The organism is Nostoc piscinale CENA21 (assembly GCF_001298445.1).
Lineage (GTDB): Bacteria > Cyanobacteriota > Cyanobacteriia > Cyanobacteriales > Nostocaceae > Nostoc_B > Nostoc_B piscinale_A.
Genome location: NZ_CP012036.1, coordinates 6,049,646 through 6,164,988, shown reverse-complemented (window position 1 = coordinate 6,164,988; position 115,343 = coordinate 6,049,646). Strand labels below are relative to the sequence as shown.

The following is a 115,343-nucleotide window of genomic DNA, read 5'->3' as shown; positions in this document are numbered from 1 at the left end:
TCTTTTCCATTTCGCTGAGTTTGGCGCGAGTTTCAGCTATTTGAGTGCTGAGTGCTGTGTGTTGGGTGCTGAGGGTTTGGAGTCTATGCTGAGAATTTGCTTGTTCTTGATGATACTGAGCAATTTTTTTGTTCTGCTTCTTGGATGCGTTCTTGTAGGCGCTGTTGCTGATTTTCCAAGTTTTTCAGCCGTTGTTCTGCTTCCCGTAATGCGGATTCCCGTTGTTGTAATTGTTGCTCTTGGGTTTTAATTACCGCTTGGATTTGCTGCCATTCACTAGGCGTTTGTGATGCTTCTAATTCTGCTAAAGTGTGACGCAGTTGTTGTAATTGCGTTTCTTGCCCTGGTAGTTCTTTATCTAAAATTTCTAGGCGCGATTGGGCGGCGGAGAATTTTTCGGTATTTTGGGCAAGTTGCGATCGCGTGCCTTCTAATTGCGTCGTTAAAGCTTTAATATCTTTTTGTAACTGTTCTAATTGCAATTGCTGTTCGCGGCGTGCTTGGCGTGCTTCGGTGAGTTCTTGGCTGAGTTGTTTGGTTTTGCTGGATAAAGAAGCGATCGCATCGATACAACGATCTAAAATTCGTTCAATATCTACCAAGCGATTTTTCAACGCGATCGCTTCATCTGATTCTGCCGCTTCCCCTGTACCGAAGCGTAATGCTGAACGCTGATTTGTACTACCACCAGTCATTGCGCCACTGGTTTCCAGTAATTCCCCATCTAGGGTGACGATGCGATATAAACCGAGGTTTTTCCGCGCCTGTTCTAAATTGGCGAATACAACCGTGTTACCGAAGACGTAATTAAACACATCTTTATAACGGCGATCGCACTCAACCAAATTCACTGCATAATTAACAAAGCCATTTGCTAACCGCAGCGTCGCATCTTGGGTAATTCTCGGAGCCTGAATCTTATTTAAAGGTAAAAATGTCGCTCTCCCGGCGCGTTTTTGCTTGAGTAATTCAATCCCAGCCGCAGCTATCCCATCATCATCAACAACGATATGTCCCAACCTCGCACCCGCCGCAATTTCTAACGCCAACTGATAGCGGGGTTCCACCCGTCCCAAATGTACCACCAAACCACAAACCCCAGGCATCCCCGACTGGATAATCACCTTACTAGCTTGTGTTCCTTGGACTTCTTGTTGTGCTTGGGTTTGCGCCTCAATTTTATCTAACTGGCGTTGTTTTTCCCGTTGTTCATTAGAAAGCCGCTTTTGAGTATCTTGCTGAATTTGTAATTCCTGTTCTGTGGCGGCGAGATTTTGCGCTAAATTCTGAATGGGTTCACTAGAATTATTAAACTCTGCCTCGACTCGCGCACATTCAGCTTGTTTTTCTGTCAACTGTGGCTCTAAAGTGGCAATTAACTGAGTTTGTTCGTGAATTAATTCTTGTAGCTGACTATTACGTTCTCTTAATTGTGCTTGCTCTGTGCGTTGCGGTTCCAGAGTTTGCAGTACAGTTTCAATTTGACGGTTCAGTGCAGTTTGTTGCTGTACCCAAGCTTCCGAGGCGGTGGCGATTTCGGCGGCGGCTTCACGGGATTTTTGTAGTGCTTGTTCTGCCTCATCCCGTTGCTGTTGACAATATACAATTGATTGCCGTTCGACATTTTGGGTTTCGGCAATTTCTCCCAAAGCTTGCTGATGCTGTTGGATTTCTTGCTGTGTTTGCACCAAGCGTTTAGCGGTTTCTTGGGAACTTGTTTCTAATTCTGTTTGCTGACGCTGGAGTTGCTTGCGTTCTGCTTCTTGGTTAGCGAGAGTCGCTTGTACTGCTAACAGTTCCTCTTCACCCAAAGACTTTACATAAGCATTGAGTTTTTCTAATTCCGCCGTTTTTTGCGTAATTCCGACATTTAAAGTTTCTAATTGCAGTGTAAGGTCATTATGAGAGCGATCGCCATTTTGAATTTCCGTCGCTAACTTTTCTTGCTGTGCTTGCAGCGAACGCCAGGATAACACCGCTTCCCAAGATTGCTTGTGCAGATATTCTGTCCGTAGCTTTTGATATTTTTCCGCCTTCGCCCTATCTTGAGAAAGGCGATCGCGTTGTGCAGTTAACTCTGTCTCAATAATCCGACAACTATCTTCCTTCTCCTTCACCTCATCTAACGTACCCTTAGCTTGGTGAATTTTGCGATCGAACGCCGCCACCCCCGCCAACTCATCAATAATTTCTCGCCTTTCCCTAGCATTCATCGAGATAATGCTAGTAACGTCCCCTTGCAACACTACGTTATAGCCTTCAGGATAAATCCGCAGATTCTCCAACGCCTCATGCAACTCCGTCAGCGTACAAGCCGCACCATTGATATAGTAATTTGACGTATAAGTTCCCTGATGAGTCACCCGCAACCGTCTTGTAACACTCCATTCAGTGCTGAGTGCTGAGTCTGTATCGAGTGATTCCTCCAATTCCTCCGAGCCTTCCTCACTCCGCGCCTCTGCGTCTCTGCGTGAGATATCCTCCCCCGTCAAATCAAACGTCACCGTGACGCTGGCTTCCACAGATGCGCGTCCCTTAGCCGTTTGAGTATTATTTACCAAATCCGGCAAGCGATCGGCTCGCATTCCTTTAGAACTGGCAAGTCCCAAACAAAACAACAGCGCATCCAAAATATTCGACTTACCGGAACCATTTGGCCCAGATATGACAGTAAACCCCGGCAGCAAAGGGACTGAAGTAGTACCGCCGAAGGATTTGAAGTTGGTAAGTTCCACGCGCTTGACGTACACCATAGTAGGCGCTGGTTCACTGGGCTAATGGCTAATGAAGAACAAGTGTATCAATTAATGAAAATTTAGCAATAGTTTCGCATAGAGAATTTAAGAATTATCGTAGACGCGCAAGCGGCTTGCCGTAGCTACCGCCAAGGCGCAGAGAGCGCAAAGGAGGGGAGGTTATTACTAAAATAACAAAGGTAATTTTAACGAACTTTAGGAAAAATAGTATTATTCTCAGAATTATAATTGTTGAGTTTTGTTATCGATAAATGTTTCTAACTCTTGCATAGTATATGTAGAGAGATTGTTAGCAACCATATAATGAGAGAATTGTAGCGATACTCTGAAAAATGTCAAACATGGTTCTAACTTTTTCAAATCTTTTCTCTGTTTTTTATAATCTGATTTAGCCATATTTTCTTGTAGTTTACGATGATTTAATGCTAATAATTGATATTCGTATTCTGCCTCTGCTTTTATAAGTGGATTTGAGTCATTTCGCAATTTCTCAGAAAAATTGTATTTCATGGAAAAAGTTCCATCCTCTTCACTTTGTGAATGGTATATAAATTCTCCTAGTAAGTTGATAACAGCCCAGCGAGTTGTGTAATATTGGCTGTTTATCATACTTTCAAGTATATCCAACCGATTTTCTACACCAAGCCAGAATAATTCTCCTAGTAGTCTCGGTAATAAAATTGGGTCACTTTCACGATATTCATAGAAAGCTTGCACTAAAATAGGGATACTATCATAGCTGCATATTTTTCCTAGTGTATAAATTACTTGTTTGCGGATGAAGTGGTTTTCTGCAAAAATAAGACGTTCTAACTCAGGAATAATCACAGGTTTTAATTGTGTTTCCCAAGGTATTTTACAAGTCTCATTACGAGAGCAAATTAAGACAAAATCTCTAATAAAAAGACCAGCATAACTCATAATCTCATCATCATCATCTTGAAGGATTTTGATAAGAGTCTCAGCCGCGCCAGGAGTTGTTACCACCTCAGCCATATAGTCTGAGTCTTCTAAATGGGAGAGATATTGAATAATTTTAGTTTCTAGCATATCTGACTACAATACCTTATAAGTCTGTAAGATGATGTTAGGGTTAATTAAGGCAAATGCACTATGCAATTAGAAGATTACTTTGAATTTCAACGTCCTGATGATATTCGCCTCAAAGGTACAAGAGTTGGAATTGAAACTATCCTCTACGAGTATATCCATCGCAGTCGGACTCCAGAGGAAATTGCCGAAATTTACACATCATTAACACTGGAACAGGTTTACGCGACTATTTTGTATTACCTACATAACAAAGAAGCGGTAAGTTCTTACCTCACTAATTGGTTGGAATGGAGTCACAAATCAAGAGAAGAACAGCGACGTAATCCCCCACCTGTTGTAGCCAAGCTAATAAAATTAAAAGCGGAAAGAGAGGCTATGAAGAAAGTAGAAGAAAATGATTTTTTAAATATCTGCTAGATGAAAACGTTGCTCCTCTTTATCAGGTTCAACTAAGGCGATACAACCGTGATTTAGTTGTTTGGGTTGTGGGAGATCCTGGCACTCCGCCTAAAGGTACATTAGATCCAGAAATATTATGCTGGTGTGAAGAACACGACTTTAGTTTAGTTACAAATAATCGTAAATCTATGCCTGTACATCTAGCTGATCACATAGCACAAGGTCGTAATGTTCCAGGTATTTTTATTTTGAATGAAAAATTCACTATTGGTCAGAATATTGAGGAATTAATTCTAATAGCTGAAGCATCTTTTGATAACGAATATCAAAACCAAATTATTCACTTACCACTAGTTTCAGGTTAGTTGCGCTGATGAAAAATGTGAATTACTTATCTTTTTGTAACATTTTAATTTTTTGTTGTGTATTGTTATAATTATCTTGCTCTCCTTGTTCTTGAAATCGTTTTTCAGCTTTTTTAAAATCTATAAGTGCTGCTTTTTTATTACCTAATTGGACGTTGACTAAGCCCCGATGATAATAAGCTAAACCATAGCTAGAATTAAGTGCGATCGCTCTATTAAAATCCAGTATTGCGCTTTGATATTCGTTCACTTTCACCCGCGCTAAACCCCGTCCATAGTAAGCGTAGTGGTTTTGAGAGTTAAGTTTAATTGCTTTTGTGTAGTCTGCGATCGCTTCTTTGTATTTACCCAACCCAAATAAAGCAAATCCTCGGTCATAATAAGCATTAGCATCTTGAGGATTCAGTGCAATTGCTTGAGTCGAATCTGCTTTGGCTTTTTCATAATCTCCCAAGCGAGAAAACGCATCACTCCGATGGTTATAAGCAAGTGAATTCTGGGGATTGATTTCCAGAGTTTGAGTTAAATTATCTACAGATTCTTGATAGTTCCCTTGCTCATATTCACTGACACCTTCTTGATAAAGCAACTGCTCACTATTAACTGGTGTTAACCAGTGGCTAAACCAGCTGATAAACATAGCAGCCAACAAACTAGCAATTCCGAAGATGATAAATTTGAATTTTTGAATCTGTAATGCTTGTGGTTGATATTGTTGATTTTTTAATTCTTGCAAGTCATTGATCACTTCCGTGACAGACTGGTAACGTTTCTGGTAGTCAAACCTGACCATTTGATTGATAATGCGTGTAAATTCTCGGCTAACTTTTATAGTTCGATCACGCCAGATAATTTCGCCTGTTAGTAAGTTTTTTTGACTTTGTAATCTTGATACTTCTTCGTAAGATAAGCCCATAATTGCAGCGATCGCAATCATTCCCAAAGCATAAATATCACTATTATATTGTGGTAGTCCTTGTAACTGCTCTAAAGGTATATATTCGAGATTACTAACTGTAGTAGTCACCATTTCCTTCAGAGAGCCAAAGTCAACTAACACTAATTTATTATCTGAGTGTCGGCGAATAATATTTTCTGGCTGAATATCTTGGTGAATGATATTATGACGATGTATAAACAGTAAAATATCTAATATTTCTAATAACAAGTTAATAACTTGGTCTTCTCTAAGCGGAAACCCTACTAAAATTTCTTCGGCTAATTGATGACCATCAATTAATTCTTGAACTAGATAAAACTCTTCATTAGATTCAAAATAATCAATTATTTTCTGGATTCTGTCGTTTTCCTGTGCTAATTGCTTCAATATCTTAGCTTCCTGGAAAAAAGACTTTCGCAACCAAGCTAAATTTTGCAGATGATGAGTTTCTGGGCGTAGTTGCTGAAGAATAAATAACTGATTAGGAATTTGAATATCTTCAACTAGATAGATATTTACCGACTCCTCTATGTACAATAATTGCAGGATACGGTAACGTGTACCCAGAATTTGCTCATCCATATATAAACTTTTATACGAAGTTAAGTAATTATATACTGGTATTATTACTAGTATAATTTTTGTGGGGATCAATAGTTACAAAAAATATACAAAGACGCAGAAGATTTTTAATTCATCTCAATTAATTTTCAGAACTGGCATAAAGCAGTATAGCTAAAACTTTGACATTCCACCATTCTCAATAACTTTAGACCGATAACGTTTCTGGATGAAAATGCGATCTATCAATCAAGACTTTGTATACAAAGTCTTGGATTGATAGGGTACAGCTTCAGATTAAATTGGGATGAGCAAAGTTTTAGTACAGGTCGGCGGAAAGAAAGATACCATTTCAAGTTAGTTAAAAGCTTAGAATACAAGCTTTTTGACTTTTGACTTTTGACTTTTGCCTTGTTGTACTAGTCTTGATTGTCAACTAGTCGATGCGATCGCTACTCATCATATCTTGTCTTTGGGAGCATTAGATAATCTAAGGCTCCCATAACCCCAGGAGTTTACTTATTTAAAAGTAAAAATTTCCAGGTGTTGATGAGAGCTTTAATCGTCAATTACAAATAATTAAACCACAGCCATCGGACGGCTACCCGCCGCGTGACGGTCAATTACTTGGTCAATCAAACCGTATTCTTTAGCTTCGTCGGGTGACATGAAAAAGTCGCGTTCGGTGTCTTCTGCAATGCGCTCAATTGGCTGACCTGTGTGGTCGGCGAGAAAGTCGTTGAGTCGCTTTTTGTGATACAAAATTTCCCGCGCTTGAATTTCAATGTCGGTGGCTTGGCCTTGTGCGCCGCCTAAAGGTTGGTGAATCATAATGCGGGAATGGGGTAGACTCATCCGCTTACCTTTAGCTCCAGCACTCAGAAGAAAAGCTCCCATACTTGCCGCTAATCCGGTACAAATGGTACAGACATCTGGGCGGATATGCTTCATAGTGTCAAAAATACCCATACCAGCAGTTACCGAACCGCCAGGGGAATTAATGTACATATAAATGTCTTTTTCCGGGTCTTCTGCATCCAAGAACAGCATTTGGGCAACTATTAAGTTAGCTAAGTTGCTGTCAATCTGTTGTCCCAAGAAGATGATTCGCTCACGCAACAGTCGTGAGTAGATATCAAAGGCGCGTTCGCCCCGACCCGATTGTTCAATAACGATAGGAATCATGCAGCGTTCCTGTAGCTAATTTACATCTATTTTATCGATGACAACCTGCTAATGGCTGTCGTCATCCGCCAGAGAGCTAATTTTCTCTTCTATCTGGCAGATGTAAATCATAACTCAGGCACTTTTTATAGGGGAAAGCGTCTAGAAATGTGACTCGGTTCGTGCCAGAGAGGAGCAATGACAAAACATAGCTGCGATCGCTCTGACAATGAAACTGTCATATAACTAGCTATAAATTTGGATTTTGTCAAGGTTTGTTTACCAAAAATCAGGGCAAATGTCCAGAGAATCCCGGCAAATTACGAAATTTATGAGTACGGGGTGTATTTAGAAAAAGGATTTTAATTGCAGTGCTATCACTTGAGGGAGACCTGCCATGCTCGAAAAACTTGTGCAAGCCGCCATCATTACTTTCTTGCTCCATCTGATAGCAGGAATTAATTACAATACCAAAATTCAAGCAAGCGTTAAACCACCTGCACCAGAAGCATCAACAACTATCATCAGCTTTCTGTGGCGCTCTTTGCCCTAGTACAACAAGGCAAAAGAAAAAAAATGTTTGTTTGATTAGCTGTTCGACTCTTCTCACAAGCTTTACTAACCTGACTGTTGAAAACCTGTGGTGTAAGTTTTGTTTTTTTATGTAAGGAGTAGTTCTACTCTCGCTTTCAGAATGTAGACTGGGCAAAGAAGGCATCTATCCTCACACAACAAGATCATGACTAATCGCCTTGCCCAAGCCAAGAGTCTCTACCTGCGTAAACACGCCGAAAATCCGATTGATTGGTGGCCTTGGTGTGATGAAGCTCTCGCCACTGCTAAGGCAGAAAATAAACCTATCTTTCTTTCCATTGGTTACTCTAGTTGCCACTGGTGTACTGTGATGGAAGGTGAGGCTTTTTCTGATGCTGCGATCGCTGATTACATGAATGCCAATTTTCTGCCTATCAAGGTAGACAGAGAAGAACGCCCAGACATCGACAGCATTTATATGCAGGCTTTACAGATGATGACTGGTCAAGGTGGTTGGCCTTTAAATGCCTTTCTCTCACCGGAAGATTTGGTTCCTTTTTACGCTGGGACTTATTTTCCGGTAGATCCCCGCTACGGTCGTCCTGGTTTTTTACAGGTGTTGCAAGCTCTCCGGCGCTACTACGACACCGAAAAAGAAGATTTACGCCAACGCAAAGCGGTAATTTTAGACTCGCTCCTCACCTCTGCGGTCTTGCAAAATGATGATCCCCAGTCAGTTGCAGAAAATGAATTACTGGGCAAAGGTTGGGAAACTAGCACGGGGATCATTACTGCTAATCAATACGGCAACAGTTTCCCAATGATGCCTTATGCCGAATTAGCATTGAGGGGAAATCGCTTTAATTTGCCGTCTCGCTATGATGGTCAGCAAATTTGTACTCAGCGCGGACTAGATTTAGCTCTAGGTGGGATTTATGATCATGTGGGTGGTGGCTTTCATCGCTACACGGTTGATCCCACCTGGACAGTCCCTCACTTTGAAAAGATGCTTTATGACAATGGGCAAATTGTCGAGTATCTAGCAAATCTATGGAGTGCAGGTATTCAAGAACCAGCTTTTGCTAGGGCTGTGGCTGGTACTGTACAATGGCTGCAACGCGAAATGATTGCCCCAGAAGGCTATTTTTACGCGGCTCAAGATGCTGATAGTTTCATTAGTGCTGATGCAGTTGAGCCAGAAGAAGGGGCTTTTTATGTATGGAGTTACAGCGAACTCGAACAGTTGTTAACACCAGAAGAACTAACCCAATTACAACAAGAGTTTACAGTTAGTTCTCAAGGTAATTTTGAAGGGTTGAATGTATTGCAAAGACGCAATGCTGGGGAATTGAGTCCAGAAATAGAAACGGCATTAGCGAAATTATTTACAGATCGTTATGGTGATACACCAGAATCATTAAAAATTTTCCCGCCAGCCCGGAATAATCAAGAAGCCAAAACCCATAATTGGCCGGGGCGTATTCCCTCGGTTACGGATACAAAAATGATTGTGGCTTGGAATAGCTTGATGATTTCTGGGTTAGCTAGAGCAAGTGGGGTATTTCAACAACCTTTATATTTGGAATTAGCCGCACAAGCCGCTAACTTTATCCTAGAAAATCAATTTGTAGATGGACGTTTCCACCGATTGAATTATCAAGGTGAAGCGACAGTGTTAGCGCAGTCTGAAGACTACGCCTTTTTTATTAAAGCGTTATTAGACTTACACCAAGCTTATTTTACCGAGAACTCAGCACTTAGCACTCAGTACTCTAATTGGTTGGAAAAAGCGATCGCTATCCAAGAAGAATTCGACGAATTTCTCTGGAGTGTAGAACTAGGGGGATATTTTAATACATCTAGCGATGCCAGTCAGGAATTAATTGTGCGCGAACGCAGCTATGCTGATAATGCTACACCTTCAGCTAACGGAGTGGCGATCGCAAATCTTGTCAGGTTATCTCTACTCACCGATAATCTGCATTATCTCGATTTAGCCGAGCAAGGTTTAAAAGCTTTCCGAAGCATCATGGCTAGTCATCCTCAAGCTTGCCCCAGTTTATTCACTGCTTTGGATTGGTATCGTAACTCTACCCTAATTCGCAGCACCAGCGAGCAAATCCAATCTCTCATTCCTCAATATTTGCCAGTAGCCGCGTTTTCTGTAGTATCTAACCTCCCAGAAGCAAGTATTGCCTTAGTTTGCCAAGGTTTAAAATGTCTTGCACCAGCCACCAGCGTTGAGCAAATGTTACAGCAAGTGCAGCAAAGTCAATTGAGAGGATGATTCCTTTTTAGGAAGCAGAAAACTGAGAAAGTCTATTTACTAAATCAAGCAAAATAGCTATGAAAACCGAACAAGAAAGAAAAGCAATAATTGAATCCATCAATGTGTTGTTAAACCAAGCTTATGACAATGTGTTAGATGAAATACTCACGTATTTACAAAGAATAGATGATATGGAAGATGAGGAAGATTTACAAGCTATAAAGGAAGCTAGAGAAGATAGACGCATCAATGGTACTGTTTCTTGGAATGAATATCAAGGATATAACAAAGAAACTGCTTAATGTATCAAGTTGAATTAACCAAGGGTGCTATAAAACAACTAAATAAGTAGTCGTACAAAATTAAATTCATTCGTGGAGGTAGGGAACAGGGAACGGGGAACAGGAAAAGAATGTGTGTAACTAATTCTGTGTGATTACTTAAACTACCCAATAATATTAAAGAACGCATCGATGCCAAAATTCTAGACTATTTATAAAGACGAAACTTGATAAATAAGAATATCTCAGGGCTAGTGACGACATCAGGGTAAAGGTGGAGAAAAGAACACAAAAGAACAAATGACTAATGACTAATAACTCAGCACTCAGCACTCAGCACTCAGCACTCACAGCCATTGTATTGGCTGGCGGTAAAAGTTCGCGTATGGGACAGGATAAAGCTTTGCTGTGTGTTGACGGCGTACCTTTGTTACAGCGAGTTTGTCATATTGCGGCGGCTTGTGCTGAGACTGTTTATATTGTCACGCCTTGGCCAGAACGCTATCAAAATTTAACTTTACCTCGTTGTGAGTTTATTTTAGAAGCGACTGTAAATCAGGGGCCGTTGGTGGGGTTTGCACAAGGACTAGCACAGGTACAAACTGATTGGGTGCTGTTACTTGCTTGCGATTTACCAAAGTTGCAGGTTGAAGTATTGCAAGGATGGATAGCTGAACTTGATAATGTAGGTGAAGATGCGATCGCAGCTTTGGCGCATCATACGAAAGGCTGGGAACCTCTGTGTGGTTTTTATCGCCGTCGATGTTTACCGCAACTACTAGATTTTATCAACCAAGGCGGGCGATCGTTTCAGCAGTGGCTTCAGCAATCTTCGGTACAGGTTTTAGCTTTGCCTGATACTAAGATGTTACTTAACTGTAATACTCCTGAAGATTGGGCTTCACTATAGTAAAAACAACATTTCAGACAGCTATTAAGCTTGTATTTATAAATCTTTCTCACAAGTAAAAAGTTTTACAATAAATTTTTTACAAAAACAAACAAATGTTATTTAATTAACAATAGTTCGACAAAATACTAATGTATAGTATGTAAAGCTTTTCTCAATAAACCTTGTATACTTAGTGGCGAGGTAGCATAGCTATAAATTCTTGGGGGAATTTTTACTATGTCTACACTCGCCATTTTTGTCAGTAAATCTCATAGTTACCATAGGTTTATTGTTATATGTATAATCGTTTGATATTATCAGCATTAGCAATTTTAATAAGTATATTTTTAATGGCCTGTAGCACTGCTACAACTCAACAGCCACAACCACAAACACCTGCTATTACAGCAAGCTCTAATAATCAAAAAATAGCCAAAAGAGTAGTTAGTCTTTCATCCCTAGCGACAGATATTATTTATCAACTCGATAAAACCAAACTAGTTGGTATCGCTGGAAATTCATTATTTAAAAATGAGCCTGGTTTTAAAGATATTCCTCGCGTTAGTGAAGGTCAAACTCCTCCTAGTTTAGAAAAAATTGTAGCTCTCAAACCAGACTTAGTTATTGGCATCGAAGGTTTTTCTACCCAAGTAATTCAAAAATTGCAAGAATTAAAAATTCCAACTTTACTGACTCAACTCAAAACATGGGATTCCTTAGAAAATCTGACTCAGAAACTTGGTGATTTGATTGGTGCAAACCCTGAACCTTTATTAACTCGCTACAAAAGTTTTTTACCAGAAAAACAAGAACAAAATATTTCTACTTTGGTGTTAGTGAGTAATCAACCAATTCTCACACCAAATAAAAGCAGTTGGGCGGGAAGCTTGTTAGAAAAGTTCCAACTCAAGAATGTCGCCGCCGAATTGCAAGGTAAAAGTCCTTTTGGTGGTTATGTCACTTTATCAGCAGAGAAAGTTTTAGATGTTAATCCAGACACAATAATTGTCATCAACCCTCCCCAAGCAACATCAAATAAAGAGATTCTGGAATCTTTTAGTAAAGAAGCGTTTTGGCAAAAACTCAAAGCAACGCAAAATAACCGAGTTTATATTTTTGACTATTATGGATTGGTCAATCCAGGTAGTATTAATGCAATTGAGAAAACTTGTCAGCAGCTTAAAAAAAGATTTATTTGCAGCAACTTAATCTAAAATGGATAATCTAGTTAGTACATACTGGTTAAGCTATCGAGAAAAGATTAACAATAGGTTTCCCGAATATTACAAGTATCTCAACCCACCAGCAAGTGAAGATGAAATTTTACATTTGCAAACGGTACTTGGTTATGAAATTCCAGTAGAGATGAAGGATTTATATCGACTAAACAATTGAGAGTCCATAGAAGGGTGGGGCATTTTTTATGGTTTGCAATTTCTCTCGTTGTCTGAAGTGGAGCGAAATTGGTTATGTTGGAAGGAAATCATTGAAGATGGTTTAGAAGATTTCAATGATTTCTGCACATCTTATCCAGAAGGAGTTATTCAAAGTGTCTATGCACATGAAAAATGGATACCTCTGATGCACGATGGGGGAGGAAATCACATCGGTATTGATTTAGCACCTGATGTTAATGGATGTGTTGGGTAAATTATCAACTTTGGCAGAGATGAAGATGAAAAGTATGTGTTGGCTCCTAATTTGGGAGAATTATTAAAACTGCTAGATACAAAATTGGCAGAAAATCTTCAAGTAACTACTGAAGTGGATGATGATGGAATAGAGATGTTTGCACTTGATAACACACATTTATCAGATGCTTTAAAAGCGATTGTTAAAAGTAGGTATCTGTAGCAAATATTTTTTATGGCAGTTCTTAATATTAGTGGGGTATACCAAAAAAGAATTAACCACAAATAAATAGTAGGGTGGGCATAGTTATGCCCACCCTAAAATAGATTTACTTATGAGTTTATTTTTGGAAAAGAGAAACACTTTTATTAGGTTTTGGAGTTTCACCACCTAAACTGCGGAAATATAACCCGCCAACAGTTAGCAAGAATAAAACATATCCCACTGCTTGCACAATATATAGATGTTCTCTATAACCAAATAAAGATTTCAGAATAATGCCGGGGAATTGGTCATCAGGCAAAATATTAGAAGTATTCCAAACTATCGGCCCTAAAATGCAAGAGTGGACTTTAGTAAAGTGTTCATAGTAAAAACACAGGCTTTCGGAAGCGCGGCTGCTGAGGGCTAAGTTACCAAAGGCATCGTCAAAATGTTTTAATGCAGAAACTACTAAGCCTGCAACAATCAACACTAATAAAACGCCCATGACTTGAAAAAATTGGCGGATGTTGATTTTAACACCTAATTTAAATAACAATACGCCAATTGTGGCTGCTACTAATAAACCACCAAGAGCGCCAATTGTGGGAATTAAACCTTGCTGAAAGTTAGCCGCAATGAACAACACGGTTTCAAAACCTTCGCGGACTACGGCGATTAAAATTAAACTAAAAACTCCCCAACCAGCATTACCATTTTGTGTGAGTGCTTCTGTGACAGCGCCTTCTACTTGGGCTTTCATAAATCTGGCTTGTTTCGTCATCCAGATTAACATCCAACTGAGCATTGCGATCGCCAGCACACTAAACACACCTTCTAGTCCCGGTTCAACGACAGATGTGTATTGTGGATTAATTTGACCTAATGCTTTAATCACAACGCTAAACAGCACACCTATCAAGGCGCTGACAGCAATACCAACAGCGACACCAGCATACACCCAAGAATTAAGTCGAGATTGTTTGGCTTTTTTCAATAAAGCCAACACTATCCCCACAACTAAGGCGGCTTCTACTCCCTCTCGGAGTGTAATTACAAAAGTAGGTAAAGCAGTACTAAAATTCATTTTTTGTCCTTTGTCGTTTGTCATTTGTCATTAGTCACTAGTCACAAGCCATGACAAATGACTGATGACCCTCCGGGTGAGTCAGTTGCTCATGGGGAAACCCCCAAGACCTCACTGACTCACTAATGACTAATAACTATTAGCTAAAATCTCGCAGCATTTTTTTCAATTCGAGATTGTGTAGTTCTTCTTGTCCAATCATGCCACGGGCGAATTCTTCTAAATAGACACTAGCATTACTGACAGTATCTAAAAGATTTTTGTACAATTCCAATGCTTTCTTTTCATGAGATAAGCTTTCTGCCAAAATGTCTTTGACGGAATGCTTATAAGTTTCTTCCATTGGGGCAATTCTCAAGGTGGGATGGCCATCTAAACCTGTGAGAATTTCTCCGACTTGTTGAGCATGAAGTAAAGATTCACTTGCTTGAGCTTTAAAAAAAGCCACAATGGGAAGACGGTTAGGGCCAGTCACCATCAAGGAATAATGTGTGTAGCGTACTACTCCTGCTAACTCAAATTCCATTATGGTGTTGAGGAGTTCTATAGTCTTTGCTTGGTCAAGTTCTTGCATCAGTTGTTAAGTTCAGCAATATACAAATGGAGCCTGACGAGTCATTAATTAGGAATGAAACACTTGCGTCAGAATTCAAAATCAACCATTAACACAGAATTTATACTGAATTATGGCTATTGACTCTTGCATTCTCTTATAATCGCACTTTTACATTCCATCTCTAATTATTTGCTCATGGCTCACTTATTTTAAACGTTTGACTCTCTACTTTTTTGTTAGTTTAGAGTCTATCGTTGTGCCTGTGTACTTGATTTATCAATGATTTTTTGAGAATTCTGCTCAATGGTTTTGATTAACTGAGTCACTTCCACGGGTGTTTTCACTGGTTTAGCAGGAGGAACGGCGCTAGGCCAGACTTTTACTAGGTCACTGAAACTAGCTTCTATTGCTTTGTTTGTATCGGGACTGCTTTGCGCTACTTGGCTAGAAATGGCTTTATATAAGTCATCGGCATAAACTACAAAGCCACGAGAGTCTTGATATTCAATGGCTGCGGCTATTTTACCATCAGCGATCGCTGCTCCATATTCAGAGTTAGCTGCATCTAACAAACCATTAATTACCTGAAGCACAAATTCTGGTTTGTTGCGTTGTGCTTCTGGTAAAGCTGCGATCGCACCATCTACAGACTGCACAGAAGCAGTAAAATCAGTTTTAACTTTGGCATTTTTGGGATTTGATTTGACTAAATCCTGCAAACTCACCAAAGTTGACTTGAATTCTTTAACTTTGCGTTCATTCAACTGATCTTCTACATCCACATAGATTTCCTCAACTGGGTGTCCAATATGAGGTTCGGCTTGTTTTGGCAGGTTTTTGTCTAATAATTCTTGGGCTACTAACAGGTGTCCTTTCATTAAGCCTAACTTGGTCATGTAATCAACATCTTTGGCTTCACCTGTTAAGACAACTTCCTGAACAGTTACTTGGTCTTTAATTTGATCAAACTGTTCTTGCGTAATGACTTTTTTAGTCACTAAATCTTCTGGACTCGCATAAGGACGACTAGCCTGAATTTTATTTGATAAAGCTGGTACACCTAATTTTGCTTCAAATTTATCTAATTCTGACAATATTGCCGTATTTATATTAATTTTTGCTTTGCCACCATGACCACCGTGAGTTGTAGCTTCTGTGACTTGGGCTGTTGATGGTGAAGTAGCTGCTGGTGCAGAGGGATTTTCTGCGGTTGGGGTGTTGTTACAAGCACTCAGGCTGACAATTGCAGCAGTAGCAATAGTTAAACAAAAGTATTTAAATTTTTTCATGTTTTTAACAGCTTGTATGACTCAGTGTCGTAGATTTTGCTATGCTCATTTTCCAGCTAATGCAATACTTTAGCAACTACTGATTAAATTTTTGTATGTATTTTAATGTTTTTTTCAAAATAATTGAGATATAAAGCTATTAACATTACTGTTTATGGTTGATTTGACGTAAACTTACTCGCTGAATATAGTTAAGAAGTTTGGCGAGAAGTTTGCGAAGAATTATCAGCAATTACTTCAAATTGACCCATACAACCATTTTCTGCGATCGCATCTTGATGCGGATGGAACATATACTTACCTGGATAGCGGAAAGCAAATTCTAAAATGTGTCTTTCTGCAACACCCATTGTAATTACATCAGTCTTTTCAGCGGGAGTCATGGTCATTCCAGTGCGGTACACATCAAAGAAGTTGGCGTGTAAGTGAAAAGTCACCGCCGGATCATATTCAATGATGTTAAGAACATACAAACGAATCAATTGATTTTGATAAATTGGGATGGGATTATCCATGAAGTGATGTGGTAATCCGTTAAAAGCATAATATTCATTGTGGCTGTCATCATTGACATCATACCCAGCCATGACTAACACCATCTCATCCGCCGGAGGGCGCGGTGTGGGAGGATCAATAATAAACATCCCATACAAACCCTTGGCAATATGACGGGTAACTGGTTCAATATGGCAATGATATAAATGAACCCCATAAGGTTCTGCATCAAACTCATAAATTGCCGCACTACCATTACTGACTGGACGAATACCATCCATCTCTGCGGGATGAACACCATGAAAATGTAGAGAGTGAGAATGTCCTGCCTTATTGAGAAATAGTATCCGCACACGTTCGCCTTGCTTCGCCCGTAACGTCGGCCCTGGAATACGACCGTTTAAATCCCAAACGTTATAGGAAACAGCACTATTAAGCTGAATTACAGAAGTCCCCGCAGTTAGTTGGAATTCTCTGACAGTCCGTCCCTTTTCCTGCTTAACTACGCCATAATCGAAATTTCGTAGCATTTGCATAGGATTAACAGCTTGGTTTGTTGCTGCTATTTCCAAAGGCGGAACTTTGACTATCGATTTGCTTTGTGCATTCAGATTATGCCAAAACGCCGCAGTACCAGCAAATCCAGCACCGCATATTCCCAGTTTCAGCAGTTGACGACGGCTGAATAGTTGCTCTTTACCCAGAACGAAGTTGTTGGGCATCACCTTAAAATCAAAAAAAATGGCACAAAAAAAAGTTGCAAAATATTTGCAACTAATTTTTTCAATAGTATAAGAAGTAAGAATAACTGTCAATAATTGACGATTATGTATTTACATCTATCTTTGGTTATAAATCTCAGTTAAAGGCATGAATTTTGTCTGTCTAAATGATTTATAAACATCTATCTCCCTTGTCTACCTTGTCTCTCAAGTCTCTTATTCATATCTCAAATAGGATGGCTATATATCCCTTGTCCTGTGTATTTATTCCCTAGACCCTAGCCCCTAACCTGTCATGTAAAATCAAATGTATACAAAGATGAACGTGCAATCATGTCAGATTTAAGAGCAGAGTTAACAGAAGGTTTAGATGAAGCGGAATGGGATTGGTTAATTCCCCATGTGCAGCGTGATGCAGTGATTTTGGTAGCACAAGGGCTAAATTTGTTAGATGTAGGAGAAGCGATCGCTAATGACAACACTCAATCTGTGCAACAGTGGATTGATGAGCAATTAATTACTAAACCTTCCGTAGACCAAGTGGGAAGATGGAATGGCGATCGTCAAAAACGCTTTAATACTCTAATTGTACAGCCCTTTGTACTAGTACAAGAAATGGCTGCATAGGCAAGTAACAAAGTAAAAAGTAAAAAGTAAAAAATTGATTTTTGCTATTTTACTTTTTATCTTCTGCTCTCAATTCTGGATTTAACACTTTTTTTGCCGTCATTTGCACCAGTATAACCAGTTGCTACCCACATTAAAGCTCTAGCTCCATCACGGATAGATTTTTCTATCGGTTCTGGTGGCGATTTTGAAGGAACAGATATCGGCTGAAAGTCAATTCCTCTGCTCCCTAAGACAATCTCACCAATAACCGAAGCACGACGCATGTGGAAATCTGATGTAATCAAATAAACTCTTTTTATCCCGTGGACTTTCAAATCATCTACTAAGCTGGTAAAATTAGTAACTGTATCTACCGCTTCATAATCCAGGTGTAATCGCTTAGGATCAACACCAGCCCTGACAAACACACTGCGAGTTGTTCTAGGTGGACTTCCACCCGTAATCCAAATAGGTAACTTTGGATGCTTACGCACAAAATCCGCAGTAAATTTCTCTCTTTCTAATTTTCTGGTTGAACCACCCAATACTAAGACTGCTTGAGGTGGCTGGGATTGTTTTTTAACTTCTTTGTAACCGAACCAAATTAATATCGGTAAGACAAGAAGCATAAACCGAAAAGATTTACCTGTAAACAAAAAATTGTTCTTCAAGGCTCTATGATTTCGTGTGACTAAGACGTATTACTCTCTGAATAAGCTAAAAATATAAGTTAGACTAGCAGATTTTTAGCAAATTTACCCTGTTTTGTCCAAGGAATTTGCTGTTTTTCCAGACTGATTTGGATATAAAATCCATCAGCAGGTACTTAAGAGTTAAATTCACATAAATTCGGAATATTCCGTAAAAACTACTGACTAAATTTGTTAAAGTTTACTTTGATACAAAGACGGGACTGGTGCGTCTCGAACGCACGACCTAGCGCTTAGGAGGCGCTCGCTCTATCCAACTGAGCTACAGCCCCAACTACGAAGCATAAATATAATAGCAGTAGTTTCAGCTAGAGTGCCACGAACTGTCCCAAGAACCGCCACCTATTTCTAAACCACACAGAGAACTCTGTGACTTTAGGATACTTTGAGATTTTTTGTCACTGATTTTTCGCAACTCCAAATTCAGATTTCCTTGCATGGTATCTCGACAACAGTACATTAAACCATTTGTTGTCGGCGCACGTAGGGGTGTACCTAGTAGATGCGTAGTTCCTGTCAACTCAACCTCGTAGTTTAAATTTCTAGCTTGCATTTGCCATCTACCCCAAGGTTGAATTTGCCACTGCACTTGGGAGTTCCAAGGGACAAATTCATAAAATTTGCCTTGATAATGCACTCCTATCATGGCAACGGATTCCATCCACCATAAGACACCGCGTCTACCACCACCAGCAGTTAATGCTAAGTTAGGTTCGCCATCAAAGCAATTACAATTTACCCAAAACCATTTTTGGGGAAACGCCCCGCCCCAGTTTTTCTCACCATAGGCTGGCGCGTTGCTAAATTCATAAATTTTGCCATTCCAGTCTATCCAACCACTAGCCAAACCATGTGCCATTAAAATTTGCCAGCCAGGTTCAAAAATCTGTAAAAATGACAGCCAGCCAGCAGTTGATTGCTGAAAGGTATTTTGATTTCCCCAACCATATATCGGCTGAATTTCGTAAAACCAACGACAATAAAAACCCGTTGCAGGATCGCGAATGATTCCCTGGTTGATTTTAGCTGTGACTTGATAACCTTCTTGAATATGTTGTTCAAATTCTGTGGGTAAAAGGTATAGGGGTTGAGTGTTGAGGTTTGTTTTTCCCCAATGTCCTAAAGCTAAAACATCTCGACTAGCCCAAAATTTTTGTACATCTGGAAAAGTCCGGCATAAATACTCATCATTAGGGCCAAGGACTTGAGCTGCACCACCACTGTAAGGTTTACCACCACTGGGATCTTCTATGGAGTACATAAAGGCAAAGGTTTGTCCGCAGTTTGGTAAGGTTACACGATAATACCAGCCTTCAAAAAAACGGCGATCGCTACCATCCCAATGGTAGCCGCTATGGGGTGTCTGATATTTTGTCAGCCCGGAAAACATCTATTTAATGTGTGTGATAATTGACTATTTTTTAGTATGCGCGATCGCCTGTCAGCAAGCTTGACCATTTTGAGTATGACTTAAAAAATTAATGGTTTGGAGCAGGGTGAAGGGGTGTAAGGGTGGAATTTTTCAAAACTCTCATAACTTCACACCGTTCGGCTGACGCTCACGGCGAAGCCCTTACACCCATTCTTAACCGACAATCTTTGTGCGTCAGTCCTGTTGAGGTAACAGCTAATAACCGCATATATCTCCCCCATACTCATTCTTTTGGCAGATGATAAACTCCCGACTCTAGATAGAACCATCTATGCAATTACAGAATGTATGCTGAATATAACTAAAAGCCAAGTAAAAAAAAGAACAACTTTTTTAGTTTTCTTTGCAGATTATTACGGCAATTACTTTTTTAGCAAGGGTTTAGCTTTGTCTGTACATATTTTAGGAGCGTAATTAATATTATGACAAATTCAGGCGATCGTGAAACTTATAACAGCGAAACTAGACAACAGTCTTATACCGATAATTACGGTAACACTCACACCAACGTAACCCGCACCAGTGAAAGTGTTAACAACAATGCCAGTTCTTACAGAAATGGTTACGCCAACGGTCGAGAAATTGAGCGTAATTACCAACAAGCTAATTTAGCCGCCCGTGATAATGAAAATGCCTCTCGTGGTTTGCTATTAGGAATTTTGCTCACATCTTTAGCTGGCTTAATTGTTGGTGCATTCTGGTACTTTAATCAGCCCAGAGAAACAGTAATTAACGAAACTCAACCAGTCGTAACCCCTTCACCTAAGAGTGAGCTTCAATCCCCTCAACCACAACAAACCACAATTATTGAAAGAACCAGAGAAGTACCTGTTGTAGTTCCTCAACAGCAAGTGCCACCAGTAAATATACCTTCTCAACCAGACATTAATATCACCGTTCCATCTCAACAGCCATCCAATTCAGAAACACAAACCACTCCTCGCCAAAATAGTACTAACAATTCTGGGGATAGTAGTCAAACTAATACATCTAAAACTGTCGTACCTCAAAGCTCAGATCAACCCAACGGCAAATCAGATACCAATTCTTCTACTACTGATAATGTTGGTACTGAGAAGAGTCAGTCTAGATAAATATCCCCTCAGACTATAAGTTTGGGGCTAAATAAACAAAGCCTGCCTATCGCGCTGGCGCTGTGCTTGGCGCACCACGCAGGCTAAATATTGGAAAAAAACACTTCAACAAATTCAGTGGCAGCCTACGCGCACTATCTTAAAATCCGCACAGGCGGGTTTAGTTTGTATAGCCCCAGACTTCAGTCTGAGGGCTATGTGCTGTTAGGACTAATGCGCCTTTTGGAATCGCCAACTACTAAATCTCCTAAATGTAACGTAGCATACTTGACAGCCGTACAAGTCAAGCATGAGGCATCTTGATGAGAGATGACGTAAACTTTTTCAACATAAACACCAGACTCTAGTTATAATTTCCTATAAGTTGAAAAAACTCTTAAGAATTAGCGTAACTAATACGCTGCTCTCACACCGACTAGCTGACAACCACATTAGGAGGACTATCTATGGCGCTTGTACCATTGCGGCTGCTCTTGGATCACGCAGCTGAGAACGGTTACGGCATCCCAGCTTTCAACGTTAACAATTTGGAGCAGATTCAGGCAATCCTGAAGGCTGCTGCCGAAACAGATAGCCCCGTAATTTTGCAAGCTTCCCGTGGCGCTCGTAACTATGCAGGTGAAAACTTCCTGCGCCACCTGATTTTGGCTGCTGTAGAGACCTATCCTCACATTCCCATTGTGATGCACCAAGATCATGGTAATGCTCCTTCTACCTGCTACTCAGCTATCAAGAACAACTTCACTAGCGTGATGATGGACGGTTCTTTAGAAGCTGATGCTAAAACCCCTGCCAGCTTCGAGTACAACGTTAATGTTACCCGCGAAGTTGTAAATGTAGCTCATGCTTTGGGCGTAAGTGTAGAAGGTGAACTCGGTTGCTTGGGTTCTCTGGAAACCGGTGCGGGTGAAGCTGAAGATGGACACGGTTTTGAAGGTACTCTTGACCATTCTCAATTGCTAACTGACCCCGATGAAGCTGTTAGCTTTGTAGAAGCAACCCAAGTAGATGCTTTGGCTGTAGCTATCGGTACTAGCCACGGTGCTTACAAGTTTACCCGCAAACCAACTGGCGAAATTTTGGCTATCAGCCGCATTGAAGAAATTCACCGTCGTCTACCTAACACCCACTTGGTAATGCACGGTTCTTCTTCTGTACCTGAAGATTTAATTGCTTTGATTAACGAGTACGGCGGTGCTATTCCTGAAACCTACGGCGTACCTGTAGAAGAAATTCAAAAAGGTATCAAGAGTGGTGTTCGGAAAGTGAACATCGACACCGACAACCGTTTGGCTATCACCGCAGCTGTGCGCGAAGCTTTATCAAAAAATCCCAAGGAATTTGACCCCCGTCACTTCCTCAAGCCTTCTATTACATATATGCAGAAGGTTTGTGCTGAACGCTATGTACAGTTTGGTACTGCTGGTAACGCAAGCAAGATTAAACAAGTTTCTCTGGAAGAGTTTGCTGCTAAATATGCTAAAGGTGAATTAAACGCTGTCACCAAGGCTGCTGCTAAAGTTTAATTTAGCTAAAAATTTATAGGGGACACTTTTGTGTTTCCTTAAACTGAGGGTTTTAATATTAAAAATAAACCGGGAAACATAACAGTTTCTCGGTTTTTTGTTGAAACTTAGAACAGGTGATAGGGGACAGGGGACAGATTTACAAGTCTTGTGCTGTATCAGACTCAAAGATAATCACATAGTTGGCTGTGGGTAATAATCGCTGAAGAATTTGCCTGTAAGCATCTGCATCATGGCGGCGATGAAATCTTGCTACTACCATCCGTTGCATATTTGGTAGTTGGCGAATAATACACCAAGGATGACTATTTGATTTTGGCTTTGAGGTTGATATCATAGGTGAATACTGTCCCACTCAGTGGGATGTGTTAGGTATAGCGATCGCTTCGTATGTTTTCCAGGCAAGACGAGCGATCGCTTTTGGTGTGTTTACTCAAAAATCGAGATTTCGATTTTTTGAGGTTAAAACTATTAAAAATCGAAATCTCGATACTGTCAAGTCAGGATGATGCGTGTTTAAATTGCGAATTAAAGAATTTGCGGCGGCGCGGGGTTGGACACTCAAAGAAGTATCTGAGCGTTCTGCACTTCCCTACAGCACTGTTGCAACTTACGCAAACTCTCCAGGAATGACAATGGTTAATTTAATCTCTGTGCTGAAGTTAGCGCGTGTCTTTGGTGTATCGATAGAAGATTTGATGGAAGTGGTGGAAGAAAATTAAGAGAGCTATTTGATTTTGGCTTTGGGGTTGATATCATAGGTCATACTTTCCCACTTGGTGGGATGCGTTAGGAATAGCGATCGCTTCGTATGTTTTCCAGGCAAGACGAGCGATCGCTTTTAACGTGCGTTAACAACTTTTGATGCGTACGCATCATTGTCAACTATTTAAATGGGTTACGTTAGGTTAAAGATTCGAGAACTAGCAGAACAGCGCGGTTGGACACTAAAAGATGTGGCTAATCGCTCAGGAGTCAACTACAACACAGTTAGAAGTTATGTCCAACGTGGCGCACTCAATACCGTTGACTTATCTGCTGTTTTTAAAATAGCCCAGGCGTTTGAAGTTACGTTAGAAGAATTGGTAGAAGTTATTGAAGATTAAGTAACTAAAAAACCTTTATCCTAGAGGATTGATAATAGCTATAAATCACGTATGAATCAGCTAACTAGAATTACATTCAACCCTGAAGTCATGGGAGGTAAACCTTGTATTCGTGGGTTGCGTATGACTGTTGGTACTATTGTTGGGTTAATGGTATCTGGTAAAACTCCAGAAGAAATTCTGAAAGCCTATCCTTATTTAGAATTAGCTGATATTTATGAGGCTTTAGCTTATGCAAATTACCTTGAACACTATCTCAATCTAAGTAAATTACCATAGCTTTAAATGCAACCGACAACAACTAGACAAGCGTTACTCAAAGCTATTTATGAAGAGTTAGAACAAGCTTATGACGACACTTTAGAAGATGTTCTAGAGTTACTAAAGATTCGTAAAAGTGAAGATGAAGAAGATATTCAGGATATTTATGCTGAAAAAAATGATACTACTATCTCTTGGGAAGAATATAAGCAAGAGAGTGCATGATTTATCAAATAGAAATTACAACTAGGGCAGCTAAACAATTAAAAAAGCTTTCTGAAGATGTTAAACCTAGATATTTAAAAGACGCATTTCGACTTCTCCCCAAGGGAGACGCTACGCGAACGCTCAATGCTCAATAGGCTTATTAAAAGAGGTTATTTGCAATGGTCACTGAGCTTTGTCGAAGTATCGAAACCTGTTAATCTCAAATTAGTAGGAGTTACGCAAAATTATGAAAAAACGAACCGCAAAGGCGCAAAGGACACGAAGTTATAAGAGTTTGAGAGAGTTATTGCATAAGTCCTAATTAAGTTTAATTTAGTTTTTCTACTTATTTAATGCAATACTGTTGACTGTTTCTGAATATTCAGCCAAACCGCATCCCTCCCCCAGATACAACGCCTCATTCTAAAGATTTCTGGACAATTGTAATGACAATGAAATATTGATGTTATTTTGGACTGCAACGAGTAGCTTGCTCAATCTCAGACTCTCAACAAAGTTGATGGTGTTGCAGTGGTCGGAATAGTTATTGTTTCTCATAGTAAACAATTAGCTCTGGGTGTGCAGGAACTCGCTGCACAAATGGTTCAGAGCAAAGTTGCTATTGCGGTGGCGGCTGGTATTGACGATGTGGAAAATCCTTTGGGTACGGATGCGCTGAAGATTTATGAGGCGATCGCATCTGTATTTAGCGATGATGGTGTATTAGTATTGATGGATCTTGGTAGTGCGGTCATGAATGCAGAAATGGCTGTGGAGTTTTTGCCAGAAGCACACCAAGAAAAAGTATACCTCTGTGAAGCACCATTGGTAGAAGGTGCGATCGCCGCTACGGTTGCAGCCGCTACAGGTAAAAATATCCAGCAGGTAATAGCAGAGGCGAGAGGAGCATTAACCGCAAAAGCCACGCAATTAGGCGTTACTAATACAATAATTGATAACAGTATTAATACCCAAAAAATAACGAGTGCAGCTTATCCGAATCGAGAAATTCGGCTGACTGTTCATAATCGTTTAGGCTTACACGCACGTCCGGCGGCGCAGTTTGTCGCCACAGCCGCAAAATTTCAATCTCGCATTCATGTGCAGAATTTAACCAGAAATACCGCCGTTGTTCGGGGTGACAGTATTAACCAAGTGACGACTTTGGGAGTGCGTCAAGGACACGAAGTTTTAATTACTGCGAGTGGTATTGATGCAGATGCAGCACTAGCAGCATTACAAACTTTATTTGCAAATAACTTTGGTGAAGATGATACGGCTGTAATCTCACCGCCAGCAGTACAGCCGGAAGCAACAGCAGCGACTCATGGCGAACTTTCAGGAATTGCGGCTTCTCCGGGAGTAGCGATCGCACCTGTAATTCATTATCAACCTGCCCCGGTGACAGTAACACAATACCACGTCAACGACCCAGAAGCAGAATTACAGCGTTTACAAGCAGCTATTCATACAGCGCAACAAGAAATTCAGACAATTTTTTCCCAAGCAACTTTCCAAATAGGGGACACGGAAGCCGCAATTTTTGATGCTCATTTACTATTTTTAGAAGACCCTGTGTTGTTGGAAACTGTGCAGCAACGCATCATGGAACATCATTTAAATGCCGAAGCAGCTTGGCAAGCCGCAGTTGATGAAGTTGCAACTTCTTACCGCACCTTAGATGATGCGTATTTACAAGAACGTGTGGAAGATGTGGTGGATGTCGGACAAAGAGTGCTGCGACTGTTAGCCGGAAGTGCGGCTACTAGTTTGTACCTTGCCGAACCAGCAATTTTACTAGCTACAGATTTGACACCTTCAGACACCGCCGGGTTAGATCCCAGTAAAGTACTTGGTATTTGTACGGTTTCGGGAAGCGCCACATCTCACAGCGCGATTATTGCGCGGACATTGGGGATTCCCGCCGTTTTGGGTGTCAATCCCGAAGTGCTGCGGCTGCAAGATGGTACTTTAATGGCGTTGGATGGTGAAAGCGGTAAAGCTTGGGTAGAACCAGAAGCAGATATTCTCGGTGCATTGGAAGCTAAACGAGAAGCTTGGCAAACTGCTAAACAAGAAGCACTCGCCAAGGCACATCAACCAGCAATTACCTGTGATGGCAAACAAATAAATATCCTGGCTAATATTGGCGGTATTGCAGATGTCCAAGCGGCTGTGGCTGGTGGTGCGGAAGGTGTGGGACTGTTGCGGACAGAGTTTTTGTATTTAGGAAGAAACACCGCACCCACAGAAGAAGAACAACTAGCAGTGTATCAGGCGATCGCCCAAGTTTTAGATAACCGCCCGCTAATTATCCGCACCCTCGATGTCGGCGGTGACAAGCCATTACCTTATTTACGGTTCGGTGTTCCTGAAGCTAACCCCTTCTTAGGCTGGCGGGGGATTCGTTTTTGTTTAGATCATCCAGATTTATTTAAAACTCAGTTAAGAGCAGTTTTACGCGCCAGTGCGGAACACAAAATTAAGGTGATGTTCCCGATGATTGCCAGTGTGACGGAAGTACGAGCAGCTAAGGCAATCTTAGGGGAAGTACAGGCAGAATTGCGGCAAGCTGGTATTCCTTTTGATGAAAATCTACCAGTGGGTGTAATGATTGAAGTCCCCGCAGCTGTCGCCATCGCTGATCATTTAGCGGCGGAAGTCAACTTTTTCAGTATCGGGACGAATGATTTAAGTCAGTATGTGATGGCAGGCGATCGCACTAACCCCAGAGTAGCTTATTTAGCCGATGCCTTACATCCTGCTGTGTTACGGATGATACAGCAAACTGTACAAGCTGCCCACACCGCCGGAATTTGGGTAGGATTATGTGGAGAATTAGCCGCAGATCCAACCGCCGCCGGAATACTATTAGGTTTGGGGTTAGATGAATTGAGCGTCAATCCCCAAGCTATCGGGATAATTAAACAAGCGATCGCAAAATTAACTGTAGCTCAAGCAGAGGCGATCGTTGCTACAGCATTACAATTAGATTCTGCAAATGATGTTAGAGCTTTAGTGCAGTGAAATGCTCTTACTCTCTTTCTCTGTGTTGCGCCAGATGCTTCAAGTCGGCAAAGCCGCCCAACGCACTGGCTTCTCTGTGTCTCTGTGGTTCGTTACGTTAAAACAGTCGAAGTATAGGTGAGGAAATTTTAAAACACATGAATGCCATACATGGTAAGACTTTTTACCTCCTGCCTCCTGCCTTCTGCCTCCTGCTATCAAGCTAGACTAGGGAAAGCTACGAAAAATTGGTAATGCAGCTTGCTTTCTCTTTTCCTTTAATCTATCGGATTCTTCAACCGAGCTTTCCTGATTGTCTTTGGAGTGGCGATCTCAATTCTAAAGCGATCGCACTTACTTTTGACGATGGCCCCCATCCCCAATACACACCCCAAGTTTTACAAGTTTTAGACCGCTACAATATCACAGCCAGTTTTTTTTGGTTGGGTGCTTGTGTTAATCGTTCACCAGATGTTGCTAAAGCCGTCAGCGATAGAGGCCATTGGATTGGCTTACATGGTTACGATCATCGTTCTTTCCCTTTACTGACTCCCAAGGAACTCAAGGAAAGTTTAGAAACAACCCAAGCGGCTATTTACAACGCTTGTAACTTGAACCCCGCACAAGTACTTGATGTTCGTCCTCCCAACGGTTTATTTACACCCAAAACTTTAAAATTCTTCCGTCAATGGAATTACCGTCCAGTAATGTGGAGTGTTGTTCCAGAGGACTGGGTAAGGCCAGGAGTTACCACCGTAGTGCGGCGAGTTCTGCAACAAGTACAAAATGGTTCACTCATTGTCTTACATGACGGTGTTTGTGGCGGACAAGATGTAGCTGCAACAATAGAAGTCTTAATTCCGCAATTGCTAAAACAAGGCTATCAGTTTGTGACAGTAGATAATTTATGGCGACACAATAATAAGGAAAAATCACCGATAGATCATCTCTAGCCAAAAATCTTTGACAGATGACCCATCGGTTAATATAGAAAATTTATAGCAGTTGGGAGACAGAATCAAATATGGAAAATAACAGACTAAAAAGTCTGTTCTCTGTTTACTGTTCCCTGTTGCCTTTGACATTAACAATATGTTAGCTGCTCGTGGCTTTGTGCTTTGGAGCAACTTCACTTTCAGAATTTAAGGTTGAGGTGGTAGCCTCAGTACCCAAAATCTGATGTATTTCGTTTATTGAACTTGGTTTGGCTACAGGTTCTTCTAATGGTTCGTTCACATATTCTATTAGGTCGTCTACTTGGCAATCTAATGCCTTGCAGAACCTAATGATTCTTTCAATGTGGTCTGTCCCAGTTCTGCCGCTTTCCCAGTTTTGAATAGTGCTTTCAGTTACGCCTACAAGACGTGATAGTTCAAGCTGGGTCAGCCCTGCTCTTTCACGAAGCAAAGCAATCCTCGGTTTTGGCTTTTGTTTCACAGCTACAGCACTTTTATCTCGATATATAGTGCTAGATCCTAGCACCAAAAAAAAACCTGCGCCTAGAAAATCCCTAAAAAAACTTTATTTTAAACTCTATTTCTTAAAAATTTCGACCAAAGCCTTTTTTATAAGCACTATTAAGCATTTTAAGACTGGGCATAAACGCATTACAGACATTTTTGTAACTGTCTTTCCAAATTAGCCCTTAACCATAAATCAGACGCAGACCAAACCCTCTGTTGATTCGGTGCTTGTACAAAATCCTCCGGTTTATGTGTGACAATTGCATCTAAAACTTGGTCGTCAACACAAACAAATTCGACAGCAGATTCAAAATCTCTTAATGGTGATGAACGTGCTATTTGCAGAATTTGTTGGTCAACAATACAAATGTTGATTTTTTCTCGTAACCAGTCAATTACTATCTCCGCAATTTGACTGTTTTGCAAGCGGCTAGTGTAGGCGGCTATTTTTTGCCAGCCAATATCTGTTAAATACAGCTTAATTGATGGATGCACTCCATCGAGTAATTCTCTGACATCTTCTGTCAATTTGTTCCGATTTATCAAAGCATCTAAGATTAAATCGGCATCAACTAAAATCCTGAACACTTGCGACTCCCATGATCGACTGAATAAATACAGCTAACAATTGGTTAATATTCATGAAGTATGCCCCCTGACACTGAAGCGTAGTCAGCACTCAGTTGTTCTGTAGATAACCTGCGATCGCTTAAAGTACGAATAAAAGTGCTGCCAATATAAACAAGCATTAGTTGTAGTGATTGAAAGTTAAACTTACATCATTAACTACACGGGAATTAATCATTATTTCAGATTTGATTGTCCACATTTTTTTGCCAAATATTAAGGCAAGTAAATTATTTGTGATAAAACTATAAACTCAGACAGCACACTCCACTTCAAACAACCATCAAATACGCGCAATAAAAGCAGGCTGTAGCATAGCTCTGTCTTATATTGACTATTAGCCAAAATGACGGCAGATGATTGTCTGAGTTCCTGGTATAGAATTTTTAGCAATTTTTTAGGGTTTGAGTAACAAGTAATACAATTGCCCATTGCTAACGGTAACACCAGCACGCTCCCCAGCGATTTTCCCAGTCCCCAAAAAATAATCTACTCTACCCGCACCTTTAATTGCTCCACCTGTATCTTGATCAAGCACATAACGGCTAACAATCTGATGTTCCATCTCGCCATTAGCTTGAACAAAGGGAAAAGGGGCGCGAATCAAAGCTAAAGCCCCAGGAGGCATGAGAGACTTATCTGTAGCGATCGAACGTTCTGCGGTGAGTGGGACATTGATTGAACCTTGGGCTGGTGCGCCGTGGTTTTCTTGAAAAAACACAAAACTGGGATCACGGGGGATGTAGATATTTAATTCTGGGGGATGCTGTTGAAAATAGTCGAGGATAATGGGCATTGTCATTCCCTGTAAAGGCAATTTGCCATCGTTGGCTAGTTCTCGACCGATACTTTTATAGTTATAGCCTGTATTACCTGCGTAACCGATTGTTGTGTCAGTGCCATCGGTTAATTGTAGTCGCGCTGAACCCTGAATTTGAATCATATATGGTTCTAAGCGATCGCGGAACCAAAATAACTCTAATCCCCGTAATTTGCCTTTTGTTCCTTGTAAACCATCATCACCTTCCAGTTCTAAACGGGTAGGATGGGGTTGAGGCCAAGAATTAATATCGGGAGGTAATCGGTAAACTGGATAGCGAAATTCATCTGTAGGAACGCGACTAGCCAGATACAGTGGTTCATAATAAGCAGTAAATAAAACTGTACCTTTTTGGTCTTTGCCGACAGATTGATAATAAACAAACTCTTTTTCGATGGCTTGATGTAATTCTTTGGCAGAGGAAGATTTTAAAAGCAGTTCGCGGAATCTGGTTAAACTTTTGATGACGCGATCGCGTGTAATTCCGGTGACGGGATATTTTTGATAAGCTGCGATCGCCCGTGAGGTTTGCAAATATCGTAAACTGCGGTCAAGAGAAGTAATTAAAGCTTTTTTATCAGCTAAGTTATCTAAACAAGAGATATCATCTTGACAACAACCCACAGGCGATCGCTCAATCAAAACTGGTTGCTTGTTTTGTAAAGAATCTGGTACATTCCACTTTTTGATTCGACATAACGGCGAACTCAGTTCTCGAAATTCTAATGGTTTTATCCCCGCCAAAAAACCCAAAATAATGATTGGCAGGGCAATTAAATTTATTAGTTTGTATAGCAATCCTAAATGATTTACAAACATCTTTCCCTTGTTTCCCTTGTCTGTTTTGTTCATTTATCAAATAGGACTGCTATATTTATTTTAGTAATAAATATTTAAGATTCTCATACTCCCGATTCCCTCTGAAATTACTCATTCATATTGCGATAAGTCGCCACAGCAGAAGGCGAAATCCGGTTGAGGTAACGGAAAATCCAATATTTAAAAATCGTGTCTAGAATCACTGGAAATGTCGCAATAAACAAAAAGATAAAATCTCGATTAGCTGGTAAACCCCAATGGCGCGATACGCCTTCTAAAATTACTTCCCAACCGTGGGGAGAGTGGAATCCCACAAACACATCAGTAAACAAAATGATAATAAATGCCTTAGCACTATCGCTCAAACCATAGACAAGATTATCAAAGAAATCTTTCAGCACAGCAATAGATTGCTTACTCACCAGTAGCAACCAAACAAAAGCGATTACCGAGAAAATATCTGCAAACACATTTTTAATCGCATTGGCACTTTCACTACGAAATTCTTCCGCAATCTCTGTGGCTTTTTCTTTCAGCTTATCTTCTATAGCTTCTGGATTCAGAGGCGGTGCAATGCCAATTAAATTTTCAAATCTAATTCTTTCTTCAAATCTTTGTAACTCTGATAGAGCTTCTTCTTCCATTTCAAAATTTAGGAAGACATTCGCTGATTCTGCTGTTCTAAAATGGGTAATTAATGGCCCAACAATCAAAGCTTTTGATAGTTGATGTGCTAAAAGAGGTACAATTATTAGTAATAATATAAATCTGATAGATATGATAGTTCTTCTTTGAGCTTGCCGGAAGCTTTTAACCACATCCTGCTCGGAATTCGGATCTAACTCAACTTGTAAACGACTGATAGTTCCTAAAATTGAGCGAGGTAATACACCTGTTGTATCAGCTTTTCGTCGTGGTTTCTGTTTAGTTTCTTGGTTGTTATTTGGTAACTGAGTAGCTAATGGGGCGGGTGATTTTTGCGGATTTACTTCGTCAACTTTGACTATTTGTGGTTGGTTAACTATAGCAAAATTAGTTTCAATATCAGGTACGGTATATTTTGATATGACTTCATCAATAAATCTTAATTTTTCTAAAATTATGTCAGCACTGGGATATTCTATACCTGTTTTTCGCGCCGCTTTTTGATGAGATTCGTTGGAAAACCAACGGCTGGCACGAAATTCGGTAAGGCGCATCCGAGCAACTTTTAATTGTTTTTTGAGGTCTAACTCAAAATAATCCATCATACTGCTGCTGTAGTTACTTGAGTCAGCATCTATCTTTTTACCGTTGAAATGCTCATCTTCGATTGATTTAATTTGTAAGGCTGCTTGATAAGCCTCTTCAAGAGAACGCTGTGGTGTTAATAAGTACCAACGGTAAGCAGCTAGTAAGTAAGAGTAAATTTTCTGGGTAAAAGTGAAATTATTCATTGTAGGCAATTATCCAGCCTTTTTTAAGGATTCTTAACCCTAAGTTAACGCACAATATATACTAACAAAATCGAGAAGGAGAAAGTTTGTGGTTTCACATTCTGTTTGGATTGTCGGCAATAGCCGCAGCGGTAAGACAACTCGTTTGGTAGAGCATTTTTGTCGTTGGCTACAAATAGAAAATCACAACTTGGGATTATTTTATACTAAAAAAGCTGGAAAAAAATCTAACAATTCCATTTCAAAACCTTTTGTTTTAAAACAAACAGAACCTGGAGTTTTGGTATTAGCAGCAAATGATGACAATCGTCGGGAATTATCGGACAAAATTGTTACAAAAACTTTAGGAAAATATCCCATCCGTGCTAAAACTCCCTTAGGTTTTTTTCAAGATGAAGTTATTTTATTTTGGCCTTTACTAATTGAGTTGCTGCATCTCAAGGCACAATTTCCGGTAAGATTGCGCCCAGAAACCGAACAGGAATTAGCAACAAAACTCTGGCGTGAGCAAATTGATGCAGAGATTCTGCGTCGTGCGGGAGTGAGTGAATACCGTTTAGTCCGGCGGATTTTGGACTTATTGCAATTAGCTGCCTATAGTGGTACAGCTTGTGAAGGAATTGCTGAGGTTTTACAAAGCGGTTTAGAGGAAAACAGCATAAATCTAGAGCCGGAATTTTTAGCATCTTTGCTGCTAGATTGGCGTAACTGGTGTTTAGAGCGAGGCTTACTCACTTATGGGATTATAACTGAACTTTACACGCAGCATTTGTTAAGCGATCGCTATTATCAAGAACGTCTCAAGCAACGGTATCAAGCCATACTTGCTGATGATGTTGATGATTATCCAGCCTTAGCTCGTCAGTTATTTGAAATACTTTTACAACAGGGTGCTATTGGTGCATTTACTTACAACCCTGATGGCGCTGTACGCTTGGGCTTGGGTGCTGATCCCAACCATTTAGAAGAGTTAGCTAGGCATTGTCGCGTAGAAACTTTGTTTACACCAACCGAACCATCCTTAGCCGAAAACCTAGCTAGACCAATGGTAGAATTTATCACTCAACCAATGGTGATGTTAGAGTTACCTGCAACAGTCCAATCGATTCAAACTACCTCCCGCGCTGAACTATTGCGAACCACAGCCGAGGTCATTGGCAAAGCGATTAAGTCAGGACAAATACAACCAGAAGAAATTGCCATCATAGCACCTGGTTTGGATGCGATCGCGCGTTACACCATCACCGAAATTCTCACCAAGCAAAACATTCCCGTCGAATCACTCAACGACCAACGCCCCTTAATTAGTTCACCAATGATTCGGGCATTATTAACTATGCTGGCACTCGTTTATCCAGGTTTGGGGCGTTTGGTAGATAGAGATGCGGTGGCTGAGATGTTGGTAGTTTTGAGTAGGAGGCAGGAGGCAGGGAGGCAGGGGGCAGGGGGCAGGGGGAGACAAGGGAGACAAGGGAGAGGGGGTAGACAAGGGAGACATATTTACTCAGCACTCAGCACTCAGCACTTATATCGACCCAGTACGTGCTGGGTTAATTGCTGATTACTGTTTTGTACCTCATCCTGACAGACCTAATTTATTACCCGTCACCTCTTTTGAACGCTGGGACAGAATTGGCTATGCTGCGACCACAGTTTACAGTCACATATTACAGTGGATTGAAAAACAGCGATCGCAACAAGAACAGCGTTTAATTCCTAGCCCAATTTCGCTGTTGTACCTGACGATTCAAGACTTTTTGTGTAAAGACAGTAACCCACCTTATGACCAAATGGCAGCCTTGCGGGAATTGCTGGAAACTGCCCAACATTATTGGGAAATTGATACTAGGTTGAGGCAGGAGGTAGGAGGCAAGGGGCAGGGAGCAGGGGGCAGGGAGCAGGGAGCAGGGGGAGAATTAGAATCTTTAACTCAGCACTCAGCAAGCACTACCTTGGCTGAATTTATTCAATTGTTGCGACGTGGTACGATTACCGCCAATCCTTATCCGTTACGTCCTATTGGCTTGTCGAGAAAAGCCGTCACCTTAGCAACTATTTTCCAATATCGTTCGAGTCGGCGATCGCATCGTTGGCATTTTTGGCTAGATGCTGGTTCACCATTGTGGGCAAAAGGTGGTGCAGCTACATTGTTTGGTGCGCCTTTATTCTTGCGAGACAGGTTAGGCGAACCTTGGACAGCCGAAGATGAAAAAATTACCGAACAAGAAAGATTACGTCGAATTTTGGCAGACTTACTCTCGCGTGTATCCGAAAAAGTTTATTTATGTCACAGTGATTTAGCCGTCAACGGCCAAGAACAACTAGGGCCACTCCTACCCCTGGTACATACCTGTGTATCTGTTATCTCCAAAGTGGCTTGAAATTGAATCAAAATTTTCTTAAGGGTAAATCTGAGTATCAACAAGAATCTAAAATCCATAATTGGTAAATCCGTAGCAATCGCCAGAATCGTTAGAATGTTAACTACACTGAGAATGTATATCAAACCTTAGAGTTAGACGCTATGGTACTGTTTGGATTTGGTAAAAAAAAGCTGAATCTTCCTACTGCTGAAGAAGCTTTGCCAGGACGATCAAAGGAAATGCCTGTACCTGCTCATCACTATGTAAATAATAATCCCCTCAAACCACCTTTCCCCGCAGGTATGGAAACGGCATTATTTGGTTTAGGCTGTTTTTGGGGTGCAGAACGTAAATTCTGGCAACTACCGGGCGTTTATACCACTGCTGTTGGTTATGCGGCAGGAATTACACCCAACCCCACTTATGAAGAAGTATGTACAGGTATGACTGGTCACAATGAAGTCGTCTTCGTTGTATTTGACCCCCAAGTTATTAGTTACGCTCAACTTCTCAAAGTTTTTTGGGAAAGCCACAACCCCACCCAAGGAATGCGCCAAGGTAACGACGTTGGCACACAATACCGTTCTGGGATTTACGTTTATTCTGAAAGTCAAAAACAGCAAGCCGAAGCATCACGAAACGCTTATCAACAAGAACTAACCAAAGCGCGTTATGGCGAAATCACCACAGAAATTCTCGATGCGCCGGAATTTTACTACGCTGAAGCTTATCATCAGCAATACCTAGCCAAAAATCCCAACGGCTATTGTGGTTTGGGCGGGACAAACGTTGCTTGTCCGGTAGGTGTGTTTCAGGCAGAAGTGAAGTAGTGCCAATTCCTGATGACTACTTCTGTGAAAATGTAAAAGAGGGCTGAGTGTAAATTCAGTGTCTTCAAGACTTTAAGCAATCAGCATCGTCTTAACCTAAGTAACGATGTCTATATTAAGGTTGGGTGTAACGAAGTGGAACCCATGATGATTGTTGGGTTACGCTACGCTCCATCCAACCTTGTATATAACTAATATCGTGTCCGGTAAAAGACTTATCATCAAGACCGCAGGGGCAGAAAGAGTTTCGTCTTTCTGCACAGATATGCGTCAGTCATAACTGATTTGCTGGACATGATATAACTTGCATCGGGGCTTTGACCTAAACATTCCTATCGCCCCAACTTCACCACGATTAGCTTGTAAAATTATGATTAGTAATATTAATTTTTGTAAAGCTAATCTTAATGTCACATATTGTTGCTAACCAAAATAAACCCCGTGTAGTTGTTATTGGTGCGGGAATTGGGGGACTCACGGCGGCTGCATTATTAGCCCATCGTGGTTACAGCGTTTTAGTCCTTGACCAAGCAATTGTACCAGGGGGTTGTGCTTCGACATTTAAACGTCAAGGGTTCACTTTTGATGTGGGTGCAACCCAAGTTGCGGGTTTGGAAGCGGGCGGAATTCACCAGCGCATTTTTGCGGAACTAGAAATTGATTTACCACCTGCTACCCCTTGTGACCCTGCTTGTGCAGTTTATTTACCAGGGGAAAATACACCGATTAATGTTTGGCGCGACCCCGATAAATGGCGCGAGGAAAGACAACGTCAGTTTCCCGGAAGCGAACCTTTCTGGCAGTTAATGGCGAGTTTATTTGCTGCAAGTTGGGAATTTCAAGGACGTGACCCAGTGTTACCGCCGCGTAATTTGTGGGATTTGTGGCAATTAATTCAGGCGGTGCGTCCGAGTACATTTATCACTGCGCCTTTCACTTTGTTCACAGTAGGCGATGCGTTAAGGTTATGCGGTGTGGGTCATGACCAGCGTTTGAGAACTTTTTTTAGATATGCAATTAAAATTGTATTCTCAGGTAAACGCTGAAGAAACAGCATTACTTTACGCAGCAACGGCATTGAGTGTTTCCCAACTGCCCCAAGGATTGTATCACCTGCAAGGGAGTATGCAGGTGTTGAGCGATCGCTTAGTTACTGCCCTAGAAAGAGATGGCGGACGGTTATTAATGCGCCACACTGTTGAACACATCAAAGTCGAAAACGGTCAAGCCACCGCCGTTGTTATTCGCAACCAAAAAACAGGCGAAGTTTGGACAGAACCAGCCGACCATGTAGTAGCTAACGTGACTGTCCAAAACTTAGTGCAACTTTTGGGGGACAAAGTACCATCAGGTTACAAACAGCGAGTTGAAAAACTGCCGCCACCATCAGGGGCTTTTGTGGTGTACTTGGGTGTAGATGCGAGTGCGGTTCCTGTAGATTGTCCGCCCCATTTACAGTTTTTATACGATGCCAATGGCCCGATTGGCGAGAATAATTCGTTGTTTGTTTCTGTGAGTCATCCTGGTGATGGTCGCGCCCCAGAAGGTAAAGCCACAATTATTGCGTCATCTTTTGTAGATTATCAGCAATGGTGGCAAACTCCAGATTATCAAGCATTGAAACAAAAATATACCGCAGATGCGATCGCTCGTCTCAACAAATATTTTTACCTCAAACCAGAAACCATCATTTACCAAGAAGCCGCCACACCCCGCACCTTTGCTCATTACACTGGGCGCGATCGCGGTATAGTTGGGGGCATTGGTCAAAGAATACCCACCTTTGGCCCCTTTGGTTTTGCCAACCGCACACCGATAAATTCTCTCTGGTTAGTCGGCGACTCTACCCACCCCGGTGAAGGAACGGCTGGCGTGAGTTACTCGGCGTTAACCGTGGTTAGACAAATTGAGGCGCAAGCTTGACCGGAAGAGGCCAGGGGGAAGGGAGCAGGGAGCAGGGGGGAAGAAAATATATTTATTTTTTGCCACAGCCTACCTTTACACTTTTACACCCTGATTTTGCGCCTCATTGCGTCCCGCTTGTTGAGATAACTTCTGTTGAATATCTGCCCACTTCACACCTGCGAGGCTGGGTAATACTACATGGGCGGCACCGACACGTTCTATAGGGCCTAGTCCTACTGTCCACATACCCCCGGCTAAAGCGGCTTCTATGCCGGCAGCGGCATCTTCTACAACTACGCATTGTGCTGGTTGCAGTCCTAGTTGTTTGGCGGCGTATAAAAATAAATCGGGTGCGGGTTTGGGTTTTTCCACGCTGTAACCATCGGCGATCGCATCTACTTTATCAGCAATCCCCAATAAATTAACTACTGTACAGGCATTTTTACTCGCTGAACCAATGGCAGTCTTAATTCCAGCTTGCCGTAATTCCTCCAAAAGAGCGATCGCACCTGGCAATAAATCTTGCGGTGTTACATGGTGAATAAGTTCTACATAGTAGCCATTTTTACGCTCCATCATTTCTTGGATTTGTGCTTCGGAATACTTGCGATCGCCAATAATCAACATCAAAGATTCACGCCGCGACACACCCCGCAAAGCTTCATTTGCTTGGCGGTTAAAGGGAATACCCTCTTCATCAGCTAATCTCTGCCAAGCTTGATAGTGATACTCCGCCGTATCAGTCAACACACCATCCAAGTCAAAAATTACACCCCGAATATCAACCATTCTCTCTTGTCCTCCTTGTCTTCCTTGTCTCCCTTCTTCCTGATGCAAATCAAACTCATGCCACTCTCCGCGCCAGTGAAGTTTAAATTTCAGCCGTGTCCAGTGAGAAGGTAGATGGGGGTTGGCTACGGGGCCGTTTTCTGTTAATTGAATGCCACCAAATCCAAAAACTACGGCTTGCCACACACCGCCAGCACTCGCGCCGTGAATTCCATCGTTTGTGTTACCGCGACTGTCTTCTAAATCCACCATTGCGGCTTGCATAAAACGTTTGTAGGCTCTTGTCGATTCACCCACATCTGAGGCAAGGATGGCGTGAATTGCCGGGCCGAGGGATGAACCGTAGGTAATATCTGTACGGGGTGCGTAGTAGTCCCAATTTGCTTGTAGGGATTTGGGGTGATAGGGAAAATCTGCTGATTCCCGCATTAAATAAAGCAGCATCAATACATCTGGCTGTTTCAGAACTTGTCGCTTGTTACCTTCTTCAATGCCTAAAATTGCTTGGATGGAACGCTGACGCGGTTCGTAGTCGTCTAAGTTAATGTCTTGGAGTTGAAAAAATCCCTCAAACTGCTCAATTAATCCGGTTTCTGGGTCGTAAAAAATCCAGATTTTATCAATGATATCTTGCCAATGCGATCGCACTTCGGATGTAATTTGTAATTTCTGTGCTAATTCCGTCGCACGTTCGGGGAAATTTTGCCGCAACCAATCATCAATAAATAGTGCTTTTTCTAAATGCCATTGCACCATTCTGTTAGTAAAGGTGTTGTTGTGAACCAATTCGTGATATTCATCGGCTCCAATTACCCCGCGAATCTCGTAGCGTTGTTGTTCTGAGTTATACTCAACTCGACTAGACCAAAAGATAGCGGTATCCAAAACAATCTCGCACCGTAATCACGTAGCCAATTATCATCACCTGTAGCTAACCAGTAATACCAAACAGCGTAGGTAATATCTGCACTAATATGAATTTCGCGATCGCGGCACCAAATTCTGATATCCTCTCCATAAAAATCATTGGGAAGTGACCAGCGCGGTGTAACTTCATCGCCAGTGTCGGCACTTTCCCAAGAGTACATCGCGCCTTTGTAGCCAGAATGCAAGGCTTTACGTCTAGCACCAGGTAAAGTATGGTAGCGGTAAGTTAGTAGGTTGCGTGCGATCGCAGGTTGGGTAAATGTAAAAAATGGCAGGATAAAAATTTCTGTATCCCAAAAAACGTGACCGCGATAGCCAAAGCCAGAAAGAGTTTTGGCGGGAATACTCACTCTATCGTCATAGCGAGGCGCAGCAATTAACAACTGGAAAAGGTTGTAACGAATCGCAAAAGCGGCTGTATTATCACCTTCCAGTAAAATATCACTCTGCTGCCAAACATCGTCCCAAGCTTGTTTGTGAATATGAAATAAATTTCCGTAGTCAGCAATTTCCACAAGTTTTTGCTGTGCTGCGGGGACTGGGGTCTCGACTTCCCGTGAGGTAAACACCGTGACGAATTTTTCTACTGTCACAGTTTGCTGTGACTTAGCCATAAATGTCGCAGTTAAGCAAGGATAACCAGGCGCGATGTTAACCTGTATCGATGCTTCCGTTCCTAATACGCTCATTTTGGCTGCCATACCAATCGTAATTCGGGAACTACGGGTACGGCTATGCAGCCAAATGCCTTGTTCAGTTTTACCCTGGTCTAAATCTATCCAATGATTGAATCCTTGGTTTTCGGGATAGCCGTTGATGCTACCTTGCACTTCAATTAAGCCATCGAAATCAAGCGGTGTTAACTGACAGCGTTGCGCCAAAATATGCTGATCTGCCAGACTCGCAAAACGTTCAAAGTGAATATCGATAGTTTTGCCACTGGGACTACGCCACCGCACAGAACGGCTAAGAATTCCGTAACGGACATCCAACCGTCGTTCATACTGTATGATTTCCCCTTGGTCAAAACGAAAGCGTTCTCCATCAAGCATCACTACCAGCGGTAGCCAGTCAGGACAGTTGGCGAGTTCTGTGTAAACTACAGGTACATCATCATAAACACCGTGGATAAAAGTAGCTGGCAATGCACCAGGGTATTCTCTTTCAAAACTACCCCTTGTACCTAAATAGCCGTTGCCAATTGTGAAAATAGTTTCTCTCGAATGCAATTGCTCAGGGTCAAACTGGGTTTCTGTTAATGTCCAGTCTGTATAGATAAAATTGCTAGTAGTACTTTTTGTCTCCATAGGCTAGGGGTTAGAGGTTAGGGGTTATATGTAAAAGTTGTCTACTTACCACTCTGCTATAGCGGCTCTAAATCATTCGTGCAATTTTCTTCTTCTTTGTGTCCTTTGCGGTTAGTTAAAAAATATTATTTTTATTTGTGTAAATGTTGTTCTAATATCTTTTCTGCTCTGGGTTTAAAGATGAGATGAAATAAACTTTCCATATAGCGATCGCGTGCTTCATTATTTTCCGGTGCAGCAAAGTTCCAAAAGCTAAACATTTTCGCTAATAATAATAATTGGCTTGTATGGAGTGACCAATTATATTTATTAATAATTCGCTGACTCATCCATTCCGAAACTTCTTGCCAATGGTGCGGATGATTTTCACACTCTGCTAAAAAATGCAGAATTTTATTAGCTGCACCTTCTAAATCAATCGGGTTAATAATAAATCCATCTTCTCGATTTTCAATAATTTCTAAAGCACCTCCAAACTGAGTAGCAAAAGTTGGTAATCCCGAAATCATCGCTTCTAAAATGCTTCTGCCAAAAGATTCAAATCGCGCAAAATGTACATAAATTCCTTGGCGATCGGCAATTACCCGGTAGGCTTCTCCAATATCTCCACCAGTCAAACGCATTCCCAACCAGCGAATGTGATTTTGCAGATTATACTGATCAATAATGTCATACAGTCTTTGAATTTCTTGCGCTTCTTCGGCATTAGTAGCATCTGACGGCTGTAATTTACTTGTTAATAAAATTAAATTACATCGCTTTTGTAATTCCTGACTTTTACCAAAGCATTCTGCCAATCCAGTCAAATTTTTAATCGATGATATTGGAGCTACAGCAAATATAGGTCGTTTATTAGGTTCATCTAAAATGCCTACAATCTGCGAATCTTGGCGGTGAAATATTAACTCTGCAACTTGTTGGCTTTGATGAAAATCACGGTCTGATTTTTGCGTGTATGGAAAAAAGATTGTTTGATTAACTCCTGGCGGTACTAAGTTAAATTTAGGACTGAATAAATCAATTCCATCAACTACATGATAGAGCTGTGGCATGGTAAAAAATTTATAAGATTCATACTGTCCCATACCATCGGGTGTACCGACAATTTCTTGATAGGAAGAAGTAATAATAAAGTCAGCAGCATTCATACTGATTAAATCAGCAGTGAATTGAGCAGAAAAATGATATTTGTCTTCTAAGCTATGCCAATATAAATTACTAAATAGATATTTCGGTTTTTCTAAAGAATGAGCAATATTACATTGAGTAACTTTTAGCCGATGAGACAAGAGAGATGCGACTAAATTACCATCACTATAATTACCAATAATTAAATTGGGACGACCTTTAAACAAAGCTAAAATTTCTTTTTCCGCATCATTGGCAAAGCTTTCTAAGTAAGGCCAAATCTCAAATTTGGAAATCCAATTATTAGTAATATCTAAATTAAATTCCCCAAAAGGAACGCGTAAAATCCAAGCATTTTCTGTATCTTCGACTTTTTCTAGCCGTAGTCCACAGGATGTCCCTTCACAGTTAGGAATCAGTCGCGTCAAAATGACTACATGGGGTTGAATACCTAATAAATCAAGTCCCGCGAGTGAGATTTCTTCGCGGAGTTTGTTTTCTAAACTGCGTGCTTGTTCAATCACATAAGCGACTTGACCCAAAGTTTCATCGCGTCCCATGACATCTTGTTGTCCTACCCAACCGTGAATGGAAATCAAGACAACACGAAACACAGCCGGAACCCGCGCCACAAATGCTTCTAAAATGGCAGGTTGGGGGGAATCAATTAATCTATCAAGTAATGACAAAGTTTCACGGACTCGCGTTGCTGTGTTTCCCCATCCTGGTGCTAAACCGAGTTCTTGCAGGTGAAAGTGAAATTTTTCGTAGGGTTCATTAGCTGGTTTATCACTAAGAAAGTTGATTGCTTCTTTGATTTGTTTAGCGAATTGCTCACCAGAACGAATGCGATCGCCAATTAACAAGCGTGTACCATCATACTGCACTCGCCGCAATGCTTGAAACACTACCTCTAACCAATGTTGCGGGTCATTCAATAATTGATTACACAAGTAATGGTTGAGAAAAGCTAGACCTTGACCAATATTTCTGGGGTCATCGACGGAAGGGGAATCTGCATAAAATGGTGCAAGGTCAATTTCGAGGATATGGGGTTGGTAGCGATCAACCAAGCGATCGCACACATCTAAAAACGCCTGGGGTGACATTAACTCGCACTGACTCAAGTCAGCATTCAGCCGCCAGACTTCTTGACTAGCAATTTTTTGGACGTACTACAAACCACGCATTGTCCTCTGACAAAACTAATTCATGGGTGTAATGAATCAGTTTGCCAACAGAAGAAGAGTAGTAAAAATAAGCAGGTTTTTGGGAAGTATGACAATATTCTGCAAATATTTGCAAAATCTCATTTCTCAGAAAATATTGTTTATCTGATACAGTTAATGAAGATATCAATTGCTGTAAAACAGCTTTTTCATCACTGTTTAACACAGCTTGTAGCAATTCATTCATAACTAATTCCGCCACTTTAATAGGTTACGACCTCATTTTTTTCTCCTCAAAAATAGTGATTTCTTCTAGTAGGCTGTTAGAGGTACATTACCGTTATTACCATTTTTATGGTAAATCAGTCTTTCTAGCTCTGGCTTCTAGCTATGGTATGAATTATGCAGAAATTTTAGTTTGGTAATGTATCAATTATGTTTAAACTAACAAGTCCTTGTTAGTTTAGCTAGTTTTTTATGTCCTAGTACTAATTTTTAGTAGAGAATGCCATTTTGGCTAGATAAAATCCAAAACAAGATTATTATATTTGTTAGCAAATTAATCTAAATCTAATCTTTTAACTATATTAATTGCCATTAATTGTTAACCAGTTTTTATGAAATTACCATACGAATTTCTACCAAAAACCACAGAATCGTCGGTTGCTAGTTCTGAGGAATTTATAGATGCCAGTACTGAAGCAGCTTTATTGTTTGGTGGTACAGCAACATCTGTCAAAGTTATTGCCGAAGAGTCTGCTGCTTTGCCAGAAGGCAAATTAGTTGATACTGACACATCATTAAGGTTACAGACCGCTACTATCCAAAGTGATAGATGGTCAACATCGTTGCAGACATTAATTGATCAACCACCTTCATATCTTCCTTATCAACTTATTGCAGGTGGAATTGCATTTTGTATAACTATTATTACTTGGGCAAATTTGGGACAAATTGAAGAAATTGGTAAAGCTAGAGGGAGATTAATTCCTTTAGGAGAAGTATATAAAGTTCATCCTGTAATTTTTGGTAAGGTTGCTCGTGTTTACATTCAAGAAGGGCAAAAAGTTAAAGCTGGTGAAGTCATAGCGCAACTAGATCAAGAAATTGCCTTGAATGAATTAGATAGATTAAAGCAAGAATTAACGGCTTACCAAACTCAAGCTCTGCAAACACAAGGCTTGATTGATAAAACTCGTTTAGAGACTAAAATGCGGATAGCGATTAATCAGGCAGAAATTCAAGGACAAAAAGCGACGATCGCTCAAGCACTCTCCAAAATTCAAAGTCAAAAAGTAGCGATCACTCAAGGTGAAGAAAGGGCAAAAATCAGTCAAGCACTACTTGATCAATTGAATAAAGATGCGACAGCCCAAAAAGAGCGATTGCAAAGATTAACAGCCTTGGTAGAAGAAGGGGCGCTTTCCCAAGAACAACTGTTTCAAGCTCAACAAAATTTGAGCGATCGCCAGCGTACAATCACCCAACAAAGTGGTGATATCCAACAAACTCTAGCAGAATCCCAACGAGAACAAATGGCTCTGCAACAAGTTTTGTCAGAGTCACAGCGATTGCAAGCTGAGTTAACCCAAAAGCAAGCTGAAGGTAACACAGTAGAGTTACAGTCTGAACAAGCAATTCAAAAATTGCAAGTCCAAAAAACTCAACTGCAAGCTCAAGTCCAACAGACTGCAAAACTCATTCTAGAAGCGAAAACTAAGTTAAAACAACTTGCTCTCACTGCTCCTGTTGATGGCACAGTTTTATCACTCAATGTCCGCAACAGTGGAGAAGTAGTTCAATCAGGGCAAACAATAGCTGAATTAGCACCGGAAAATGCGCCACTGATTCTAGAAGCTACTTTACCAACAAAAGAAGCAGGCTTTGTTAAAGTTGGAAACGAAGTCAAAATTAAATTTGATGCCTATCCTTATCAGGACTATAGTATTATCCCTGGCAAGGTAATATCAATTTCACCAAATAGCACAGTTAATGAACAACTTGGTGCAGTCTATCGGTTAGAAATTGCGCTGGATCGCAACTACGTCAAAGCTAATCATCAAACAATTAAATTTCAGGCTGGGCAGACAGCTACTGCTGAAATTATCATTCGTCGCCGACGCATTATAGATATTTTGCTTGAACCACTGAAAGAACTGCAAGCAGGCGGAAGCAGCTTGTAATGATAATTATTGTAGGGTGGGTATTTTGCCCATCCTATAAATTTACGTGAATTTGACAGACCTCTCCCTCACCTAAAAGGCTGCGGTGTACACACAAATTCTCTGATCCCCCTAAATCCACGCCACTTGCTTCAACGGGGGGAACCTCCGCAACGCAGTGGCTCCCCTTAAAAAGGGGGACTTGAAGAAAATTCCCCCCTTTTTAAGGGGGGTTAGGGGGGATCGAAATGCTACTAGACAACCTGAGTAAGACTTGTGTGTACACCGTAGCCTCGTAGGAGAGGGGCTGGGGGTGAAGTCAAAAAAGCATTGATCGAACTCACTTTAAATTTGCAACAACCCAAAATTTTATTTATATGATTGAATTTAAAGGTAAATTCATTTCCCCTACAGAAGTTATTACATATCTCAAAAATAATCTGCAAATCCGAGAATTATGTAATCACATCTTATGTCAAAAAATTATTAATAAAGCTGCTGAAGAAAAAAACATCCAAGTAAGCCCAGAAGAAATTCAAATAGAAGCTGAGAGACTACGTTATGAAAAACGTTTAGTTAAAGCTAGTGAAACTTTAGGATGGTTAGCCGATAATCTAATTTCCTCTGAAGATTGGGAAGCAGGAATTCGTGATCACCTGTTGCAGAAAAAATTAGCCGAACATTTATTTGGTCAACAAGTAGAAAAATATTTTTGGGAAAATAAACTTAATTACGATCAAGTTTTACTTTATCAAATAGTTTTATCCTCTCAAAACTTAGCCCAAGAGATTTACTATCAAATCGAAGAATGTGAACTCAGCTTTTATGAAGCTGCTCACATTTATGATGTTGATGAAACACGCAGAAATCGCTGTGGTTATGAGGGCAAATTTTACCGTTGGAGCTTTGAGCCAAATGTAGCCGCAGTCATATTTAACGCCCAACCAAAAGAATTACTTGGCCCGATCGCAATCAAGCAAAATAGTTATATTTTTATGGTAGAAGATTTTATGCCTGCTGAATTAACCCCTGAAAGACATCAAGAAATTATCAATAAAATGTTTCAGGAATGGTTGGCATCAGAATTAAATTATCTGCTGTATGCTTAAAACATTAAAGGAGATGGCGATCGCCATCTCCTCTAATGCAGAAAACAAGATTAATTTAATACTACTTTTTTTCTGATAAACAAGCTTCGCTACTTTTTTGCCGCTTCCTTTTTAATCCAAGGCTAATTGCACCCCACCCAAAAATTAGCGCAGGTAACATAGAAGGAGTAGGAACTGCAACTTTAGATTGAGTTGAATTGTATACTACTAAAGCTATAGTAGTTTGATCCTGAAAATAATGGTTTAGAGAACCGTTAAAAGCTGTTGTTGTAAATTCTTGTTCTCCAGCTATATTAGAGCTAGTAAATGCACCAAATTTGACATTCTTGCTGTTTTGATATGTCAGAATATCATTGCCTGCTGTTGTTAAACTTCCGGCAATTTGAAAATAATCTAAGACATTGTTATTAGCAAGATTAATTAATGCAAAACCTAAATTTCCACTACCACTTGCAATCTCCTGCTGTGGATTATCTGTAAAAGTTGCTAGATTTAAATCACCTGTGAAATTAAAAGAAAAATGGGTATTGTTATTTACATCAAAAACACCTTGTATTGTAGATTTACTGTTTCCTATACCCAAGTAACCATTGTTTTCACCAAAAGCTTGATTGGAAGTTGAACTATATCCTACTGGTGGGGTAGTTCCTAAATAAGCGATCGCATCAGCATTAGTAGCTACATTACCCCCATTAAAAATTGATGTAGCGTTAGTGTCCGTATTAGTAAAAGTGCTTGTAGGGCTTTGACTAAAATTGGTAAATAATAACCTTCCTTGAGACAAAGCAATAGTAGCAGCTTGACTAGGCGAAGTTAATAAAACTGAACTAGCTAACCAAGATGTAGTAAGTAATAAAAATCGGTGTGTGAATCCCAAATATTTCTGCATACAATCCTCAATGAAGCTGGTAGAGCGATCGCACGACCTAAAAACCTAATATCCAGGTTTAAAAAATGCGACAAATATATCGGCAGTATTATTTTGAAATAGAAAACCACTGATAACTCTTAAATCTTGAGTTTTCAGTGGTTTCCGATTAGCAATCTGCTATCATCAATTTTGATGATGTAAGATAGTTTGTAGTAAGTAGTCTTCTTGGGAAAAACATTAAATGTATCTACCGCTTTACCACTTACTACAAAACTATTTTTAACCCGTAGTTTTTGGCTGAGAAACGGCGTTATAATGCAATACTATGCAAATTTTTTTGTTTGCACTTCTTGATTGTACTGTAAGTAGCTAATAGGCAGTAAAACCTATTTTTAATTATCAACCTCTACTAACGAGGTTGATCACTGCGCCAGAAGAACTTTGAGAGAATGAGCCACCTCCAAGACTGGTTACAGCTACTGTATCAGCCTTGGAATAAGAATAAGTGGGTACAAGAGAAACACCATTAGGAAGGACAAAGGGGTTAATTGCATTACCCTTAGCACCAGCAGCCGCAGAGTTGTTATTAGTAAAGGGATCGGTAACTTCGGTTACAAAGTTATTGGTGGAATTGAAAATAGTGTTAATGGTGTCAGTTTGAGTATAGTTGAGAGGATTGAAACCACTTACTACGCCACCTTGAACGTTAGCAACTTCAACAATTTCTAAAATTTCTAAATCAGAAATAATCATTGTGTTCTCCTGGGAATGAAATTGGAGTTAATTCTTGGGAATTTTTGCTGCAACCAACTTTTGTTTGGTCACATTAACTAAGATAAAGCATTTTTAATTAGAGTCAATATGTTTAGACTAAATTACTGCCATTTTGGCTGCAAAATATTCAGCTAAATATTGAAGTTATGATTTTCCTTAATTCAACTTACTCATAAAGTTAATTCCGAAATAGTATTGCCAAAATGGCAATACTATTTAAGCCAAAATCACTATTATATTTTGCTAGTAAACTTGTATACATTGAAGTCATGAATAATAGAAATATCAATCTATAAATCAGACTGATAAACAAAAAATATTCATAGTAATTAGTGAAAATCAATAATAAAAATTGCTTTTAAAAATTAATTGCTATTAATAGCATCTCAGAGGATGTTTGGAAAGTCATTAAAGATACTAAAAACCCCTCTCCAAACCTCTCTCCGCTTAGGGGAGAGGCTTTGAAAACACCCTGCCATTTCCTTGTGGGAAAGGGGAGGCTCACGGAGTTAGATTTTAAAATCTTGTTGTTAACAATAATACTTTTCAAACAACCTCTTAGAAGCATGGTTATTAATCCACTGCTTCTATATATAAGGACTATGAATTTTAAGTATTGAAGAAGATTTTTTTAAGAAAATATGAAACAAATATTAGGAACTGAAGAATATAACCTTTCAGTACAGCCTCGCAACGATCGCCAACTATTATCGGATATTCTTTTGAGTTGGTTATCTAACAATGACAAGTTAGTGCGGAACTTATCACCAGCTTTTGAAATCCGGGATTTTAACCTGGGGGATGAGCTTGTTGATCAAGCAGAAAATGCTCCAGGTTGTTATATCATTTGCCAAGGCCAAGTGCGGCTAGTCAGCTGGAATGCAACCTTACAAAAAGAAGTAGCAACTTCTTTATTAGGAGTTGGAGAAACTTACGGTGCAGATGAACTGTTTACCGATGAAACTTTAACTTATCGTGCGATCGCAGCTAGTGCAGGTACGCTGGCTTTTATCCCCACAGCCAACCTCAAACAGTGGTGCGATCGCTTACCGCAACTGCAAGACTATCTGAGTCATAGAATAGCAATGCGACAAACTCTGCTATTCTTCAAAACATCTGTTACTATACCGCATACCAAACTTTCCAGTCATACCCTCAAAGAATTTGTACCTTACTTAGAGCAAATAAAAGTCAGTGCTGGTTCAGTACTGTCTCAGTCAACTCCCAATGAGGATGGACGTTTCTGGCTGCGTAGTGGCGAAATTCACAGTCTAGAAAATCCCTCAGCACCATTTCCGAGTATTGGTAACAGTTGGGGATATCCTGAGCCAATACCAACTGATTGGATTGCTAAAACTGATTTAGTAATTTATAAACTAGCGATCGCCCAATGGGAAAAAGCTAAAGCGATCGCGCCACAATTATTAGGTGTATCTTCCCAGCAGATAATCGCAGACAAAACGACAACCACTCGTCAACGCCACAAAAATCCTGTCGCAACTACACACACCACCAATCTGCAACAGCCATCTGCAAAAGCCCAGTCTAATCTCATAACCTTTCCCCTACCCAGTAAACAACGCCGTCCCTTGTTTGGTCAGCGTTACCCATTCATTCAGCAGCAAAGTACTGCTGATTGCGGCCCTGCATGCTTGGCGATGATCTCCCGCTACTGGGGTAAAAAATTTAATATCAATATTCTCCGAAATATCTCAAATGTTGGTCGTGGCGGAGCCTCCCTCAGAAGTTTAGCCAACGCCGCAGAAAGTATAGGTTTTCAAGCTCGGCCAGTACGCGCCAGTCTCAACCGCATAGCCAATCAAAAACATCCTTGGATTGCCCACTGGCAAGGCGACCATTATATAGTTGTTTATCGAGTGCGGAAAAATTGTGTTATTGTTTCTGACCCTGCTATTGGGCGTAAAAAGCTAAATATCAAAGATTTTCAAGCTGGCTGGACTGGATACGCACTCTTACTAACTCCTACACCTCAATTCCAAGCTGTACAATCTACCAAACCATCGTTAGGGCGATTTTGGAGCGCATTTTTACCTTACCGTTCACTGTTGCTACCCATTATCGTTGCTTCTTTGCTGCTGCAAATGTTTGGTTTGGTAACTCCCCTGTTAACTCAAGTCATTCTTGACCAGGTAGTAGTTCATAAAAGTCTCAGCACCTTACACGTTTTTATCATCGGTTCGTTGGTATTTAGTCTCTGGCGCATTGGTTTGGGAAGCATTCGCCAATATATGCTCGACTATTTCTCCAACCGAGTAGACTTGAGTTTGATTACTGGCTTTATTACTCATACCCTGAATTTACCGCTTCAGTTTTTTGCTACTCGCCACGTAGGGGATATTATCACCCGCGTTCAAGAAAACCAAAAAATTCAGGTGTTTCTGACGCGACAAGCAGTTGCAGCTTGGCTAGATGCACTAACAGCAGTTGTCTATGTCGGACTCATGGCATATTACAACTTGCAATTAACTTTTTTAGTACTGGCACTATTACCACCGATTATTTTGTTGACAGTAATTGCCAGTCCGATTTTACGTCAGGTATCGCGGGAAATTTTTAATGAAGCCGCAAAGCAAAACTCTTCATTAGTAGAAATGCTCACAGGCGTGGCCACAGTCAAAGCCGCCGCCGCCGAACGCGAACTGCGCTGGCGCTGGGAAGACCACTTTACTAGTACAGTCAATGCTAAATTTCGCGGTCAGAAATTAGCGATTACTTTACAAGTAATTAGCGGATTAATTAATACATTAGGTAGTACCGCATTACTGTGGTATTCAGCAACCTTAGTAATTCAAGACCAACTCAGCATAGGTCAATTAGTCGCTTTCAATATGCTGATTGGTAATGTAATTGGCCCTGTTTTATCACTAGTGAATCTTTGGGATGAATTTCAAGAAGTGCTAGTTTCCGTAGAGCGGTTAGATGATATTTTTAGCACTCAACCAGAAGAAACTGCGGAAAAATCCATGTTGGTTCTACCGAACCTCCGAGGAGAAGTACGATTTGAAAATATGACTTTTCGTTATAGTGCCGATGACGATCGCAATATCCTGCAAAATATTTCTTTAGCAGCAAACCCTGGTCAAACTATTGCCATTGTTGGTCGTAGCGGTTCTGGCAAGAGTACATTAGTCAATCTCTTGCAGGGGTTATATTATCCCACTAGTGGCAAAATTTTAGTAGATGGACATGATATCCGTCATGTTTCCCCTCAATCTTTGCGTCGCCAATTGGGCGTTGTCCCCCAAGAGTGCTTTTTATTTTCTGGGACGATTCTCGAAAATATCACCTTATATCGTCCAGAGTATAGTTTAGAACAGGTAATTGAAGTTAGTAAGCTGGCAGAAGCCCACGCTTTTATTCAAACTTTACCCCTAGGCTACAACACCAAAGTCGGCGAACGCGGTTCTAGTCTTTCTGGGGGACAACGCCAAAGAATTGCGATCGCTCGTGCTATTCTAAGCAATCCCCGCATCCTGATTTTAGATGAAGCTACCAGTTCTTTAGACACCGAATCAGAGCGACGTTTTCAACAAAATCTTCTCCGCATCAGTCGCGTGAGCGAAACAGAGGCTCGTACCACTTTTATTATTGCTCACCGCCTCTCAACCGTGCGTAATGCTGACCACATTATTGTGCTAGATAAAGGTGTTATTGCTGAACAAGGTAATCACGAAGAACTGATGACACTTCAAGGACTTTACTATCATCTTATAAAGCAGCAAATTGATGTATAAACAATAGATACCTGCTGCTGTCTCATACTAATCTTTTGTCAACTCTTGGTGCTTTCTGTTGAAAAAATGCCAATTTGGCTAAATAGGCAGCAAAATAAAGATTATTCTGTGTATTAGGTAACTATTCATTAGGCAAATTTCTGATAACGAATCTGGATGGTTTTAGAAGAGGAACAAAAGCAACTTGGCCTCAAGAGATAAATTCTCCTCACTCAGCAATATTACTGTTCAAGCAACTCATCAAACTTCAAACATCCAGGCAGAATCTAGTTATTAAATTTCAGTTAAGCACCACTACAGGGTTAGCCATGAACTACCAAGTACCTTCTTCTCAAAACAACTGTCACAGTTTGATTACTCCTGAACAGTTAGAGCAAGTAATTGAAGCTATTAGTGATGGTAGATATTCTTGGGCTTGTGTATTAATTTTGCGTTTTATTGGATACAACCCGCTTCACTTTATGCCTCAAAGAACTTACAGCCGTCTGATAAAAGAACAGAACCAATATATGGCGACAGAATTAAATTCTGATAATAATGTTAGTTCTTCGATTAATAACACTAATATTCCCGAAAAAAATGCAGAATATAAAAAAATCAAATTCTCTGGATAAATCTGATATTAAATCAGAAAATATCCAAGGGATGAATGTACTATATCTAAAATCAAATATGTCTAACCTTTATTCATCAAAAGGCGAAGATATACAAAACTAATTTTTAAAAATAGCGGATAAAAAAATATTATACCCAATCATTACCTGTGAATTTATCTGGAATATTAAATAAATTGGTGTGATTATTTCATTGTTAAATCACACCTATATATTATGGAAATAGTTTTGCAATCAATAATTTGGTGGATTATAACCACCTTTAACTTTGCGTCTTAGCGCGAAATTTTATCTAACTTAACTAAGCAGTTTTAATCGGAATAACACCCTGATCAAAAACACGATTATCAGTACCAATAGCCTTAATTTCTATTCTATCGGCATACACTTCATAAGCTGCAAAACTCAAACTAGAAGCAGAATACTCAGTCCATTCAGAACGACCAACAGGACGAGTTCCAGCACCGCCACCAGTAATTAAATAAGTTGTACCATTAATAGATTTAGTTCGTTCATAATGGTGTTCATGCCCATTAATATAAAGTTGCACACCATATTTTTGAAACAAAGGTGTAAAAACTTTAATAAACCCTGGATTATTACCATAAACACCAGAAGCGTAAACTGGATGATGACCAAATACAACTTTCCAATGTGCATCACTGCGACTTAATTCCTGTTCTAACCAAGGTAATTGTTTTTTCCAATCAGCATTACTGTTAGTATCTAAAGCAAAAAACTGGACTTGATTACGGCGAAATGTATAGTAACGTTTTCCCTGCATATTAAAGCCGGGATATTTAAGTTGTAGCTCACCGTTAGCTGTCCGAATATCGTGATTACCTAAACAGGCTTGAAACTTTACACCTTTTTTCAATAAAGGTTGATAAGGACGTTCAAAAACTGACCCAATTTTTTCGATTTCGCCATTGTTATAAATATTATCGCCAGCTAAAACCACTAAATTATATGGGTTTTGCTTGTGATAAAAATTCATTGCTTCAGCTACAGCATATTGTCCTTTGGCACCAGTCCCGGTATCTGCCACAGACACAAAACGCAATAGTAAATCTTTGTTTGCTGGTTTAGCTGCTGTGGCGACAGAATCATCGGAAGAAATATTGTGATGAGCTAAAGTCCAACCGATGATTCCTGTACCAACAGATCCCAAGCCACTTAAAGATAAAAATTGACGGCGTTTCAGTTTCATAATTTATAAAGTCTAAAGTGTGAAGTATGAATGCTGTATTCAGGCATCAATATTGTTATACAAGCACGCAGTATAAGATACATTAAGGCAAAACAGACAGATACAGTTTGATGTATGGTAGTCGAAGCATAGATGAGGAAAAATATTAGTAACCTGTAACCTATCACCTATCACCTATCACCTGCTATATATTGTTTGTCTTTGATTCGCTGCTGTTGGTGAAAGTTCCATGTCACGAGACAACCAAAACTCACAACCGTCTTCTCCCCAAGAACCTTACCCCAGAAAGCCGCCAATTTGGAAGGCGGCTATTATCCAAGTGTTGCGGGGGACAATTGGGGTTTTAGAAACAGCTGTGGTGAAATTAGAGGCTGAGTCATCTACAACAAATACAACTTGGCAACAGTTCCAGTTAGTCTGGAGTGGAATATTAGCTAAAATTCGCTCTTTATTACCAGCAAGTTTCTCTAGAAAGTTGTCAGACACAACTTTGACAGGAATTATTACTGGCATTACTTTAGTTTTGGTTATTGGGACAACTTCTAGCTTATTTTCGAGTAAACCTACGGAAATTGCTACCATTCCGCCTGTTGAGGAAGTTCCTGTACCTACACCAACACCAACTATTCCGCCAGAGTCTACAATATCAGAACCTCAGCTTCCAGTAAAAGTTACTCCTGTGCCAGAAGTGGAAGTTACGCCAACACCGGAACCGGAAATTACTCCTACACCCACACCGGAACCACAAGCGGAAGTTACACCCACACCAGAACCAGAACCAGAAGTTACTCCAACACCGGAACCAGAAACGACACCCGCAGTAGAATTAACTCCAGAACAAATTTTGATTGCAGCGATTGAAAATCAAGTAGCAGAAATTAGCGATCGCTTTGCCTCTGGTCTGATACAGTCAATTCAAGCGAATTTTCGCACTAGCAATCTCATTATTAAAATTAATGACGATTGGTATTCTCTTAAAGAATCTCAACAAAACAAACTTGCAGCCGAAATATTACTACGTTCTCAAGAACTAAATTTTAGTCATTTAGAAATTTTCGATTCTCAAGATAGATTAGTCGCGCGTAACCCCATTGTCGGTAACGAGATGATTATTTTTAAACGTCGCACAGCAAATTCTACTATCTCAATTCATGGCTGACATTCATTGTATATTTAAACTCTTTATATTATGAATGTTATACCTCGTTTGCTAGAGGATCGGCGATCGCTTATAAAATAGGATAGTTAATAAATTCTTTGCAATTGGCTTAAACGCCAATCGATTTAATAAATAAATTCAAAATTATTATTAAAGGGAGCATGAAACTATGGATATGCAAGTCCTGAGAGAACGTGCCGGACTTAGCCGTGCAGAGGTGGCCTTCAGGCTTGCAATTAGTGAAACCAGTGTACGTAACTGGGAAGCCGGCCGCACGGAACCTACAATGACACCCAAAAAATATCTAGAGGCTATACGTCTATTTAGATGTACACCAGAAGAATTAGCCTCCGCCAGCGAAAAATCCATCAACCAACGCCATAAACGTAAACCCGGTAGACCAAAGCGTTTTTCCGAAAATCAAGTAGCGCCAGTCACAGATGCACCTGTTTGCAGTTAACTTTTTGCAGAATTCAGAATACAGAATCCAGCAGTCAGAATTAATTAACTTATATTTAGTAGACTCCTGATTTATTCTGAATTCTGACTCCTGAGTACTAAATTCTTAGTCTAACAGTGGTAGTTGTTTTGTTACCACCGCCTTCCGCTCAGGAATATTGATTTCAGTAACGAAATTTTTCGCCTCTGAGGTGTAAAAAACTAGTAAAGTAGAGTCATTAGGTTGATGGGTTCCTACTACTTGGTCTACTTGGCGGATAATTTCAGTATAACTTTTTCCGGCAAAATCAGAAACCGCAATAGTTTTGCGATCACTTGCTGTCAAGTGTTTGTCACCATCGCTGTCAGCCGTTACCACTTCATACCAAATTCCTTGCACCTTTTTAACAACATTTTCAGGAGGCGTTGATAAGCCTAATTGTTGATAGCGCAAAAACAACGAGTTATTGTTGGTAACTAACTTCCAAGCTGATTGATCACTGGTATTAAAAAATAAAAAAATTCCGAATGCTGGCAGCTTCTTTTTCATAGTAAGACTGACGATAATTTTGTTGGGAACTGATCGTCGCCATCAGGTAAGGTGTACCTCTAATCACTTCAAATAAAACCAAGTTAAATTTAACTTGAACATCAGAATCAGGTTCTAGATTAACTATGTCGCCAACATGACGTTCTCGAAATAATTCTTGATAAATTCGATAAGCTGCATAGCCTAATATCGAAAAAGTCATCAAGCCACAAAGTAAAATAATTATTGCTCGAATCGCAGTCAACAAACTCGGAAATCGAAATCTACTCATGTTCTGGATGATGCTGAATAACAGCGCGATATAACCTTAATTGTGACAAGTTATGTATATACTAAATAAACATTATTGAGTATTGAATTCAGTAGATTTACTAATATTTCAAAAACTCATCTCCAACTAGTGCGATCGCTCACCGTATTTGCTACGGCAGCGCGATAAGATTCTAAAACAACAGTCGTAACTAAAGGTTTAAATGGCAGAAACATTATTTTTCAACGCTCTGCGGGAAGCCATTGATGAAGAAATGGCGCGTGATTCCAGTGTATTTGTTCTGGGTGAAGACGTAGGACACTATGGCGGTTCCTATAAAGTCACCAAAGACTTGTACAAAAAGTATGGTGACTTGAGGGTTTTAGACACTCCCATCGCCGAAAATAGCTTTACTGGTATAGCAGTCGGGGCGGCCATGACTGGGTTGCGACCGATAATTGAAGGTATGAACATGGGCTTTCTGCTCTTAGCCTTCAACCAAATCTCCAACAACGCCGGGATGCTGCGCTATACTTCCGGCGGTAACTTTAAAATTCCAATGGTGATTCGCGGCCCTGGTGGTGTAGGTAGACAATTAGGCGCAGAACACTCCCAACGCCTAGAAGCTTACTTCCAAGCCGTACCTGGGTTAAAAATTGTGGCTTGTTCCACTCCCCATAACGCTAAAGGTTTACTCAAATCCGCTATCCGCGACGATAATCCTGTACTGTTCTTTGAGCATGTACTTTTGTATAACTTAAAAGAAAATTTACCAGAAGAAGAATACCTCCTGCCCTTAGATAAAGCAGAGGTCGTGCGTCAAGGCAAAGATGTCACAATTCTGACTTACTCCCGGATGCGTCATCATGTGATGCAAGCCGTGAAGCCTTTAGAAAAACAAGGTTACGACCCCGAAGTTATTGATTTAATATCACTCAAACCCCTTGATTTTGATACTATCGGTGCATCTATCCGCAAAACCCACCGCGTAATTGTTGTGGAAGAGTGTATGCGGACTGGCGGTATCGGTGCAGAACTAACTGCTTCCATTAACGATCGCCTCTTTGATGAATTAGATGCACCAGTGCTGCGTCTATCTTCCCAAGATATTCCCACACCTTACAACGGCGCTCTAGAGCGGCTCACCATCGTTCAGCCAGAACAAATCGTCGAAGCTGTACAGAAAATGGTCGCAATGCGTGTGTAAAAAATTCTGAAGTGTGAAGTCTGAAGTCTGAAAAAAGTCTGAAGTCTGAAATTTGAATTTCAACATAGCTGACAGCTAGACGCTTCGCGTCTACAGCTTTCATACTTCATACTTCACACTTTCCGTAACTCCATCAAAGAACGTTATTATAGCGTTTGTCAGTTGCGAGTTATGGTATGCAAAGACAGCAGTCACTATTAGCTTTGATATTAGTTTTGGTAATCGCTGCGATCGCGGTAATTGCCACAATTCCTATACCACTGGGGCTGGATTTACGCGGCGGTTCCCAGCTTACAATTCAAGTCAAACCCGCACCAGGGATGAAAGAAATCACCGAACGCGAATTAGAAGGCGTTCAAAAAGTCGTAGAAGGAAGAATTAACGGCCTTGGTGTTTCCGAACCAGTCATCCAAACCGTAGGTGCAGATAAAATTCTGGTACAGTTACCAGGGGTAAATGATCCCGAACAAGCAGAAAGAGTGCTAGGCGGTACAGCACAGTTAGAATTTCGTAAACAAAAACCTGGAACTGAAACTCAACTTTTTGCCTTTCAATCTTCACGCGCAGAACTGAAAGCCAAGCAGCAAGAATTACGCAATAGCACAGATAAAGCAGCAATTAACAAAAATCAAGAAGAATTACAAAAAAATAATCAAGCAATCCTGGAATTATTTGAAAGCACAGATCCTCCACTCAATGGTAAATACCTGCAAGATGCCTACGGTGAACCGACTCAACAAGGTAACAATTGGAATGTTGCCATTCGCTTTGAGCAGAAGGGTGGTGAATTATTCGCTGACCTTACCAAAAATCTAGCAGGTACAGGCCGTAGTATTGGAATTTTCCTCGATAACGAACTGATCAGCGCCCCTGTAGTCGGGCCAGAATTTGCCGCTACTGGGATTACTGGCGGTGCAGCCGTCATTACAGGCCGCTTTACCCCCCAACAAGCCAATGATTTAGGTGTGCAACTGCGTGGTGGTGCGTTACCCGTACCTGTGGAAATTGCTGAAATCCGCACCGTTGGGGCTACCTTGGGTAAAGACAGTATTATCAGCAGTATCTATGCTGGCAGTGGTGGTCTGCTTTTAGTATTAATATTTATGATTTTGTACTATAGACTACCAGGATTAATTGCGAATATTGCTCTGATTATCTACGCCATTCTTACTTGGGCTTGCTTTGCCTTGTTAGGTGTAACTCTGACATTGCCTGGTATTGCAGGTTTTATTCTAAGTATTGGTATGGCGGTAGATGCTAACGTGCTAATTTTTGAGCGCACCAGAGAAGAATTACAAGCAGGTAAGTCATTGTATCGCTCTGTGGAATCTGGCTTTTACCGCGCTTTTTCAAGTATCTTAGACGGTAACGTCACAACAGTGATTGCTTGTGCAGCGTTATTCTGGCTAGGTGCTGGTTTGGTGAAAGGCTTTGCGCTAACCTTGGCTTTGGGTGTAGCAGTGAGTATGTTTACTGCCATTACCTGTAGTCGTACCTTTATGTTTTTAGCAATTTCGATTCCTGCACTGCGAAAACCAGAATATTACTGTCCGAACTTGTCAGCATCAGGAGCATCTAATAAGACTGAGGTAGCGCAATGAAACTGAGTATTAACAAATCGCGATCGCTTTGGTGGACTATCTCTTGTGCAGTGATCCTCGCTGGCATCATCTCAATGGTGATTTCTTGGCAAAATCCAAATATCCGTGCGCCTCTACGTCCCAGTTTAGATTTTATCGGTGGTACAAGACTACAGTTTGAACGAGATTGCAGTCAACCAAAAAACTGTGAACAGCCAATTGATATCAACGTTGTTCGAGAAGTCGCCAAAGAACAAGGACTAGGTGATAGTAGTATCCAAATTGTTGCCGATCAAGAAACCAGAAAAGAAAACGGCATACTAATTCGGACAAAAAACTTAAATCGCGATCAGCGTACCCAGTTGCAAAATGCTTTAAGCGCCAAAGTTGGGACTTTTGACCAGCAGAAAAACCAAATTGACACAGTTGGGCCTACCTTGGGAAGAGAATTATTTACCTCTGGGATAATTGCTTTGGTGGTGTCCTTTGCGGGGATTATTGTCTACCTAGCTTTCCGATTCCAGTTAGATTATGCTGTCTTTGCGATTATTGCTCTGTTTCATGATGTGTTAATCACAGTAGGCATCTTCTCAATTTTAGGTCTGGTTTTGGGAACAGAAGTAGATAGCCTTTTCATCGTTGCTTTGCTAACAATTACTGGGTTTTCAGTCAACGACACAGTGGTAATTTACGATCGCATTCGTGAAACCCTCAAAACTAATCCTAACCGCCCAATTGCTGAGATTGTCGATGATGCCGTCAATCAAACCCTAAGTAGGTCAATCAACACTACCTTAACCACTTTATTGACCTTATTTGCCATCTTTCTGTTTGGGGGAGAAACCCTCAAAAACTTTGCCTTAGCCTTAATTATTGGTTTCATAGCCGGAGCTTACTCCAGTATTTTTATTGCTAGCACTCTCCTGGCTTTGTGGCGAGAACGTACCGGAAAACCTAATCTAGGCACCAACAGCGAAGCATTTGACGCATCAGCAGATAGTTAGTCCTAGGGGATTTTTGATTAACTTACTGGAGTGTTGTTGATACTGCTTCCACTTTTCTAAATTCAAAAACTACCCAAAATCTCGCATTTAAAATCAAAAATTGCTAACACTATTTGCATCCACGTCCGCGTGACCTTTTCCTGCTATGGATCAATCAGAACAACCATCAATTAATGACCCATCTTTTGCTAAACAAGTTCAGAAACTACATCAGCTGACAGTGTATGGCAGATGGTTATTTGTGACATTTTTATGGCTGCTGATTGCACCTGTGAGTCTGTGGAATTTACGCTCAGAAATTGCTCTGTGGCAACAATACTTTACCTGGGTAGCAGTGCGATATGGACTCATCTATCATCCCCTGTCTACCTTGGGTTTAAGTTTTTGTATTGCCATGACCATTTCTGTTTTAGTTTGGCAAAGCCGTAATATTTTAATGGGACTACCACAGCCGGAAAAAGAACGCCTAGAAAAACAAGTTTGTCGTATCCGCCAGCAAGGGCCTAGTCATCCTCTATGGAAGTTCATTTGTCAGTAAATCTGAGAATAGTTAAATAAATTTGTATATAGTTGCATTTCGCTATGCCTATGGAGAAATTTTCTGCACAATATGACTAAATATAGCGGTAGTCAGATATGTTAGAGCAATTTGAAAGCTTGAATGCCAGGAATAGTAGGACTTTTCCTCCTGCCTCCTGCCTTCTGCCTCCTGCTATCAAAGCAAACATACTTATTGGTGCAATTGAGTTGCTACACATGAACCATCCTCAGATTAAATTTAGCGATCGCCATTCTGACATCGACCTTTACCAGCTCCAAGAATTATTTAATATTGCAGCTTTTTGGGCAAAAGGACGTAGTATTGAGGATTTAAACATCGCTGTTACCAACAGCGACCCGGTAATTTCTTTATGGGATGACACAAAACTGGTTGGCTTTGCTAGAGCAACTTCTGATGGCATCTATCGCGCTACAATCTGGGATGTAGTCATTCACCCAGACTATCAAGGTAATGGGCTAGGTAGCAAATTAATCAATACAGTTTTGAACCATCCCCGGATGAAATGGGTGGAGCGAGTATATTTAATGACTACTCACCAACAAGAATTCTACAAAAAAATGGGCTTTACACCCAATAGCAGCACAACTATGGTGCTACATAACCAATCCAAACAGCTAAATTCCCTTTCCGCAGCAGAACTACAGTTTCAGGAATAGGGGCTAGAAGCTAGAGGTTAGAGGTTAGGGGCTAGGCAATAGAGGCTTTTTACTCAGCATTCAAAACTCATACCAATTTGAAAAAAGAATGCGACAGATAGAAATCAGGAAAGTCTTACTGGAGCTAGATTTATTAATTGCGAATTGCGAATTGCGAATTGGTATCAGCACTTTCTCAAGCTACAGGAATGGTAATTTGTACCCTAGTTAGTGACTCATTTGATTCTGAACTTGTTAACTTGGGAAGCATTTCTAGTTTTGCTCCCATAACTTCTAATAGTGTTTGATTGAGTAATAATTTCATTCCCGGAGAAAAGTTAGCCTTCTCATCTTGAATTTGAGGAGGCTTATTATTTTGCATTAAATCAATCGGCTCACTTTCAGGTAAAGCATGGGCAGGAATATCTAAATATATATGAGCTAGATTAGTAGTATCTGAAACTGTCGCCGAAACACAAATACTACCTTCTTGCATTTGGCTAATTGCAGAGTCTACTAAATTAACTAAAACTTGGCGTAACCAGCGATGATCTGCCAACACATAAACATCTGGATCTATGGGTGACATCTGCAAGGCAAAATTCCGATTCGCCGCCAGCATATAAGTTAAGTCTTTAACTTCTTGAAAAACTGTGTCTAAACAGCGCGGCTGAATATCTAATTTATTTGTACCGTATTCAGTTCGAGAAATGCTGAGAATTTCATCCATCAAATGCAGCAACTTCAAAGCTTTTTCGTGAGCTTGGGCGATAAATTCTCGTTCTTCTTCGGGATTTTCACATAAGTCTGACAAAATTAATTGATGCAAGCCAATTAAACTATTGAGTGGCGAGCGCAATTCATGAGTAGTGCGTGCTAAAAAACCCGCTTTAAACTGACTCATCTCCTGCGCCATTTGATAAGCCAACTGCGTTTGTTTGATTTCTTGCAGCAGTTGTGACACAGTTTCTTGTGATTCTGATATTACTGGTGATGTGTTAGGACTAGTGTTTGCTGACTTGGCAAATAACCAACGAAAACCGACTCCTAAGATGATTCCGACTGCAAGATATGCCCAGTTGCTCCAATTCATAATTTGGCAATTATTAACTTTTATTTGTGGATTTTTTGATTAATCCAGTGTGATGCTTCCTTGACGCAAAATTTGCCAGTTTTCTCCTGTCCACTTAGCAACAGTGGAAGGTACACCAACCCCAGAAATTTCCTCAATAAGTCCTTTCGTCTCTAAGGTTAACGCATCAGGAAATTGCATCGTAATTTCCGCCATCGTTTGTAAAGGTGGCTGTCCAGAAAAATTGGCACTGGTTGTTGCTAAAGGGCCTGTTTTTGCCAAAATAGAACGCGCGATCGCACTATTTGGAACTCGAATACCAACCGTCGTCGGATCAGTCGGGTTCATTTCTTGGGGCAAGCGATCGCTCGCTGGCAATACTAAAGTTAACGCCCCCGGCCAATATTTACTTACTACTTGTTGCCAAATTTCATATTCATGTTCACCACCCTTGACATAAGGCCATAAATCCTCCGCCTTAGCAGCCATCAAGATCAAAGGTTTATCCTGACTGCGCTGCTTGGCGGCAAAAATTAAACCAGCTTTTTCTGGCAAAGTCGCCAGTGCTGGGACAGTATCAGTCGGAAAACTCACTAAACAGCCAGCCTGTGCGCCTGCGATTAAATCTTCTATAGCAACTTGAGCCATATTTACCAATGTCAGAAGTTATGAATGAAAATACGTAATTTCTGTATTTTCACTCATAACTCCTGTCAGAGTGTATTTTCACATCTTGCACCGAACGATTAAAATCGCGGCTACACGAACAAAGCCTGCCTCCGCAGGCTCAAAAGGCTGGACTTTACGTTATTCCGTGTAGGCGGACTACCCTTCGGGAAGCCCTCCGGGTTCAGCAGTCGCTCATGGGGGAAACCCCCATGACCGCGCTGCTTCACCGCTTGCGTGTCTACGTTTTTATAGCCGCAAATTCCATTCGTCGGGGCTAAATTGATGCAGTGAGACGAAAAATCAATGGTTTAGGCAAGAGTGTATCTATCCAAAACCTTTCACCGCTATCTGTCACCTATCCCCTGTTCCCTATTCTCTGTTCCCTTTACTCACATACGCTAAAGCAAAACGTTCAACTCCTTCTAAATCAGTATGGATTTGAATATCGCTATAGCTACCTTGATTTTGCAAAAGTTCTCGCACCGCACCCGCTTGTCCCGCCATCATTTCAATCAGCCACACACCACCAGGACGCAAATAACTGGGAGACACTTCAATTAAATGACGGATATCATCTAAACCATCCGCACCACCATCTAATGCCAAATGTGGTTCATGCTGCTTCACTTCTGGTTCTAGGGTAGCCACAGTTTCAGTCGGGATATACGGCGGATTAGAAACCATTCCACTGATTTGGCCTTTGAGAGTTGTTAATGGTTCCCACCAAGAACCTTGATAAAAATGAATGCGGTTAGCAAATTCCAGATTTTTGGCGTTGGTTTGGGCAATTTCTAAAGCGGCTGCGCTGTAATCAACAGCATGAATCGTGGCGTTTGGCAACGCATCCGCCAGCCCAATCGCGATCGCACCGCTCCCAGTCCCCAAGTCTACCCAATGCCCTTGATCTAATGACTTGACAGCCTGACTTTGAGCGATCGCTGCTACTGCTAAATCAATGATGCACTCTGTCTCCGGTCGAGGAATTAACACCGCACTCGACACCGCCAGCATAAAGTTTCGCCAAGGTGTCACCCCGGCGATGTACTGCACTGGTAAGCGATCGCGCAATCGTTTCTGCCAAAGTTGTTCTAAATCTCTCAAAGACATGGCGATGGGTACTTCAGCCCAGTCTTTGAAAGATTCTAAACGCAGGGACAACCGGTCTAAACCAGCAATTTCTTGCAGCAGCCAATCAACTTCTAATGGGGGTACAGCAGCAGCGATCGCAGCTTGAATTGCTTGCTTACGCCACTGCCAAAGTTGTAACCCAGAAACTAAATATGGCTGTTGATCTGCCATGCTTTAACGTTTTGGCTTTGCAGGTTGGGCATTGTTATTCCCGCTATTACCAGAATTTCTAGGTAAAGTCCGAATATACTCTCTGGATTCTTGAGAAGGCACTAACACCACTTGCTTGAGCCAATCTTCGTTCTTATCTTGCAAAGTCTTGATTACGCCATCTATGTCTATAACCTGAATATCCGCCTTGGGATATTTGGGTTTGACTTGGTTTAACAAACCTTGGGCATCTTGCTTACTCACAAACAAAGGTACAACTTGTTCTTTGTCGTTTGTCAGTTTAATGGGTACATAGCCTTGATCTGGTGCAAAGCGAACTGCAAAAATAGGCACACTCCGAAACTGATCTACTTTTTGACCGCTTTGGTTCAATAATTCTAGTGCGCCTTTGACATCCTGATCTACTGGTTTAAAAGCAAATACCAAACGGTTAGGTTGGTTTTTGGTTTGTTGCAACTGCTGATAAATAATTCCCAACGGTACAGCTGTCACCTGGAGACTCTTGACAATTTCTGCCATTTTGGGATCGTTAGCGTTGGTAGTCCGCAGTTGATTAATAAAAGCCTGCGCTTCTTGACGGCTGAGATACACACCAGTGACTGAACCACCCAGTTTCTTACCATCTTGATTTTCTGGTAAAGGACGGCTCAAAGGTAATCCTTTATCATTGGTAATTAGATACACTGGTACTGAGTCTAGTTTTTCTTTGATTTGTTGTTCTGACAATGCCAGCACTGGGAGATTACCGACAAAAACTGTGCCTAACAGAGTACTCCCGATTAAACCCAATGTTGCGCCCCAGCGAACTAATGCTTTCATGACTACTCCTCGCGTCAATGGTTTTTAATTAAATCAGACTAATTGGTTGGATTTGCACAGCACTAACTTGTTTTAGTTATATAGCAATCCATTTGAGATGTAAAAACGCCACAATGGCTGTTAAATGGTCACAATCAACTCGCAAAATGGGAGATTTCTAAATTCTTGAGAACTCCTAAACTAGTTTTGTCGCAGTCAACTGTGCTGCAACCTGATTTTGTTATTTAGCTTTACCTGATTCCTGCACAAGAATTATAGATGCCTATTATAGACTGCTCTCAAAAAATGAAAACTTTTGCCTACCGTTGAGATGATTAATGCCATTTTATTGTCTTTCTCAAAAACCAGTGACGCGATCGCAAAATAATTCGTTCCATTTATTTATTGCCTATATCATTGCCTAAATCCATACCTAGACTTATTCTCGGCTGATTTTACTATTCAAGATATAATTCCTCAGCTTTTGGCAAAACCAAAAAAACTAAATTACTGTTTTCTGTAGTATCTACAATCTAATTGTTAAACTTAGTACACAATTCCCCTGCCAAAAAAAATTTTCCACTTCAAAGATAGTAAATTCTAATTACAACTTAAAAATATAAAGAAATATCCTATCTGTGTAATTACTCATAGATAGGATATTTCAATAAGCAATTTATTAAATTTAGATTAATCAAATCGGGATGACAGGATTTGAACCTGCGGCATCCTGCTCCCAAAGCAGGCGCGCTACCAAGCTGCGCTACATCCCGGATTTTTTAGCTGGGTGCGACTGACTTTGCTTTTCACATTACCAGACATTTAACTTAACACACAACCTTCGCCATTATAGCAGGCTTAACATCTATTTGCCAACCATTCACCTTAATTTAAGGTCAAAGGTTATGTATTAAGAAACTCTGAAAAAGCGATAAGTGGCAAGTGTTGAGTAAAAATACTAATCTCTAAACTCTAGCCCCTAGCCTCTATTCACAATATTTTAGTGAGGATACCAAAACATTCCCTTAATGCCTTCAGGGTCTGCCATAAAACCCATACTCCTATAAAAATCAACTACATGGGGATCAGCAAAGAGAGTGACATTACTGATTTCTTCACTTCTGAGTTTTTTGAGTACGTATTTCATTAGAGCTTTACCCAGCCCTTTACCTTGAAAGTCTGGATGAACTACTACATCCCAAATCGTGGCATTAAAAGCATGATCTGAGGTAGCGCGTGCAAAACCAATAAGCCGACGTTGGTTTCCTCGTACTTGCCACATTGAGGCAACGAGAAAACTATGCTCTATGGCTTTTTTCACTTTTCGCAAAGGACGACGTGACCAACCAACTGCATCACACAGTTCTTCTAATTCATACAAGTCAATATCTCTCTCAGTGCTGAAAACAATGCGTTCCGCGTTCCGCGCCGCCTCGCCATTAGCACTAGAGTTACCAAATTCCCCTGTATGCTCTTCAAAGGAAGTTGCTCTATTTGTCGTTACAGATTCAGGAGTACTAAACCAAGTTTTCCAAAAACCCATGCCAACGTGGTTCGGGTAGTATAACTGAATTGGCTACCACTCTTTTAAAGAGATGATACACGTTTTATCAAGCCAATGCCATCTTTACAACCCACACCCTGAGTTTTTCAGATTTTGTTGGGATCATTAATGGCAACAGCTTTTTATCGTGTGTTTTGTACCAATCATTTTCAACTTTAGCATTTTGTTGTAAAGTCCAGGGAAAATTCCCCAAAAGGCAAAGTTTTGAGAGTCAATTTTATATATGAATATTGGCTATTAAGTACTGGGTGTTGGGAATAATGTTTATTACTAGCACCCAGTCCGCAGCCCCCAGGTGAAAACAGCAAGCGAGTCTTACCCCCAACAATGGCTTCTGGTTTAAAATCTTCGACACTGGAACTCCTAAAACGCTTTAACCGAGCGTTTCCCCAGTTTTATGAGCAATTTGTCAGCAGTGAGATTCAACTGCAAAATCTCCGATTAGCTTACCGTCTTTATAAAACCAGACGTGCCGTTATCGAGTTGAAGCCGGAAGGTAGTAAAAGTGCGCTGCATTTTGCTTACCGTAACCAGTCCTTTCTCCTCAGTGATATTTTTGGTGTGCTGGCAGCTTATGGCTTGACTATCCACGGTCTGAGCCTGTACGGTCAAATTCGACCACCGATGTTAGTTTTCATCAAACTTTTGGTCTCTCGCGGTAGCAAAGCTTTGACAGAGAAAACCGCAGAAAATGTCTGTCGGGCAATTCGAGAGGCTTTAGGAGGGCGGTTTGAAGTCGAAGAAATGCTGGCCGTAGAATTTAATTTAGATGCTGGCTTAGAACAAGTACAAACTGAGTTTTATGTCGATCCAGTATTTCATCTGCCGGCTTTGGTAATTGAAGCCGATAATCAACCAGGATTGTTTTATAAAGTGATGTACGCTATCTGGCAGGAAGATTTGCTAGTAGTTAACGCGAATTTGTTGGTTTGGCGAGGACGCACGCGACTGATTCTCTATTTGTTGGGGCCAAATGAAAGCTTGATTCCTGAATATCTCGGACACAAAATTGCTGAAGGAGTCCGACAGCGTTTGTTGGGGAAATAATTCGCTAGTGTCAAATTAGAGACTAGAGGCTAGGGGCTAGAGACGAGATTGTTTCTGGGAAAAATAAATTGGGAATTGATAGAGACAGGTTGTGTGAATGAATCTGTGGGTAGATAAAATTCTGCGTCAAACCGCTTTTTGTAATTAACGACTTGAACCGGATGAGTGTTAAGTAAAACACTAACTTCTAGCCTCTAACCCCTAGCTTCTAGTCCCTAAACTCTAGCCCCTCATCCCTCTATACATTTTCGGTTCTGTATTTAGTCGTACCCATGCTTGGAGGTACGATATAAATATGGCAACCATAGAAATCTTAGGCGTTCCACACGCATACGAGTTAACGGCTCCCACTGCTTGCCCCCATGCTTTGGTATTCATCCACGGTTGGCTAAATAGTCGTGGGTACTGGCAACCTGTGATTTCCCGTCTGTCCGTAGATTTACAGTGTTTATCTTATGATTTACGCGGTTTTGGTGAGTCCCAATCTCATGCTGAAACTGATGTAAATCTTTTACAAAGTACTGTTGGTTTGACATCCCAATTGTTGGATAGTTCTAGTTCCCAATTTGATTCTCTGTATACACCAACTGCTTATGCTCAAGATTTAGCAGCTTTATTACAAGAGCTAAATATTACTAGTGCTTGGTTGATTGGGCATTCGTTGGGCGGGACGATCGCACTTTGGGCGGCTGCCTTACTACCTGATGTGGTTCAAGGTGTAATCTGTATCAACGCTGGTGGTGGTATTTATCTCAAGGAAGCATTTGAACAATTTCGTTCAGCAGGTCAGCGATTTTTACAAGTTCGTCCGCGCTGGCTATCCCAAGTACCTTTGATTGATTTGCTGTTTACTAGAGCCAGTGTAGCCCGCCCTTTAGACCGTTACTGGGCGCGTCAACGGGTGATAGATTTTGTGGTTGCTGACCCAGAAGCAGCGTTGGGAGCGTTATTAGATTCCACAACCGAAGAAGAAGTAAATCGCTTACCCCAGTTGGTCTCGCAATTAAAGCAGCCTGTATATTTTTTGGCTGGTGCCGATGATAAGGTCATGGAACCCAAGTATGTTCGCCATTTAGCCAGCTTTCATCGGCTTTTTCAATACTGTGGTGACAATGTGATTGAAATTCCTAATTGTGGACATTTAGCCATGTTAGAACAACCAGATGCCGTTGCCAGCCATATCCGGGCAATAGTCAATGGTCAAGAGTTTTGGATAAAGAACACATAACCATTGACAAAGCACAAATAACCATTATACCTGATACAACTTCATCACCTGACCCAGAGATAATCTCGATTCCACACCCAAGGTCAAGGGTGAGATATGACCGCGAGATAAATGGTCAGATGCGGCGCAGGCAATCATGGCGGCGTTATCGGTACAAAATTTCAGGGGTGGGAATAAAACACGCAGCTTATGTTCACTGGCGGCGGCTTGCAAGTGCTGTCTCAAGCCGCTATTTGCTGCTACTCCACCACCTACAGCAATGGTATTGAGACCATAGTCCAGGGCGCAAGCGATCGCTCTTTTAGTGAGTGCCTTGGCTACAGTTACCTGAAAACTAGCGGCTAAGTCTGCTACAGGCACTTGCCCACCATCTTTGTCAAATTGCTGTACTAACCTGAGTACGGCTGTCTTTAAGCCACTAAAACTGCCATCATAGCGATGAAATCCTCCACTGGGCAGCGAAACTTTTCCTTCTGGCAAGGCAAAAGCTTGGGGATCACCCTGCTGTGCTAACCTGTCAATTACAGGGCCACCTGGATAACCTAGATTTAACAAGCGTGCCACCTTATCAAAAGCTTCCCCTGCCGCATCATCACGCGTTTCACCCAGGGTTTCGTAGCTACCACAGTCTTTAACATAAATCAAGCTTGTATGTCCGCCTGAAACCAGTAAGCTAAGAAAAGGGGGATCTAAAGTTGGCTCACTCAAGTAAGTCGCGTAAATGTGGCCTTCGAGGTGATGGACTCCCAAAAATGGTTTATTGTGTACGATCGCTAAAGTTTTGGCAGCAGTTAACCCCACCAATAATGCTCCCACCAGACCAGGGGCGCAAGTGGCGGCGATGCCATCGATTTTTGACCAGCCTAACCCAGCCTGTTCCAGAGCTTGGGCGATCGCTTGGTTGATCGTCTCTAAATGCTGGCGTGATGCCACCTCTGGTACCACTCCACCATACTGCTGATGAAACGGAATTTGGGACGCGATAATACTACTGCGAACTTGACGATTGTTAACAATTGCGACGGCAGTTTCATCACAACTGGTTTCGATTGCTAAAACATTTGCCATCTGAGGGTTCTACTAGATAACGATTTGTTTGAGAAGCTTTAACTTTTATTTACTTAAACTTTACTCGGTTCCCAGGCAAGAGTATGATGACTTGCTAGTTAGCCAAATAAAGAATGTACAAGCCGCTTCGTTTTGTACAAAAAACTTTTTCTTTTGTAATAAAAGGAAACAACTCCATGCGACGATTGTTTGCTTTGATTTTAGCGATTTGTCTTTGGTTCAATTTTGCTCCACCAGCGAAAGCTCTAGGGGCTAATCTTACACCCTGCCAAGACAACCCCGCATTTCAAGCACTAGCTAAAAACGCCCGAAATACAACTGCCGATCCCCAATCCGGTCAAAAGAGATTTGAGCGATACTCTCAAGCACTCTGTGGCCCTGAAGGCTATCCTCACTTGATTGTTGATGGTCGTCTAGACCGCGCTGGTGACTTTTTGATTCCCAGCATTCTATTTCTCTACATTGCTGGCTGGATTGGTTGGGTAGGTCGTGCTTACCTAATCGCAGTGAGAAAAGAATCTGACACCGAACAAAAAGAAATCCAAATCGATTTGGCTTTGGCATTACCCCTAATTGCCACAGGTTTTGCTTGGCCAGCAGCCGCTTTGAAAGAATTCCTTTCTGGCGAATTAACTGCTAAAGATTCTGAGATCCCCGTTTCTCCTCGTTAGGTTTTGCTTAACTGATTCATTGTTTTGGAGATTAAATACATGGCTGAAAAAGGCGATCAATCATCCTATTTGATTAAATTTATTTCCACAGCACCAGTGGCTGCTACAATCTGGCTGACAATTACAGCAGGCATTTTGATTGAGTTTAACCGCTTTTTCCCAGACCTACTGTTCCACCCATTGCCATAACCAAAGCATTGGGATTTTAAACTGTTGCTTATGTAATTGAGAGGCGAACATAAAATTATGGCGCAAGCAGTAGACGCATCCAAAGATTTGCCCAGCGATGTGAGAAACAGAGAAGTAGTGTTTCCCGCAGGTGGCGATCCTCAGTGGGGTAATCTCGAAACCCCAGTTAATTCTTCTCCCGCAATCAAGTGGTTCATCAATAACTTGCCAGCTTATCGTCCAGGTTTAACTCCTTTCAGACGTGGGCTAGAAGTTGGTATGGCACATGGCTATTGGATATTTGGCCCCTTCGCTAAATATGGCCCCCTGCGTAATGCAGAAAACGCTAACTTAGCAGGCTTATTAAGTGCGATCGCCCTAGTAATTCTGCTCACAGGTGCTTTATCTTTGTATGCCAATAGCAACCCCCCCAAAGCCCTTGCTAGCGTGACAGCACCCAACCCTCCAGATGCTTTCCTATCTAAAGAAGGCTGGAATAACTTTGCTAGTGCTTTCTTAATCGGTGGCATTGGTGGTGCAGTAGTTGCTTACTTCTTAACTAGCAATATCGCACTCATTCAAGGCTTAATCGGCTAATTGGTAATTGGTAATTGGTAATTAGTGATTAGTCAAAGTTTTTCATCATCAAGTTGTTAATTAAATTAAATAACTGGAGATCATAGCTTTCTAATTACTGATTACCACTTGCCAAACTATGAGGGATAAGGGGCTAGAGGCTAGAAACTAGTTTTTTAAAAGTCACATTATCAAAAAAATGGATATTCATCAAATAATTAAGGACACATAAGATTATGTGTCCTTAATTATTTGGTGCTAAAAATGCTTGGGTGTGATTATTCAAATATCGCTGCTTCAATCGCTGCAAGTGCCATTTCAAAATCGTCATTGACAATTTGAATATCAAATTCATCAGCAGCTGCAATTTCTGCCTTGGCGCGGACTAGGCGACGGGAAATCGATTCTTCAGAATCCTGTCCACGACCTCGTATCCGTTTTTCTAATTCTTCAAAAGAAGGCGGCAAAATAAAAATGCTGAGAGCATTAGGAAAGGAAGCGCGAATTTGTCTTGCCCCTTCTAACTCAATTTCCAGCACTACTAACTTACCAGATTGAATTTGATTGACTACAGTTTCTCGCGGAGTACCGTAATAATTCCCCGCAAATTCCGCCCACTCTAAAAATTCACCTTGAGCAACCAGTTGTTCAAACTTACTACGGTTAATAAAGTAATAATTTTTGCCATCAATTTCTCCAGGGCGAGGAGAACGAGTGGTTACGGATACAGAGTAATACAGTTGCGGATGACGCTGCAACAGCGATCGCATTAAGGTGCCTTTGCCAACTCCACTAGGGCCAGTTAAAACAATTAACTTGCCTGTAGGTGGGCATTCTGTGGTAGTAGCACTAGTCTGGATGGGTAAAACTTGCATCATCCGTTCAACCTGTGAATTAATCAACAATCATGATTTGTGAGTTTCTGTTCGTTGTCAGGCTGACCTCGACTAACGAATTTGTAGCACTGGTGACAGAAAACCAGTCTAATTCACATAGTACTGCCGATATGGTGCAAATAGAATAGTCCTTTGTCAACTATCCTTGGTTAATTATCTACAGTATGGTGATCGCGGGAAATCACGAATCGATTTGCTACCGTTTCTGGCTGAATTGCGGAAAGGATTACATGGTTAGAATCGGTGATAATTACAGCCCTTGTCCGACGACCATAAGTGGCATCAATCAGCTGGTTTTTTTCCCGCGCATCGGTGATAATCCGCTTAATTGGCGCAGATTCTGGACTGACGATCGCAACTACTTTGTTAGCCGAGACAATGTTGCCGAAACCGATATTTATTAATTGAATGTCCATAAATTAACTGAGACTAAATGTGGTACGAGAATCCAGTAAGGATTTTATTTCCATGTTATCCCTAAAAAACTGGAGTTACAACGCATCACATCTAGCTTGCTTTAGTTTTTAGACAAACAATGCTTTTTTTAGCTGTTTCTCTGCCAAATATACTGAAAATCTTCCCCTAGACACATGCGTAATTGTGAGAAATTAATCTATGGCTGTTGGGGGGAGTGTGGGGAGTGTGGGGAGTATGGGGAGACAAGGGGCAGGGAGCAGGGAATTGGGGAAGATTCTCCCCTCCGCACTCTTACCTCTTGTGACTTTTTTTGATTTCTTGCCACTTTTGGCGTAATTGTTGCAAGTTGGGAGTCTGTCCACCATAGCGCCAACTCACATAAGCCTGACTGATTTCATCAATGACTTGGGCTGTGGCTGGTAGATGGTGTTGATATGAAACTTGGACATATTCTAGGGGTGTTTGTGACGGATGCTTACCCAGACCTTGAGTTGAAGTCCATTGCAGCATTTGTTGATAAAGCCTTTCCATTGGTGGCAATTTACTTAACCACCGACTCTTTAACCATTTCCGCCACTGTACCCAACCTAGCCAGCCAAAGAAAGCGATAGTAGTTCCCAAAGTTAAACCAGTTAACACACCCAGCCAACCTTGAGCGAATAAAGCAAAAAACCAAGCGATCGCTTTAAATATCCAACTAAAAATTGTCCCAAAGAACGTGTTAAAGAAGCCAGTCACAGGGGAAGGTAGCCACCCAGCCACCCAATTCCAAAACTGACGTAAAACGCTAAAGGTTTGGGAGTCTTCAACAGAAGGGGGAATTAAGGGATGATTAGGAATGGGGTCAAAGGTAAACCAACCATATTTAGGAAAGTAAACTTCTGTCATCGCGTAAGCATCGGTGTTACGGACAACATACATTCCCGTAAAAGGATTAAATTCGCCGGAACCAAACCCCGCCACTAACCGTGCGGGAATCCCAATCGAGCGCAGCATCACTGTTAACACAGTTGAGAAATGGTCTGGATAGCCGCCTTTATATTTAAATAAGAAAGCTTCTACTAAATCTTCTTTGTCTCCCAAATATGGAAACTCAAAGGGATTTTGGGGAATCGAATAATTTTGCTTGAGGTATTGGGCTAGATAAAGTACCTTTTCATAAGTTGCATCTAAAGTTTTTGACACCTTAGATACATTGTTGCGATTGTAATTCGCCAGAATTTCTTCTGTTAATTTGCGGACTTTGGACGCAATTTCTGGCGGAATTTGCAGATAGTATTTTGTAATGTTTTTTGGATAGTTAGTAGTAGCTTTACCTAACAAAGTCCGATCGCGGTAAGGTACTTCTGAAATGACTGTATAAGTCAAGTCTTCCGCTAAAGCCACTGGCGAGCGCAGTCCATTTTCTTGATCAACAGCAATAATCGGTGTGGGAAAGTAAATTTCTTTGGGGTAAGACATTGCCGGAATCAAATTCGGCAAATCTGCCACCACTGTATAGGTTTGTACAACTTCTCTGGTTTTAGCAGTGGTAGGAGGTGGAGACAGATAAATTTGATATGACCAAGGCGATCGCTTGAGGGTAGTAACATCATCATTGCGAGAAATTTCCCAACCCTTACCTGTGTAGCGATCAAATGCTAAAACCCGCCAAAAACCTTCCACCTGCGATCGCACCCGCATCACCACCTTGGATGTCATACTTCCCCGCAGGTTTTGATTCATTTGGCTATTAAAGCCATAATAAAAGCTATCGTTGATTTTTCCTGGTTGACCATTTTGGCTGTTTTCTGTACCATTGCCTTGATTTTCAGCATTACTTTGACGCACATAACCAGGATTAATAATACTGCGTCCTGTAAAACTGCCCTTAACTTCAATCGGCGAACTAACGGGAAATGTTCGTAATTGATAACCAGGGAACCGGGGTAGAACAGCAAAAATTCCTAACCCTAGCCCCACAATTAAAGTAAAAAGTAAAAAGTAAAAAAGTAAATATGATTTTAATTGTGATTCTTTTGCCTTTTCCCTTTTAACTTTTGACTCATCTAACCCGATTTGGGAACGGTAATTTAAGACTAAAGTTGGTAAGGCGATCGCTAAAAACAACAATAATACAGGGGCAAAAGCCAAAGTTTGACTCAGCGTTGCCGCTACACCCAACAAAATCAAACCAATCACAATTGAATAGCCCAAATCTTTGCGTCTGGGCATATCAAAACTATGAAGTATTTGCAGTTGAATTAATAACTCTGCTAAAGCCAGCCGCGTATCATTTAATTCTCCTAACACTCTCCCAAAGAACGCACCTAAAGCCATTAACATCCCAATGGCGATGCAGAACTTCACTGGAATATTTGGGCTGCGGCGATAGCAGTAACTCCAAATTCCACCTACAACACTTAGCGGTACTGCCCAAAAACTAAATTTGGTATCGGCGGCAATATCAACCGCCACAATTCCCATCAAGATTAACCCAAAAACTAGCACCCGCAGAGAAACAGAATCTTCCACCACCATGACAGGTGCAGTCTGGATATTTTGTCGCCAACTATTAACTATAGGTAGACGCGAAGACCAATTAATCCTGGATAAGTTAAACATTTAAAAGGTCAGGTGTAGATGCAGTCAAACAATTTTGGATTTTGGACGGTTCAATCACACAATTGAAAATTGCAAATTTCAAATTGATAAGGCTAAACTGTCTACTTAGTTGTAGCTTATATAGCAGTCGAAGTATAAGTGAGGAAATTTAAAAAGCACAAATACCAGGCATAGTCTGGCTTTTATCTCCTGACTTTAAAATGCTGAGTGCTGAGTAACAAGGCTTGTCCCACTTTCATGCTTGGCGATGAAACTTGTTTCATCGGGACTGCCTTCTGCTATAATATGCCGAAATTCTTGTTCAGATAGCAGTAACTCCCCGAAGCATTCTTTGGGAGTCTCATAGTTTTAGCCCTAATGATCGTTTAAAAAAACGTAGAAGCCCTAATGATCGCTTATGAAAAGATAAGCTCCAAAACCACAACAATTTTTTTTAATCTCTCAGATGTCTTTGACCTTGCTTAGATTGTAGGATTAATCACAAACAATAAAGGCTGTTCGTCGATGTCGGGAAACTCAACTTCTAAAGTATAAGTTGGGTTAAATTCCTGACAGGATAATTCAACATTCAAACAGCCTGCACTTGAAGACTGTGCCATTGCCAAAGTACCATCAGCTCGCAATGTCACAATACCTTTGGTGGGTAAATCAGCCTCAACTCGTAACTGAGTGTGTTTACCACGAGATTGGTATTCAACCCGCAAAGTCAACAAACCTTCACTGGTAAACCATTGTCTTTCTACCACCGGACTGTTTGGTGTCACTGGTAGACTTAAATTTTCTAGCAGTTGTTTGGCAGCCATTAAAGACAATGCCATTTGTTGACGCGGTTGTAAATCTGGGTAATCGCTCTCGATATTGAGTTTTTGATCGAGAACATCCGCAGACCGATAAGTACTTCTCAGTACCAAACCAGCGATATCATTTAGCGTATGAGATTCTTGTGGGAAGAAGCTTTCCACTGCCTGAACTAATTTAGCTCCCAGAGGCAGTGAAGCAGTTAACAGTGTTTGGCACTTTTCTAGTAATTCGCGGAAAACTGTTTCTGGCAAATTAATTGGCAGATTCAGCCTAGATTGTTGTGCTTTCCAGCCCCAGGCAGGAACTAAACTGAGCGATCGCTCTTCCAAACGCTCAGGATATTCCATTAATTGTGTTTCCCAAGGAAACAAAGGAGGTTGGTTTTCGATTTCGGTTTGTAAACGACGCTTGAGTACGGCTTGGAAACGGTCTTGCACAGTAGGAATATCTCCCAGTTTAAAGTTTTGGGGTATCCCTCCCAACTCTAGATCGCCACTGGCGAAAGTGGCTGCTTGTTGGAGAGAGTTTTCCACCCCGTCTATCTCCTTAAACTCGACCAAGTTAGATTCACTGGTGTTAACATCATCTGCTAACAACCAAGTGAGTAATTGGTTTTTTAAGGATTCTGAGTCACTATTCATGAGTAGATGCACCTGATCCGGACACTAATGAGTTACGAATTTCCCAAGCTTGTTCCAGAACCTTAAACCAGCGTTTTTGCAGTTGTGCCATTGATAACCCTAGAGTTTTAGCAATTTTATCGTCGGGTTGTCCTTGCTGTTTTAAGTCGAGTAAAGACCGTTGTTTCTCGTCTAGCTGCGAGGTGTAGGCTTCCCATTGCTGGGGAGTCAACCCCAAATTTGTATGTAAGGAAGCTTCTAACCATTCGTGTACTAGCTCCCAACGGTGTAATAAAGCGAACCTAATTAAATGATACTTGAAGCGTTGTTGTAAGTAATCTCTCTGACGAGGAGTGAGATTTAAAATTGCCTCAATTTCTTGTGTGGATAAATCTTTAAGTCGGAGAGAGAAATAATCAGCACAGTCAGATTGTTGTTTCTGCTCCAAATAACTCATTAACTCGGTAATCACAACCGAACGCAAAGTGTCTTCTTCGGGTTCTGGTTCTGCTTGTGTGGCCATTGTAGAACGTAATTGCTGAACTGCGGGTTCTTCCCAAGAACCATCACCATCACCAGAACTACCTTCCGCAGCTTGTTCAATATCAACGCTGGTTTCGGGGGGTTGTTGTTGAGAGAAAGTCTGCGCCCGCAAAATAATCAGTTGTTGCTGACGACCAGGTAAGGGAATACGCCGTTTACCATAGCGTTCGGTAAAGGCCATATATTCTGCTAATTCCAACAGAGTTTGGGGACGATAGGTAGTACCCAATTGATTCTCGCGTCGGAAGGCGTTTAATGCTTCTAAATAAAAACTTTGTAGAAAATCTTCTATGATAGTCAGCCGCCCTTGATAGCTTAATTGCTTCTGGGGAGGATTAATGTAACGATAAATAATGGCGCTCAGAGTACTGTGTAATTCAACTCTGCCTCTATTAGAACCCAACTGATAGTACCTCAGACATTGTTGCAGGCGATGTCTGGCTAAGGTCATGGCGGAGCTTTCTACTGAACCGGAAGCTTGGATGCGTTTACTTTCGCTGCAAATTCTGTATACTTCGGTAGTAATACGTGTTGCCACATCATGGCAATTCTGTTCTGAGGCTTTGGTTGATTGCCGAAACTCCTTGTACAGGAGTTGAAAGATCACCTCCACGCCGATAGTATGTTCTCCCAGAAAAGTTGCGGTTGGAATAGTTGCGGTTGCGGCTGAATTCATAGTCTCGGTGTTTAAAAGACCCTAACATATATAGAAACAACCTGTACGACTGTAGGTATTGGCTTTTCGCGTTTTGCCTTGAAGCTAAACGCAGGTCTATCCTGCATTCAGGATATAGCTGATTTTATTATTCCCAACTTGGCGGGAATTGTTCACACTTTAACCTGCTGTGATTGCCATTACCCAAAAGCCGTTGACAAGTCATGATGGATTTAGAAACACAAATTCAATTGCTGATCGACAATGCACCCCGCGATGGTATTTCACCTCATCTTGTTACAGCAATTGCTCCTGCTTTTCGCGCGATCGCTCAACAATTACGCCACTCCCAGTACTATATTCTCCAAAAGGAGGGAAGCTGGGTCTTAACTACATTGAGCCACCGTGCAGATCCAAGTTTGGAGAAGCAGGTGATTTACGCTTTTTCTACCATACAGGATGTTTCCCTAATTTCATCTGCTGGGCGAGACCCTCAAGTGGTGGCCACACCCATTGCTGTCACCCATATTTTGTTCCAATTAATCGCTCTCGAACCCGTAGATAGCATAGTTTTTTTAGAAACACCGGGAACATTAGATCATGCTTTTGAAGTCCAGCGTTCTCAGTTGGAAAAAACCATTCAAAGACAGCTAAAACAAAGCCTCAAACCCAAAAAAACTTCCCGACAAATACCACCAGATATTGCTTAAAAAAATTTGGAGTTGGGAGTTCTTGGATACATCTCCATTTTTTTCACTCCCAACTCCAACATCAAAACTTTATGATTAAAAATTTTTAATAAAGCCGACTCAACACATATTCAGTAATGTCAATTAAGGCTTGGCGTGATTCTGACGGGGGCAGAATCGCAATGTCTTCAGCTGCTAATTTAGCGTGATGTGCGGCTAATTCCCGCGCTTGTTGTATGCCTTGACTATCTTGAATCAATGCCAAAGCTTGCTCTAAATCTTGTGATTGGGCAAACTGGCGTTCAATCAGCACTTCTAAATATGGTTTTTCTTCTAGGGCGAATAAAACAGGTGCGGTCAAGTTTCCACTTTTCAAATCAGAACCTGCTGGTTTACCTAGAGTATCTGTAGTACTGGTGAAATCTAAGATGTCATCCACTATCTGAAACGCTAAACCCACATTCCGCCCATAGTTATACAAGTGCTGGGCGATTTCTGGGCTAACATCACTCAGTAATCCTGCGGCTTTGGCACTGTTAGCAATTAATGAGGCAGTTTTGTAATAGCTCTTTTGCAGGTAAGTTTCTATTGCCAAGCCACTATCAAAGCGGTTCATTCCTTGCTGAATTTCTCCAGTCGCCAAATCCATAATTACTTCTGAGAGGAGTTTGACTACCTCTAAATTATTCAGATTTGCCAAATACCAAGATGATTGAGCAAAGAGAAAATCTCCTGCGAGGACAGCAATGCGATTGCCAAACAAGCTGTGAACAGTCGCTACGCCACGGCGCATCTGTGACTCGTCTACCACATCATCATGCACTAAGCTGGCCGTGTGAATCATTTCTGTGATTTCGGCTAGACGGCGGTGACGCTGGGTGATTTCTTGTTCTAACATTGTCGCCCGCGATATCAGCAGGACGATCGCTGGTCGGATGCGCTTTCCCCCAGCTCCGAATAAATGTTCGGCTGCGGCAAAAAGAATGGGATGGCGATTGCCAACTAGCTGCTTTAGGTTATCGGCTAGTATTTGCAAATCTGCTTCCACAGGGGTAAACAGGGAGGTAGCTGGGGTCATGGATGGCCGGACTCTGGCTTAGGTTACGAAAGTTTACATATCCTATACTCATTTTAAGATAACCATGTGCCAGCGCAAAGTTTTGCTGAGAGAATACTTGTTTTTTGGTGATATTCTGCTCCAGAGACAATCACAGCTATTGCCCTACTGTTAAGGCAAACAGGCTGTTTTAGCGGTCTTAAACTTGATGAAAAAAAAATTTCTGTAGTTCCAAAAGAAATCTGAGAATTGCAACTACAGCATGGTTCACCTACCGCAATTCTTAACAGAGAAACTTGTGCATAATTCTTTTTAAGTGAGCCATTATATGTTTATGCGAATTTATTAATCAAAGAAATATGACAAATCACTGCCATATGACCATAATTTTTATCAATGGTTCTAGCGATGATTCCCTATGAGTGGTTTATGTTTTCTAGACTCAGGATTTTCTGTTTTTTCAGTATTCTAAGTATATATACAAGTATAAGAAAATTCAATAATTGGGAGAACTCATTCAGTAAGCATTATTCTTGATGAATATCTTTGATTTTTACTATAAATTTATATTTAACATCCCTGAACCTGAGTAATAATAACTACATTAACAGGGTGTTGGGTTTTGATGATTTATGCTCGAATAAGACAAAAAGAATATTTTTAATCAAAGAAAAACTTGTGGCATCCGTGAATTTAGCCTGCTAAAAAATTCAAAAATTAGCCTCAAGTTGGGCTTAAAAGTCAGGTTCATTGTGTTACGCTAAAATGTAGGGATTTTAAATTTTTCAGGTATTGACAACGTAAAGGTAAAGCACTTTTGGGTGGTGTTACCTGAATGTTGTTTTGAATCCAGAATAACTAATTGCCAACAGCATAAAACCAAGAGAATTATTTCTTGTAATTTTGTCGTGGCAGATAAACTTCTTGGAATGGAGTGAAGCAATATCCTTATAGGGGTTCGCTTTCGGCTTACAGCTTGCGCTGGAAGTCGTGGTATATCCTACCATAGAGGTATGAAAAGCAATAATGCAGACTAAGTAAACTGCTGAGGAGCGCAGCTAACTATGCCATTGGGCAAGTTGACTGTTGTGGTATTTGTTGTCTGCAAATAACTCAATTAAATAGTTCAATTGGTTGACCGAAGAGCGTCATAACTCTACGGCAGATTTAGCATAGCAAACTGCGACCATCAAGAATGATCTTGTATGGTTGAAGTTCTACGTATGGTATGAAAATTGATATTTTTCGGGGAAAAAAGTTGGTAGAACAATGATTTACGCTAATATGCCTATGATGATTTTTATTTTAGCTGCTGGGTATTTATTCACTGTTTATCTATTATTAGCACTAGCAAAGCGTAGTAGTCAAAAATCTGCTGCTCAGAATTCTTTCTCAAAATCCAAGAATCATGAGAAACATCAACAGGAGATATCTGTAACAGCACAAGTAACTGAGGTAGTGAATAGTCAAAAGTCAATAGTCACATGAAGTATGAAGTATGAAGTATGAAATTCCTGAAGCTTCATACTTCATTCTGTTTTATGAGAGTTGGGAAACAACTGTGTTATTTAAATCTACGACTTCGACCAATGGGGTATGACCGAGCCATTGGACTGCGGACTGAGCAAATTGTTGGGGACAACCACTAACCACAAAGCGAGTTGGTAATGGTGGGTGAGTATTAGTTAAGCCCAGCAACTCTAAATCTTGGGAACAAGCACTGACAACGTGAACAGCCGGGTCAACTAATTTGACATAGCCAGGAAGTAGCGATCGCAGTACTGGCGCTAAATGAGGATAATGAGTACAGCCGTAGACTAAAGTATCAATTTCTTGCTGAAGTAAAGGCTCTAAATAAGAACGGGCTACCTCAGTAGTGTATGGGTCGTTGATGCGATTCTGCTCAATCAGTGGAACAAACTCTGGACAGCCAACTTGCCAAACTTGTACTTCTGGGTCAATTTCGAGAATTGCTTGCTTATAAGCATTACTTTTAGCTGTAGCTGGCGTAGCAATTACACCAATGCGCTTACCTTGTTGTACCGCTGCCTTCGCACCAGGGAGAATTACACCCAAAATTGGCAGATTAAATTCTTGACGGACAATTTCTAAAGCGAGGGCGGAACTGGTGTTACAAGCCATCACTACCATTTTGACTTTTTGCTGCTGCATCCAGGAGAGAATTTCGCGCACAAACTGAAGAATTTCGGCTTGAGAACGAATACCGTAAGGTAGTCTGGCTGTATCACCAAAGTAAATAATCGATTCGTTTGGTAGTTGGCGGTAGATTTGTCGCAGTACAGTTAACCCACCCACACCACTGTCAAACACCCCGATAGGGGCGCGTTGAGGTTCTTTATCAGAAAAATCGTAAAGATTACCTTCAAAAATGGAAGATGAATACACAGGCAGATATTGATTTAGGTTTTAAGCAATTAAAATACAGAATTTAGCAGACAATTTGTGAACTGACTAGTTTAGCAAATAGAATTCAGGAGTCAAAAGTCAGAATTAAGTGAAATATTTCTCTACAAATAGCGGGTTTAAGACCTCTACTGATTAATTCTGACTCCTGAATTTTTGCAACTATCACCTCATTAATTAAAAACTTGTACTATATTTTGAGACTGGCTGTATTCTTACCTTTGACGTAAGTATTTGAGAATACCACGGGCGATCGCTTCTGCCATACGATTTTGATATTCTGATGAACCCAAGCGGGGATTATCTTCTCTACCAGTCATATAACCTGTTTCTACCAAAATCGAAGGCATAGAACTTTTCCGCAAGACATAAAATCGCGCTTTGCGTGTGCCTCGGTCTTTAATTGTGCCAATATCTTCCAGAATAGTTTTACGAACTACTTCAGCTAAAGCATAACCACTATCGTAGTAATATACCTCTAAGCCATTCACATCAGGGCGATTATCTACAGAATTAGCATGGATACTCACAAATAAAGTTGCATTGGCGCGTTCAGCAATATCTACCCGTCCTTGAAGTTCCACAAAAAAGTCAGCATCTCTGGTGAGGACTGCTTGTACACCATTGCGCTCTAGAATTGCAGCGACTCGTTTACCAATGGGTAAAATCACATCTTTTTCTAATAATCCCCCCAACCCAGGTGCGCCAGAATCCTTACCACCATGTCCAGGGTCAATCACTACTATCAGTTTACCTTTAGGGACTGGGCGTGGCGGTTGTACTGAGATATCGCTAGGTGAAGGTAGAGGCGGTAAAACTATTGGTGGTGTAGCTGGACGAGTGCGTTGTAACTGTACAGCCAACAACTGATTACTAACTTGGTTGACTTCCCCAATTTGGACTCCCGCAGCCGGTTGAATCAAAATATTGACAGAATCATCTTGGGGTTGCAAACGTACCCGCAAAATGGGACTATTGGCAGTAAAAGCAGGGCCAATTACTCTGGGAGCTAATTGAGAATTGGCGATCGCAATCCGAAATAAACCAGAGGATCGATCCCAGCCACCCCTAGCAGATACAGGTCTGTTAGAACGAATTAAAAGTTGCGTGCCGTTCTCGGCTAACTCCACTGCTTGAATAATGGCGGGTGAGTCATTAGCCTGGGAAATGACACCAGTATCGCTATTTCCTGGCAATCTCACTAGTCGATTTGGTATAATTATAAACCCACCAATGCTACTAGTACTTGCCCTCCAGTCGGTACTATTTGGTTCCACATACAAAGTGATGCGGGCTGTTGGTTGTCGCGTTTGCAACTGAGAAAATTGAATCCGACTCACGCCATAACGATTCACCGATAAATCTTGTGACGATAAAGCAGAAGACAAGGATGCACCAGCAATATCGATATGAACTGCGCGTTTGTCAGAACTGCGATTTACCTGAATCTGGGGATTACCACCATTAGTCCGAACAAAAAAACCATCCCCAGTGACTCGCAAACTTTCCAGTTGAGTCACTGCGGCGAGAGTGTTGCCAGGGGGTCTTGTATTTGATGTTACTGGGTCGGGTTTGACAACAGAATAGATATTTCTGGAGGGAAAGTTGGAATTAGGTGTTGTTTCTAAAGGCTGGGGTTCTGGCTGGAGTGAAATATCTGCGGATGAGGTGATGGGTATGGTGGTTGGTGTAGGTAACTGTACTAACCAACGCCTACCATTAGTAGGAATAAATTTGATTTCTTGGGGGTCAATAGTATAACCAGGAGCTAGTTCAACAACAATTCTGGCTGTTTGGGGGTCAAATTGTCCCACCCGAATTGAGCGCACTGCGCCACCTACAGGTTGTGTTAATTGTGGTCTACCAAAATCTGTATCTGGTAAATCGATTACCAAGCGAGTGGGATTGAAAATGAGTTGGGCTTTGGGTTGCACCGCTCCCAAAGTATTAAATTCTAAGCGGTTTTGCCTAGCATCAAAGCGCCAAGATTCCAGCTTTGCTGCCAAAGCAGGTGACGATAATAAACAGATTGTTCCAATAGTACCGGTTAGTAACCAGTGTAGTTTCACAGTCATTTCTCCTGAATTGCGTTCATAGAAGCAGTCAATATGTCCACGTATCTATTGGTAAATCCTCACACCGTCACCGCCAAACTTAGTTTTAATTTTAGAAGTCTGTATGGTGGACATTGTTCATCAGAACTTCTGTAACAGCCAGTAATTATGTGCTGGCACTCAAGACAATAAATACTTTCAGTCAATATACGTAAAATCAGTAGGAATTAGTTTTGAGTTGTTTGATGGCTGATTATCAATGTACCCAAAAAATTATTGCTACTATCAACTGAATACGGGAAATATGGTGACATTTAATCTAGCATTTTGAGCAGAAAATGATATGTAAATGTATCTACTAGTGCTAAAAAATTTGTTCTCACTCAAAAAGTGAGAACAGGAAATTTTTATCAGTGATATTACAGTCAACTCTTGCTTGGTATCAGCAAGACGACGATTCAGCAGACAAAACTATGAGTTATTCATTGGATTAGTTAAGTATTTTTACTAAAAATTTGCTAATTATATAATTTATCTCCGTTTGAGGTACTGGAGTACACCACGGGCGATCGCTTCTGCCATTTGATTTTGATAAGCTGAAGTCCTTAACTTCGCAATATCGTCCCGACCAGTTAAATAACCAGTCTCGACCAAAATTGAAGGCATAGAACTTTTTCTCAGGACAAAAAATCTGGCTCGGCGCACACCGCGATCTCGGACATTCAGACTTTGCAGAATACTGTTATGCACCACCCGCGCTAGACCCAAACCACTGTCATAATAATAAGTCTCTAAACCACTGACATCAGGACGGCCCGCGCCGGCAGAATTAGCGTGGATACTGACAAACACATCAGCGTTAGCTTTCTCTGCTAATTGGACTCGTCCAGGAAGAGTCACAAAATAGTCAGAATTGCGCGTCATAATCACCTGCACACCATTTTGCTGTAAAATTTCCGCCACCCTTCTGCCGATGGGGAGAATGATATCTTTTTCACGAATACCACCAATACCAACTGCACCAGGGTCTTTACCGCCATGTCCGGGGTCAATCACAACTACAACTCTGCCTCTGGGGATGGGGCGTGTGTTAACTGGAGGTCGGGAAGTAGAATTTTCATTGGGATCTGGTAATTGGCCGCGCTCTGGAGGAAAAGGCAATGTGCCAGGAACCGTGACAACGCGGCGTGAACCCTGTAATTGCAGTGCTACTTCGTCATTATTTTGGTTAATTTGCCCAAATTGTATTCCCGCCGCAGGTTGAACTAAGATCACCACCGTGTTCGAGTCTGGTGTTTGCAGGCGCACCCGCAAAATGGGACTGTTGGCATTAAATGTGGGGCCTTTAATGCGAGGTGCTAATTTAGCATCATTAATAGTGATGCGATATAAACCAGAAGTTCTATCCCAGCCACCTCTAGCAGTTATGGTTTGATCTGCTCGAATTAAAAGTTGCTTATTATCATCAGACAGTTCGACAGCTTCAATAGTGGCTGGTTGGTCACTGACAATGCGGCGACTGGGAACAGACAAATCTGGTTGATTATCCGAAGAGTTATTAGAGTTATTTCCTGGTAATCTGGCAAATCGATTGGGTAGAACGATTAAACCAGTCGCACCACTTCTAGTTGCTCGCCAGTCTGGGCTATTTTTATCTACCCGCAAAGTCATCCGCACTGCTGGCGGACTAGTTTGGAGTTGGGTAAATTCTACACGACTCACACCATGTCTGTTCACGCTGAGGTCTCGTTGCGCCAAATTTGTGGATAAAGTGGCGCTGGAGATATCCATAAAAATAGTAGAGCGATCGCGGCTCCGATTTACTCTAATTTGGGGATTACCGCCACTAGTCCGCACAAAAAAGCCATCGCCTGTCACTTGTAAGCTGTCAATTTGAGTGCTGCTTTGTGTCGTGCTGCTCACCCTGGGTAATGGTGGTCTTGTATCTGAATCCAGGCTGGTGACTACGTTGTAAACATTATCTGCAGAAGAATTTACAGGCTCTAGTCTGGGTCTAGGTAATTGTACTGTCCAACGACTGGGTGTTATGCCGACAAATTTTATCCCTTGGGGGTCAAGAGTGTAACCAGGAGCAAGTTCAACCACAATACGGGCTGTTTGGGGTTCAAACTGACCAACACGAATAGCCCGAACTGCCCCACCTACAGGTTGTGTTAACTGTGGTCTGCCAAAGGTTGTGTCTGGTAAATCAATAACCAGGCGTGTGGGATTAAAAATGAGTTGTGCTTTGGGTTGGACACCGCCAGAAGTATTAAATTCCAGACGGTTTTGCTTGGCATCAAACCGCCAAGACTCCAGTCTGGCTGCCAACACTGGCGAAGACAGTAAGCAGATCATCCCAACAGTACCGGGTAGTAACCAGTGTAATTTCACAATCCTTTCTCCTGATTCACATTCATGGAAGTCAATATCTCAAAAATTTGCGTAAATTGTGTGCCAGTTACGAAATAATTTTGGGATTTGACCTGAACTTTTTTTTTGGGTTAAAGAAACAATTAATAACAGATAACAGGTGACAGAGCGTAAGTTCTTTTGATATCTAAATTTTATGTTCTGTGGATTTACTAACTACCTTGGCTATCCCAAGCAAATTAGTAGGAGAGGCAACACAAATATAACCAGATAATTCTGGTTTCGGTCAATTTATGTTAATTTTGTGTTTTTTTGGGATGAGTAAGCAATTTTAGAATTAATACATTTCAACTTGTTTTCAGGAATGTTGCAATATTGGTAATTACTAGTTTTTAGTCACTATGAACATATTGGAATGAAGATTAGTAATCAGGTAAATTTGGTAACAAATTGCTTTCTCAAAGTTAAGAATCAATAGTCACAATAGCAGAAAACAACGATATCAGAGGACGCAGATTCCGAGACAGAAGTTTCTTGTCATTCACTCATGGATGAGGAAACGAGAAAGGAGGAAGTAGATAATTTCATTGCCACCTTTCTGTTTCCTAGCCCCAGTGACTCGGCTTTAATCTTGAATTAATTGTTCGGAGTCAGTTTCCACTGTTTGGGAATCGGGAAATACGAAACGTAACAAAGGCGGAGCTAAAAAAGTTGTGAGGATCACCATCATAATAATTGCCGCCCCCAATGATTTTGAGAGAACGCCACTAGCAGCGCCGACACCAGCAAATACTAATCCAACTTCTCCTCGTGGAATCATCCCTACACCGATCGCTAAACGATTGATTTGGGGTTGACCAAATACGCTCAAACCTGTAATCACTTTACCAATGATGGCTACTGTAATCAGGAAAATAGCCATAATTAAACCTTCGCGGTTGCTGGGAATGGCAGGGTTTAGCACTCCCAAATCAGTTTTTGCGCCAACGGTGACAAAAAAAAATTGGCACCATCAAATCAGCTACGGGAATGACTTGCTTTTGCAGTTCTTTACGCTTATCTGTTTCTTCCAAGACTAAACCAGCAGCAAAAGCACCCAAAATGGCTTCTAATTGAATAATGGCAGCCAGATATGCCATAACAAAGGCGAAAATAAAGGCGGGAATGACTAACTCGCCACGGGTTTTGAGTTGATTAGCGATCGCCACAAATGATTTATTGAAAACATTACCCAAAACGATCGCACCCAATAAAAATGCTGTAGCACTGATAATTAAGTAAATTACTTTACCTACATCCACTGCACCATCTTTAGCGAGACTGGCAACTACCGCTAAGACAATAATTCCGAGTACGTCATCAATCACAGCCGCACCGAGAATAATTTGCCCTTCTTTAGAATTGAGCTTGCCAATTTCTGCCAAGACTTTAGAGGTAATCCCAATACTTGTAGCCGTCAAAGCCGCGCCTGCAAAAATTGCTGGCACGGCACCAATACCAAACAAAGTCATTAAACCCACAGTTCCAGCAGCAAAGGGTACTACCACCCCCACTACTGCCACAATGGTTGCTTGGATACCAACGGCCATTAAGTCTTTTAAGTTCGACTCTAGGCCAATTTCAAACAACAAAATAATTACACCCAATTCTGATAACACAGAAATCACTTCTGATTGGGCGGCAAATACCTGGGGTGCGGCTTCTGGGGTGAGACCGGCAGTAGTTTGGAGAAACACCATAATTAAAGAACTAGAACTGTCTGCACCACCTTCAGGAAATACCAACAGGTGCAGCACAGAAACACCGACAACTACACCACCAACAAGTTCGCCCAACACAGGTGGTAAACCGATGCGGTTGGATAACTCCCCACCAACTTTGCTGGCGAAGTAAATTACCACTAAACTCAGCAGCACAGCCGCCAATACCATAGAACTGTCTGCTGCTTCTGGTGTACTGGCCAGCAGAGGAAAAGAAAAGTTGATTACATCTAAAAACTGCATTGTTTCCGCGAAAATCCTTCTCTTTATTTTTACCTGTTTAGGATAGAGGCTTGTGAGGAAGTTCAGAAATGATGGGCAGTACTTCTGTATAAATTAAAGATGCGGACTACGCGGCAAATTTTTGTAGAACCACAGTGTGCTTACTAAAACTAGAAGTAAATTATAAATCCACTGTATCCAAGATGGCAGTAATAAAATCAGAGGACGGCCAGCAAAAATAAAAAAGAAATTAAAGATACCAAAAGTATAAATTGTAAAAATCCGATGGCGAATGAGCTGAGGAGACAGATAAAGGTTACGCCGACGACTATAGGCTTTTGCTTGTGTTTCTGCCCAGCGTCCTAAAACATAAGCGATCGCTGTACATCCTCCCAAGATGATTGGCACAGTCATGAGTTTGGGTAGATTAATTTGCCGTTCAAATAAATACAGTCCCGGACTCCATAGAGTTGCTAGTTGGTTGGTTTGCCGCGCCCAAGCCCCCGAAAAGTAATATTCCCAATTGCCTGCATACAAGTAGTAGTAAAGAAAGTAACCAACTACTAAACCACTGTAGCCATAGCGCACAAAAGATTCTGCCGGTTTTTTCAGGTCTTGCCAATAAGCCCGTTCGCCATCTATATCAATACAAGCATTTTGACAGCCAACACAGTCACTCTGTTCTTTACCTTCTGGCAAAACAATGCGACACATTGATTGGGTGATTTGCTGATTATTTCTATCAGCCTTGCTGCTGAATAAACCACTGGGTTGACTGTAAATCTTTTCTACTGGTGCCATTGGACAAAAATAATTACACCATGTCTTGCCGCTATAAAAGTAGCCAACTGTAATTGCAAAGACAATTGTAAATAACAACCATGATGCCAAAACTAGGCGATCGGCATCAAAAAATAAAATCCGACCACATAACCCTAAAAACAACCAGCCAAACTGGAGGTAAGCATAATTTTTGCCCAACCAAGATTTAGGATTGACTTTGGCTAATTTGTAGCGTGCTTTTCCTAATTGAGATTGCTTGTGTTGAGAGTATCGCTGCCAACCCAAAGCGCGGGGAATTTGTGACAGAAAAGAAAGCGGACAAATACGTCGCCACAGTTCATGACCAAAAGCTAGCAAAATAAAAATTGATGCAGGTACAATTACTCCCCACATCACAGTTGTTCCCAAAGGATATGCTCTTTCTGGTAAGCATTTACCTTGCACATGAATACAGCTAACAGCAAATTCCTGTGGGGTAGAAGTATGATTTAAGTGAATCAGAGCCGGAGTCCAAGGGTCGTACAATAGGGAAGCAATGATTAGGAGCCATGCGAAAGTTAACAGACAGCGCACCCAGTGCATCTGACGTTCAGCTATGCTCAAGAGCATGGATCTATTCCACTAAATAATATTTTGTGAATGCCGCATCTAGAACCAGTTATGTAGGTAATTGGCGTAAAAGATTTGGCGCAAAATTTTGTATTATAGTTGGGCTTATTATGCAGCCTGGCTCAATCAGACAAGAACAGTATATATACTTAAATCTTTATCTTTTCTTCGTAATTTCTACGCCTAAATACTCAAATCTCAAACCTTACACGCCTGCGACTGAAGTTGTGGCTACAGGAACAAAGTCTGCCTATGCAGAGCGGAAAACGTTAGTCCTATGGTCAGATGTAACAAAAATTTCATTGTGATTTTTTAGTTTCCAAAAATGTAACCGTGCCTGTTTTTGACTAGAGCAGTGTCACAGTAGAAACATAGAAGTAGAAACATAGAAATAGTATCGAGCGAATTAACTGTTAACTATTAATGCTTGACAGTTAACGAATGATAGTTCGATGCAGTTTACTTATTAGCATCTGTATATATTGTTTAGAGGAGTGCAAGTTTATGTCTAGAACTGCTTTGTCTGGTTCTCAGTTTTGTGTTGGGAAGTTTTGGAAATCTCTACCGTTAACTTTGCTGTTATTTGTCACGGTGGCTTTACCTGCATCAGCCCAAGAAAAAGAAAAGTTATGGCGGACTTTGACTGTGAGTGGACGGGGGATGGAGTCAATACCTACTACTTTGTCGCTGGTGAATTTAGGGGTGGAGATTCAAGGTAAAACTGCTCAAGAAGTCCAGCAAGAAGCTGCCAAGCGGTCATCGGCTGTGGTTGCTTTACTCAAAAGCCGTAATGTCGAAAAATTAGAAACTACAGGTATCCGTCTCAATCCTGTTTACAGTTACACCAACAATGTGCAGCGCATTACTGGCTATGCTGCTAGTAATACTGTAAGTTTTCGCCTTCCTACCGAGAAAGCCGGTACATTGCTAGATGATGCGGTGAAAGCTGGGGCAACGCAAATTAACGGTGTTAGTTTTATTGCTAGTGATGAGGCGATCGCCGCTGCCCGCGAAGTAGCACTCAAAGAAGCTACTCAGGATGCCCAAAAACAAGCTGATGCTGTATTAAGCTCGTTAGGACTCAAATCTAAAGAAATAATCAGCATTCAAGTTAATAATGCCAGCGCCCCACCACCACCTGTATTTTTACGCGCTCAGGCGGCGAAAGTCGCTGAAGATGTTTCTACACCTGTAGTTGGTGGTGAACAAGACGTAGAAGCATCGGTGACATTGCAAATTAGTTATTAGTTGTCACTTGTCATTGGTCATTTGTCAGTACAAAGGACAAATGACCAACTAAAAATTATCTGGAGACATATCATTCATACTGTTGTCTCCCTCATTTTTAGAACCTAATAAATCTAACTGATCTACAACAATCACAGGTTTAGAACGACTAACTCCGGTTTGGCGATCGTTCCAGGAGTCAAACTTTAAGGAACCTTTGACGGCAATTTGCTTACCTTTGCGGACATAATTACCCGCCACCTCAGCAGTCTTGCCCCACAATTCCAACTCGAACCAGTCAGGCTCGTCACTGTTGCGTGTTCTTCTGTTGACTGCCAGCGTTAATCTACATTTAGTTTTACCGGAATCAAAATATTTCATGTCTGGGTCGCCACCTACGCGACCAATGAGGTGAACTATATTAATAGTCATGAGTCTTCCCTTTTAGTACTGACGTACTGATTTATCTTGTTTTCCATAATAGCTAATTATGAACTGAATAAGGCAGAATTCAGAATTGACCTTTGATTTAATTGTGCAAGAAGAAGCAAAAATTCTTACCTCGCCAAAATTCCTGATTTCAAGCATGGGAAATTCTGTATTCTGACTCCTGATGATTAAAAATGTGTTAAAAACTTAACAACCTTGCAAGCTATATTAATTTGAGCTATCACTTGGGGAAAACTAATAAAACTGTACGGATATACTGAGTTGGGCAAGGAATATCGAAAACGTGAATGTCACAAATTTAGTCAGTATGGTCAAAGCTAAATCAAAAAAATGACCAACTTTACTAGACTGATGATCAAAAACGTAATAGAATCCAGCACGATTCCATCTAACATTTTTTTATAGTCAAGAAGTATTGCGAATAGGGGGCGTAGAGACGCGTGGGGCTGTTTAGGAACTTTCGCTCATCATGGGATATGGGTATCGACCTCGGTACTGCTAATACCCTTGTTTATGTATCTGGTAAAGGCATTGTACTGCAAGAACCTTCTGTAGTGGCGATCGACCAAAACGAAAAGGTGGCACTGGCAGTAGGAGAAGATGCCAAAAAAATGCTCGGTCGTACACCGGAAAACGTGATTGCCTTGCGTCCCTTGCGTGACGGTGTAATCGCTGATTTCGATACGGCAGAGCTAATGCTCAAAAGTTTTATTCAGCGAGTTAATGAAGGGCGATCGCTAATTCTACCGCGAATTGTGATTGGCATTCCCAGTGGTGTCACTGGGGTAGAAAGACGGGCTGTAATGGATGCCGCAGTTCAAGCTGGGGCGAGAGAAGTTTATTTAATTGATGAGCCAGTTGCCGCCGCAATTGGAGCCGGTCTACCAGTTGCGGAACCGACTGGTAATATGATTATCGATATTGGTGGTGGTACAACGGAAGTTGCTGTATTGAGTCTTCAAGGCACAGTGTTGAGTGAATCAGTACGCATTGCCGGGGATGAACTCACGGAATCCATCGTCCAATATATGAAGAAAGTGCATAACTTAGTAATTGGTGAACGGACGGCGGAAGATATCAAAATTCGTCTGGGTTCAGCTTATCCCACCAGCGAAGATGGTGAAACCATGATGGAAGTCAGAGGCTTACATTTACTTTCTGGCTTACCCCGTACTGTTACCATCAAAAGTCCAGAAATCCGCGAAAGTATGTTGGAACCGTTATCCATCATTGTGGAAGCGGTAAAACGGACATTAGAAAGAACCCCGCCCGAACTAGCATCTGACATCATCGACCGTGGTATTATGCTGGCTGGTGGTGGGGCGCTACTCAAAGGCATTGATACCCTAATCAGTCATGAAACGGGGATTGTGACTCACATCGCGGCTGATCCACTCAGCTGTGTTGTACTGGGAACAGGCCGTGTCTTGGAGAACTTTAAACAGCTGGAAAGGGTATTCAGCGGCCGTTCTAAAAATATGTAGGAAAAAAATATGAGATATTGGGTTCTATTTGGCTTGGATTTGGGTTTCATATAAATAGAATCCGATATCTATCAAAATATAGAAATAGGTATACATGGTTACTGTACGTCGTTGGTGGGGTCGCAAAGGGTTACAGGTTGCTTCGCTGGCTCTTGTACTAGGTGGTGCTTGGATATTACGACAGACTCAAGGGGCAATGCTACTAGAAGTTTATCAAGTAGTGACAAGTCCTCTACAGCTTTTGCAATCTGGGCAAACTCCCGCAGAACGTTTGGAAGAACGCCTCAAAGATGCCCAGTTTATGGAGATGCAAACGCGCATTCAAGAACTGGAAAGCCAAAATCAACAGTTACAAAATTTATTGGGTTATGTCCAACCTGAGCCAGTCGCATCACGTCCAGTACCAGCGCGGGTAGTAGGGCGGAGTGCAGATCATTGGTGGCAACAAGTAACGCTGAATCGTGGCTCAAATTCTGGCATTCAAGAAGGGTATATTGTCAAGGCTGAGGGTGGATTAGTTGGTTTGGTAGATAGTGTCACTCCTAATACTAGCCGTGTGTTGTTGATTAGTGACTTAAAAAGTCAAGTGGGTGTGACTGTTAGCCGCACTTCTGCCAAGGGAGTTTTACGGGGTGATTCTTCCGCAGAAGCTGTGCTGGAATTTTATGAAAAAGTGCCAAATGTCAAAGTAGGAGATTTAGTTTCGACTTCAACTTACAGTCAAAAATTTCCCTCTGGCTTGGCAGTAGGCAAAATCAAATCTTTAGATTTAAAGAAACTGCCAGCATCCGTGGCGAAAGTTGAACTTTTCCCACCAATTAGGTCATTAGATTGGGTAGCTGTGTATCCTAAACCAACAAACCAACCACAGGAAACGCCACAGTCTAAAAAACAAGAACAGGCAAATCAACAATGAAGATACCTTCATTTAATGGTCGTAAATCGAACAAGCCGAAAGCTGCGGAACGAAAATCAAAGTCTAAAGCTTATCGCAAACCCATCGCCCGTTGGCATCCGCGTGTAGTGCAACTGTTAGATTTGTCTGTGACAGTTGGGTCTGTGCTGTTATGCTTGCTGTTACTGCCGACTCGCTTTCCTGGTACAGAATTGTTGGGATTGGGGCCGAATTGGCTGTTAATTTGGGTAGTGGCTTGGAGTATCAAACGCTCTGTTTGGGAAGGAGCGATCGCAGGTATAGTTTTAGGACTACTGCAAGATGCCCTAACTTCACCAGATCCAACTCACGCCGTCACTTTGGGTTTGGTGGGATTACTCACGGGATTAGTGCAGAAGCAGCGATTTATCCAAGAAGACTTTATTTCGATCGCTTTAATTGTCTTTATCATGGCCATTTTGTCGGAGTCAATTTTTGGGTTGCAATTGAGCTTGACTGGCGATCGCAAAGTAGAATACATCTGGGCTTATTACCAAAGAGTTGCTCTAGCATCAGCTATTCTCAGCAGTCTTTGGGCTCCTGTCGTTTACTATCCCCTCAATTTGTGGTGGCAAAAGCGCAAAGCGATCGAACAATAGTTACAGAGGAAATATCTTGAGTGTAAATTTGGGAGTGAGGAATCATAGGCTACGAGCCTAAATCCTCACTCTTTTTGATTTAGGACTTAGGCAGTGATAGGAAAAATTAAGGGTTTAGGCAGGGTGAAGGGGCAAAATTAAGTCAAAAGTCAAAAGTTAAAAGTCAAAGAATTTTTGACTTTTAACTTTTGACTTCCCTGTAAGGGTGTAGGTGTTCAAAACCCTTATACCAATTCTTCACAGACAATCTTTGTGTATAAGTCCTGTTTAAGTAAGCACGCCGACAGCGAACAGTAAATTGGAAATATTAATGTTGAGGTATGAAGATCCAAATTGGTAACGTGCAGAATCTTGAAATTATTGCTCAAAATTTATGGATAATTCCCCAGTTGTTACTCAAGTAGATACATCGCTAAATTACACTCAAGAAGATGGTTTGAGATTGCGATCGCCAGTGGTATTTGATTCTCCAAAGCAGAACAGTATGAGCAGTGAAGCTGACTTTGACTCCCGGATGATGCAGCGATGCTTGGAACTTGCCCGCCGTGCTTTAGGGCGCACTTCGCCTAATCCTTTAGTGGGGGCGGTTGTAGTCAAAGATGGCGAGATTGTGGGTGAAGGGTTTCATCCCCGCGCTGGTGAACCTCACGCTGAAGTTTTTGCTTTGAGAGCAGCAGGTGATCGCGCTCATGGTGCTACAGTTTATGTCAACCTGGAACCTTGCAATCATTATGGGCGCACTCCTCCTTGTTCGGAAGGATTGATTAAGGCTGGTGTGGCTAAGGTAGTGGTTGGTATGGTTGATCCTAACCCTTTGGTGGCTGGGGGCGGGATTGCGCGTTTACGTGCTGCTGGTGTCGAGGTGTTAGTTGGGGTAGAAACTGAGGCTTGTCAGCAGCTAAATGAAGCTTTTGTACATCGCATTCTACATAAAAAACCTTTTGGCATTTTAAAATATGCCATGACTTTAGATGGCAAAATCGCTACGACTGTTGGTCATAGTGCTTGGGTGACAAATCAAGCCGCCCGCAGTGAAGTACATCAACTACGGGCGGCTTGTGATGCCATCATTGTGGGTGGTAATACAGTCCGACAAGACAATCCTTTTTTAACTAGCCATCAAGTCGAGGCGCATAATCCTTTACGAGTAGTGATGAGTCGTCAACTCAACTTGCCAGAAACCGCCCGTTTGTGGGAAACCCAAGAAGCACCGACTTTGGTGTTAACGGAAGTTGGTGCTAACCCTGATTTACAAACAATCTTAGTTAAACTTGGCGTGGAGGTTGTGGAATTACCAACACTGACACCCGCACAAGCAATGATGCACTTATATGAACGGGGTTTTTGCAGTGTCTTGTGGGAGTGTGGCGGTAATTTAGCTGCAAGTGCGATCGCTCAAGGAGCGGTACAAAAAGTTATGGCTTTTATTGCTCCGAAAATTATTGGCGGTAGTCATGCGCCTACACCAGTGGGTGATTTGGGTTTTACTAATATGACCGAAGCATTGCCCTTAGAAAATGTGCGTTGGCGTGTGGTTGGTTCCGATTGCTTAGTGGAAGGTTATTTACCTCAATAGTCAATAATCGATAGTCAATGGTCAATTGTTTTTACTCTGGATTCTTGACCATTGACTTATTAATAATGTCGCTCATAAGCGATATCTCGTATCAAACTTAGCCGGGATTGAATATAGTCACCAAGAGAGTCAATCTCATGGGAATCTAAGAAAACTTGTGTTGTGGTTTGTTTTACCAACCATTGCACCAAGCTAGCATCATCCAGCTGTAGGAGGGTCATGGTTTGGGCAGTTTCAACCACAGACCAAAGCTGACGCAGAATATTGGGAGTCATCAGACCTCATTGAAGATTAGCCTAGCTTTTTTTAGATTACACAATTTCGGCAGTGACTTATGGCATGAATGTACAAGCTGAGACAAGTATTATTAAAAAATTAATAATGTGATTTATAACTTTATGAACTTTCAGAAAGGCGCTATTACATTGATTAGTTCATAAAAGTTTACTAGCACAATCTTGGTATTCTTATAATAATTTGTAAATGCCATCTACCGAAAGAAATATCTTAATTTTTTAGGTTTTAAAATGTATTTAATTAACAAAAATATTTAAGAAACACTAAATAAGTACGAATAAAGTTGTGTGCCAAAAAGCGAGAAAAGAGGGGCTAAAGACTCGAAACGAGAAATTAGCCCCTCTTTTATGCAGAATGATAAAACTTCTTTGATGGGGACTAACTTCGCCCAATGATAAAGATGTGTAACAATCTACTGACTAAAATTATTCTTCATATTCCACCCAACTATTAGGTGTTTCCGAAATATGAACTTTTAATTGTACATTTGGCGGTACTCGCTTCTTTGTTTCATCGTAAATATACTTAGCAATCATTTCCGCCGTAGTCTCATATTCAGGAGGCATAACTTCATTTAAAATGCAGTGGTCAAGACCGCCTTTTGTGACATCTTGTTTTGCCCAACGTAAAGTTCTAAAATCCGCTACCATGACTGGATGAGGACAAAATTGTGAAGAATGCAACTGTGTTGATATAGCTTCGATGCGGACTTGGTAATTATGCCCGTGCATCCGACCACAGGGGCCATCATAATCTTTGATGTAGTGGGCGCTATTAAAAGAAAATTCCGTTACTACTTTCCATTTGGGCATTTTAAGATTACCTCGTAGGCAATTTAGAGATAAATACTTATAGCAGAATTCAGGAATCAGAATAGGCTCTCAGCCTAGCGTTAATCACTCAATTGTGTACTTAACTAACTGGAAATCTGCTGTATCTCTTGTAATTGCATTTGTGAATCAATCAGACTTTTATAGTATTGCTAATACTAGTTTAAAAAAATAATATGGCAGATATCGGGTTAGCTTGGCATTTTAAAGAATTTATCAAAGTTGCAAGTGTGCGATCGCTCTGGTAGTGTTGGCAGTTAAAATGCGATCGCTACTCAGTATTTTCAAGATTCAACCAGATTATGATAGTAATGACATCTGTAATCTATAACCAGTTGACTCAACTCTAGCCCCAAGAAAGTCATGTCAGTTGCCCAAGATTTGCCGCCAGCCACAGATATAATATTTCCACCAGGAGATATCGAAAGTGACGAACCACCATTGGAAAGCGATTTACATCTACGCCAAATTATTTTGTTACTACAGTGTTTAGAATTGTGGTGGCAAAACCGCAATGACTTTTATGCGGCGGGAAATCTGACAATATATTACAGTCAACGTCAACTTAAATCAGAAGAATTTCGTGGCCCTGATTTTTTTGTAGTGCGGGGATGCGAAAGAAGACCTCGCAAAAGTTGGGTAATTTGGCAAGAAGACGGTAAATATCCTAATATTATTGTCGAGTTACTTTCACCTTCTACAAAAGCCACAGATAAAGGCTTAAAAAAACAAATCTACCAAGATACTTTTCGCACACCGGAATATTTTTGGTTTGACCCAAACAATTTAGAATTTGCAGGGTTTCAGTTAGTTTATGCCCAATACCAACCAATAGAACCAAATTCTCAAGGTTGGTTATGGAGTCAGCAGTTAGAATTATATTTAGGTGTGCAAGACAATCAATTGCGCTATTTTACAGCACAAGGTGAGTTATTGCCGACACCAGAAGAATTGGCACAGCAAGAAAAACAACGCGCAGATGAAGAAAAACAGCGTGCAGAACAGGAAAAGCAACGTGCAGAACAAGAAAAGCAACGTGCAGAACGTCTAGCCGCTAAGTTGCGAGAGTTAAATATTGACCCCAATGTTATATAAAATTATTAATAATGTTGAGCGATCACACCCTTGATTGATCCGGCTAAAAGCAAAACTAAAACGCAAGTTTGGGTAGTCGAAAATGGCACAAAACGCCTGCGACAAGACCAACTCACCACAGAAGAACCTTTAGAAATTCGGTTGACATCTCCATCGCGCACAGTAGCTATTACTATGCGAACCCCAGGCGCAGATTTTGAATTAGCGGCGGGGTTTCTGTTTAGTGAAGGTGTAATTAACAGTAAACAAGATATTCACAGGATGAGTTACTGCACAGATGAATCTATAGATGGTGAGCAGCGTTATAACATTATTAATGTGCAGTTACAGCCAGGGTTAAATCCAAATTTACAGCCTTTAGAACGTCACTTTTATATTAATAGTGCCTGTGGAGTTTGTGGTAAAGCGAGTATTGAGGCTTTACGTTTACGGGGTTACGCAAAAATTACTTCTGATTTAGCAGTCAAATCTGAGGTTATTTACAGCTTATCTGATCAGTTGCGATCGCATCAGGGTATTTTCTCAGCAACTGGAGGGTTACACGCAGCAGCAGTATTTGATGCTGAAGGCAAAATTGGGAACTTACAAGAAGATGTTGGTCGTCACAATGCTTTAGATAAGTTGATTGGTAACGCTTTGCTGAGTGGTGATTTACCTTTTAATCGTCATATTGTCATGGTGAGTGGACGTTCTAGTTTTGAGATTTTGCAAAAATCTGTAGTTGCAGGAATTCCACTTGTTTGTTCTGTTTCTGCACCTAGCAGCTTGGCTGTTTCTGTTGCAGAAGAATTTGGTATTACTTTAGTAGGATTTTTACGGGAAAATCGCTTTAATGTTTATACCGGATGGCAGAGAATAATTACAGCGTGATATGCTCTAAAAAATCACACCTCTTACTTGATTTTTACGTAATTCTGCCATCAAAACCTAGGATATTTAAATATGAACACGCTTGGTCAAAAGCCGAAAGTTAGCTTTACTGTAAATGCGTGCATTGTTGATACCCCATTCATCGATAAAATACTTCGGAGTATGATGCGTTCTCTAGATTATCCATTCTCCGAAAAGCTGGTAGCATTAGATCCGGGTAAGCCATCTGGTAAATACCTAGAACGTCAGACAGGAAAAATAGACGAATTAAGAACGAAATTAGTGCAGCTGCAAACTGAAGGAATCATTGATCGAGTAGATGAAATACCTTGGGATGAAGAACTGCAAAAGTCAGTCTTAAAAAAGTATTTTGGGCGTGATGATATAGATGTTAAAGATTTTGATGGAGCGCCAATTTATCAATATCTGTTTGCCTTAGAACAGTGTACTGGTGATTATATTCTGCATGTTGATTCTGATGTATTATTTTACCGAGATGTAACCAGAAAATCTTGGATAGATGAAGGGATTGAAATGTTGCAGGCAAATCCATCAGTTGTAATTGCTACTTGCGAAGGTGGGCCACCACAAGCCAAAAGTTTTCTCGAAAAATTAACTGGTCGTCCAGCAAAATCTAAACCTAAAAAGTTGTGGAATAAAGCAGGTAATGTTTCTACAAGATATTTTCTCTTAGACCGCCAGCGATTAGAAAAGCAAGTTTTACCACTAGTCCAAAAGGATATCAAAGAGCCATTAGAAAATTCAATTACGCATACTTTTAAAGTCAAAGGTTTTGAACGTTGGTCAATGACGGCTGGGACTTGGGCAATTCATCCTGTAGAACATGGTGAAAATTTTATTAAACATTTAGATGATTTAATTTGGGCTGTAGAAAACAATGTTTATCCCTTCAAACGTACTGGTAAGCGATGGAATATGCACACGGATGGCAATGATATCAAACCCTGGCTAAATGCGATTGCTCAAGCTAAGTCTGCAATGTTTTAAATGTTGAACTAAGCAAGCAGAAAATACTGTTGTAGAGATGTTGTATACAATGTCTCTACAGAATTTATAGATTGCAACATCTGATAGAAGTGGGATGAATTAACCACAGTCTGAAAAATATAATAGTCATGGTTTTGCGATATACTGAAGTTCTTGTGGCGATCGCCACAGTTAATTTAGAAGAAGTAGTAAATTTCTATACACAATTGTTAAGTGAAAAACCGAGTAATGTGATTCCCAATGTTTATGCAGAGTTTCAACTAACAAGTTTACGTTTGGGAATTTTTCAACCCCAACAGAGTCATGAGTCAGAATTTACCCACTCAACTAAAAGTAAAATAAGTTTGTGCTTTGAGGTGAGTAATTTAGAAGTTGCGATCGCTCATCTCACCAATTTAGGCTATCCTCCACCCGGCGAAATCTCCATCGCTTCCCACGGACGAGAAATCTATGCTTACGATCCTGAAGGTAATCGCCTAATTCTGCATGAAGCTAAGGAAGTCAATAGTCATTAGTCATTTGTCCTCTGTCATTGGTTTTTATCTCCCTTGTCTCCCTTGTCTTCCCCACTCCCCACTCCCTACAAAAATATGTCTCTCACAAACAACTACAAATTAAACTTGATCCAATGGTATCCGGGTCATATTGCTAAGGCAGAAAAGAATCTCAAAGAACAGCTAAAGCTGGTAGATGTGGTGTTAGAAGTCCGCGATGCGAGGATTCCTTTAGCGACACACCACCCGCAAATCAGTGAATGGGTGGGAAGCAAAACGCGGATTTTGGTATTGAACCGCTTAGATATGATTACGCCCCAAGTGCGATCGCTATGGACAGATTGGTTTAAAAGTCAAGGAGAAGTGCCTTATTTTACCAATGCTCAACATGGTCAAGGTGTGACGGCTGTAGCTAAAGCCGCCCAAGCTGCGGGTGTGGAACTGAATCAACGCAGACGCGATCGCGGTATGTTACCTCGTCCTGTCCGGGCTGTGGTGATTGGTTTTCCTAACGTTGGTAAATCAGCCTTAATTAACCGTCTTTTGGGACGACGTGTAGTGGAAAGTGCGGCGCGTCCAGGTGTCACACGTAACTTACGCTGGGTACGTATATCTGATCAATTAGAATTACTTGATGCTCCTGGTGTGATTCCTTCCCGTTTAGAAAATCAAGCCGCAGCTTTGAAACTGGCAATTTGTGACGATATTGGACAAGCATCTTATGATAATCAACTCGTCGCATCAGCCTTCATAGATTTTCTGAATGAAATTCATATAACAGCAAATCATTTATTACCAGAATCCCCGTTCAAGTTACGCTACGAACTCGACTCGTCTACCTACACAGGAGAATCATACCTAGAAGCTTTGGCAGAACGTCGTTACAACGGTGATGTGGAACGTGCGGCGAGACAAATTTTCACAGATTATCGCAAGGGTTTATTAGGGACAATTCCTCTGGAATTACCACCTAACTTATAAACAGCGATTTCCAGCGTTTTTTTGAGTAGCAGTTGAGTAGCATTAAAAATCTGGGCATTCAGTTTTAGTTACGTTTGGGTGACAGTAGTAAGCCAATACTGTTCTCACGTCATCACCAAGCCAATACGCCACTTTTTCAGGCGATGCCCCTGACGTGATTGCCCAAGTGGCGAAGGTATGTCTAGTGCTGTAAAGCTTTAAGTATGGGACTAAGCCATTTTCGGCTAGTTCTGTAACCACACCTTTGTAAAGATATCCTCTGACTTGATTTCCTCTCCAGATGTTATCCAGCACTTTTAAGGTCATTCGTTGATTTGATTGGTTTTTGAATACTAAATCGTTAGGGTTTGGGGACTGGGGTCTAAGGTTTAATAAGAGCGATCGCATTTCATCTTTCAAGCATCACAATCACAATGTGAGCGATCGCAATTCATATTTTTACCGCCACAATCACAATGTGAGTGATCGCATTTCATCTTTCAAGCATCACAATCATAATGTGAGCGATCGCATTTCATATTTTTACCGCCACAATCACAATGTGAGCGATCGCATTTCTTCAACTCCTACACCTATACACCCTTTATTTTCTTAACTTGTCTGCGATACTCTATCTTCCCGCCATAGTTGATATAAACGATTTGCTGGCATTGTTAAATATAGAATATCTCCCTCGTCTAGTTGTGTTGTGAGTAATTCCCAACCTTGGATACGTTGACTGTTGCTTTCTACATATAACGGTACAAAGTCAGCAGATATGGCAATTTCTTTAACCAATTGACCGCAAAAAGGATGTGATGCTGTAATTAATGTGGCAAAGGCTACCCATAATTTATCGGCGGTGATGCCATTACCGAGAATGCGTCCCCCTAAAGCAGCGGCGGCAAAGGCTGGCGCGGCTAGTTCTGCGGGACTGAGAACGGCTTCAAAATCAAAGACTTGTTGCGCCATCCTAGCAAAATCGGGGTCAGCATAATGGACAATTACAGGAATTTTTGGGGCTAAACCTTTGGTTTTAAGGGCAATTTCTAAGTTAGTTGCATCGTTGTTAGTGACAGCTAATACCGCCGCCGCCGCAGTTACGTTACTGGTTTGTAAAATGGTGCGGAAACTTGCATCACCTTGAATTACTGGAATTCCTAACCGCCGCACCGAGTTGACATATTTATTATTTGAGTCAGTTTCAATCACAATGACTTCATAGCCACTGGTATGAAGTTGCTGGACAATTTTGCTGCCAATACCACTTAAACCGCAGACAATATAATGATGGCGTTGGGGAATTCTGGCTGCGTCCCAAAATTGTTTAAAGCGGCTACCTAACACAAAATCAGTGAGCATCGCATACCAAATACCAATCACCACTGCACCAATCAGCATAATTACAATGGTGAATAATTTGACGCTGTTGGGCGCATTTTCAACAACTTTATCATTACCGCCTGCGCCAGTAATCATCCCCACAGAAAAATACAAGGCATCGACTACAGATAAACTCAATTCTGTAGACATATATGTGAGTGTGGCAATTGCTATAATTGCTATTAACACTAGCGCACCAACGACAATTGATTGTCCATGTTGCTGAAACTGACGCAGACTGGTGCAAACTTTTAAGACTTTTTTAATTAACGATCTGCGGGTAGAACGAATGCGCGGTTGAGTTGCGACAATTATGCGATCGCCTACTTGTAATTCTTTTCCCGATAGCACTGCATCAATTAAATTCATCTCTCCTTGTACGGGTAGGTAATAAATTAATATTCTTGCGGGTTCTTCCCACAAATCACTTAAATTCCGCCCCAACCAAGGATGATTTTCATCAATATATTCTTCTTGAACAGGCCAAGTGTGGTCAAATAATTTAATTTGTCCTATAGCTTGATTTCCTAAAGCCGCAAAGGTAAATAATGGTGCGGCTAATCCCACAACACTCATACTTAAATGTTCTGGGAGGGTTTGATCCAGTCTTTCACCCAAGTTTGTATTATAAAAACGGTTGATAATACGAATGCGCGGATTCAACACTCGCGCTTGCATCATAATTGATAAATTTAAGGTGTCTTCCGAAGCTGTAATTACTAAAGTATGTGCTTGATGAATTCCCGCCGCCATCAAAGTCGCCGCCGCGTGTAAATTACCAATAATAATATCTGATGAACATTCGCCGGGAATTGGTTTGTGATGAATACCAACAACCAATGCTCCCTGCTGTCTCAGCAGACGAAAGATTTTATATCCCGTACGCCCTAAGCCACAAACAATGATTCGAGGTTTCATGAGACAGCAGGTAGTATGAATGCGTAATTTATAATTCGTAATTAACAATATTGTGGCGTTGTTTTTGAGGATGTAACTGTAACTGACAACACGTTAGCAATAAATAAAATTAATTAGGCACTTTTGCTACAGTTTTACAGTCAATTTATAAGAAATAGTGCGCGGAATAAACATTTCAAATTATGAATAAATTTGCCGATTTGACAATTTTAGCTGGGATTTTATGCCCATTATTAGTAGCAGGTTCTTGCGCTTCTACAGCGCAAGCACAACCTTTACAGAGTCCACTGGCTGAACCCAATGTACAATTAAAAGTGCAACGCACAAGTGGAAGTTGTCCGCAGACAGTTGGTTTGTGGTGGTTAACGCTACCCTATGAAGGTGGTGCAGAACATACTGTCATTGCAGATACTAGAGATTTTGCAGATACAACTCAATTAGTCGCATCTAAAAATAAACTGTTTGTGGAGTTTGTTTCACCTTTACGCAGTAATTATGCTAACTGTGTTGGTCAAACCCAAGGACAGGAATATCCTTTTTATAATGTGCAGTTTAAAAATAAAAAAGCATATTTCCGTGTAGATTTGCGAAAACTCAACGCACCAGGACAGCTAATTACTTACAAAACTGTAGCAGCCTTTCGTCCTTACGTGCGTTGGGCGATCGCAGATTAGGAAAAAAGGCTGGAGTGTGAAATATGAAGTATGAAGGCTGAAGTATGAAATTAATTGAGAAACCTATATATACATAGCTTGCAGCAAGCGATTTCAGTCGCGCCTCAAAGATAAAACTTCTGTTTTGAATTAGTCCGCGTGGTGCGCCAAGCGCAGCGCAAGCGCGATAGGCGGACTTTGTTTTTATAGCCGCGAATTCCATTCGTCGGGGCTAGTACAGGTTGGCGTAAATAAACAGACCATAAAAAATTGCTAAAAAGCTTGTGTTATGACTATTTTTACTTTTGCCTTGTTGTACTAGGTGCAAGATATGTATTCCGAAACTTAAATTTCAGGATCAGCCAAGCGAGTTGTCGGACGACTTTGAGACAAATCTTGAATAACTTGGACAGCAGAAACCACAGCTACTAAGGCGATAACAAAAATTGGTAATAAACCTTTGCCAAAAAGTGCGATCGCTATTAGCACAGCCGCACCAATCAAGCGATACAGCGAACGAATCTTACAATATCGAATCACGCCATAGCGGTGCAGAATACCCACAGCTAAAGAGCATAATGCTACTGAACCACAAATCAACCATCTTTGGGCATCTGGCAATGCTAATGTTGGCGGACTTACCAAGATTTTTTCGACACCAACACCAGTAGCCGCAATCCCAATTACTAATGGTAAATGGGTATAAAGCCAGATGTTAACCGTCCCTATTTTTCCTTGAGTGCGTGCAGTTTCAATGGGTGTCCCGCCTAAATTGTCAAAATAAACCCACCACCAACTAAAAGCAATCATCAGCCCAAAAATCGCAGAAATTACTGTCAACACCTGCCATTTTTTGTTGTGAGACACCTTCAACCACCGCAATAATCGCTTCCCCCAACACAATAATTGTGAACAATCCAAAACGTTCTGGTAAATGAGAAGCGTGAGGAAGTAAACCAATTTGATGTTTCCGTGCGGTTATTGGTGTACCAAAATCAATCGCAATTCCCACGCCCCAAAGTGCAAATCGCCAAGGAACAGGAACAAAAGCAGAACTTAACCAAATCAAAGATGCGATCGCAAAACCAATGGCGTAGCGAGTTGTTAACGGACGCGCCGACGGAATATGTATCCCCGCCCGCACATACTCCGCCACCAGCACAGCCCTACCCAGTGCATAAGCCAAAGCAAAACCCGGCGAACTTTCTCCCAAGCCATGATGAATATTCACAGCCATCCCCGCCGCCGTTAACATTTGTACCCCAACCAACAACCGATGAATCACATCATCGCTATCAAAGCGGTTAGCATAGAACGTCGTCCCAATCCATGACCACCAAATTGGGATAAACAAAACCACAAATCCCAGTAACCCCGACAGCGAAATATCTTCCTTGAGATTGTGCGCTACTTGCGACACTGCAACCACAAACACCAAATCATAAAACAGTTCCAGCCAAGTGGCGCGTCTTTCTTCTTCACTATCTTCTTCACCAATACGTAATCTTGGCGGCTGGAGAAAATTTGTCATAAAAGTTACTTGCAAATCGCTAATAGCTTTTTATCATTAGCAGTCCGCAATTGGCTATCTATAAATCTGATATATAGCAGTCTAAGCATAGGTTAGGACATACTAAAAAAAAAATGACCCTAAAAAAAATGCCAGAATATTATAGTTACGATTAAAGAACAAAGGTAATTAATGCGATTGATACTAGGATGAGCAAAACTCAAGCCAGTCGAACCTTTCAAATTAGCCGTAATACAAGAGACACTTGATTAAAAAAGAGAGAAGAAACAGGAAACTATCAGGCGAAAGTAGGATATCAACAAGGATATAATCCCAAAATTCTTGGTTCAGAGCAATTTGAGCAGTTTGTACAAGTAAATGGCAGTAAAATAGCTATTCGTTTAATGTCCTAACCTATACTTCGATTGCTATAATTGCAGAATTTCATCGATTTTAAGGCAAGTAACTTAGAACAATTTTGTCTCAAGAGCAAATAGATTATCTAAAGAAAATTCCTCAAAAAGTCTAACTAGTTCGACTGGAAACGACTAGAGATGAAATTACCTAACTACGCTTGCGATTACAATACAACACCAAAAATACAAATAATCCTAGTCCCACAAGATATTTAATTGGGTCTGGGACATTGGGATTAGGCGAAAAAAAGCCTTCTATTGTACCAGCAATAATTAACATAGGTACAATCCCAAAAACTAATTGTGCCGCTTGGAAACTATAGAACTTTAACGCATCACCACGGCGATATTTACCAGGAAATAAAATTGCTCTAGCTAATAATAAACCTGCACCACCAGCAAAAAATATCGCTGGCAATTCCAAAGCCCCATGAGGAAAAACAAACGCCCAAAAAGGATAAGCTAAATTATTTTGACCGACTAAAGTACCAACAGCACCAATTAATAAACCATTAAATACCATTAAATAAGTTGTGTAGAATCCCGCCGTAATTCCACCTGCAACCGCACCAAACGACACCGAAAGATTATTAATCATAATGCTGCTGGATGCTAACGGTTCAACTCCCACAATCGACCCCATCCATAATTTATGCTCATCTCGTACCTGAGAAATTAAGCGTTGTGGCACTACCAATGACATAAAGGTTGGGTCTTGCCAAGCATACCACCAACCAACCACTCCCCCCAGCAAAAACAAACCTGTAGCCAAAGCAATATAGGGAAATGTCTGCTGTACAACCAATGGTAAACCCCAACGGTAAAATTCCAACGCCGCCCGCCATTCTTGTCGTCGTGAACCTTGGTAAATCTGCGTGTAACCGCGAGTTGTTAAAATTTGCAAACTTTGGATTAAAGTCTGACCAATTTGTTGTGTCTGGGCGCGGGCTAAATCAGCCGCCACTGAACGATATAAACTGGCTAATTCCCTAATTTCCCCAGCGCGTGCAGATTTAAGTCCTTTTTTTTCTACTTGCTTTAATAAAGCATCCAAACGCTGCCAATTTGGTTCTCTGCGGGTAATCCATCTTTGAATATTCATAGAGTCGGGGAGTAAGGAGTAGCTTGGTAGAAGGGAAGGGGGATTGGGAGACAAGGAAGACAAGAGGAAAAACTATAAATTGCGTTTTCATTAAGAAATGATATGAGCAATTAGAATTCATTTTCTAAAATTTGGTCACTAACGCCGCTTAAAACCTCGATTATGTCTACATTTGTTAATTACGAATTACAAATTACGAATTACGAATTGCTCTAACCTACCTTAAGATAGCCACAAATTCACAACTGTACTTTCAAGGAAATTTGGCATCATGTCGGGAAATATTGGTTCTCCAAGTCCTATGCAACCACTCAGCGTGGGAAATGTTGTCAGTGCAGGTATACGGCTATATCGTTCTCATTTGAAGGATTATTTTTTATTGGCGTTGAGGGCTTATGTCTGGGTATTGGTACCTATATATGGTTGGGGAAAATGTTACGCTCTCATCTCGCTGATTTCGCGCTTGGCTTTTGGCGAACTAGTTAATCAGCCAGAAAGTATGTCATCAGGCGAACGCTTTGTCAATTCTAGAATGTGGCAGTTTTTATTGATGATGCTGTTAATGGGTTTTTTAGGCTTAGGTGTAGTGTTGGGAGTGGTTATTGTATTTACGCTGTTTAGTTTTTTGTCAGCAGCCTTAATTAGCGGATCTGGTCAGCAAGGAAATCCTGTCAGTGTGATTTTATTGGTTGCGATCGCACTTATTGCAGGTATTGGAATTTTTCTGGGAGTTTTTTTGGTTTTTAACTCGATTTTTTTTTGGTTGATGTACCTTTAGCCATTGAGGAAAATATTGACGCGACATCATCTATTAGCCGTAGCTGGGAGTTAACTGAAGGTTATGTGTGGCGGATTTTATTAATTTCCTTTATTGCTTTTTTAATTACCATTCCAATTCAAATTCTTGTGCAGATTATTACTAGTATTATTCAGGTTGCTTTTTTGGCAATTACCAGAGACAATTCTGGATTGTTTGTTGTGCTTTATGCTGTCGTAGTTTTGGCTCTAAGTTTTACTAGTAGTGCAGCAATTGTACCATTGTGGCAAACAATTAAAGCTGTGATTTATTACGACCTCCGCAGCCGCCGGGAAGGGTTAGGCTTACAATTACGCGATCGCGAAATCTAAAGTAAAAATATTATTTATGCACTTTTTTAACCGCGTTAAATTCCGCACCCCCGAAAGCGTCGAACTAGAATTTACCCTCGCTGGGATAGGAAACCGTGCTTGGGCTTTGCTAATTGACTATCTGGCATTAGCTGTAATTATATTAGTGTGCATCTATGTCTGGATTTCTCTATCTGGTCAGTTAGCTGATATTTTGGAAGGACAAGAGGCTATTGGTTCGCAAGTAGGACTTTGGCTAATTGCCATTACCTTTTTACTTCTCTTCGGAATTTACGTTGGTTATTTTGTATTTTTTGAAACCTTATGGCAAGGGCAAACCCCAGGAAAACGCTTGGCGAAAATTCGGGTTGTGCGAGATGATGGTAGACCCGTTGGGTTAGCGCAGACAACTTTACGCGCCTTACTGCGGCCTTTAGACGAATTTTTCTTTCTGGGGGCTTTTTTTTATTATGTTTAGCAGCCGTGAAAAACGCTTGGGTGATTGGGTTGCTGGTACAATTGTGATTGAATCTGAAATAGCCGCACCATCAGCAACTTTCACCATATCAGAACAAGCAAATTCACTGTATACAGAATTGCTAAATATTGCTGATTTATCTCAATTATTACCAGATGATTTTGCCGTAATTCGAGAATACTTGCAGCGACGTGGCGCAATGGCAACCAAATCAAGAGTAGCACTTGCTTCTAAATTAACTCAACAAGTAGCAGCCATTGTTAACTTAGATAACTTGCCAGCAGTTGCTCCTGATATCTTTTTAGAAGCTGTTTATTTAGCTTATCAACACAAAGAATTTTAGTCTTTGCTGAACCAGCCGCGCGGATGGGTAGGTGTAAAAAATCATTTCATACAGCAATTTCAACTAAGACGTACCTTGCAGCGATCGCTCACAGGCTGTTTACACGCTTGTTCTTTCAACTCTTGCAAAGACATACGAAAACACTCTAACAGAGGTTGGATCTCAATTTTAGTACATTTGACTATTGGGTTTGTTAGTGTAAAAACTAACTAGGGAGAAGACGATCGCGCTACCTTCTTAGAATTGAGACAGCAGCCTATTATTTGGATCTAACTCTTGGGTTTTGCCTGTACGATATTCAGCCATCGCTTCCGATGCAAGTTTCGCAAGTAAGTCGGGAGAACTAGCAAAAGCTTCATCCCAACGGCGTTCATCTTCTAGTTCTTCTAGAATCATAGCTGCGATCGCATCTTGCTCATCAGCAGGTAAAGTTTTCAATCGAGATATAGCGTATTCTAGTAGCTCAGTCATAGCTGTTTATCTTTAAAAAAGTCCAAGTATTAATTATCTATAATTGCTCAGTTACTTATCTTGGAAACAACAAAGCTATTTTAATTTTTTTGCTTTTTCTTATATGTTTTCCCTTTTTCAGATGTCATTTTACCGTTGTAAGAAAGTAATTTTCCCTTTTCCCAATCTTCAATATCGTAACCACGCCCAATTAGTAAGCTTTTCTGCTCTGGAGTAATCTTTAAATTTTCAGGTAATAGACTAGCGAATAGAAGAGGTTTTGTTTCATGTAGATATTTTATTTCAAAATAATTTCTACTAAGCTTAAGAACATTTTTTTTTAAATTTAGGGCTATGTTTGTAGTAGGTAATTAAGCTGTCGTATGTGCATATAAGAATATCATCATTACAAAGACTAGCTAATCTATCCCTCATCCCCTGATTTACAGATTTTTGTTCATTTCTACCAATCACTAATAAGTATTTAAAAAAAATAGGATTATGCCGAAGAGGTATAGGTATAATAAGGGGATTCAGTCGTCTTAAAATTTCATTTTTATTTTTAGCTATAAACTCTTGCCAAGAATGAATTTGTGACATTGCTTCAGTCATTGCCGAAGTCGGCACAATCTTATTTTGGTCATTTCGGAAGAGTTCTTTATGTGGATGTTCTAGCTCGACTAAAACAACATACCAAAAATCTGAAGACTTTGTTAAGTAAACAAAATCAGTCACTAAGGATGTGTCTAAAGGAAATTTAGATATGATTGAACTGAAATGAATATGATGGTTCAGAAGAAATGGTGTGTAAAACAATTCAGTATTTTTCTCAATAAAATCTTGGCAGTTTTGCTCTGTCACGTCATTTCGGTTCAATAGTTCCTGAAATTCGATAGCAATATCAGACATTGGACATTAACACTATATAATAAACTTTTCTAAAATTACTCTAAGTTAAACTAATTAAAAATCAATGAATCCAAATTTTATAGATATTTTTTAATATTCATTTTGGTTTTTTATTCCAATAACCAACCGAATAAATCACCGACCGTAAGCTGTAACTCACTTGCAAAATATGGAACAGGAAGTAACTGCTCTGGCTTATCAAATAACTCTGGTGGCTGGTTTGAGAAATAAACAAATACTACTCTTTCACTTGGGTCAATCAACCAACCCATTTGAGTTCCATGCTTCAAGGAATGCAATATTTTAGCAATGACCTTACTTTGGCTTTGCTCAGGAGAAAGGATTTCAATTATCCAATCGGGAGCTAGTGCAAAAACATTTGCCACACCTCCGTTCTCATTTCGCGGAATTCTCTCCCACAGGAACACAGATACATCTGGAACGATCGCACGTCCAGCAAAAGTGCAGCGCAACTCTGGAAATGCTCGTGCAATTTTCTGCGGTTTCGTAACTCCATTGATGGTGATGATTAGTTCACCTTGAATTGTGCTGTGTTCACCCTGTGGCATAGGTTTCTGAATAATTTGAGCATCAATGTATTCACTGGCAGGTTTAGTTTCTGGTAGTTTGAGAAACTCCTCTAATGTCAAATTTTTGGCTGTTGTCTGTACCATTGGGGACTACCTTTCCTATTCTCCACTGATTTCTACTAACTTTTCACCTGTTCGTAAAAGCTCTAATGCTTTTGGTAAAGTAGCAATTAAAATCTCTTGTAACCGAGAATTTGATGTATTTCCGCACGTCAACCAGATAATTTGCGGTGGTGTTCCCAGACGCTCAACCAAGTCAACAAAGTCGCTATCTTTAGTTACAAAGATAACTCCTTGAGTTTTTGCTGCCTCAAAAATCTCAAGGTCTTCAGCATCTCTCAGACCAACATCGCGTAAAGCTAAAGCTGTTATACCAAAAGTGTTGCTGATCCAAGTTGCAATTGCAGGCGATAAATGTGCATCTATCCAGATTGTCATGCTACTAACACTGGATGATTCAGCTTCCGCGAAGCATATAGTAGTGCTGCTTTGAGGTCATCTGCTTCTAGATCAGGCATTTCTTCTAATATTTGTTCTGCATTAAGTCCAGCAGCAAACAAGTCTAATACATCTGACACCCTAATTCTCATACCTCGAATACATGGGCGACCGCCGCATTGTTTGGGATTAATTGTAATTCTGCTCAGTAAGTTTGACATATAGTTCTAGTGGGTGATTAGTCCTAATCTACTATTTAAACAACAGCAGCCTCTGCGATCGCTCCCTGCATTCTCCCCATTGCATCAATCAAACTTTGCAATTGTTGGTCGGCTTTCATTACAGCTAAACCGCGGACTGTGACTTTACCAGGAGAGTAAACAAAGCGTGTTTTGAGATGTTCTGGTAAGTTTGCTGCAAGTAAATTCCATGCAGGTTCTTCCATTGGTGTTTCTAAAATTACGTGTTGTTTGTTCTCTGGTTTGATGCGGCTAAATCCTAATTTTTTCGCTACTTGTTTCAGTTCCATGACGCGCAAAAGTTGATTGGCGGGGACGGGTAAAGTACCATAGCGATCGCTCCATTCAGCAGCAATCTGCGTTAGTTCATCTTTCGATTTCGCCGCAGCCACCGCACGGTAAGCACTCATCTTTTGATCAATATCTGGAATGTAATCGGCGGGAATAAATGCGGTGAGGTTGAGGTCAATTTGCGTATCATCAACTTGGGGAATTTCTTGACCGCGAATTTCTCGAATCGCCTCTTCTAACATTTCCATGTACAAGTCAAAACCGATCGCATCCATTTGACCGGATTGTTCTGCACCTAGCAAGTTACCCACGCCTCGGATTTCCATGTCGCGCATTGCTAGTTGATACCCGGAACCGAGTTGGGTAAATTCTTGTATTGCCCGTAACCTTTGCCGCGCCGCATCAGATAAGGTGCGCTGCTTGGGATAGAATAACCAGGCATGGGCTTGAATACCTGCACGTCCAACACGACCGCGTAATTGATATAGTTGCGATAGTCCAAAACGGTGCGCGTCTTCGATTAGGATGGTGTTAACACGGGGAATATCTAACCCAGATTCAATAATTGTTGTACATACCAAGATATCTGCGTCACCATTGCTGAAGGTGAGCATGGTTGATTCTAACTCGCTTTCGTCCATCTGCCCGTGAGCGATCGCAAATCTCCCTCCCGGTATCATCTCGCGCAATTTGGCTGTAGTTTCTTCAATCCCTTCAACTCGCGGAACTACATAAAACACCTGTCCGCCTCGGTCTAGTTCTTGACGAATTGCACTGCGGACTGTTTCGGGATTCAGGGGTGAAAGGTGAGTTTGAATTGGTCGGCGGGTTGGGGGTGGTGTGGTAATCAAACTCATTTCCCGAATACCAGATAAGGACATATACAAGGTTCGGGGAATGGGTGTGGCGGAAAGTGTTAGTACATCAACCTGAGTTTTCAAAGATTTGATTTTCTCTTTTTGGTTCACACCAAATCTTTGTTCTTCATCCACAACCAACAAGCCTAAGTCGCGGAATGATACGCCTTTACCTAAAAGTTGGTGTGTACCCACGACGATATCTAACTCACCTGTTGCTAATCGCTTTTGAATATTGCGACGTTCTTCAGCAGTACGGAAGCGGTTGAGTAAGCCGACATTCACAGGATAAGGTGCAAATCGTTCTTTGAGGGTGTGGTAGTGTTGCTGGGTGAGGATAGTTGTAGGTGCTAAGAGTGCGACTTGTTTACCAGCCGTCACAGCTTTAAAAATCGCGCGGATTGCAACTTCAGTTTTGCCGAAACCAACGTCACCACAAACTAACCGATCCATTGGGCGATCGCTTTCCATGTCGCGTTTGACATCTTGGACAGCTTTAAGCTGGTCGGTGGTAGGTTGGTAAGGGAAGGAATCTTCCATTTCCTCTTGCCAAGGCATATCTTGAGGATAGGCGTAACCTTGTTGCTGCGATCGCGCTGCATACAATTTCAGCAAGTCTACTGCTAATTTCTTAATAGCTTTGCGGACGCGGTTCTTGGTATTGTCCCAAGCCTTCCCAGTCATTTTGTGCAGTTCTGGGGGTTTATCGCCTGTGGCGCGGAACCTTGACAAAGAACCAACTTGGTCAGCCGCTACCCGTAAAAGCCCATCAGCGTACTGCACGACGATATAATCACGGGTTTCATCGTTAATCGTCAAACTTTCCAGCTTGACAAATTTACCAATCCCGTGGCTTCTGTGAACTACATAATCTCCCGGACGCAGTTTATTCGGGTCAACTTGCTTAGAAGCAGCCTTACGCCGCTTGCGGATATATCCTGGCGTGGCGAGGGAGTGCTGACCGTAAAATTCGCGGTCGGTGACAACTACCAAGCGGTAAGTCGGCAGAATAAATCCTTCCAGTTCCGCCAAGCCCGAATATTTTAAGGCGACTGGTACATGATTGATTTGCTGCTTTTCAATTGCTTGGTAGTCGCGCGGGTTGGGGATAAACTGCGCCGGACAGTCGTGTTCTTGTAATAGAGAGACAGAACGGGAAGGTTGGGCGGAAATTAGCCAGATCGAGAAATTGCGATCGCGTTCTTGTCTTAGCGTCTCGGCAAGTTTACCAAACTGATGCGGTGTAACTGGTACAGACCGACTCGCTAAATTAATCCCGTTGTTTTCTTCGGCAATTTCCGATAAATAAACAGTTGGAAATTGGGTAACTTCCGCCAGACAATCATCAAACGACCGATGGATTTTCGGTAATTGTAGAGAACCTAAATCTAATTCCCCAGTCCCTAGCGACCATTGTTCCTCGGCATTTTCCACCCAGCGATCGCTATGGGCATGACACTGTTCTGGTTCATCAATAGCAATTAAAGTATTTTCAGGTAAATAATCTAAAATCGATGCGGGTTTTTCAAACGCCAGCCCCAAAAACCGCCGACTTCCTTCTAAAATCCCTGTTTCTTCAGTCTCAAGTTCTGAGTCAGTATTTAACTCCTCTTTCAAAACTTGGAACTCAGCATTATCCTTAAGTGCATCCAGGATGATCGGAGTGAAGCTCGTCGGTGTAAGCACGACTTGGTTAATTTTGTCAAGAGCAGAACGCTGAGTTGACGGGTCAAATTCTCTAATCTGCTCGATTTCGTCGCCAAACCACTCTAAGCGTACTGGCAATTCTGAAGAAACAGGGAAAACATCAACAATATCACCACGTCGACTCCATTGCCCTTCTGTTTCAACTAAAGGTACTCGCTCGTAACCCAAGGTTGTAATTTTGGTACTGAAGGTATTCAGGTCAAATTCCATTCCTTTGGTCAAGGTTAGACTTAGAGGTGTAAAAGCCTCTGGTGGCGGCAAATGCGGCTGTAAAGCTCCCGTAGTAGCAACCACCGCTATGGTTTTATTTTGACCATTAACTGTTGACTCTTGACCCTTGACCAAATCTGCCAAAACCTGCATTTGTCCCCAGGTCATTTCAGTTTCGGGGTCAAAAGGTTCGTAAGGAGATGCTTCGGAAGTTGGGTAGAAATGTACTGTTGACCAGCCCATCGCCTCTAATTGAGCGTAGGCGCGTCCGGCTTCCTCCAGCGTTGCACAAACAACAAATAAATTCCTTCCTGAATTTTGTGCTAGTGCCGATGCTACCAAGCCCTTGGGTAGACGGGGAATACCATTTAAGCGTAAATCTTGTTGCCGATTGAGCTTAGAAAGTAGTTCTGTGGTGAGTGGCGATCGCGCCAAGGCACGCACAATCGAAGAAAATGCCATAAGTTCTACTAGAGGTGGAAGTCTTCAGTGATAAGAAAATTTATAGGTAGTTTATGTTCACTATTTTAAAAGGGTTAACACTCCACTTATTACTTCTGTGGAAGAATGAGGAAGTATGAAATATGAAGTATAAAGTATGAAGTATATGGCTATAGTCAGAGAATTTAGATATTTTCAAA

General features: G+C 41.1%; 98 protein-coding genes, 2 tRNA genes and 9 pseudogenes (1 of these 109 cut by a window edge). 55 read left to right on the top strand and 54 right to left on the bottom strand.

Annotated elements, in window-relative coordinates; genetic code table 11:
• Together smc and ACX27_RS26375 are read right to left on the bottom strand one after the other, a co-directional pair.
• A pseudogene (gene smc, locus ACX27_RS26380) lies at positions 1–2,753 on the bottom strand (chromosome segregation protein SMC) (it extends 869 nt beyond the left edge of the window).
• A gap of 225 nt (positions 2,754–2,978) precedes the next feature.
• Positions 2,979–3,806, bottom strand: coding sequence for a HEAT repeat domain-containing protein (locus ACX27_RS26375; RefSeq protein ID WP_062296805.1), 828 nt, complete (start codon positions 3,804–3,806; stop codon positions 2,979–2,981).
• Between the two features lie 63 nt (positions 3,807–3,869).
• On the opposite strand from ACX27_RS26375, the gene ACX27_RS26370 reads away from it, so the two are divergent.
• Positions 3,870–4,226: a DUF433 domain-containing protein gene (locus tag ACX27_RS26370; protein ID WP_062296803.1), complete on the top strand. Its 357-nt coding sequence runs from the start codon at positions 3,870–3,872 to the stop codon at positions 4,224–4,226.
• Positions 4,220–4,573 carry a DUF5615 family PIN-like protein gene (locus tag ACX27_RS26365; RefSeq protein WP_062296801.1) on the top strand — a complete coding sequence of 118 codons (354 nt, stop codon included), beginning with the start codon at positions 4,220–4,222 and terminating at the stop codon, positions 4,571–4,573. The genes ACX27_RS26370 and ACX27_RS26365 overlap by 7 nt, the downstream gene beginning before the upstream one ends.
• Positions 4,574–4,595: 22 nt before the next feature.
• On the opposite strand, the gene ACX27_RS26360 is transcribed toward ACX27_RS26365, so the two are convergent.
• Positions 4,596–6,095 carry a tetratricopeptide repeat protein gene (locus tag ACX27_RS26360; protein ID WP_062296800.1) on the bottom strand — a complete coding sequence of 500 codons (1,500 nt, stop codon included), beginning with the start codon at positions 6,093–6,095 and terminating at the stop codon, positions 4,596–4,598.
• Positions 6,096–6,653: 558 nt separating this feature from the next.
• A complete protein-coding gene (gene clpP / locus ACX27_RS26355) occupies positions 6,654–7,259 on the bottom strand; it encodes an ATP-dependent Clp endopeptidase proteolytic subunit ClpP (protein ID WP_062296798.1) in 606 nt (201 codons plus the stop codon).
• Between the two features lie 376 nt (positions 7,260–7,635).
• Between clpP and ACX27_RS33060 the strand changes: the two genes are divergently transcribed.
• The 8 genes from ACX27_RS33060 to ACX27_RS32600 all read left to right on the top strand — a co-directional run bounded on the left by ACX27_RS33060 (position 7,636) and on the right by ACX27_RS32600 (position 13,068).
• The gene (locus ACX27_RS33060; RefSeq protein WP_200929874.1) at positions 7,636–7,791 is read left to right on the top strand and encodes a hypothetical protein; all 156 of its coding nucleotides are present in this window, start codon (positions 7,636–7,638) and stop codon (positions 7,789–7,791) included.
• 186 nt (positions 7,792–7,977) lie between these two features.
• Positions 7,978–10,059 carry a thioredoxin domain-containing protein gene (locus ACX27_RS26350; protein ID WP_062296796.1) on the top strand — a complete coding sequence of 694 codons (2,082 nt, stop codon included), beginning with the start codon at positions 7,978–7,980 and terminating at the stop codon, positions 10,057–10,059.
• 59 nt (positions 10,060–10,118) lie between these two features.
• Entirely contained in the window at positions 10,119–10,343 is a 225-nt protein-coding gene (locus tag ACX27_RS26345) for a hypothetical protein (protein WP_062296794.1), read from the top strand.
• Between the two features lie 286 nt (positions 10,344–10,629).
• Positions 10,630–11,232: a molybdenum cofactor guanylyltransferase gene (locus ACX27_RS26340; protein ID WP_062296792.1), complete on the top strand. Its 603-nt coding sequence runs from the start codon at positions 10,630–10,632 to the stop codon at positions 11,230–11,232.
• 278 nt (positions 11,233–11,510) lie between these two features.
• Complete coding sequence (locus ACX27_RS26335) at positions 11,511–12,428, top strand: ABC transporter substrate-binding protein (RefSeq protein ID WP_062296790.1); 918 nt, start codon at positions 11,511–11,513, stop codon at positions 12,426–12,428.
• A gap of 1 nt (position 12,429) precedes the next feature.
• Positions 12,430–12,609: an SMI1/KNR4 family protein gene (locus tag ACX27_RS26330; protein ID WP_062296788.1), complete on the top strand. Its 180-nt coding sequence runs from the start codon at positions 12,430–12,432 to the stop codon at positions 12,607–12,609.
• 6 nt (positions 12,610–12,615) lie between these two features.
• Complete coding sequence (locus ACX27_RS26325; RefSeq protein WP_083468846.1) at positions 12,616–12,864, top strand: SMI1/KNR4 family protein; 249 nt, start codon at positions 12,616–12,618, stop codon at positions 12,862–12,864.
• Positions 12,865–12,900: 36 nt separating this feature from the next.
• Positions 12,901–13,068, top strand: a complete 168-nt coding sequence (locus tag ACX27_RS32600) for a hypothetical protein (RefSeq protein ID WP_235526386.1) — start codon at positions 12,901–12,903, stop codon at positions 13,066–13,068.
• Between the two features lie 118 nt (positions 13,069–13,186).
• Here the strand turns inward: ACX27_RS32600 and ACX27_RS26320 are convergent, their stop codons facing one another.
• The 4 genes from ACX27_RS26320 to ACX27_RS26305 form a co-directional block, all read right to left on the bottom strand.
• Positions 13,187–14,134: an FTR1 family iron permease gene (locus ACX27_RS26320; protein WP_062298595.1), complete on the bottom strand. Its 948-nt coding sequence runs from the start codon at positions 14,132–14,134 to the stop codon at positions 13,187–13,189.
• A gap of 139 nt (positions 14,135–14,273) precedes the next feature.
• Positions 14,274–14,708 (bottom strand): ferritin-like domain-containing protein, encoded by a 435-nt coding sequence (locus ACX27_RS26315; protein ID WP_062296784.1) that lies wholly within the window; start codon positions 14,706–14,708, stop codon positions 14,274–14,276.
• A 230-nt stretch (positions 14,709–14,938) separates the two neighbouring features.
• Positions 14,939–15,979, bottom strand: a complete 1,041-nt coding sequence (locus ACX27_RS26310) for a ComEA family DNA-binding protein (protein ID WP_062296782.1) — start codon at positions 15,977–15,979, stop codon at positions 14,939–14,941.
• A gap of 191 nt (positions 15,980–16,170) precedes the next feature.
• Positions 16,171–17,196 (bottom strand): multicopper oxidase domain-containing protein, encoded by a 1,026-nt coding sequence (locus ACX27_RS26305; RefSeq protein WP_062298593.1) that lies wholly within the window; start codon positions 17,194–17,196, stop codon positions 16,171–16,173.
• Between the two features lie 333 nt (positions 17,197–17,529).
• Here ACX27_RS26305 and ACX27_RS26300 point away from each other — a divergent pair, with 333 nt between their 5' ends.
• Positions 17,530–17,823: a DUF2288 domain-containing protein gene (locus ACX27_RS26300; protein ID WP_062296780.1), complete on the top strand. Its 294-nt coding sequence runs from the start codon at positions 17,530–17,532 to the stop codon at positions 17,821–17,823.
• Between the two features lie 56 nt (positions 17,824–17,879).
• On the opposite strand, the gene ACX27_RS26295 is transcribed toward ACX27_RS26300, so the two are convergent.
• The 3 genes from ACX27_RS26295 to ACX27_RS26285 all read right to left on the bottom strand — a co-directional run bounded on the left by ACX27_RS26295 (position 17,880) and on the right by ACX27_RS26285 (position 19,905).
• Positions 17,880–18,434 carry a YdcF family protein gene (locus ACX27_RS26295; protein WP_062296778.1) on the bottom strand — a complete coding sequence of 185 codons (555 nt, stop codon included), beginning with the start codon at positions 18,432–18,434 and terminating at the stop codon, positions 17,880–17,882.
• A 279-nt stretch (positions 18,435–18,713) separates the two neighbouring features.
• Positions 18,714–18,787 (bottom strand) — tRNA-Arg (locus ACX27_RS26290).
• A 32-nt stretch (positions 18,788–18,819) separates the two neighbouring features.
• Positions 18,820–19,905, bottom strand: coding sequence for a tocopherol cyclase family protein (locus ACX27_RS26285; RefSeq protein WP_062296776.1), 1,086 nt, complete (start codon positions 19,903–19,905; stop codon positions 18,820–18,822).
• Positions 19,906–20,027: 122 nt separating this feature from the next.
• Between ACX27_RS26285 and ACX27_RS32595 the strand changes: the two genes are divergently transcribed.
• The 3 genes from ACX27_RS32595 to fba all read left to right on the top strand — a co-directional run bounded on the left by ACX27_RS32595 (position 20,028) and on the right by fba (position 22,567).
• A complete protein-coding gene (locus tag ACX27_RS32595) occupies positions 20,028–20,189 on the top strand; it encodes a hypothetical protein (protein WP_158507423.1) in 162 nt (53 codons plus the stop codon).
• A 180-nt stretch (positions 20,190–20,369) separates the two neighbouring features.
• On the top strand, positions 20,370–21,041 hold the full coding sequence (locus ACX27_RS26275) for a hypothetical protein (RefSeq protein ID WP_062296772.1): 672 nt from the start codon (positions 20,370–20,372) through the stop codon (positions 21,039–21,041).
• A gap of 446 nt (positions 21,042–21,487) precedes the next feature.
• Positions 21,488–22,567 carry a class II fructose-bisphosphate aldolase gene (gene fba, locus ACX27_RS26270; protein ID WP_062296770.1) on the top strand — a complete coding sequence of 360 codons (1,080 nt, stop codon included), beginning with the start codon at positions 21,488–21,490 and terminating at the stop codon, positions 22,565–22,567.
• Positions 22,568–22,706: 139 nt separating this feature from the next.
• Here fba and ACX27_RS26265 read toward each other — a convergent pair whose 3' ends face one another.
• The gene (locus ACX27_RS26265; protein WP_062296768.1) at positions 22,707–22,904 is read right to left on the bottom strand and encodes a hypothetical protein; all 198 of its coding nucleotides are present in this window, start codon (positions 22,902–22,904) and stop codon (positions 22,707–22,709) included.
• A gap of 175 nt (positions 22,905–23,079) precedes the next feature.
• Here ACX27_RS26265 and ACX27_RS26260 point away from each other — a divergent pair, with 175 nt between their 5' ends.
• The 6 genes from ACX27_RS26260 (at position 23,080) to ACX27_RS26235 (ending at position 28,100) form a co-directional block, all read left to right on the top strand.
• Positions 23,080–23,289: a helix-turn-helix domain-containing protein gene (locus ACX27_RS26260; RefSeq protein ID WP_062296766.1), complete on the top strand. Its 210-nt coding sequence runs from the start codon at positions 23,080–23,082 to the stop codon at positions 23,287–23,289.
• Between the two features lie 171 nt (positions 23,290–23,460).
• Positions 23,461–23,673 carry a helix-turn-helix domain-containing protein gene (locus ACX27_RS26255; RefSeq protein ID WP_062296764.1) on the top strand — a complete coding sequence of 71 codons (213 nt, stop codon included), beginning with the start codon at positions 23,461–23,463 and terminating at the stop codon, positions 23,671–23,673.
• Between the two features lie 51 nt (positions 23,674–23,724).
• Positions 23,725–23,952 (top strand): DUF433 domain-containing protein, encoded by a 228-nt coding sequence (locus ACX27_RS26250; RefSeq protein WP_062296763.1) that lies wholly within the window; start codon positions 23,725–23,727, stop codon positions 23,950–23,952.
• Positions 23,953–23,958: 6 nt separating this feature from the next.
• The gene (locus tag ACX27_RS26245; protein WP_062296761.1) at positions 23,959–24,159 is read left to right on the top strand and encodes a hypothetical protein; all 201 of its coding nucleotides are present in this window, start codon (positions 23,959–23,961) and stop codon (positions 24,157–24,159) included.
• Positions 24,160–24,672: 513 nt separating this feature from the next.
• Positions 24,673–27,168 carry a phosphoenolpyruvate--protein phosphotransferase gene (gene ptsP, locus ACX27_RS26240; RefSeq protein ID WP_062296759.1) on the top strand — a complete coding sequence of 832 codons (2,496 nt, stop codon included), beginning with the start codon at positions 24,673–24,675 and terminating at the stop codon, positions 27,166–27,168.
• Positions 27,169–27,401: 233 nt separating this feature from the next.
• Positions 27,402–28,100 (top strand): polysaccharide deacetylase family protein, encoded by a 699-nt coding sequence (locus ACX27_RS26235; protein ID WP_062296756.1) that lies wholly within the window; start codon positions 27,402–27,404, stop codon positions 28,098–28,100.
• A 142-nt stretch (positions 28,101–28,242) separates the two neighbouring features.
• Here ACX27_RS26235 and ACX27_RS26230 read toward each other — a convergent pair whose 3' ends face one another.
• The 4 genes from ACX27_RS26230 to ACX27_RS26215 all read right to left on the bottom strand — a co-directional run bounded on the left by ACX27_RS26230 (position 28,243) and on the right by ACX27_RS26215 (position 32,321).
• The gene (locus ACX27_RS26230; RefSeq protein ID WP_062298591.1) at positions 28,243–28,584 is read right to left on the bottom strand and encodes a helix-turn-helix transcriptional regulator; all 342 of its coding nucleotides are present in this window, start codon (positions 28,582–28,584) and stop codon (positions 28,243–28,245) included.
• A gap of 170 nt (positions 28,585–28,754) precedes the next feature.
• The gene (locus tag ACX27_RS26225; protein ID WP_062296755.1) at positions 28,755–29,198 is read right to left on the bottom strand and encodes a hypothetical protein; all 444 of its coding nucleotides are present in this window, start codon (positions 29,196–29,198) and stop codon (positions 28,755–28,757) included.
• A gap of 436 nt (positions 29,199–29,634) precedes the next feature.
• Positions 29,635–30,876, bottom strand: a complete 1,242-nt coding sequence (gene mltA / locus ACX27_RS26220) for a murein transglycosylase A (protein WP_083468845.1) — start codon at positions 30,874–30,876, stop codon at positions 29,635–29,637.
• Between the two features lie 107 nt (positions 30,877–30,983).
• On the bottom strand, positions 30,984–32,321 hold the full coding sequence (locus ACX27_RS26215; protein ID WP_200929873.1) for a proton extrusion protein PcxA: 1,338 nt from the start codon (positions 32,319–32,321) through the stop codon (positions 30,984–30,986).
• Between the two features lie 79 nt (positions 32,322–32,400).
• On the opposite strand from ACX27_RS26215, the pseudogene ACX27_RS26210 reads away from it, so the two are divergent.
• The 3 genes and pseudogenes from ACX27_RS26210 (at position 32,401) to crtD (ending at position 37,428) form a co-directional block, all read left to right on the top strand.
• Positions 32,401–34,693, top strand: a pseudogene (locus tag ACX27_RS26210) (recombinase family protein).
• Positions 34,694–34,836: 143 nt separating this feature from the next.
• Positions 34,837–35,505, top strand: a complete 669-nt coding sequence (gene msrA, locus ACX27_RS26205) for a peptide-methionine (S)-S-oxide reductase MsrA (RefSeq protein ID WP_062296749.1) — start codon at positions 34,837–34,839, stop codon at positions 35,503–35,505.
• 407 nt (positions 35,506–35,912) lie between these two features.
• Positions 35,913–37,428 (top strand): annotated as a pseudogene (crtD, locus tag ACX27_RS26200) (C-3',4' desaturase CrtD).
• A gap of 75 nt (positions 37,429–37,503) precedes the next feature.
• Here crtD and pgmB read toward each other — a convergent pair.
• Positions 37,504–40,433, bottom strand: a pseudogene (gene pgmB / locus ACX27_RS26195) (beta-phosphoglucomutase).
• A gap of 131 nt (positions 40,434–40,564) precedes the next feature.
• Positions 40,565–42,977: pseudogene (locus ACX27_RS26190) on the bottom strand (sucrose synthase).
• A gap of 370 nt (positions 42,978–43,347) precedes the next feature.
• Between ACX27_RS26190 and ACX27_RS26185 the strand changes: the two are divergent.
• Together ACX27_RS26185 and ACX27_RS26180 are read left to right on the top strand one after the other, a co-directional pair.
• The gene (locus ACX27_RS26185) at positions 43,348–44,913 is read left to right on the top strand and encodes a beta-barrel domain-containing protein (RefSeq protein ID WP_083468844.1); all 1,566 of its coding nucleotides are present in this window, start codon (positions 43,348–43,350) and stop codon (positions 44,911–44,913) included.
• Between the two features lie 356 nt (positions 44,914–45,269).
• A complete protein-coding gene (locus ACX27_RS26180; protein ID WP_062296747.1) occupies positions 45,270–46,001 on the top strand; it encodes a peptidylprolyl isomerase in 732 nt (243 codons plus the stop codon).
• 61 nt (positions 46,002–46,062) lie between these two features.
• Here ACX27_RS26180 and ACX27_RS26175 read toward each other — a convergent pair whose 3' ends face one another.
• A complete protein-coding gene (locus ACX27_RS26175; protein WP_062296745.1) occupies positions 46,063–46,890 on the bottom strand; it encodes a hypothetical protein in 828 nt (275 codons plus the stop codon).
• 381 nt (positions 46,891–47,271) lie between these two features.
• A complete protein-coding gene (locus ACX27_RS26170; protein ID WP_062296743.1) occupies positions 47,272–47,625 on the bottom strand; it encodes a hypothetical protein in 354 nt (117 codons plus the stop codon).
• Between the two features lie 662 nt (positions 47,626–48,287).
• Between ACX27_RS26170 and ACX27_RS26165 the strand changes: the two genes are divergently transcribed.
• Positions 48,288–51,401 carry an ABC transporter transmembrane domain-containing protein gene (locus tag ACX27_RS26165; protein WP_062296741.1) on the top strand — a complete coding sequence of 1,038 codons (3,114 nt, stop codon included), beginning with the start codon at positions 48,288–48,290 and terminating at the stop codon, positions 51,399–51,401.
• A gap of 308 nt (positions 51,402–51,709) precedes the next feature.
• A complete protein-coding gene (locus ACX27_RS26160; RefSeq protein WP_062296740.1) occupies positions 51,710–52,015 on the top strand; it encodes a HetP family heterocyst commitment protein in 306 nt (101 codons plus the stop codon).
• Between the two features lie 301 nt (positions 52,016–52,316).
• Here the strand turns inward: ACX27_RS26160 and ACX27_RS26155 are convergent, their stop codons facing one another.
• The gene (locus tag ACX27_RS26155) at positions 52,317–53,225 is read right to left on the bottom strand and encodes a metallophosphoesterase family protein (RefSeq protein ID WP_062296738.1); all 909 of its coding nucleotides are present in this window, start codon (positions 53,223–53,225) and stop codon (positions 52,317–52,319) included.
• A 229-nt stretch (positions 53,226–53,454) separates the two neighbouring features.
• On the opposite strand from ACX27_RS26155, the gene ACX27_RS26150 reads away from it, so the two are divergent.
• A complete protein-coding gene (locus ACX27_RS26150; protein ID WP_062296736.1) occupies positions 53,455–54,384 on the top strand; it encodes a hypothetical protein in 930 nt (309 codons plus the stop codon).
• A 169-nt stretch (positions 54,385–54,553) separates the two neighbouring features.
• Complete coding sequence (locus tag ACX27_RS26145) at positions 54,554–54,844, top strand: helix-turn-helix domain-containing protein (RefSeq protein ID WP_062296734.1); 291 nt, start codon at positions 54,554–54,556, stop codon at positions 54,842–54,844.
• Between the two features lie 105 nt (positions 54,845–54,949).
• Here the strand turns inward: ACX27_RS26145 and ACX27_RS26140 are convergent, their stop codons facing one another.
• A complete protein-coding gene (locus tag ACX27_RS26140) occupies positions 54,950–55,372 on the bottom strand; it encodes a hypothetical protein (protein ID WP_062296732.1) in 423 nt (140 codons plus the stop codon).
• Complete coding sequence (locus ACX27_RS26135) at positions 55,329–55,643, bottom strand: hypothetical protein (RefSeq protein ID WP_062296730.1); 315 nt, start codon at positions 55,641–55,643, stop codon at positions 55,329–55,331. The genes ACX27_RS26140 and ACX27_RS26135 overlap by 44 nt, the downstream gene beginning before the upstream one ends.
• A 202-nt stretch (positions 55,644–55,845) precedes the next feature.
• On the opposite strand from ACX27_RS26135, the gene ACX27_RS26130 reads away from it, so the two are divergent.
• From ACX27_RS26130 to ACX27_RS26110, 5 genes are all read left to right on the top strand, one after another.
• Positions 55,846–56,829: an alpha-ketoacid dehydrogenase subunit beta gene (locus ACX27_RS26130; protein WP_062296728.1), complete on the top strand. Its 984-nt coding sequence runs from the start codon at positions 55,846–55,848 to the stop codon at positions 56,827–56,829.
• 176 nt (positions 56,830–57,005) lie between these two features.
• Complete coding sequence (gene secD, locus ACX27_RS26125) at positions 57,006–58,430, top strand: protein translocase subunit SecD (protein WP_062296726.1); 1,425 nt, start codon at positions 57,006–57,008, stop codon at positions 58,428–58,430.
• Entirely contained in the window at positions 58,427–59,413 is a 987-nt protein-coding gene (gene secF / locus ACX27_RS26120) for a protein translocase subunit SecF (protein ID WP_062296724.1), read from the top strand. Before secD ends, secF begins: the two co-directional genes overlap by 4 nt.
• 145 nt (positions 59,414–59,558) lie before the next feature.
• Positions 59,559–59,951, top strand: a complete 393-nt coding sequence (locus ACX27_RS26115) for a hypothetical protein (protein ID WP_062296722.1) — start codon at positions 59,559–59,561, stop codon at positions 59,949–59,951.
• A gap of 218 nt (positions 59,952–60,169) precedes the next feature.
• A complete protein-coding gene (locus tag ACX27_RS26110; RefSeq protein ID WP_062298585.1) occupies positions 60,170–60,631 on the top strand; it encodes a GNAT family N-acetyltransferase in 462 nt (153 codons plus the stop codon).
• A gap of 175 nt (positions 60,632–60,806) precedes the next feature.
• Here the strand turns inward: ACX27_RS26110 and ACX27_RS26105 are convergent, their stop codons facing one another.
• From ACX27_RS26105 to ACX27_RS26080, 6 genes are all read right to left on the bottom strand, one after another.
• Positions 60,807–61,703 (bottom strand): sensor histidine kinase, encoded by an 897-nt coding sequence (locus ACX27_RS26105; RefSeq protein WP_062296720.1) that lies wholly within the window; start codon positions 61,701–61,703, stop codon positions 60,807–60,809.
• A 39-nt stretch (positions 61,704–61,742) separates the two neighbouring features.
• Complete coding sequence (locus ACX27_RS26100) at positions 61,743–62,330, bottom strand: L-threonylcarbamoyladenylate synthase (RefSeq protein WP_062296719.1); 588 nt, start codon at positions 62,328–62,330, stop codon at positions 61,743–61,745.
• Positions 62,331–62,720: 390 nt separating this feature from the next.
• The gene (gene prmC, locus ACX27_RS26095) at positions 62,721–63,650 is read right to left on the bottom strand and encodes a peptide chain release factor N(5)-glutamine methyltransferase (protein ID WP_062296717.1); all 930 of its coding nucleotides are present in this window, start codon (positions 63,648–63,650) and stop codon (positions 62,721–62,723) included.
• A 3-nt stretch (positions 63,651–63,653) separates the two neighbouring features.
• The gene (locus ACX27_RS26090) at positions 63,654–64,469 is read right to left on the bottom strand and encodes a Tic22 family protein (protein WP_062296715.1); all 816 of its coding nucleotides are present in this window, start codon (positions 64,467–64,469) and stop codon (positions 63,654–63,656) included.
• Positions 64,470–65,147: 678 nt separating this feature from the next.
• Positions 65,148–65,221 (bottom strand) — tRNA-Pro (locus ACX27_RS26085).
• Between the two features lie 227 nt (positions 65,222–65,448).
• Positions 65,449–65,991 carry a GNAT family N-acetyltransferase gene (locus tag ACX27_RS26080; RefSeq protein WP_062296713.1) on the bottom strand — a complete coding sequence of 181 codons (543 nt, stop codon included), beginning with the start codon at positions 65,989–65,991 and terminating at the stop codon, positions 65,449–65,451.
• A 348-nt stretch (positions 65,992–66,339) separates the two neighbouring features.
• Here ACX27_RS26080 and ACX27_RS26075 point away from each other — a divergent pair, with 348 nt between their 5' ends.
• Both ACX27_RS26075 and ACX27_RS26070 read left to right on the top strand, forming a co-directional pair.
• Positions 66,340–67,059: a hypothetical protein gene (locus tag ACX27_RS26075; protein WP_062296711.1), complete on the top strand. Its 720-nt coding sequence runs from the start codon at positions 66,340–66,342 to the stop codon at positions 67,057–67,059.
• A 295-nt stretch (positions 67,060–67,354) separates the two neighbouring features.
• The gene (locus ACX27_RS26070; RefSeq protein WP_062296709.1) at positions 67,355–68,287 is read left to right on the top strand and encodes an alpha/beta fold hydrolase; all 933 of its coding nucleotides are present in this window, start codon (positions 67,355–67,357) and stop codon (positions 68,285–68,287) included.
• Positions 68,288–68,311: 24 nt separating this feature from the next.
• Here the strand turns inward: ACX27_RS26070 and tsaD are convergent, their stop codons facing one another.
• Positions 68,312–69,355: a tRNA (adenosine(37)-N6)-threonylcarbamoyltransferase complex transferase subunit TsaD gene (gene tsaD, locus ACX27_RS26065; protein ID WP_062296707.1), complete on the bottom strand. Its 1,044-nt coding sequence runs from the start codon at positions 69,353–69,355 to the stop codon at positions 68,312–68,314.
• Between the two features lie 176 nt (positions 69,356–69,531).
• On the opposite strand from tsaD, the gene ACX27_RS26060 reads away from it, so the two are divergent.
• From ACX27_RS26060 to ACX27_RS26050, 3 genes are read left to right on the top strand one after another with little or no spacing between them, the layout of a single operon-like run.
• Positions 69,532–70,026 carry a Photosystem I reaction center subunit III gene (locus ACX27_RS26060; protein ID WP_062298584.1) on the top strand — a complete coding sequence of 165 codons (495 nt, stop codon included), beginning with the start codon at positions 69,532–69,534 and terminating at the stop codon, positions 70,024–70,026.
• 39 nt (positions 70,027–70,065) lie between these two features.
• On the top strand, positions 70,066–70,215 hold the full coding sequence (psaJ, locus tag ACX27_RS26055) for a photosystem I reaction center subunit IX (RefSeq protein WP_062296705.1): 150 nt from the start codon (positions 70,066–70,068) through the stop codon (positions 70,213–70,215).
• A 57-nt stretch (positions 70,216–70,272) separates the two neighbouring features.
• Entirely contained in the window at positions 70,273–70,791 is a 519-nt protein-coding gene (locus tag ACX27_RS26050) for a photosystem I reaction center protein subunit XI (RefSeq protein ID WP_062296703.1), read from the top strand.
• Between the two features lie 257 nt (positions 70,792–71,048).
• Here the strand turns inward: ACX27_RS26050 and gmk are convergent, their stop codons facing one another.
• From gmk to hetZ, 5 genes are all read right to left on the bottom strand, one after another.
• Positions 71,049–71,648 (bottom strand): guanylate kinase, encoded by a 600-nt coding sequence (gene gmk / locus ACX27_RS26045; RefSeq protein ID WP_062296700.1) that lies wholly within the window; start codon positions 71,646–71,648, stop codon positions 71,049–71,051.
• Between the two features lie 167 nt (positions 71,649–71,815).
• Positions 71,816–72,082, bottom strand: a complete 267-nt coding sequence (gene remA / locus ACX27_RS26040) for an extracellular matrix/biofilm regulator RemA (RefSeq protein WP_062296698.1) — start codon at positions 72,080–72,082, stop codon at positions 71,816–71,818.
• 292 nt (positions 72,083–72,374) lie between these two features.
• Positions 72,375–74,687, bottom strand: coding sequence for a transglutaminase TgpA family protein (locus ACX27_RS26035; RefSeq protein ID WP_200929870.1), 2,313 nt, complete (start codon positions 74,685–74,687; stop codon positions 72,375–72,377).
• 461 nt (positions 74,688–75,148) lie between these two features.
• Positions 75,149–76,129 (bottom strand): hypothetical protein, encoded by a 981-nt coding sequence (locus ACX27_RS26030; protein ID WP_062296696.1) that lies wholly within the window; start codon positions 76,127–76,129, stop codon positions 75,149–75,151.
• A complete protein-coding gene (gene hetZ, locus ACX27_RS26025) occupies positions 76,122–77,327 on the bottom strand; it encodes a heterocyst differentiation protein HetZ (RefSeq protein WP_062296694.1) in 1,206 nt (401 codons plus the stop codon). The genes ACX27_RS26030 and hetZ overlap by 8 nt, the downstream gene beginning before the upstream one ends.
• A gap of 206 nt (positions 77,328–77,533) precedes the next feature.
• Between hetZ and ACX27_RS26020 the strand changes: the two genes are divergently transcribed.
• Positions 77,534–78,016: a hypothetical protein gene (locus ACX27_RS26020; protein WP_062296693.1), complete on the top strand. Its 483-nt coding sequence runs from the start codon at positions 77,534–77,536 to the stop codon at positions 78,014–78,016.
• An 85-nt stretch (positions 78,017–78,101) separates the two neighbouring features.
• On the opposite strand, the gene sds is transcribed toward ACX27_RS26020, so the two are convergent.
• Positions 78,102–79,073 (bottom strand): solanesyl diphosphate synthase, encoded by a 972-nt coding sequence (sds, locus tag ACX27_RS26015; protein ID WP_062296691.1) that lies wholly within the window; start codon positions 79,071–79,073, stop codon positions 78,102–78,104.
• Positions 79,074–80,321: 1,248 nt separating this feature from the next.
• Here sds and ACX27_RS34445 point away from each other — a divergent pair.
• Positions 80,322–80,540 carry a hypothetical protein gene (locus ACX27_RS34445; protein WP_062296689.1) on the top strand — a complete coding sequence of 73 codons (219 nt, stop codon included), beginning with the start codon at positions 80,322–80,324 and terminating at the stop codon, positions 80,538–80,540.
• Between the two features lie 51 nt (positions 80,541–80,591).
• On the opposite strand, the gene murI is transcribed toward ACX27_RS34445, so the two are convergent.
• The 5 genes and pseudogenes from murI to ACX27_RS25985 all read right to left on the bottom strand — a co-directional run bounded on the left by murI (position 80,592) and on the right by ACX27_RS25985 (position 89,277).
• A complete protein-coding gene (gene murI, locus ACX27_RS26005; RefSeq protein ID WP_062296687.1) occupies positions 80,592–81,458 on the bottom strand; it encodes a glutamate racemase in 867 nt (288 codons plus the stop codon).
• Between the two features lie 233 nt (positions 81,459–81,691).
• Positions 81,692–83,545, bottom strand: coding sequence for an N-acetylmuramoyl-L-alanine amidase (locus tag ACX27_RS26000; protein ID WP_062298581.1), 1,854 nt, complete (start codon positions 83,543–83,545; stop codon positions 81,692–81,694).
• 516 nt (positions 83,546–84,061) lie between these two features.
• Positions 84,062–85,924 carry an N-acetylmuramoyl-L-alanine amidase gene (locus ACX27_RS25995; protein WP_062296685.1) on the bottom strand — a complete coding sequence of 621 codons (1,863 nt, stop codon included), beginning with the start codon at positions 85,922–85,924 and terminating at the stop codon, positions 84,062–84,064.
• A gap of 604 nt (positions 85,925–86,528) precedes the next feature.
• Positions 86,529–87,906 (bottom strand): annotated as a pseudogene (locus ACX27_RS25990) (cation:proton antiporter).
• 93 nt (positions 87,907–87,999) lie between these two features.
• On the bottom strand, positions 88,000–89,277 hold the full coding sequence (locus tag ACX27_RS25985; RefSeq protein WP_144427533.1) for a 4Fe-4S binding protein: 1,278 nt from the start codon (positions 89,275–89,277) through the stop codon (positions 88,000–88,002).
• Positions 89,278–89,781: 504 nt separating this feature from the next.
• Between ACX27_RS25985 and ACX27_RS25975 the strand changes: the two genes are divergently transcribed.
• On the top strand, positions 89,782–90,525 hold the full coding sequence (locus ACX27_RS25975; protein WP_062296680.1) for an SIMPL domain-containing protein: 744 nt from the start codon (positions 89,782–89,784) through the stop codon (positions 90,523–90,525).
• A 48-nt stretch (positions 90,526–90,573) separates the two neighbouring features.
• Here the strand turns inward: ACX27_RS25975 and ACX27_RS25970 are convergent, their stop codons facing one another.
• Positions 90,574–90,936 (bottom strand): single-stranded DNA-binding protein, encoded by a 363-nt coding sequence (locus ACX27_RS25970; protein ID WP_062296679.1) that lies wholly within the window; start codon positions 90,934–90,936, stop codon positions 90,574–90,576.
• A 494-nt stretch (positions 90,937–91,430) separates the two neighbouring features.
• Here ACX27_RS25970 and ACX27_RS25965 point away from each other — a divergent pair, with 494 nt between their 5' ends.
• The 4 genes from ACX27_RS25965 to ribD all read left to right on the top strand — a co-directional run bounded on the left by ACX27_RS25965 (position 91,431) and on the right by ribD (position 95,547).
• The gene (locus ACX27_RS25965) at positions 91,431–92,438 is read left to right on the top strand and encodes a rod shape-determining protein (protein ID WP_062296677.1); all 1,008 of its coding nucleotides are present in this window, start codon (positions 91,431–91,433) and stop codon (positions 92,436–92,438) included.
• Positions 92,439–92,532: 94 nt separating this feature from the next.
• Positions 92,533–93,354, top strand: coding sequence for a rod shape-determining protein MreC (gene mreC / locus ACX27_RS25960; protein ID WP_062296675.1), 822 nt, complete (start codon positions 92,533–92,535; stop codon positions 93,352–93,354).
• On the top strand, positions 93,351–93,971 hold the full coding sequence (mreD, locus tag ACX27_RS25955) for a rod shape-determining protein MreD (RefSeq protein ID WP_062296673.1): 621 nt from the start codon (positions 93,351–93,353) through the stop codon (positions 93,969–93,971). The genes mreC and mreD overlap by 4 nt, the downstream gene beginning before the upstream one ends.
• A 373-nt stretch (positions 93,972–94,344) precedes the next feature.
• The gene (gene ribD / locus ACX27_RS25950; protein WP_062296672.1) at positions 94,345–95,547 is read left to right on the top strand and encodes a bifunctional diaminohydroxyphosphoribosylaminopyrimidine deaminase/5-amino-6-(5-phosphoribosylamino)uracil reductase RibD; all 1,203 of its coding nucleotides are present in this window, start codon (positions 94,345–94,347) and stop codon (positions 95,545–95,547) included.
• Positions 95,548–95,606: 59 nt separating this feature from the next.
• Here the strand turns inward: ribD and ACX27_RS25945 are convergent, their stop codons facing one another.
• On the bottom strand, positions 95,607–95,822 hold the full coding sequence (locus ACX27_RS25945; protein WP_062296670.1) for a hypothetical protein: 216 nt from the start codon (positions 95,820–95,822) through the stop codon (positions 95,607–95,609).
• A gap of 447 nt (positions 95,823–96,269) precedes the next feature.
• On the bottom strand, positions 96,270–96,656 hold the full coding sequence (locus ACX27_RS25940; RefSeq protein ID WP_062296668.1) for a 6-pyruvoyl trahydropterin synthase family protein: 387 nt from the start codon (positions 96,654–96,656) through the stop codon (positions 96,270–96,272).
• Positions 96,657–97,037: 381 nt separating this feature from the next.
• Between ACX27_RS25940 and ACX27_RS25935 the strand changes: the two genes are divergently transcribed.
• From ACX27_RS25935 to ylqF, 5 genes are all read left to right on the top strand, one after another.
• Entirely contained in the window at positions 97,038–97,769 is a 732-nt protein-coding gene (locus tag ACX27_RS25935; protein ID WP_062296666.1) for a Uma2 family endonuclease, read from the top strand.
• A gap of 30 nt (positions 97,770–97,799) precedes the next feature.
• Entirely contained in the window at positions 97,800–98,639 is an 840-nt protein-coding gene (gene fdhD, locus ACX27_RS25930) for a formate dehydrogenase accessory sulfurtransferase FdhD (protein ID WP_144427532.1), read from the top strand.
• Between the two features lie 72 nt (positions 98,640–98,711).
• Positions 98,712–99,647, top strand: coding sequence for a glycosyltransferase family A protein (locus tag ACX27_RS25925; RefSeq protein WP_062296664.1), 936 nt, complete (start codon positions 98,712–98,714; stop codon positions 99,645–99,647).
• A 128-nt stretch (positions 99,648–99,775) separates the two neighbouring features.
• Positions 99,776–100,162, top strand: a complete 387-nt coding sequence (locus ACX27_RS25920) for a VOC family protein (RefSeq protein WP_062296662.1) — start codon at positions 99,776–99,778, stop codon at positions 100,160–100,162.
• 75 nt (positions 100,163–100,237) lie between these two features.
• Positions 100,238–101,122 (top strand): ribosome biogenesis GTPase YlqF, encoded by an 885-nt coding sequence (gene ylqF / locus ACX27_RS25915; RefSeq protein ID WP_062296660.1) that lies wholly within the window; start codon positions 100,238–100,240, stop codon positions 101,120–101,122.
• A gap of 42 nt (positions 101,123–101,164) precedes the next feature.
• Here ylqF and ACX27_RS32590 read toward each other — a convergent pair whose 3' ends face one another.
• Positions 101,165–101,428 carry a site-specific integrase gene (locus ACX27_RS32590; RefSeq protein ID WP_062296658.1) on the bottom strand — a complete coding sequence of 88 codons (264 nt, stop codon included), beginning with the start codon at positions 101,426–101,428 and terminating at the stop codon, positions 101,165–101,167.
• Positions 101,429–101,447: 19 nt separating this feature from the next.
• On the opposite strand from ACX27_RS32590, the gene ACX27_RS32005 reads away from it, so the two are divergent.
• Positions 101,448–101,717 (top strand): hypothetical protein, encoded by a 270-nt coding sequence (locus tag ACX27_RS32005; protein WP_158507422.1) that lies wholly within the window; start codon positions 101,448–101,450, stop codon positions 101,715–101,717.
• On the opposite strand, the gene ACX27_RS25905 is transcribed toward ACX27_RS32005, so the two are convergent.
• Complete coding sequence (locus tag ACX27_RS25905) at positions 101,714–103,402, bottom strand: NAD-binding protein (protein ID WP_062296656.1); 1,689 nt, start codon at positions 103,400–103,402, stop codon at positions 101,714–101,716. The two genes, ACX27_RS32005 and ACX27_RS25905, sit on opposite strands and share 4 nt — an antisense overlap.
• 182 nt (positions 103,403–103,584) lie before the next feature.
• Here ACX27_RS25905 and ACX27_RS25900 point away from each other — a divergent pair, with 182 nt between their 5' ends.
• Positions 103,585–104,076, top strand: coding sequence for a hypothetical protein (locus ACX27_RS25900; protein WP_062296654.1), 492 nt, complete (start codon positions 103,585–103,587; stop codon positions 104,074–104,076).
• Between the two features lie 324 nt (positions 104,077–104,400).
• Here the strand turns inward: ACX27_RS25900 and ACX27_RS25895 are convergent.
• Together ACX27_RS25895 and ACX27_RS25890 are read right to left on the bottom strand one after the other, a co-directional pair.
• Positions 104,401–105,586, bottom strand: a pseudogene (locus ACX27_RS25895) (low temperature requirement protein A).
• Between the two features lie 543 nt (positions 105,587–106,129).
• The gene (locus tag ACX27_RS25890; RefSeq protein WP_062296651.1) at positions 106,130–107,083 is read right to left on the bottom strand and encodes a stage II sporulation protein M; all 954 of its coding nucleotides are present in this window, start codon (positions 107,081–107,083) and stop codon (positions 106,130–106,132) included.
• Positions 107,084–107,354: 271 nt separating this feature from the next.
• On the opposite strand from ACX27_RS25890, the pseudogene ACX27_RS25885 reads away from it, so the two are divergent.
• Positions 107,355–108,211: pseudogene (locus tag ACX27_RS25885) on the top strand (DUF975 domain-containing protein).
• A 16-nt stretch (positions 108,212–108,227) separates the two neighbouring features.
• Positions 108,228–109,011, top strand: a pseudogene (locus ACX27_RS25880) (RDD family protein).
• Positions 109,012–109,248: 237 nt separating this feature from the next.
• On the opposite strand, the gene ACX27_RS25875 reads toward ACX27_RS25880, so the two are convergent.
• The 6 genes from ACX27_RS25875 to mfd form a co-directional block, all read right to left on the bottom strand.
• Positions 109,249–109,482: a hypothetical protein gene (locus ACX27_RS25875; RefSeq protein ID WP_062296649.1), complete on the bottom strand. Its 234-nt coding sequence runs from the start codon at positions 109,480–109,482 to the stop codon at positions 109,249–109,251.
• A gap of 303 nt (positions 109,483–109,785) precedes the next feature.
• On the bottom strand, positions 109,786–110,370 hold the full coding sequence (locus ACX27_RS25870) for a Shedu immune nuclease family protein (RefSeq protein ID WP_062296647.1): 585 nt from the start codon (positions 110,368–110,370) through the stop codon (positions 109,786–109,788).
• Positions 110,371–110,480: 110 nt separating this feature from the next.
• On the bottom strand, positions 110,481–111,044 hold the full coding sequence (locus ACX27_RS25865) for a Uma2 family endonuclease (protein ID WP_062296645.1): 564 nt from the start codon (positions 111,042–111,044) through the stop codon (positions 110,481–110,483).
• A gap of 15 nt (positions 111,045–111,059) precedes the next feature.
• The gene (locus ACX27_RS25860; RefSeq protein WP_062296643.1) at positions 111,060–111,398 is read right to left on the bottom strand and encodes a DUF5615 family PIN-like protein; all 339 of its coding nucleotides are present in this window, start codon (positions 111,396–111,398) and stop codon (positions 111,060–111,062) included.
• Positions 111,395–111,619, bottom strand: a complete 225-nt coding sequence (locus ACX27_RS25855; protein WP_062296641.1) for a DUF433 domain-containing protein — start codon at positions 111,617–111,619, stop codon at positions 111,395–111,397. The genes ACX27_RS25860 and ACX27_RS25855 overlap by 4 nt, the downstream gene beginning before the upstream one ends.
• Before the next feature lie 35 nt (positions 111,620–111,654).
• Positions 111,655–115,164: a transcription-repair coupling factor gene (gene mfd, locus ACX27_RS25850; RefSeq protein ID WP_062296639.1), complete on the bottom strand. Its 3,510-nt coding sequence runs from the start codon at positions 115,162–115,164 to the stop codon at positions 111,655–111,657.
• Positions 115,165–115,343 lie beyond the last annotated feature (179 nt).

What these genes read in the sequence shown, in the direction of transcription:
- ACX27_RS26375 (WP_062296805.1), bottom strand. Translation starts at nt 3,806, where the DNA reads ATGCTAGAAACTAAAATTATTCAATATCTCTCCCATTTAGAAGACTCA.
- ACX27_RS26370 (WP_062296803.1), top strand. Translation starts at nt 3,870, where the DNA reads ATGCAATTAGAAGATTACTTTGAATTTCAACGTCCTGATGATATTCGC.
- ACX27_RS26360 (WP_062296800.1), bottom strand. Translation starts at nt 6,095, where the DNA reads ATGGATGAGCAAATTCTGGGTACACGTTACCGTATCCTGCAATTATTG.
- clpP (WP_062296798.1), bottom strand. Translation starts at nt 7,259, where the DNA reads ATGATTCCTATCGTTATTGAACAATCGGGTCGGGGCGAACGCGCCTTT.
- ACX27_RS33060 (WP_200929874.1), top strand. Translation starts at nt 7,636, where the DNA reads ATGCTCGAAAAACTTGTGCAAGCCGCCATCATTACTTTCTTGCTCCAT.
- ACX27_RS26350 (WP_062296796.1), top strand. Translation starts at nt 7,978, where the DNA reads ATGACTAATCGCCTTGCCCAAGCCAAGAGTCTCTACCTGCGTAAACAC.
- ACX27_RS26345 (WP_062296794.1), top strand. Translation starts at nt 10,119, where the DNA reads ATGAAAACCGAACAAGAAAGAAAAGCAATAATTGAATCCATCAATGTG.
- ACX27_RS26340 (WP_062296792.1), top strand. Translation starts at nt 10,630, where the DNA reads ATGACTAATAACTCAGCACTCAGCACTCAGCACTCAGCACTCACAGCC.
- ACX27_RS26335 (WP_062296790.1), top strand. Translation starts at nt 11,511, where the DNA reads ATGTATAATCGTTTGATATTATCAGCATTAGCAATTTTAATAAGTATA.
- ACX27_RS26330 (WP_062296788.1), top strand. Translation starts at nt 12,430, where the DNA reads ATGGATAATCTAGTTAGTACATACTGGTTAAGCTATCGAGAAAAGATT.
- ACX27_RS26320 (WP_062298595.1), bottom strand. Translation starts at nt 14,134, where the DNA reads ATGAATTTTAGTACTGCTTTACCTACTTTTGTAATTACACTCCGAGAG.
- ACX27_RS26315 (WP_062296784.1), bottom strand. Translation starts at nt 14,708, where the DNA reads ATGCAAGAACTTGACCAAGCAAAGACTATAGAACTCCTCAACACCATA.
- ACX27_RS26310 (WP_062296782.1), bottom strand. Translation starts at nt 15,979, where the DNA reads ATGAAAAAATTTAAATACTTTTGTTTAACTATTGCTACTGCTGCAATT.
- ACX27_RS26305 (WP_062298593.1), bottom strand. Translation starts at nt 17,196, where the DNA reads ATGCCCAACAACTTCGTTCTGGGTAAAGAGCAACTATTCAGCCGTCGT.
- ACX27_RS26300 (WP_062296780.1), top strand. Translation starts at nt 17,530, where the DNA reads ATGTCAGATTTAAGAGCAGAGTTAACAGAAGGTTTAGATGAAGCGGAA.
- ACX27_RS26295 (WP_062296778.1), bottom strand. Translation starts at nt 18,434, where the DNA reads ATGCTTCTTGTCTTACCGATATTAATTTGGTTCGGTTACAAAGAAGTT.
- ACX27_RS26285 (WP_062296776.1), bottom strand. Translation starts at nt 19,905, where the DNA reads ATGTTTTCCGGGCTGACAAAATATCAGACACCCCATAGCGGCTACCAT.
- ACX27_RS26275 (WP_062296772.1), top strand. Translation starts at nt 20,370, where the DNA reads ATGACAAATTCAGGCGATCGTGAAACTTATAACAGCGAAACTAGACAA.
- fba (WP_062296770.1), top strand. Translation starts at nt 21,488, where the DNA reads ATGGCGCTTGTACCATTGCGGCTGCTCTTGGATCACGCAGCTGAGAAC.
- ACX27_RS26265 (WP_062296768.1), bottom strand. Translation starts at nt 22,904, where the DNA reads ATGATATCAACCTCAAAGCCAAAATCAAATAGTCATCCTTGGTGTATT.
- ACX27_RS26255 (WP_062296764.1), top strand. Translation starts at nt 23,461, where the DNA reads ATGGGTTACGTTAGGTTAAAGATTCGAGAACTAGCAGAACAGCGCGGT.
- ACX27_RS26250 (WP_062296763.1), top strand. Translation starts at nt 23,725, where the DNA reads ATGAATCAGCTAACTAGAATTACATTCAACCCTGAAGTCATGGGAGGT.
- ACX27_RS26245 (WP_062296761.1), top strand. Translation starts at nt 23,959, where the DNA reads ATGCAACCGACAACAACTAGACAAGCGTTACTCAAAGCTATTTATGAA.
- ACX27_RS26235 (WP_062296756.1), top strand. Translation starts at nt 27,402, where the DNA reads ATGCAGCTTGCTTTCTCTTTTCCTTTAATCTATCGGATTCTTCAACCG.
- mltA (WP_083468845.1), bottom strand. Translation starts at nt 30,876, where the DNA reads ATGTTTGTAAATCATTTAGGATTGCTATACAAACTAATAAATTTAATT.
- msrA (WP_062296749.1), top strand. Translation starts at nt 34,837, where the DNA reads ATGGTACTGTTTGGATTTGGTAAAAAAAAGCTGAATCTTCCTACTGCT.
- ACX27_RS26185 (WP_083468844.1), top strand. Translation starts at nt 43,348, where the DNA reads ATGAAATTACCATACGAATTTCTACCAAAAACCACAGAATCGTCGGTT.
- ACX27_RS26180 (WP_062296747.1), top strand. Translation starts at nt 45,270, where the DNA reads ATGATTGAATTTAAAGGTAAATTCATTTCCCCTACAGAAGTTATTACA.
- ACX27_RS26175 (WP_062296745.1), bottom strand. Translation starts at nt 46,890, where the DNA reads ATGCAGAAATATTTGGGATTCACACACCGATTTTTATTACTTACTACA.
- ACX27_RS26170 (WP_062296743.1), bottom strand. Translation starts at nt 47,625, where the DNA reads ATGATTATTTCTGATTTAGAAATTTTAGAAATTGTTGAAGTTGCTAAC.
- ACX27_RS26165 (WP_062296741.1), top strand. Translation starts at nt 48,288, where the DNA reads ATGAAACAAATATTAGGAACTGAAGAATATAACCTTTCAGTACAGCCT.
- ACX27_RS26160 (WP_062296740.1), top strand. Translation starts at nt 51,710, where the DNA reads ATGAACTACCAAGTACCTTCTTCTCAAAACAACTGTCACAGTTTGATT.
- ACX27_RS26155 (WP_062296738.1), bottom strand. Translation starts at nt 53,225, where the DNA reads ATGAAACTGAAACGCCGTCAATTTTTATCTTTAAGTGGCTTGGGATCT.
- ACX27_RS26150 (WP_062296736.1), top strand. Translation starts at nt 53,455, where the DNA reads ATGTCACGAGACAACCAAAACTCACAACCGTCTTCTCCCCAAGAACCT.
- ACX27_RS26145 (WP_062296734.1), top strand. Translation starts at nt 54,554, where the DNA reads ATGGATATGCAAGTCCTGAGAGAACGTGCCGGACTTAGCCGTGCAGAG.
- ACX27_RS26140 (WP_062296732.1), bottom strand. Translation starts at nt 55,372, where the DNA reads ATGAAAAAGAAGCTGCCAGCATTCGGAATTTTTTTATTTTTTAATACC.
- ACX27_RS26135 (WP_062296730.1), bottom strand. Translation starts at nt 55,643, where the DNA reads ATGAGTAGATTTCGATTTCCGAGTTTGTTGACTGCGATTCGAGCAATA.
- ACX27_RS26130 (WP_062296728.1), top strand. Translation starts at nt 55,846, where the DNA reads ATGGCAGAAACATTATTTTTCAACGCTCTGCGGGAAGCCATTGATGAA.
- secD (WP_062296726.1), top strand. Translation starts at nt 57,006, where the DNA reads ATGCAAAGACAGCAGTCACTATTAGCTTTGATATTAGTTTTGGTAATC.
- secF (WP_062296724.1), top strand. Translation starts at nt 58,427, where the DNA reads ATGAAACTGAGTATTAACAAATCGCGATCGCTTTGGTGGACTATCTCT.
- ACX27_RS26115 (WP_062296722.1), top strand. Translation starts at nt 59,559, where the DNA reads ATGGATCAATCAGAACAACCATCAATTAATGACCCATCTTTTGCTAAA.
- ACX27_RS26110 (WP_062298585.1), top strand. Translation starts at nt 60,170, where the DNA reads ATGAACCATCCTCAGATTAAATTTAGCGATCGCCATTCTGACATCGAC.
- ACX27_RS26105 (WP_062296720.1), bottom strand. Translation starts at nt 61,703, where the DNA reads ATGAATTGGAGCAACTGGGCATATCTTGCAGTCGGAATCATCTTAGGA.
- ACX27_RS26100 (WP_062296719.1), bottom strand. Translation starts at nt 62,330, where the DNA reads ATGGCTCAAGTTGCTATAGAAGATTTAATCGCAGGCGCACAGGCTGGC.
- prmC (WP_062296717.1), bottom strand. Translation starts at nt 63,650, where the DNA reads ATGGCAGATCAACAGCCATATTTAGTTTCTGGGTTACAACTTTGGCAG.
- ACX27_RS26090 (WP_062296715.1), bottom strand. Translation starts at nt 64,469, where the DNA reads ATGAAAGCATTAGTTCGCTGGGGCGCAACATTGGGTTTAATCGGGAGT.
- ACX27_RS26080 (WP_062296713.1), bottom strand. Translation starts at nt 65,991, where the DNA reads ATGGGTTTTTGGAAAACTTGGTTTAGTACTCCTGAATCTGTAACGACA.
- ACX27_RS26075 (WP_062296711.1), top strand. Translation starts at nt 66,340, where the DNA reads ATGGCTTCTGGTTTAAAATCTTCGACACTGGAACTCCTAAAACGCTTT.
- ACX27_RS26070 (WP_062296709.1), top strand. Translation starts at nt 67,355, where the DNA reads ATGGCAACCATAGAAATCTTAGGCGTTCCACACGCATACGAGTTAACG.
- tsaD (WP_062296707.1), bottom strand. Translation starts at nt 69,355, where the DNA reads ATGGCAAATGTTTTAGCAATCGAAACCAGTTGTGATGAAACTGCCGTC.
- ACX27_RS26060 (WP_062298584.1), top strand. Translation starts at nt 69,532, where the DNA reads ATGCGACGATTGTTTGCTTTGATTTTAGCGATTTGTCTTTGGTTCAAT.
- psaJ (WP_062296705.1), top strand. Translation starts at nt 70,066, where the DNA reads ATGGCTGAAAAAGGCGATCAATCATCCTATTTGATTAAATTTATTTCC.
- ACX27_RS26050 (WP_062296703.1), top strand. Translation starts at nt 70,273, where the DNA reads ATGGCGCAAGCAGTAGACGCATCCAAAGATTTGCCCAGCGATGTGAGA.
- gmk (WP_062296700.1), bottom strand. Translation starts at nt 71,648, where the DNA reads ATGATGCAAGTTTTACCCATCCAGACTAGTGCTACTACCACAGAATGC.
- remA (WP_062296698.1), bottom strand. Translation starts at nt 72,082, where the DNA reads ATGGACATTCAATTAATAAATATCGGTTTCGGCAACATTGTCTCGGCT.
- ACX27_RS26035 (WP_200929870.1), bottom strand. Translation starts at nt 74,687, where the DNA reads ATGTTTAACTTATCCAGGATTAATTGGTCTTCGCGTCTACCTATAGTT.
- ACX27_RS26030 (WP_062296696.1), bottom strand. Translation starts at nt 76,129, where the DNA reads ATGAATAGTGACTCAGAATCCTTAAAAAACCAATTACTCACTTGGTTG.
- hetZ (WP_062296694.1), bottom strand. Translation starts at nt 77,327, where the DNA reads ATGAATTCAGCCGCAACCGCAACTATTCCAACCGCAACTTTTCTGGGA.
- ACX27_RS26020 (WP_062296693.1), top strand. Translation starts at nt 77,534, where the DNA reads ATGGATTTAGAAACACAAATTCAATTGCTGATCGACAATGCACCCCGC.
- sds (WP_062296691.1), bottom strand. Translation starts at nt 79,073, where the DNA reads ATGACCCCAGCTACCTCCCTGTTTACCCCTGTGGAAGCAGATTTGCAA.
- ACX27_RS34445 (WP_062296689.1), top strand. Translation starts at nt 80,322, where the DNA reads ATGATTTACGCTAATATGCCTATGATGATTTTTATTTTAGCTGCTGGG.
- ACX27_RS25985 (WP_144427533.1), bottom strand. Translation starts at nt 89,277, where the DNA reads ATGCTCTTGAGCATAGCTGAACGTCAGATGCACTGGGTGCGCTGTCTG.
- ACX27_RS25975 (WP_062296680.1), top strand. Translation starts at nt 89,782, where the DNA reads ATGTCTAGAACTGCTTTGTCTGGTTCTCAGTTTTGTGTTGGGAAGTTT.
- ACX27_RS25970 (WP_062296679.1), bottom strand. Translation starts at nt 90,936, where the DNA reads ATGACTATTAATATAGTTCACCTCATTGGTCGCGTAGGTGGCGACCCA.
- ACX27_RS25965 (WP_062296677.1), top strand. Translation starts at nt 91,431, where the DNA reads ATGGGTATCGACCTCGGTACTGCTAATACCCTTGTTTATGTATCTGGT.
- mreC (WP_062296675.1), top strand. Translation starts at nt 92,533, where the DNA reads ATGGTTACTGTACGTCGTTGGTGGGGTCGCAAAGGGTTACAGGTTGCT.
- mreD (WP_062296673.1), top strand. Translation starts at nt 93,351, where the DNA reads ATGAAGATACCTTCATTTAATGGTCGTAAATCGAACAAGCCGAAAGCT.
- ribD (WP_062296672.1), top strand. Translation starts at nt 94,345, where the DNA reads ATGGATAATTCCCCAGTTGTTACTCAAGTAGATACATCGCTAAATTAC.
- ACX27_RS25945 (WP_062296670.1), bottom strand. Translation starts at nt 95,822, where the DNA reads ATGACTCCCAATATTCTGCGTCAGCTTTGGTCTGTGGTTGAAACTGCC.
- ACX27_RS25940 (WP_062296668.1), bottom strand. Translation starts at nt 96,656, where the DNA reads ATGCCCAAATGGAAAGTAGTAACGGAATTTTCTTTTAATAGCGCCCAC.
- ACX27_RS25935 (WP_062296666.1), top strand. Translation starts at nt 97,038, where the DNA reads ATGTCAGTTGCCCAAGATTTGCCGCCAGCCACAGATATAATATTTCCA.
- ACX27_RS25925 (WP_062296664.1), top strand. Translation starts at nt 98,712, where the DNA reads ATGAACACGCTTGGTCAAAAGCCGAAAGTTAGCTTTACTGTAAATGCG.
- ACX27_RS25920 (WP_062296662.1), top strand. Translation starts at nt 99,776, where the DNA reads ATGGTTTTGCGATATACTGAAGTTCTTGTGGCGATCGCCACAGTTAAT.
- ylqF (WP_062296660.1), top strand. Translation starts at nt 100,238, where the DNA reads ATGTCTCTCACAAACAACTACAAATTAAACTTGATCCAATGGTATCCG.
- ACX27_RS32590 (WP_062296658.1), bottom strand. Translation starts at nt 101,428, where the DNA reads ATGACCTTAAAAGTGCTGGATAACATCTGGAGAGGAAATCAAGTCAGA.
- ACX27_RS25905 (WP_062296656.1), bottom strand. Translation starts at nt 103,402, where the DNA reads ATGAAACCTCGAATCATTGTTTGTGGCTTAGGGCGTACGGGATATAAA.
- ACX27_RS25900 (WP_062296654.1), top strand. Translation starts at nt 103,585, where the DNA reads ATGAATAAATTTGCCGATTTGACAATTTTAGCTGGGATTTTATGCCCA.
- ACX27_RS25890 (WP_062296651.1), bottom strand. Translation starts at nt 107,083, where the DNA reads ATGAATATTCAAAGATGGATTACCCGCAGAGAACCAAATTGGCAGCGT.
- ACX27_RS25875 (WP_062296649.1), bottom strand. Translation starts at nt 109,482, where the DNA reads ATGACTGAGCTACTAGAATACGCTATATCTCGATTGAAAACTTTACCT.
- ACX27_RS25870 (WP_062296647.1), bottom strand. Translation starts at nt 110,370, where the DNA reads ATGTCTGATATTGCTATCGAATTTCAGGAACTATTGAACCGAAATGAC.
- ACX27_RS25865 (WP_062296645.1), bottom strand. Translation starts at nt 111,044, where the DNA reads ATGGTACAGACAACAGCCAAAAATTTGACATTAGAGGAGTTTCTCAAA.
- ACX27_RS25860 (WP_062296643.1), bottom strand. Translation starts at nt 111,398, where the DNA reads ATGACAATCTGGATAGATGCACATTTATCGCCTGCAATTGCAACTTGG.
- ACX27_RS25855 (WP_062296641.1), bottom strand. Translation starts at nt 111,619, where the DNA reads ATGTCAAACTTACTGAGCAGAATTACAATTAATCCCAAACAATGCGGC.
- mfd (WP_062296639.1), bottom strand. Translation starts at nt 115,164, where the DNA reads ATGGCATTTTCTTCGATTGTGCGTGCCTTGGCGCGATCGCCACTCACC.